The 115343-nt window shown below is 41.7% G+C and carries 95 protein-coding genes, 2 tRNA genes and 1 pseudogene (2 of these 98 only partly in view); 49 read left to right on the top strand and 49 right to left on the bottom strand.

Features of this window, described 5'->3' with window-relative positions; all coding sequences use genetic code 11:
- Window positions 1–35 carry the end of an AAA family ATPase gene (locus HMPREF9447_RS01815; protein WP_009127505.1) on the top strand. Its footprint begins 2185 nt before the window's first position, so 35 of the gene's 2220 nt are visible here — the last part of the coding sequence; its start codon lies off the left edge, out of view; the stop codon is at window positions 33–35.
- A 73-nt stretch (window positions 36–108) separates the two neighbouring features.
- On the opposite strand, the gene HMPREF9447_RS01810 is transcribed toward HMPREF9447_RS01815, so the two are convergent.
- The 5 genes from HMPREF9447_RS01810 to HMPREF9447_RS01790 form a co-directional block, all read right to left on the bottom strand.
- Window positions 109–1008 carry an SDR family oxidoreductase gene (locus HMPREF9447_RS01810; protein WP_009127504.1) on the bottom strand — a complete coding sequence of 300 codons (900 nt, stop codon included), beginning with the start codon at window positions 1006–1008 and terminating at the stop codon, window positions 109–111.
- A gap of 14 nt (window positions 1009–1022) precedes the next feature.
- The gene (locus HMPREF9447_RS01805) at window positions 1023–1568 is read right to left on the bottom strand and encodes a hypothetical protein (RefSeq protein WP_009127503.1); all 546 of its coding nucleotides are present in this window, start codon (window positions 1566–1568) and stop codon (window positions 1023–1025) included.
- A 235-nt stretch (window positions 1569–1803) separates the two neighbouring features.
- A complete protein-coding gene (locus tag HMPREF9447_RS01800; RefSeq protein WP_009127502.1) occupies window positions 1804–2586 on the bottom strand; it encodes a hypothetical protein in 783 nt (260 codons plus the stop codon).
- Window positions 2587–2598: 12 nt separating this feature from the next.
- Window positions 2599–3294, bottom strand: coding sequence for a response regulator transcription factor (locus tag HMPREF9447_RS01795; protein ID WP_009127501.1), 696 nt, complete (start codon window positions 3292–3294; stop codon window positions 2599–2601).
- A 33-nt stretch (window positions 3295–3327) separates the two neighbouring features.
- Window positions 3328–4818 (bottom strand): sensor histidine kinase, encoded by a 1491-nt coding sequence (locus HMPREF9447_RS01790; protein ID WP_009127500.1) that lies wholly within the window; start codon window positions 4816–4818, stop codon window positions 3328–3330.
- Window positions 4819–4991: 173 nt separating this feature from the next.
- On the opposite strand from HMPREF9447_RS01790, the gene HMPREF9447_RS01785 reads away from it, so the two are divergent.
- A complete protein-coding gene (locus tag HMPREF9447_RS01785) occupies window positions 4992–7133 on the top strand; it encodes an outer membrane beta-barrel family protein (protein ID WP_009127499.1) in 2142 nt (713 codons plus the stop codon).
- Between the two features lie 147 nt (window positions 7134–7280).
- Window positions 7281–8435, top strand: a complete 1155-nt coding sequence (gene fucO, locus HMPREF9447_RS01780) for a lactaldehyde reductase (protein ID WP_009127498.1) — start codon at window positions 7281–7283, stop codon at window positions 8433–8435.
- Between the two features lie 90 nt (window positions 8436–8525).
- On the opposite strand, the gene HMPREF9447_RS01775 is transcribed toward fucO, so the two are convergent.
- Window positions 8526–9845 (bottom strand): sensor histidine kinase, encoded by a 1320-nt coding sequence (locus HMPREF9447_RS01775; RefSeq protein WP_009127497.1) that lies wholly within the window; start codon window positions 9843–9845, stop codon window positions 8526–8528.
- Window positions 9842–11227 carry a sigma-54-dependent transcriptional regulator gene (locus HMPREF9447_RS01770; RefSeq protein ID WP_009127496.1) on the bottom strand — a complete coding sequence of 462 codons (1386 nt, stop codon included), beginning with the start codon at window positions 11225–11227 and terminating at the stop codon, window positions 9842–9844. Before HMPREF9447_RS01770 ends, HMPREF9447_RS01775 begins: the two co-directional genes overlap by 4 nt.
- 225 nt (window positions 11228–11452) lie before the next feature.
- Here HMPREF9447_RS01770 and HMPREF9447_RS01765 point away from each other — a divergent pair, with 225 nt between their 5' ends.
- The 4 genes from HMPREF9447_RS01765 (at window position 11453) to HMPREF9447_RS01750 (ending at window position 17752) form a co-directional block, all read left to right on the top strand.
- Window positions 11453–12826: a DUF4933 domain-containing protein gene (locus HMPREF9447_RS01765; protein ID WP_009127495.1), complete on the top strand. Its 1374-nt coding sequence runs from the start codon at window positions 11453–11455 to the stop codon at window positions 12824–12826.
- A 17-nt stretch (window positions 12827–12843) separates the two neighbouring features.
- On the top strand, window positions 12844–15252 hold the full coding sequence (locus tag HMPREF9447_RS01760) for an ABC transporter permease (protein WP_009127494.1): 2409 nt from the start codon (window positions 12844–12846) through the stop codon (window positions 15250–15252).
- A gap of 79 nt (window positions 15253–15331) precedes the next feature.
- The gene (locus HMPREF9447_RS01755; RefSeq protein ID WP_009127493.1) at window positions 15332–16012 is read left to right on the top strand and encodes an ABC transporter ATP-binding protein; all 681 of its coding nucleotides are present in this window, start codon (window positions 15332–15334) and stop codon (window positions 16010–16012) included.
- Window positions 16013–16081: 69 nt separating this feature from the next.
- Complete coding sequence (locus HMPREF9447_RS01750) at window positions 16082–17752, top strand: formate--tetrahydrofolate ligase (protein ID WP_009127492.1); 1671 nt, start codon at window positions 16082–16084, stop codon at window positions 17750–17752.
- An 83-nt stretch (window positions 17753–17835) separates the two neighbouring features.
- Here the strand turns inward: HMPREF9447_RS01750 and glyA are convergent, their stop codons facing one another.
- The 5 genes from glyA to pyrB form a co-directional block, all read right to left on the bottom strand.
- The gene (glyA, locus tag HMPREF9447_RS01745) at window positions 17836–19116 is read right to left on the bottom strand and encodes a serine hydroxymethyltransferase (protein WP_009127490.1); all 1281 of its coding nucleotides are present in this window, start codon (window positions 19114–19116) and stop codon (window positions 17836–17838) included.
- A gap of 104 nt (window positions 19117–19220) precedes the next feature.
- Window positions 19221–19973, bottom strand: a complete 753-nt coding sequence (locus HMPREF9447_RS01740; protein WP_044137629.1) for a porin family protein — start codon at window positions 19971–19973, stop codon at window positions 19221–19223.
- Between the two features lie 27 nt (window positions 19974–20000).
- The gene (locus HMPREF9447_RS01735; RefSeq protein WP_009127488.1) at window positions 20001–20567 is read right to left on the bottom strand and encodes a flavin reductase family protein; all 567 of its coding nucleotides are present in this window, start codon (window positions 20565–20567) and stop codon (window positions 20001–20003) included.
- A gap of 9 nt (window positions 20568–20576) precedes the next feature.
- A complete protein-coding gene (pyrI, locus tag HMPREF9447_RS01730) occupies window positions 20577–21038 on the bottom strand; it encodes an aspartate carbamoyltransferase regulatory subunit (protein ID WP_009127487.1) in 462 nt (153 codons plus the stop codon).
- Window positions 21039–21070: 32 nt separating this feature from the next.
- Complete coding sequence (gene pyrB / locus HMPREF9447_RS01725) at window positions 21071–22000, bottom strand: aspartate carbamoyltransferase (RefSeq protein WP_009127486.1); 930 nt, start codon at window positions 21998–22000, stop codon at window positions 21071–21073.
- A 586-nt stretch (window positions 22001–22586) separates the two neighbouring features.
- Here pyrB and HMPREF9447_RS01720 point away from each other — a divergent pair.
- The 5 genes from HMPREF9447_RS01720 (at window position 22587) to HMPREF9447_RS01700 (ending at window position 28734) form a co-directional block, all read left to right on the top strand.
- Complete coding sequence (locus HMPREF9447_RS01720; protein ID WP_009127484.1) at window positions 22587–24908, top strand: transglycosylase domain-containing protein; 2322 nt, start codon at window positions 22587–22589, stop codon at window positions 24906–24908.
- 11 nt (window positions 24909–24919) lie between these two features.
- Entirely contained in the window at window positions 24920–25288 is a 369-nt protein-coding gene (locus tag HMPREF9447_RS01715; protein ID WP_009127483.1) for a 2-amino-4-hydroxy-6-hydroxymethyldihydropteridine diphosphokinase, read from the top strand.
- A gap of 58 nt (window positions 25289–25346) precedes the next feature.
- Entirely contained in the window at window positions 25347–26096 is a 750-nt protein-coding gene (gene kdsB, locus HMPREF9447_RS01710; protein WP_044137627.1) for a 3-deoxy-manno-octulosonate cytidylyltransferase, read from the top strand.
- Complete coding sequence (locus HMPREF9447_RS01705) at window positions 26090–27379, top strand: M16 family metallopeptidase (protein ID WP_009127481.1); 1290 nt, start codon at window positions 26090–26092, stop codon at window positions 27377–27379. Before kdsB ends, HMPREF9447_RS01705 begins: the two co-directional genes overlap by 7 nt.
- A gap of 188 nt (window positions 27380–27567) precedes the next feature.
- Complete coding sequence (locus tag HMPREF9447_RS01700; RefSeq protein ID WP_009127480.1) at window positions 27568–28734, top strand: MORN repeat-containing protein; 1167 nt, start codon at window positions 27568–27570, stop codon at window positions 28732–28734.
- An 87-nt stretch (window positions 28735–28821) separates the two neighbouring features.
- Here HMPREF9447_RS01700 and HMPREF9447_RS01695 read toward each other — a convergent pair whose 3' ends face one another.
- Window positions 28822–29760, bottom strand: a complete 939-nt coding sequence (locus HMPREF9447_RS01695; protein WP_009127479.1) for a ribose-phosphate pyrophosphokinase — start codon at window positions 29758–29760, stop codon at window positions 28822–28824.
- Window positions 29761–29931: 171 nt separating this feature from the next.
- Between HMPREF9447_RS01695 and HMPREF9447_RS01690 the strand changes: the two genes are divergently transcribed.
- The 5 genes from HMPREF9447_RS01690 (at window position 29932) to HMPREF9447_RS01670 (ending at window position 37721) form a co-directional block, all read left to right on the top strand.
- Complete coding sequence (locus tag HMPREF9447_RS01690; protein ID WP_009127478.1) at window positions 29932–34284, top strand: ATP-binding protein; 4353 nt, start codon at window positions 29932–29934, stop codon at window positions 34282–34284.
- A gap of 11 nt (window positions 34285–34295) precedes the next feature.
- Window positions 34296–35024, top strand: a complete 729-nt coding sequence (locus HMPREF9447_RS01685) for a DUF5932 domain-containing protein (RefSeq protein WP_009127477.1) — start codon at window positions 34296–34298, stop codon at window positions 35022–35024.
- Window positions 35017–36471: an AbgT family transporter gene (locus HMPREF9447_RS01680; RefSeq protein WP_085938310.1), complete on the top strand. Its 1455-nt coding sequence runs from the start codon at window positions 35017–35019 to the stop codon at window positions 36469–36471. The genes HMPREF9447_RS01685 and HMPREF9447_RS01680 overlap by 8 nt, the downstream gene beginning before the upstream one ends.
- A gap of 100 nt (window positions 36472–36571) precedes the next feature.
- Window positions 36572–36645 (top strand) — tRNA-Arg (locus HMPREF9447_RS01675).
- 320 nt (window positions 36646–36965) lie between these two features.
- Window positions 36966–37721 (top strand): tetratricopeptide repeat protein, encoded by a 756-nt coding sequence (locus HMPREF9447_RS01670; protein WP_009127475.1) that lies wholly within the window; start codon window positions 36966–36968, stop codon window positions 37719–37721.
- An 81-nt stretch (window positions 37722–37802) separates the two neighbouring features.
- Here the strand turns inward: HMPREF9447_RS01670 and HMPREF9447_RS01665 are convergent, their stop codons facing one another.
- From HMPREF9447_RS01665 to HMPREF9447_RS01655, 3 genes are read right to left on the bottom strand one after another with little or no spacing between them, the layout of a single operon-like run.
- Window positions 37803–39812, bottom strand: a complete 2010-nt coding sequence (locus tag HMPREF9447_RS01665) for an alpha amylase C-terminal domain-containing protein (protein WP_009127474.1) — start codon at window positions 39810–39812, stop codon at window positions 37803–37805.
- A gap of 30 nt (window positions 39813–39842) precedes the next feature.
- The gene (locus tag HMPREF9447_RS01660; protein ID WP_009127473.1) at window positions 39843–40289 is read right to left on the bottom strand and encodes a YhcH/YjgK/YiaL family protein; all 447 of its coding nucleotides are present in this window, start codon (window positions 40287–40289) and stop codon (window positions 39843–39845) included.
- A gap of 38 nt (window positions 40290–40327) precedes the next feature.
- Entirely contained in the window at window positions 40328–40993 is a 666-nt protein-coding gene (locus HMPREF9447_RS01655) for a DUF2461 domain-containing protein (protein ID WP_009127472.1), read from the bottom strand.
- A gap of 299 nt (window positions 40994–41292) precedes the next feature.
- Between HMPREF9447_RS01655 and HMPREF9447_RS01650 the strand changes: the two genes are divergently transcribed.
- On the top strand, window positions 41293–41523 hold the full coding sequence (locus HMPREF9447_RS01650; protein WP_009127471.1) for a DUF6965 family protein: 231 nt from the start codon (window positions 41293–41295) through the stop codon (window positions 41521–41523).
- An 85-nt stretch (window positions 41524–41608) separates the two neighbouring features.
- Here the strand turns inward: HMPREF9447_RS01650 and HMPREF9447_RS01645 are convergent, their stop codons facing one another.
- From HMPREF9447_RS01645 to HMPREF9447_RS01610, 8 genes are all read right to left on the bottom strand, one after another.
- Window positions 41609–43306 (bottom strand): alpha-amylase family protein, encoded by a 1698-nt coding sequence (locus tag HMPREF9447_RS01645; protein WP_009127470.1) that lies wholly within the window; start codon window positions 43304–43306, stop codon window positions 41609–41611.
- A gap of 13 nt (window positions 43307–43319) precedes the next feature.
- Window positions 43320–44147, bottom strand: a complete 828-nt coding sequence (locus HMPREF9447_RS01640) for a patatin-like phospholipase family protein (RefSeq protein WP_009127469.1) — start codon at window positions 44145–44147, stop codon at window positions 43320–43322.
- A 161-nt stretch (window positions 44148–44308) separates the two neighbouring features.
- Window positions 44309–45826 carry a 4Fe-4S dicluster domain-containing protein gene (locus HMPREF9447_RS01635; protein WP_009127468.1) on the bottom strand — a complete coding sequence of 506 codons (1518 nt, stop codon included), beginning with the start codon at window positions 45824–45826 and terminating at the stop codon, window positions 44309–44311.
- A gap of 27 nt (window positions 45827–45853) precedes the next feature.
- Window positions 45854–46789: a DUF362 domain-containing protein gene (locus HMPREF9447_RS01630; RefSeq protein WP_009127467.1), complete on the bottom strand. Its 936-nt coding sequence runs from the start codon at window positions 46787–46789 to the stop codon at window positions 45854–45856.
- Between the two features lie 38 nt (window positions 46790–46827).
- Entirely contained in the window at window positions 46828–47223 is a 396-nt protein-coding gene (locus HMPREF9447_RS01625; RefSeq protein ID WP_009127466.1) for a phosphoribosyltransferase, read from the bottom strand.
- Between the two features lie 27 nt (window positions 47224–47250).
- Window positions 47251–47760, bottom strand: coding sequence for a hypothetical protein (locus HMPREF9447_RS01620; protein ID WP_009127465.1), 510 nt, complete (start codon window positions 47758–47760; stop codon window positions 47251–47253).
- Between the two features lie 152 nt (window positions 47761–47912).
- Window positions 47913–49034 (bottom strand): DUF362 domain-containing protein, encoded by a 1122-nt coding sequence (locus HMPREF9447_RS01615; protein ID WP_009127464.1) that lies wholly within the window; start codon window positions 49032–49034, stop codon window positions 47913–47915.
- Between the two features lie 126 nt (window positions 49035–49160).
- Window positions 49161–49649, bottom strand: a complete 489-nt coding sequence (locus HMPREF9447_RS01610; RefSeq protein WP_009127463.1) for an HU family DNA-binding protein — start codon at window positions 49647–49649, stop codon at window positions 49161–49163.
- 293 nt (window positions 49650–49942) lie between these two features.
- Between HMPREF9447_RS01610 and HMPREF9447_RS01605 the strand changes: the two genes are divergently transcribed.
- Window positions 49943–51049, top strand: coding sequence for a 6-bladed beta-propeller (locus HMPREF9447_RS01605; RefSeq protein ID WP_009127462.1), 1107 nt, complete (start codon window positions 49943–49945; stop codon window positions 51047–51049).
- 49 nt (window positions 51050–51098) lie between these two features.
- Here HMPREF9447_RS01605 and HMPREF9447_RS01600 read toward each other — a convergent pair whose 3' ends face one another.
- The 3 genes from HMPREF9447_RS01600 to HMPREF9447_RS01590 are packed head-to-tail and all read right to left on the bottom strand — an operon-like array spanning window position 51099 to window position 53396.
- Window positions 51099–51869, bottom strand: a complete 771-nt coding sequence (locus HMPREF9447_RS01600; RefSeq protein WP_009127461.1) for a class I SAM-dependent methyltransferase — start codon at window positions 51867–51869, stop codon at window positions 51099–51101.
- 7 nt (window positions 51870–51876) lie between these two features.
- On the bottom strand, window positions 51877–52362 hold the full coding sequence (locus tag HMPREF9447_RS01595) for a YdeI/OmpD-associated family protein (RefSeq protein ID WP_009127460.1): 486 nt from the start codon (window positions 52360–52362) through the stop codon (window positions 51877–51879).
- Window positions 52363–52391: 29 nt separating this feature from the next.
- Complete coding sequence (locus HMPREF9447_RS01590) at window positions 52392–53396, bottom strand: hypothetical protein (protein WP_009127459.1); 1005 nt, start codon at window positions 53394–53396, stop codon at window positions 52392–52394.
- 167 nt (window positions 53397–53563) lie between these two features.
- Between HMPREF9447_RS01590 and HMPREF9447_RS01585 the strand changes: the two genes are divergently transcribed.
- Complete coding sequence (locus tag HMPREF9447_RS01585; protein ID WP_009127457.1) at window positions 53564–54217, top strand: DUF4476 domain-containing protein; 654 nt, start codon at window positions 53564–53566, stop codon at window positions 54215–54217.
- 205 nt (window positions 54218–54422) lie between these two features.
- On the opposite strand, the gene HMPREF9447_RS01580 is transcribed toward HMPREF9447_RS01585, so the two are convergent.
- Window positions 54423–54647, bottom strand: coding sequence for a DUF4248 domain-containing protein (locus tag HMPREF9447_RS01580; protein WP_009127456.1), 225 nt, complete (start codon window positions 54645–54647; stop codon window positions 54423–54425).
- A 240-nt stretch (window positions 54648–54887) separates the two neighbouring features.
- Between HMPREF9447_RS01580 and HMPREF9447_RS01575 the strand changes: the two genes are divergently transcribed.
- The 3 genes from HMPREF9447_RS01575 to HMPREF9447_RS01565 all read left to right on the top strand — a co-directional run bounded on the left by HMPREF9447_RS01575 (window position 54888) and on the right by HMPREF9447_RS01565 (window position 56658).
- Complete coding sequence (locus tag HMPREF9447_RS01575; RefSeq protein ID WP_044137317.1) at window positions 54888–55283, top strand: WG repeat-containing protein; 396 nt, start codon at window positions 54888–54890, stop codon at window positions 55281–55283.
- Between the two features lie 31 nt (window positions 55284–55314).
- Window positions 55315–55836: a GNAT family N-acetyltransferase gene (locus HMPREF9447_RS01570; protein WP_009127454.1), complete on the top strand. Its 522-nt coding sequence runs from the start codon at window positions 55315–55317 to the stop codon at window positions 55834–55836.
- 90 nt (window positions 55837–55926) lie between these two features.
- Window positions 55927–56658 (top strand): DUF4396 domain-containing protein, encoded by a 732-nt coding sequence (locus HMPREF9447_RS01565; protein WP_009127453.1) that lies wholly within the window; start codon window positions 55927–55929, stop codon window positions 56656–56658.
- A gap of 10 nt (window positions 56659–56668) precedes the next feature.
- Here HMPREF9447_RS01565 and HMPREF9447_RS01560 read toward each other — a convergent pair whose 3' ends face one another.
- Window positions 56669–57196, bottom strand: coding sequence for a hypothetical protein (locus HMPREF9447_RS01560; protein ID WP_009127452.1), 528 nt, complete (start codon window positions 57194–57196; stop codon window positions 56669–56671).
- Window positions 57197–57318: 122 nt separating this feature from the next.
- Window positions 57319–58206: an ACP S-malonyltransferase gene (fabD, locus tag HMPREF9447_RS01555; protein WP_009127451.1), complete on the bottom strand. Its 888-nt coding sequence runs from the start codon at window positions 58204–58206 to the stop codon at window positions 57319–57321.
- Window positions 58207–58714: 508 nt separating this feature from the next.
- Here fabD and HMPREF9447_RS01550 point away from each other — a divergent pair.
- From HMPREF9447_RS01550 to xylE, 4 genes are all read left to right on the top strand, one after another.
- Window positions 58715–59446 carry an NUDIX hydrolase gene (locus HMPREF9447_RS01550; protein WP_009127450.1) on the top strand — a complete coding sequence of 244 codons (732 nt, stop codon included), beginning with the start codon at window positions 58715–58717 and terminating at the stop codon, window positions 59444–59446.
- Window positions 59447–59514: 68 nt separating this feature from the next.
- Window positions 59515–61005, top strand: a complete 1491-nt coding sequence (locus HMPREF9447_RS01545) for a xylulokinase (RefSeq protein WP_009127449.1) — start codon at window positions 59515–59517, stop codon at window positions 61003–61005.
- Between the two features lie 39 nt (window positions 61006–61044).
- On the top strand, window positions 61045–62361 hold the full coding sequence (xylA, locus tag HMPREF9447_RS01540; protein ID WP_009127448.1) for a xylose isomerase: 1317 nt from the start codon (window positions 61045–61047) through the stop codon (window positions 62359–62361).
- Between the two features lie 99 nt (window positions 62362–62460).
- A complete protein-coding gene (gene xylE / locus HMPREF9447_RS01535; protein WP_009127447.1) occupies window positions 62461–63912 on the top strand; it encodes a D-xylose transporter XylE in 1452 nt (483 codons plus the stop codon).
- A 139-nt stretch (window positions 63913–64051) separates the two neighbouring features.
- Here the strand turns inward: xylE and HMPREF9447_RS01530 are convergent, their stop codons facing one another.
- Entirely contained in the window at window positions 64052–67324 is a 3273-nt protein-coding gene (locus HMPREF9447_RS01530; RefSeq protein WP_009127446.1) for a TonB-dependent receptor, read from the bottom strand.
- A gap of 218 nt (window positions 67325–67542) precedes the next feature.
- Between HMPREF9447_RS01530 and HMPREF9447_RS01525 the strand changes: the two genes are divergently transcribed.
- On the top strand, window positions 67543–69075 hold the full coding sequence (locus HMPREF9447_RS01525) for a carbon-nitrogen hydrolase family protein (protein WP_009127445.1): 1533 nt from the start codon (window positions 67543–67545) through the stop codon (window positions 69073–69075).
- 468 nt (window positions 69076–69543) lie between these two features.
- Here the strand turns inward: HMPREF9447_RS01525 and HMPREF9447_RS01515 are convergent, their stop codons facing one another.
- The 6 genes from HMPREF9447_RS01515 to HMPREF9447_RS01490 form a co-directional block, all read right to left on the bottom strand.
- Complete coding sequence (locus HMPREF9447_RS01515) at window positions 69544–70245, bottom strand: SIMPL domain-containing protein (RefSeq protein ID WP_009127444.1); 702 nt, start codon at window positions 70243–70245, stop codon at window positions 69544–69546.
- Between the two features lie 96 nt (window positions 70246–70341).
- Window positions 70342–71604, bottom strand: coding sequence for a TolC family protein (locus tag HMPREF9447_RS01510; protein WP_009127443.1), 1263 nt, complete (start codon window positions 71602–71604; stop codon window positions 70342–70344).
- Window positions 71591–74683: an efflux RND transporter permease subunit gene (locus tag HMPREF9447_RS01505; protein ID WP_009127442.1), complete on the bottom strand. Its 3093-nt coding sequence runs from the start codon at window positions 74681–74683 to the stop codon at window positions 71591–71593. The genes HMPREF9447_RS01510 and HMPREF9447_RS01505 overlap by 14 nt, the downstream gene beginning before the upstream one ends.
- Before the next feature lie 16 nt (window positions 74684–74699).
- Window positions 74700–75806, bottom strand: a complete 1107-nt coding sequence (locus HMPREF9447_RS01500; protein ID WP_044137305.1) for an efflux RND transporter periplasmic adaptor subunit — start codon at window positions 75804–75806, stop codon at window positions 74700–74702.
- A 67-nt stretch (window positions 75807–75873) separates the two neighbouring features.
- Window positions 75874–76269, bottom strand: coding sequence for a hypothetical protein (locus HMPREF9447_RS28295; protein ID WP_147336284.1), 396 nt, complete (start codon window positions 76267–76269; stop codon window positions 75874–75876).
- A 241-nt stretch (window positions 76270–76510) separates the two neighbouring features.
- A complete protein-coding gene (locus tag HMPREF9447_RS01490; RefSeq protein WP_009127439.1) occupies window positions 76511–77068 on the bottom strand; it encodes an NAD(P)H-dependent oxidoreductase in 558 nt (185 codons plus the stop codon).
- A 477-nt stretch (window positions 77069–77545) separates the two neighbouring features.
- On the opposite strand from HMPREF9447_RS01490, the gene HMPREF9447_RS28290 reads away from it, so the two are divergent.
- The 6 genes from HMPREF9447_RS28290 (at window position 77546) to HMPREF9447_RS01465 (ending at window position 83757) form a co-directional block, all read left to right on the top strand.
- Window positions 77546–77695, top strand: a complete 150-nt coding sequence (locus HMPREF9447_RS28290; protein WP_157225271.1) for a hypothetical protein — start codon at window positions 77546–77548, stop codon at window positions 77693–77695.
- Between the two features lie 253 nt (window positions 77696–77948).
- Window positions 77949–81374 carry an isoleucine--tRNA ligase gene (gene ileS, locus HMPREF9447_RS01485; RefSeq protein WP_009127436.1) on the top strand — a complete coding sequence of 1142 codons (3426 nt, stop codon included), beginning with the start codon at window positions 77949–77951 and terminating at the stop codon, window positions 81372–81374.
- A gap of 28 nt (window positions 81375–81402) precedes the next feature.
- Window positions 81403–81783, top strand: a complete 381-nt coding sequence (locus tag HMPREF9447_RS01480) for a TraR/DksA family transcriptional regulator (RefSeq protein ID WP_009127435.1) — start codon at window positions 81403–81405, stop codon at window positions 81781–81783.
- A gap of 2 nt (window positions 81784–81785) precedes the next feature.
- A complete protein-coding gene (locus HMPREF9447_RS01475) occupies window positions 81786–82415 on the top strand; it encodes a lipoprotein signal peptidase (RefSeq protein ID WP_009127434.1) in 630 nt (209 codons plus the stop codon).
- On the top strand, window positions 82412–83410 hold the full coding sequence (locus tag HMPREF9447_RS01470; RefSeq protein WP_009127433.1) for a DUF4296 domain-containing protein: 999 nt from the start codon (window positions 82412–82414) through the stop codon (window positions 83408–83410). Before HMPREF9447_RS01475 ends, HMPREF9447_RS01470 begins: the two co-directional genes overlap by 4 nt.
- A 2-nt stretch (window positions 83411–83412) precedes the next feature.
- Window positions 83413–83757, top strand: a complete 345-nt coding sequence (locus HMPREF9447_RS01465) for a hypothetical protein (RefSeq protein WP_009127432.1) — start codon at window positions 83413–83415, stop codon at window positions 83755–83757.
- On the opposite strand, the gene HMPREF9447_RS01460 is transcribed toward HMPREF9447_RS01465, so the two are convergent.
- Window positions 83708–84469, bottom strand: coding sequence for a TrmH family RNA methyltransferase (locus HMPREF9447_RS01460; protein ID WP_009127431.1), 762 nt, complete (start codon window positions 84467–84469; stop codon window positions 83708–83710). The genes HMPREF9447_RS01465 and HMPREF9447_RS01460 overlap by 50 nt on opposite strands.
- 146 nt (window positions 84470–84615) lie before the next feature.
- Here HMPREF9447_RS01460 and tamL point away from each other — a divergent pair, with 146 nt between their 5' ends.
- Window positions 84616–86922 (top strand): translocation and assembly module lipoprotein TamL, encoded by a 2307-nt coding sequence (tamL, locus tag HMPREF9447_RS01455; protein ID WP_009127430.1) that lies wholly within the window; start codon window positions 84616–84618, stop codon window positions 86920–86922.
- A 72-nt stretch (window positions 86923–86994) separates the two neighbouring features.
- Here tamL and HMPREF9447_RS01450 read toward each other — a convergent pair whose 3' ends face one another.
- The 3 genes from HMPREF9447_RS01450 to HMPREF9447_RS01440 form a co-directional block, all read right to left on the bottom strand.
- Window positions 86995–87549: a DUF3332 domain-containing protein gene (locus HMPREF9447_RS01450; protein WP_009127429.1), complete on the bottom strand. Its 555-nt coding sequence runs from the start codon at window positions 87547–87549 to the stop codon at window positions 86995–86997.
- A gap of 142 nt (window positions 87550–87691) precedes the next feature.
- Window positions 87692–88126, bottom strand: a complete 435-nt coding sequence (locus HMPREF9447_RS01445; RefSeq protein WP_009127428.1) for a DoxX family protein — start codon at window positions 88124–88126, stop codon at window positions 87692–87694.
- Window positions 88127–88174: 48 nt separating this feature from the next.
- Window positions 88175–89467, bottom strand: coding sequence for an NAD(P)/FAD-dependent oxidoreductase (locus HMPREF9447_RS01440; protein WP_044137300.1), 1293 nt, complete (start codon window positions 89465–89467; stop codon window positions 88175–88177).
- Between the two features lie 219 nt (window positions 89468–89686).
- Between HMPREF9447_RS01440 and HMPREF9447_RS01435 the strand changes: the two genes are divergently transcribed.
- On the top strand, window positions 89687–90877 hold the full coding sequence (locus HMPREF9447_RS01435) for a BamA/TamA family outer membrane protein (protein WP_044137625.1): 1191 nt from the start codon (window positions 89687–89689) through the stop codon (window positions 90875–90877).
- The gene (locus HMPREF9447_RS01430; RefSeq protein ID WP_044137298.1) at window positions 90864–92585 is read left to right on the top strand and encodes a phosphoethanolamine transferase; all 1722 of its coding nucleotides are present in this window, start codon (window positions 90864–90866) and stop codon (window positions 92583–92585) included. The genes HMPREF9447_RS01435 and HMPREF9447_RS01430 overlap by 14 nt, the downstream gene beginning before the upstream one ends.
- Here the strand turns inward: HMPREF9447_RS01430 and HMPREF9447_RS01425 are convergent.
- The 4 genes from HMPREF9447_RS01425 to HMPREF9447_RS01410 form a co-directional block, all read right to left on the bottom strand.
- Window positions 92541–93764 (bottom strand): MFS transporter, encoded by a 1224-nt coding sequence (locus tag HMPREF9447_RS01425; RefSeq protein ID WP_009127424.1) that lies wholly within the window; start codon window positions 93762–93764, stop codon window positions 92541–92543. The genes HMPREF9447_RS01430 and HMPREF9447_RS01425 overlap by 45 nt on opposite strands.
- A 174-nt stretch (window positions 93765–93938) precedes the next feature.
- Window positions 93939–94011 (bottom strand) — tRNA-Lys (locus tag HMPREF9447_RS01420).
- 92 nt (window positions 94012–94103) lie between these two features.
- Entirely contained in the window at window positions 94104–94907 is an 804-nt protein-coding gene (locus HMPREF9447_RS01415; protein WP_009127423.1) for an MBL fold metallo-hydrolase, read from the bottom strand.
- A gap of 74 nt (window positions 94908–94981) precedes the next feature.
- Window positions 94982–96370 carry a peptide MFS transporter gene (locus HMPREF9447_RS01410; protein ID WP_009127422.1) on the bottom strand — a complete coding sequence of 463 codons (1389 nt, stop codon included), beginning with the start codon at window positions 96368–96370 and terminating at the stop codon, window positions 94982–94984.
- Between the two features lie 158 nt (window positions 96371–96528).
- Here HMPREF9447_RS01410 and HMPREF9447_RS01405 point away from each other — a divergent pair, with 158 nt between their 5' ends.
- The 3 genes from HMPREF9447_RS01405 to HMPREF9447_RS28130 are packed head-to-tail and all read left to right on the top strand — an operon-like array spanning window position 96529 to window position 99113.
- Window positions 96529–96894, top strand: coding sequence for a BT0820 family HAD-type phosphatase (locus HMPREF9447_RS01405; protein WP_009127421.1), 366 nt, complete (start codon window positions 96529–96531; stop codon window positions 96892–96894).
- Entirely contained in the window at window positions 96891–97931 is a 1041-nt protein-coding gene (locus HMPREF9447_RS28135; RefSeq protein ID WP_009127420.1) for an acyltransferase family protein, read from the top strand. Before HMPREF9447_RS01405 ends, HMPREF9447_RS28135 begins: the two co-directional genes overlap by 4 nt.
- A gap of 3 nt (window positions 97932–97934) precedes the next feature.
- Window positions 97935–99113 carry a DUF418 domain-containing protein gene (locus HMPREF9447_RS28130; RefSeq protein ID WP_009127419.1) on the top strand — a complete coding sequence of 393 codons (1179 nt, stop codon included), beginning with the start codon at window positions 97935–97937 and terminating at the stop codon, window positions 99111–99113.
- Window positions 99114–99160: 47 nt separating this feature from the next.
- Here the strand turns inward: HMPREF9447_RS28130 and uxaC are convergent, their stop codons facing one another.
- Window positions 99161–100567 (bottom strand): glucuronate isomerase, encoded by a 1407-nt coding sequence (gene uxaC, locus HMPREF9447_RS01390; RefSeq protein ID WP_009127418.1) that lies wholly within the window; start codon window positions 100565–100567, stop codon window positions 99161–99163.
- A gap of 236 nt (window positions 100568–100803) precedes the next feature.
- Here uxaC and HMPREF9447_RS01385 point away from each other — a divergent pair, with 236 nt between their 5' ends.
- From HMPREF9447_RS01385 to HMPREF9447_RS01365, 3 genes are all read left to right on the top strand, one after another.
- Window positions 100804–101865, top strand: coding sequence for a LacI family DNA-binding transcriptional regulator (locus HMPREF9447_RS01385; RefSeq protein ID WP_009127417.1), 1062 nt, complete (start codon window positions 100804–100806; stop codon window positions 101863–101865).
- Between the two features lie 37 nt (window positions 101866–101902).
- Window positions 101903–103342 carry a tagaturonate reductase gene (locus tag HMPREF9447_RS01380; protein ID WP_009127416.1) on the top strand — a complete coding sequence of 480 codons (1440 nt, stop codon included), beginning with the start codon at window positions 101903–101905 and terminating at the stop codon, window positions 103340–103342.
- 1063 nt (window positions 103343–104405) lie between these two features.
- Window positions 104406–104930, top strand: coding sequence for a pyridoxamine 5'-phosphate oxidase family protein (locus HMPREF9447_RS01365; protein WP_044137623.1), 525 nt, complete (start codon window positions 104406–104408; stop codon window positions 104928–104930).
- Between the two features lie 141 nt (window positions 104931–105071).
- On the opposite strand, the gene HMPREF9447_RS01360 is transcribed toward HMPREF9447_RS01365, so the two are convergent.
- A complete protein-coding gene (locus HMPREF9447_RS01360) occupies window positions 105072–105623 on the bottom strand; it encodes an HU family DNA-binding protein (RefSeq protein ID WP_009127412.1) in 552 nt (183 codons plus the stop codon).
- Window positions 105624–106021: 398 nt separating this feature from the next.
- Here HMPREF9447_RS01360 and HMPREF9447_RS01355 point away from each other — a divergent pair.
- Window positions 106022–107650 (top strand): annotated as a pseudogene (locus tag HMPREF9447_RS01355) (BT4734/BF3469 family protein).
- Window positions 107651–107789: 139 nt separating this feature from the next.
- Here the strand turns inward: HMPREF9447_RS01355 and HMPREF9447_RS01350 are convergent.
- Window positions 107790–108329, bottom strand: coding sequence for an FHA domain-containing protein (locus HMPREF9447_RS01350; protein WP_009127409.1), 540 nt, complete (start codon window positions 108327–108329; stop codon window positions 107790–107792).
- A gap of 23 nt (window positions 108330–108352) precedes the next feature.
- Entirely contained in the window at window positions 108353–109489 is a 1137-nt protein-coding gene (locus HMPREF9447_RS01345; protein WP_009127408.1) for an HU domain-containing protein, read from the bottom strand.
- A gap of 371 nt (window positions 109490–109860) precedes the next feature.
- Here HMPREF9447_RS01345 and HMPREF9447_RS01340 point away from each other — a divergent pair, with 371 nt between their 5' ends.
- The 5 genes in view from HMPREF9447_RS01340 to HMPREF9447_RS01320 are tightly spaced (at most 14 nt apart) and all read left to right on the top strand, a layout consistent with a single transcriptional unit that may run on beyond the window.
- Window positions 109861–110664, top strand: coding sequence for a polysaccharide biosynthesis/export family protein (locus HMPREF9447_RS01340; RefSeq protein WP_009127407.1), 804 nt, complete (start codon window positions 109861–109863; stop codon window positions 110662–110664).
- 13 nt (window positions 110665–110677) lie between these two features.
- Window positions 110678–112234, top strand: coding sequence for a GumC family protein (locus HMPREF9447_RS01335; RefSeq protein WP_009127406.1), 1557 nt, complete (start codon window positions 110678–110680; stop codon window positions 112232–112234).
- A gap of 4 nt (window positions 112235–112238) precedes the next feature.
- Window positions 112239–113423 carry a hypothetical protein gene (locus HMPREF9447_RS01330; RefSeq protein ID WP_009127405.1) on the top strand — a complete coding sequence of 395 codons (1185 nt, stop codon included), beginning with the start codon at window positions 112239–112241 and terminating at the stop codon, window positions 113421–113423.
- Complete coding sequence (locus HMPREF9447_RS01325) at window positions 113398–114705, top strand: lipid II flippase MurJ (RefSeq protein ID WP_009127404.1); 1308 nt, start codon at window positions 113398–113400, stop codon at window positions 114703–114705. The genes HMPREF9447_RS01330 and HMPREF9447_RS01325 overlap by 26 nt, the downstream gene beginning before the upstream one ends.
- A gap of 14 nt (window positions 114706–114719) precedes the next feature.
- Window positions 114720–115343, top strand: the 5' portion of a protein-coding gene (locus HMPREF9447_RS01320) for a glycosyltransferase (protein WP_009127403.1). It continues 354 nt past the right edge of the window; 624 of the gene's 978 nt are visible here — the first part of the coding sequence; the start codon lies at window positions 114720–114722; its stop codon lies beyond the right edge, outside the window.

Here is a 115343-nt window from a genome sequence, read left to right as displayed (position 1 = left end):
AAAGTGGAATAAAAGAAACGTTGTTTAGTGATTAGGGATAAGTGATGAGTGATTAGCAATGTGCATTGTTTAACTGCTAATCACTCATCACTCATCCTTAATCACTTATCAAATATTGAACATTAGCTTGATACCTTCTTCAAGCGTATGTGGCTGATAGCCTAACTCGGTACGTGCTTTCTCTATACTTAGTCCACTGAAACGGGGACGGGGAGTAGTTTCTTCCATCTGCTTGGTAGTGACGGGCAAAATCAATGAATAATCCAGATTCAAAGTATCAGCTACGCGATAAGCAATATCAGCTATTGTGAGACATTCAGAACCGCAGATATGATAAATACCATTGTTAGAATGCTGGATAAGTTTTTCTATCCCCTGAGATACGTCTCCCACATAGGTAGGAGTGCGCCACTGGTCGGAAACCACCTTTATTTCCTCGTTATTTCTCAAACGATCAGCCACTAACTGCAATACATTTCCATGCTGTCCCGGCAGAGTGGCGCCATACACCACAGCTATGCGCATAATAGCGTAATTGCTGCATAACTCAGCTACTCGTTGTTCACCTTTCAGTTTCGTTACACCATAATAATTGACCGGAGCGGGCGTATCTACTTCTTTATAAAGTTGACCACTATCTCCGCTGAATACAAAATCAGTTGAAAGATGGATGAAACGTGCTCCGGACACTTCACATCGAAAAGCGAATTGTCCGACGGCAGTGATATTTATACTTTCCGCTTCCTCATGGTGTGTTTCGCAATAGTCTGGCACAGATAGAGCTGAAGCATTGATAACCACGTTGGGGCGCACTTCACGAAATAGTGCAGCTTGTTCTCCCATTTGGCAGACGTCTGCACTAATAAAATGATAATTCCCAGAACCGGGAGCAATGTCATCATGCAGGGAACAACCTGTTACAATATATTCATCATTGCAAGACAGGTCATTCAACACCCGGCGCCCTGTAAAACCATTGGCACCTATTACCAATATTTTCTTCTTCATATTTTATATTTCCTTTAATATGGTCCAGTCTTTCCTTGTTGCACTTCAATTCTTATTCCAAATGATCCGTTAGCTGATTTCAGTTCAAAAGCACCTTTGAAATTATTCCGTTCCCATGGCAGAGCAGAGGGGTTATGTACTTTCCGACCATCCTTGTCATACTCTCCGTACGTATTGATGCGCATGCCGTTCCTTAGCCGGAAACTGCCCATCTGCAAGTTCTGAGGTGATGAACCGAAGCCTGTCAGTCCGAAGGGATTCATACTATATATGGTAGAATTACCTAAGCTGAATATGTGTGAATAACCCTGTGAGTATATTACGTTTGGATCCATGTGAAACAGAAAGCTGTAGTCTTTACTGGCATCGGGAATATCCAGCGTGAGCCTTGGCATCTGAGGTGCCGCCATTTTCATCAAGTTCATATCTAAAAGGAATCCATCAAAATCTTTCGTAGCCAGCATATCCATGCTACGAATGCTATCGGCAGGTATTTCGTTCTGAGAGCTCACCCGAATGGTGAAGAAGCATAAAAGTATGATTAAACCTATTTGTTTCATCACTTAATGGTCTTTATTTAAAGGCGAATATAACAAATAAGTATGAATTATGGAAATATATAGTAATTATTAAAAGAAAAGTTGTATATAATATGCTGTAGTTTGGGAATTGTTATTACCTTTGAAGAGTCTAAAGTGATTATGATATACTATTCGATATATTTTGTTCCTCTCTAACCAGTAGACAAACGGGCTGTATCTCCATATAGGGATGCAGCCCGTTTAATAATAACAACTATTTTTTCTTCCTGAGATTAATGACCGGATGGAGTATAGGTGCCGTTACCCACTTCATCTTAGTAGCGTCATACACTCGCTCCACTCCGCCGTGTATTTCCAGAACATCATTAATCTTCCATTCCATCACAGCTCCGAAACAACTTTGCGGATACATCGGATTCATATATCCGTTAAAGGAGTTTTGTTTTCCAAAAGCGGAATATTGTCCGAATAGTCGGATGCGAAGATGACCGTTGATGCGGTAAGCGGCAGAGGCATCCAGTCCGATGTCGAATTGGGAACCATGCATGCGCGATGGCATGGTGTATTTGGCAGTATACATGCCACCGCTGAGTTCCCACCGTTCATTGGGGCGATAGATATAATTGGCACCTGCCTGAATGATCGCTCCCATAGTGGGATAAGTGTTGTATGTGCTGAATGTACTCAACGCCGTTTTACCGGTAAGCATAAAAGCGTCATAGAGTTTATAATCCATTACAAAAGGATCGTAATGACTGACCATTTTTCCCATCTTCACATCCATCCATGGCAGATTGGGGGTATAAGTGGGTAATGGAGGTACATTCAGCGTTATGCTGTCAGCACTAATGGAAGTATTGACAGGCATTTCCCGGTTGAAAGTGGCAGACGACGTAGAAGGTGGAGCCATTTGCAGCAGTCCATTGACTTCCGTAGGAGGACGTTTAAGTAATGTGCTATCCTCCGGTTGTTCATTTTGCGCGACAACACGGAGAAAAACAGAAAGGAGGAACAGTAATATGAATAGTTTCTTCATAAGTAGTTAGCTTCAGGTTATAATAAGTTTGTATCCGATGCCCCGTACATTGACGATGCGGATACGTTCGTCTTTAGAAAGTTTGTGGCGGAGTTTGGTGATGAAGACGTGCAGACTGCGGGAGTTGAAGAAACTATCGTCTCCCCAAAGGTCGAGCAAGATGTTCTGGGTGTTCACTACCTGGTTACGGTTCTCGCACAAGCGTTTCAGTATTTCGGATTCGCGGTGGGAGAGCTCTTCTTCTATTCCGGCATGTGAAAGCATCTGTGTGATGGAGTTGAAGTTATATTTGCCTATCTCAAAACAAGTCTCTTTCTGCTTAGGTTCTTCTTTGAAAGCGAATGCTTTGCCCACTAACGCTTTGATGCGTACAATCAGTTCCTGCATGCCGAATGGCTTTTTAAGATAATCGTTCGCACCAAGTTCAAAGCCTTCCACTACATCGTTGATGGCCGAACGAGCGGTGAGGAAAAGTACCGGTGTTTGTTTGTCTGTTTGCCGGATGCGGCGCACCATCTCAAAACCGTCCATATGGGGCATCATAACGTCAGCCACCAATACGTCGGGGCGCAGGTCGAAGAACAGGCGCAGGCCCTCTTCACCATCATTGGCTGTGTGGATAATGAAGTCCTGTCCTTCTAATGTATCTTTTATAATCATAGCGAGGGTTTGTTCATCCTCTACCAACAATACCTTGATTTTTTCCATATATTAATCGAGTTTCATAACAAGCAATGTTATTTAGAACCTTATTGTAAATGTACTTCCTTTTCCCGGTTCACTCTTCACGGTTACAGTGCCGTTGTGCTTTTCTATCATGGTTTTTACGTAGAAAAGTCCCAGACCGTAACCTTTCGTATTGTGAATGTTTCCTGTCGGTACCCGGTAGAACTTATCAAAAATAAGCAGTTGCTTGTCTGCGGGAATACCCGTTCCGTGATCGCTGACGGAAATTTCTATTTGTCCGGTTTCTGTCTTCCGGCAGTGAACAACTACATCTGCTTCTTCCGGAGAATATTTGATAGCGTTATCTATCAGATTACTCAGTATGTTGCTGAAGTGAGTGCGGTCAGCGGTTATCGCTAAGTCTTCCGGTTTAATGTCGAGTCTGATTTTCACGGGTTTTCCCGCTTTCAGCTTATGCTGTTCGATAAGTGCTGGGAACAGGTCACATAGGTTAAAAGTCTCAGGATGCAGGCGGAATGTTTTGCGGCGTTCCATACTCATTGAGAGAATCTGTTCTACCAGTCCGCTCAACCGTTGCAACTGTTCCTGACAGATGTTCAAGTATTTATCCCGCTGCTTTTTGTCTTCCGCCAGATTGAAATTGAGCAGTGCATCATTGGCGGCATACGCCACGGCAATAGGTGTTTTCAGTTCGTGGGTGATATTATTGGTAAAGTCACTTTTCATCTCTTCCAGTGTTTTTTGCCGCAGGATGGTGCGGATAAGAAACCAGAAGGAAAAGCTTAGTATAATAAGGATGATGAATGACGTGGCAAGGATGCCGCTCATCTGGCGGAGTACGAGTTTGTTGATAGGTTCTATTGTGAGCCGGTATGATCTGCTGGAATGAATGTTGAAAGCATAATTGTATTGCGTGGCTTTCCGGCTCGGCACATATCCGGGCGTGCTGAGGGAGACTATTGTATCGATGTATGTATAAGAAGAGTCCGTTTTGGAGCCGAAGTACAGATATTCCAGCAGGTAGGGGAGGACGATACCTTTATCGCGCAATTGAAAATTCAGCAAACTGTCATAGACGGCAATGTCGGGATCGGAGATAATATCCAGTCCCGAATGTAATCCTCGTTGGAAGTAAGTGGCAAGTTCCAGCATAGTGCTTTTATTACGTAAAATCAGGTCTAATCCGCCATCAGTATGCAGGGCTGCCTGTGGCGCTTCTTTAGAGATAATTTCTTCCTTACTGCTTTTTGCTATTGTGTCTGTCCTGTCGATGGTAGTGCTGCTGCGTACATAAGATTTCCCTGTGTCCGAGTCGTATCCGGCAGAAACTTCAACTTCTCCGTGGTTTTCGTTATCCTTCTGCAGCCCTTCTACGCGAAGCATCATTTCATTATAATCGCTCATACGCATAGCTTCCACAATGTTTTGTTCCAGATCATGCTTCATTGTGCTGTATAATCCCGTGAGCCAGTATGCCTGGTAGGCAAAGATGCCCAGCAGGGAAATGAAAACTAATATGGCGATAAGTTTGAATGGCAGTTTCATACGATTTCTGTATTTTTAATGAAACAAAGGTAAGAAAGATAACCGGTAGTTAGACGGGTGATAAGACTAAATAACAGTTCTGATAACAGTAAATAAGACTACATAAGTTTGAGATAACATAAGTTCCGGTAATTTTCCCCGTTCTTTGCCGTACATAACTAAAACGAATAAACATGAAATGTAATTACTTTCTCTCCCTGATATTTTGCGCTTTAAATGTGAGCCTCTCTGCACAGGAGAAGCCGGATAGTGCAAATGCGGATAATGAGCGTATTCTCAGTGCCGATAGTCTTATTATCACAGACGCCCATCTGGACAGTATCTATCAATCCCTTCCCGAAGTCATGATTACCGGACAACGCCCTATTGTGAAAGCGGAACAAGGCAAACTGGTGTACGACCTTCCGCGGCTTATCGGCAATCTTCCTGTGGATAACGCTTATGATGCCGTAAAAGAACTGCCTGGCGTGACAGAAATGAATGGCGGACTAATGTTGGCAGGACAAGGCGTGACAGTGGTGCTGGATGGCAAAGTGACGACCATGACTACCGAGCAACTCTATTCTTTATTAAGAAGTATCCCCGCCAGTCGTATTGAGAAAGCGGAAGTAATGTATAATGCTCCCGCACGCTATCAGGTGCGTGGTGCACTCATTAATATCACATTGAAGCAAAGCACCGGAGGCCCTTCTTCCTGGCAGGGAGAGGTCTATGGAAAATATCAGCAGAAACATTATGAAGGCTTTGACGAACGTGCCAGCCTGATATATAACGGAAATAAATTCTCAGCAGATTTTCTTTACTCGCATACTCACGGGAGGGGCTACAGCCTGACTGATAAAGAGTCTATGCATTCTCAGGCAGATGGTTCGACCCACCTTATAACGACTGACGAGGTGGGTCGGAGCCGTCGCCATACCCATAGTTTTCGAGTAGGGGCGGATTATAATATTGCCAAAGAGCATCAGTTGAGTTTTGTTTATAATGGAAGTTACTCGACTTACCATAGCCTGATGGATATTTTCGGTACACAGCAATCCAACACCCGTAGCAATAGCAAAGATTGGCTGCATAACGGACGTCTTGACTACCGTACTCCCTTCGGTTTGAAAGCCGGTGCCGAACTGACCTATTACCGTTCTCCGTCCGACCAACTGCTGCATAGCGTCATGCAAGGCGAGGAACTTGCTTTCTTTACCGAAGATTGCCAACGCATCAACCGTTGGAAATTTTTCCTTGCTCAGGAGCATAATCTGGGACGTGGATGGGGATTGAACTACGGCGCTATCTATACCACCAGCATTGATCATAGTTATCAGTATTATTATGATACGGATGCGAAAACAGGATCAAACACCAGTATTCCCGATAATATGAAATCCCGCCGTCGTGAACAAACTCTGAATTTCTATGCTGGGTTTAATAAGAGTTTCGGCGATAAACTTTCTATGGATGCCTCGCTTGCAGTGGAGCATTACAAGACGCCTGCATGGAATCAATGGGACTGGTATCCTACCATCAATCTTACTTATATGCCTGCCCCCGGACAAGTCTGGCAACTTGCTTTGAGCAGTGATAAAGATTACCCCGATTACTGGGCAGTGCAGGATGCAATCTCTTATCTGGGCGGCGGATATTCTGAGATACATGGGAATCCGTTCCTGAAGCCGGCGCAAGAATATCAGATTCAATTGACACATGTTTTGAAGAGTAAATACATCTTCAGTGCATGGTTCACCCATACAAAGGATTACTCTACCCAGACTCTTTATCAATCTCAGGAGCGTCTGGTGGAAATCTATAAATATCTCAATTTTAATTTTCAGCAACAGGCAGGATTACAAGCTTCTATACCTTTTGATATAAAGCAATGGTTAAATTTACGCTTAACTTTGATTGGCGTATGGCACCATGAGAAGGATGACGACTTCTGGGATATTCCCTTTGACCGGAATATCTGTTATGGCATTGCTGTACTGACAAACAATTTCACTCTTTCTAAAAAGCCGGATTTAAAACTTACATTGACGGGAATGGCACGTAGTAAAGCTACTCAGGGAATTTATGATTTGCCTTCATCGAGCTATGTGAATGCTGCATTGCGTTACGGCTTCGCCAAAGGAAAAGCGATTCTTAATCTCTATTGCAACGATATTTTCGAGACGGGACAGATAAAACCGCGCATCCGTTTTGGTACACAGAATGTGACAAATAACTATAGTTGCTTTCGGGAGTTTGGTGTATCGCTCACATATAAGTTCGGAGGATATAAGGAAAAGAAGAGGGAAGAGGTGGATACGTCGAGATTTAAATAAATAGCAAAAACATTCTGAATACTATAAAAATCAGAATGCTTTGTTTTTTCTTACCGTATATTTCCTAATTTTGTCGGATACAAAATGAAGTATCAACCTTCCGCAAAATCAACACCAAAGACACTGCGGAACTTAAATGAACGTATTATGATTAACAGATTCGTCTTGAACGAAGTATCCTACTTCGGACCGGGTGCCCGTGAAGTGCTCCCACAGGAAATTAAACGTCTCGGCTTGAAAAAAGCCTTTGTATCAACCGACAAAGATTTGATTAAATTTGGAGTGGCCGACAAAGTGCTGTCCGTACTTGATAAAGCCGGTATCCCTTACACTGTATTCAGTGACATCAAACCCAATCCGACCGTTAGTAATGTAAATGCAGGTGTGAGGGCATTTGCCGAATCCGGAGCGGATTTCATTCTTGCTATTGGCGGAGGTTCTTCTATCGATACATCAAAAGCTATCGGTATCATTACCAATAACCCCGAATTCAGCGATGTGGTTTCCCTGGAAGGTGTAGCGCCTACTAAAAAGAAATCTGTGCCTATCATTGCACTGCCCACCACTGCGGGAACTGCTGCCGAAGTAACCATCAACTACGTGATTACCGATGAAGTGAATGAAAAGAAAATGGTTTGTGTAGACCCCAACGACATTCCGGCCATCGCTATCGTAGATGCCGAATTAATGTATACCTTGCCTAAAGGACTGACTGCTTCTACCGGACTGGATGCATTGACTCACGCCATCGAAGGCTTGATAACCAAAGGTGCATGGGAAATGAGCGACATGTTCGAGATTAAGGCTATCGAGATGATTACCCGCTATCTGGAGACTGCAGTATTTGAACCGACTAATGCCGAAGCGCGTAACGGTATGGCTGTGGCACAATATATTGCCGGAATGGCATTCTCCAACGTAGGCTTGGGAGTCGTTCACGGTATGGCACACCCGTTGGGTGCTATCTTCGATATTCCTCACGGTGTGGCTAATGCTTTATTGCTGCCTATCATTATGGAATTCAATGCACCTGCTGCACTTGATAAATACACAGAAATAGCCAAGGCTATGAATGTATACAAAGAGGGCATGAGTGAGGAAGAAGCAGCCCGTGCTGCTGTAGATGCTGTGAGAGCGCTGTCAGTAAGAGTAGGCATACCGCAACATCTTTCTGAACTGGGTATCAAGGAAAGTGATCTCGACAAGCTGGCGACTGCTGCTATTGCCGATGTTTGTACGCCGGGTAATCCTCGCGAGGTGACGAAGGAGATTATTTTGGATTTGTATAAGAAAGCGTTGTAATAAGTGATTAGGGGTTAGTGATAAGTGATTAGTGTTGCGCTATAATGCCGCAAGGAGACTAATCACTTATCACTAACCCCTAATCACTTATCAAACCACCGGAAACAGCAGCGTAAACATACTCCCTTCTCCTGTTTTTGATTGCACGGCAATGCTTCCGTGATGCTGGTGCATAATTTGCCGGGAGATGGTCAGTCCGATGCCTGAGCCTGTTGGCTTTGTAGTGAAGAAAGGGATGAAGATACGTTCCTGAACTTCCGGCTCGATGCCGGTTCCATTATCAGTAACACGCAGGAAAAGATGATTTCCTGGAGTGATGCCCGCGGAAAGAGTGATTTGTGTTGCTTCGTTTTCGCGGGCATTCCGTATCAGGTTGATAAGAACCTGCTCTATCTGTTCTTTGTCCGCAATGACACGTAACGCAACGGCAGGTACGGAGAGATGCAAGTCGTTCACTTCATTCTGCATCAGCCGGACCACTCCTTCCAGCAATTCCTCTGCATTACAGAGTTTCAGTATAGGTTGGGGCAGATGCGATACTTCCCGATAACTATTCATGAAACGTACCAATCCATTTCCCCGACGCCCGATGGTTTGCAACATCTGCTTCATCTCGGTCTTGGTTTCTTCATCTCCCTCCAGACTATCGGCATATTTGGTAAGAAGTTCAGTCAGTGAAATGATGGGAGTGATGGAATTCATGATTTCATGCGTCAGTACGCGGATTAGCTTCTGCCATGCCTCCGTTTCACGGCTATCCAGTGCAGAGTGTATATTCTTCATTCCGGCAATCAGCAGCTTCCTGCCCTGAATGATGAATTCCATACCCGAAAGGGCGAGCTGCACATTCTCTTCCTCTTCTTTAATTTGCCACACGGAAAGGTCGCCTGCTTTCAATGTACGCAGTTTTTCCGGTAGATTTGGATGAAAACTGACTAAATCATTCACTGTGCGCGGATGTTCCATGTGTATCAGGCACTTTGCCGCCTCATTAATCCATTCCATCTGTCCATCGTGGGCATAAACAAGGACTGCCATATCTATATGATTGGCCAGAGCCTGGAAGTATTGCAACTGACTCTCTTTCTTTTGCAGATTACTGCGATAGTGCTCAATAGCGTCCTGCATCTCCGTCAACAACTCCTCGGGAAGAATTTGCGGAGCATTGAGATGGGCGGCAGGAGAAGAGAGGAATTCAGAATAGCGAACCGACCATATGAATTGAGCCATCGCACGTGCAGAATGTAATATATACCGATATATAGCGTAAGCTACAAACGCGGTGAGGCAGAGTGCTACACACAGGCTGATATAAAACCCGTGCACCGCCAGCCATGCCGAACACAAACAACATGCCAGCAATCCGACCGTCAGCCAGAGAGGCGTCTTTATCCAAGCTTGTTTCTTCATAATCCGAACTTTTCAATCCTTCTATACAGTGATGTCCTCGTTATTCCCAGCATTTCAGCAGCCAACGTGATGTTTCCGCCGCATATCCGCAGCACCTCATTGATCGTTTCCCGTTCCATTCGTTCCAGGTTATATTTCTCTTTTTCGGGAATGGCATTGGAAGATTGAGGCGAACGTAGCATGAAATCATCTGCCGTCAGCATTGTTCCGGCAGAGAGGATAACGGCACGCTCGATGGCGTGTTCCAGTTCGCGCACATTTCCCGGCCAGCGGTAGAGTTGTAACATTTTGCGGGCTTCTTTGGAGATGCCTCGGAGTTCTTTCTTATATTTCTTCCGATAGCGTTGTAGAAAGAATTCGGCTAACAGGAACAGGTCGTTTCCTCGTTCCCGCAAAGGGGGGATACGGATTTCAATCGTATTGATGCGGTAAAGTAGATCCTGGCGGAACTGTCCGTTATCAATGGCAGCATATAAATCCGTATTCGTGGCGCAAATCAGCCTTACATCCACCGGATAGGAGGTGGTGGAACCTAACCGTGAACTCTTTCTTTGTTCAATGACCGAAAGCAACTTTGCCTGAAGCGGAAGGCTCAGGTTTCCGATTTCATTCAAAAATAGCGTCCCGCCCGAAGCTACTTCCACACGTCCCGGTTTATTTTTGCGAGCATCGGTGAATGCTCCCTTTTCGTATCCGAACAATTCACTTTCAAACAATGTATCAGGGATGCTGCCTAAATCAATAGGCACGTATATTTCGTTTTTGCGTGGCGACTGCTCGTACACATAACGGGCCATCAGGTCTTTACCCGTTCCGTTTTCACCTAATAATAACAGGTTCGCATCCGTATCGGAGAACTTCTTTATCGTTTGGAAGATGGCTTGCATTACTGCCGATTCACCAATCACGCATGTCGGTTTGGCAGGAAGGGAGAGGGCTTCCGTTTGTTCTTTCAGAGCCTCTTTCTGTTGCTTCAAAGTTTCTATTTCCGTCCGGCTGAAACTGAGTTGCAGGGCGGAAGATACGGTTGCTATCAGTTTCTCGTTTTGCCAAGGTTTGGGGATGAAATCCGTGGCCCCCTGTTTGATGGCCTGAACTGCCTTTTCCGTATCTGCATATGCGGTGATGAAGATGACAACAGCTCCCGCATCCAGCCTCAGTATCTCTCCCAACCACTGGAATCCCTCTTTTCCACTGACGGCGTCGCGGCGGAAATTCATGTCAAGCAGTATGACGTTGAAGTGGGTACGAGAGATGAGCGGCAGCAACTCACGCGGGTCAGTTGTTGTGGTGATACTTTCCACTAAAGGACGCAGCAGCATTTTCAAGGTGAAGAGAATATCTTCATTATCGTCTACAATAAGTATCTTTCCTCGTTTCATCATACTTGAAGTTAAGTTTTGAATGTGCGGATTCAGGATATTTTCCGGACATGTGCAAAGATAGATAAAGTTTTTGAAAAGGAAGTGTACGGAAGCGTGCATTTGGTGTACGATATCGTGCAATTTTGCAAAAATATTTTTTGAATAAAATTCTGTACTATAATTGATTAGCTATTTGGTATAGTTATTGCCTTATGTTTAGAAGTAAACGAATGCGCAAAAAGTATGCTATACAGAGAACTGATTTCCATTACATTATTTTTTTCTCTTATTGCTTGCAGTTCCAAGAGTCCGGGTATGAGCAAAGATGAAATAACTCAGACCCTGGATGAGCAAGCCACAGAGCATGAAGCCGCCGTAAAAGCGACTTCTGCTGATGTACCGAAATTTACGGAAGATTATACACCTCCCGCCGGAATTAAGTATCAGGCTAAAATAGAAACAGCCGGAGTGAAGACCCTTAATGTGCAGGCTGCGCTGAAGAATGTGCGTCCTATGAAAATCAGCGAACTCGGTACATTTCAGATTCGTCGTACAGGAGTATTAGTGCCGATAGGTGGTAAGCTGATTTCGGTGGAAGAGGGATATTTATTAAATAGTTACCAAGGGATTTATTTATTGGATAAGGGCTTTAAACTTATTAAGCAGTTATTCGAAAATGATGTTGACTTTCAGCGTAGTGGGAAAAGGTACCATTTTCAATTGCGTGCCGTGCTACGAAATGTCTATTATGATACAACTCGTAAGCAAATCCGGGGTACATATACAGTGCCTAATCATGAAAAAGACAAATACCGGACTTTTCTGGCTTTTCTTCCCTGGGATGTTTTAATGACTGCAACAGAACCTTGGGCTGAAAAAGATATAGCAGACAGTATTCCTCTGCAGGGTAATTTGAACTTTAGAACATTTTTTAAATTTACACCGGAAGGTTTTATACGTTCCATGCCTTATTCCGGTCGCTTCTACACGAATGAACTAAAGGGAGATACTTTGTGCTACTTTGATCCCACCCATTCACCGGATTATCCTCCTTCGAAAGGTGCCGGCTCTGTGCGAAACGGAGAACCACACCATATCTATGATTATCATGGCAAAACGCGTATACGTCTGGCCTATGATAATACACTTTACCAACTGGAAAATGCTTCCACACTGAAAGCAATTTATCGGTTGGACTTTGGCTCTTTTCTGCGTGCTGACGGGCAGAAAGTCACAGGTAGCCTTTCTAATAATATGGATGATTATTATTTCTTGCAGCAATGGTTGGAGACAGACCGTTATCTCTTTATCAGAATAACAAAAGGATATGACTCGCCTAACGCACGGAAAGCTAAATCTGTTTCTCTTTATTCGCTTATATATGATAAAATATCCGGAGACTTCTTTACACTTCCTTCTGAAGATAATAGTAAGGATCCAGACTTTCCGCATCTTACTACCGATGGCGAACTAAATGTGCCGTTTTATCCGGAGGGAGTAGTTGGAAATATTTCTTATAGTTATCTCGATGCCATGAAAGCGAAAGAAAAATATCCGGATATCCTGAAAGGGCAGGATATATCGGATGATGAATTGATATTGTTAACTGTAGAATAATTAAACAGAGAATAACGATGATAAAGCATTATGTGAAAGTTGCGCTTCGGCTGATAAAGCGGAGCTTCTTGTTTTCCTCCATCAATATGCTGGGTTTTGTATTTGGCATGGCGGCGGCGTTCCTCATCTATCTTTGGGTAGTGGACGAATTGACTTATGATGACTGCTTCCCCGAAGCAAATCGTATTTACCGGACTATTGAGGTGAAACGGGAGCCAAGTGGAGAGATAAAAGAATCTCCTTCGACGATACGTTCGCTTACTAAAGTCTTTCGTGAAGAGTTCCCGCAGGTAGAAAATGCTACGGCTATCAAATATGGAGATTTGCATACGTTAGAAACGGAAAGTCATAAGAAAATCAGTGGTGAGGAAGCTTATGTTGATTCTGCATTCTTCCGGATATTTCCTTTTCCGGTGACGGAAGGAAATCCTGAACATATAACGGACCACCCTGATAACATTATCTTGTCAGAAACGATGGCACGGAAAATGTTTGGCAGTAGTCCGGCAGTGGGACAAAAACTGACTTATAGCGGATATGGGCGGGAGAATATTTATAATGTGGTTGCAGTGGTAAAAATACCTCCAAAGAGTCATATCCGTTTTGACATTGCTTATCCGATGGATTCTTATGGTAGGGGAATGGCCGGTTATAGTTGGGATCGCTTTCGTGAGAATATACACGTATATATCAAAATGAAGGCTGGTGACGGCGGAAAAATGTATGAAAAGGAACTGAAAAGTATGAGCCGTGCACTCGGCAAGTTTGGGGAGAAACGAACCTTATTACGTTTTCAGTCTATCAGGGACATTCACCTGCATACTACTTTTTCTGATTCTTGCATAAAGAATCATGGTAATATGGCTACCATTTATCTGTTTACAGCGCTGGCCATATTGGTAATCTTTATGGGAGCTTTCAACTTTACAACACTTTCTACGGCACGGGCATCTATGCGCTATAAAGAAATAGGTGTACGCAAAATAACGGGTGCTAAGAGAAAAACGTTAATTTCACAATTTCTCTCGGAAAGTTTGGTGCAAGCATTCATATCTTTGGTATTGGCTTTAGCTCTGACAGAGTTAATGTTGCCGTTATTCAATAAGTTTATGGATACGGAAATCTCCCTGCGACTTAGTTGGGCTGTCTTTTTTTATATTTTGTTCGGTATAGTAGGAGTGGGGTGTCTGGCAGGAAGTTATCCGGCTTTTTATCTTTCTTCCATTAATCCTTTGCTTGCTTTTAAGGGTGGCAGGAAAACAGGAAGGAAAGGCGGACTTATCAAAGGGCTGGTATGTGTACAATTCGTTATAGCTCTTACGCTGATGCTACTGACTGCTATTGTCTTCAAGCAACTCCATTATATGCAAAACAAGGATTTGGGACTTAATAGGGAAAATATTGTCTCCATCTATACCAGTTTATGGTATAAGGTAGCCGGATTCAAGCAAGAACTACTGAGAAATCCAAATGTGAAAAGTATATCTATGGGGGCGCCTATCGGAAGTTTTATCGAAGGCAGTTCATCCGGAGATGGCAGTCTGGTACGCTGGACCAATATAGACGGACAAGAAGATTCGCTAAAGATGGTAACAGTGTTTGCAGATGGGGATTTCATTAATACATTTGGTTTGGAGTTGATAAAAGGGAAATTGCTGGAATCTGACTTTGAGAAATATTGGGGAGATAGAAATCCCGATATTGTAATTAATGAGGCTGCCTGGAAGGGGATGAAGGTGGCCGATCCTATTGGTATGGAACTACAAGTGAACTCTTGGAGTAAAGCGCGTGTAGTAGGGGTAGTGAAGGATTTCAATTTCCAGTCTTTGCGCGAAAAGATAAAACCGGCTTTTCTTTATTATACTCCGGAAGCATTATCACACCTGCATATTAAAATAGCTCCGGAACATCGACAGGAAACGCTGAAATTTATTCAGAAAAAATTCGAAGAGATGGCTGTGCAGGATGATTTGTTCGTTAAAGATTTTAGCTATCAGTTCTTCTCTGATGTATTAAATAAAAACTATGCTAAAGAACAACAACAAAGCCGGATGTTGCTATTCTTCACAGTGTTGGCTATCGTCATAGCCATGCTGGGGGTATTTGGCTTAGTGGCACTCTCCACTACCCAGCGGACAAAGGAAATAGGTATCCGCAAAGTGAATGGTGCTCATTCCGACCGTATTGTAAAAATGTTCTGTCGGGAATATCTTCGTTGGGTAGGCGTGGCTTTTGTGATTGCCTGTCCGTTAGGGTATTTTTTTATGCACCGTTGGTTAAGCGAATTTGCCTATCAGACTGCAATAAGTTGGTGGCTGTTCGTGTTGTCAGGAGCGATCATTGCAGGCATCACTTTGCTTACCGTTTTTGGACAGACCTGGCGGAAAGCATCGCAAAATCCGGTGGAATCATTAAGGTATGAATAAGATTTATTTTATACATAATGAAAAATGGATTTGATTATAATGAAAACGAGATTTGATTATAATAAAAAATAATTTGCATATGATAAAGACTATTGGACTCAGTAAGATATTCCGTACGGAGAGCGTACAGACCACCGCTTTGAATGAAGTGAACCTGGAAATCACGCAAGGAGAATTTGTAGCCATCATGGGGCCTTCGGGCTGTGGAAAATCCACTCTGCTGAATATGATTGGTTTGCTCGATAATCCTACTTCCGGCGAGCTCTGGTTTCTCGACCAGGAAGTTTCCCGTTACTCCGAGAATGACCGTACGGACTTGCGCAATGGAAACCTCGGTTTTGTATTTCAGAGTTTCAACTTGATAGATGAACTCACGGTTTTTGAGAATGTGGAACTTCCGTTGCTCTATGCCGGAGTCTCTACCCGCGAACGTGTGAAGCGCGTTAATGAGGCATTGGAACGTATGCAGATAGCCCACCGCACCGAGCACTATCCGCAACAACTCTCCGGCGGACAGCAGCAGCGTGTCGCCATTGCCCGTGCCATTGTTACCAATCCCCGCATTATCCTTGCCGATGAGCCTACGGGAAATCTGGACTCTACCAATGGCAGCGAAGTGATGAACCTTCTGAAAGAGTTGAACCGGGATGGGGCGACAGTGGTTATGGTGACCCACTCCGAAGAGAATGCTCGAGAAGCCGGACGGATTATAAGAATGATGGACGGATATATTCTGACCGAAAGCAGGAGCATGAGATAAGAGTTTTTTGCTATCTGCACTCTTTTTCGTACTTTTGCAGTTTGATAATTATTTAAAGAAATACTCTGTATGAAATCAGACATTGAAATAGCCCGCAGCATTGAGCTGAAAAAGATTAAGCAGGTAGCCGAAAGTGTAGGTATTCCTCGTGAGGAAGTAGAAAACTACGGACGATACATTGCCAAAATTCCTACGCATCTGATTGATGAAGAAAAGGTGAAAAAGAGTAACCTGATACTGGTTACTGCCATCACTGCCACTAAGGCCGGTATAGGTAAAACAACAGTTTCCATCGGCTTGACATTAGGGCTGAATAAGATTGGAAAGAAGGCAATTGTAGCTTTACGTGAGCCTTCATTGGGGCCTTGTTTCGGAATGAAAGGCGGTGCAGCAGGTGGTGGTTATGCTCAGGTACTTCCCATGGAAAAAATAAATCTGCATTTTACGGGAGACTTCCATGCCATTACATCAGCACATAACATGATATCTGCATTGCTCGACAATTATCTATATCAACATCAGGCGGATGGTTTCGGACTGAAAGAAATTATCTGGAGGCGTGTACTCGATGTGAACGATCGCTCTTTACGTAGCATTGTCACCGGTTTAGGTCCAAATACAAATGGTGTTACAGAGGAATCCGGTTTCGACATCACTCCGGCATCCGAAATCATGGCAATTCTTTGTCTGGCAACGGATGTAGATGACCTGAAACGACGGATTGAGAACATAATTCTTGGCTTCCGCTTTGATGGTTGTCCGTTCACAGTAAAAGAGTTAGGTGTGGCTGGTGCTATCACTGTTTTACTGAAAGATGCTATAAATCCGAACCTAGTTCAAACCACCGAAGGATCGGCTGCTTTTGTTCATGGCGGTCCATTCGCAAACATTGCTCATGGTTGCAACTCTATTCTTGCTACAAAAATGGCAATGACTTTTGGAGATTATGTAGTGACGGAAGCCGGTTTCGGTGCTGACCTTGGTGCAGAGAAATTCTATAACATAAAATGTCGCAAAAGTGGTTTGCAACCGAAACTGACAGTGATTGTTGCTACTGCCCAAGGACTGAAGATGCATGGTGGTGTTAGTCTTGACCGCATTAAAGAGCCTAATATGGAAGGATTACAACAAGGTTTTGGAAATCTGGATAAACATATACGCAATCTGCGTTCATTTGGTCAGACAGTCATTGTTGCTTTCAATCGTTTTGCAAGTGATACGGATGAGGAAGTGACAGCTATCCGCCATCATTGTGAAGAGAAATTAGGAGTGGGCTTTGCTGTCAATAATGCTTTTGCAGATGGAGGAGAGGGAGCGGTGGAGCTTGCCAACCTAGTGGTTGATGCTATTGAAAATAAACCTTCCGAACCATTGAACTTTAGTTACAACGAAGGTGACAGTGTAGAACAAAAGATAGAGAAGATAGCTTGCAATCTTTACGGAGCCAGTGTGGTGACTTACAGTATTCATTCACGCAAAATCATTAAACTGATTGAAAAAATGGGTATCAGTCATTATCCGGTTTGCATTGCTAAAACGCAATATTCTTTTTCTGCCGATCCCAAGATATACGGTGCAGTCAATAACTTTGAGTTTCACATTAAGGATATTGTTATTAATAATGGCGCCGAAATGATTGTTGCCATTGCCGGAGAGATTCTTCGTATGCCCGGACTTCCCAAAGAGCCACAGGCAATGCATATTGATATTGTAGATGGAAATATAGAAGGATTGAGCTAAATACCTGCTCGCTTAAGATATAAAAAATAATCCGTAGCCTTACTGAGGCTACGGATTACTAATTACTTCAATAAATTATACTATTAATATGCGAACAGCGGATATTTTTCCATTGTCTTATTCACGCGTGCGCGAACCTCAGTAATAACCGCCTCATTTTCTACGTTAGAAAGAACAGTTTCAATCATTTCTGCGATTTCCAGCATCAAATCTTCCTTAGCACCACGAGTTGTAATGGCAGGAGTACCTAAACGAATACCAGAAGTCTGGAATGCGGAACGACTATCAAACGGAACCATATTCTTATTTACAGTGATATCGGCAGATACCAATGCTTTCTCAGCTACTTTACCAGTGAGATCAGGATATTTACTACGGAGGTCAACCAGCATAGAGTGATTGTCTGTACCGCCTGAAACGATAGTAAAACCACGTTCAATCAATGCTTGCGCCAATACAGCAGCATTTTTCTTTACCTGAGCAGCATATTCTTTGAATTCCGGTTGCATGATTTCACCGAAAGCAACAGCTTTAGATGCAATAACATGTTCCAACGGCCCCCCCTGAATACCAGGGAACACAGCTGAGTCTATCAATTGTGACATCATCTTGACTTCACCCTTCGGAGTTGTTTTACCCCATGGATTAGGAAAATCTTTACCTATCAGGATGATACCTCCACGAGGACCACGCAAAGTCTTATGTGTGGTAGAGGTAACGATGTGAGCGTATTTCACTGGATTTTCCAGTAATCCGGCAGCTATCAATCCGGCAGGGTGAGCCATATCAATCATCAGAATAGCGCCTACTTTGTCTGCAATTTCACGCATACGTTTGTAGTCCCATTCGCGAGAATATGCCGAACCGCCACCGATAATCATTTTCGGTTTTTCGCGCAAAGCAACTTCTTCCATCTGATCGTAGTCTACGCGACCGGTTTCTTTATTCAGATTATATTCACAGGGAGTATATATGATACCCGAAGTGTTTACCAAAGAACCATGTGAGAGGTGACCGCCGTGAGCCAGATTCAATCCCATGAATTTGTCACCCGGATTCAATACGGCGAGAAATACAGCAGCATTAGCCTGCGCACCCGAGTGGGGTTGTACATTTGCCCATTCTGCACCGAAAATTTCCTTTATGCGGTCGATAGCAATTTGTTCGCTCTGGTCTACCACCTCACAGCCTCCGTAGTAACGTTTGCCGGGATAGCCTTCTGCATACTTGTTAGTAAGGCAGGAGCCCATTGCCTGCATAACTTGGTCACTTACAAAATTCTCTGATGCAATCAGTTCAATACCTTTGAGCTGACGTTGATGTTCTTTTTCGATGATATCGAAAATTAAATCGTCTCTTTTCATTTTGCTTACTTAGATAAGTTTGATAAATCTGTGTTCTCTTATTAAGCGCACAAATTTACGGTAAAAAAACGAATAAACTGACAGAAAAGACAGAAATTTACTTTCTAAAAGAAAACTCCGAGAGAAAAGCTAAGTACATTATCCCGGCGATGGAAGCGTATTTCATCGACAGGAGGATTTTCGCTGTTCGTACCGTCATCATAGGTAACTTTTCGGGAAATATTGTGCAATCCTATATCATAACGGAAATCGAAGAAAACGCGGGAAATGGTAACTGCTACTCCGAGAGTAAAACTAAGATTCAACGGGCGCAGTTTTTCGTTGATTCCCTGCTGGTCGAAATTCTCGAAAGTGACCTCGCTCTTTTTATTCCAGATGTAACGGAACTTGGGACCACCGAACACCGCCAGGCTGTAAGGGCCCTCCTTGATAACATTATATCCATAGATAACAGGAATATCTATGCTGTGAATGGAAGAAGTAATAGAGGCCATTTCCAGAGGAGCATCATCTGCAGCAGGCTTCTCGAAAGCAATGTTGCAACGGTTGATATTGTAAGATATCTCCGGCTGCAAAAAATGGCGTTCAAAATTGATGCGCATGAAGATAGAAGCAAAATAACCTATCTTATAGTTGTTCTGCACTTCGTTTATAGTGATGCCGTTCAGCGTAAGGTTGGATACGAGGAAGAGGGAAGAGGTGAATCCACCTTTAATACCGAAGTTTACTGGGCGATCATGGTGATGCTTCTTTAAGGGTTCTTCGACCGCTGTACCGGGCACAAGGGGAGATTGTCCCCACAAAGTGGCGGGGAGAAATAAAAGGCACAGCATAAAGATTTTCAAAACTCTGTTCATCATTATCGCTAACCATTAATCATTTTTTTATTTCTTCTTTTCGACCGACCAACCAAATTTGCCAATCTTTTCGCCCAATTCGTAATATCCTCCGTGTACATAAACCAACGGATTGGCTTCTGCCAGTTCCAGTTTTCCTGTTTCCGAATTCAGATTGCAATCATCGGCACGCACGTTTACTACGTCAGCAATAAACATGGCATGTGAGCCGAGCGACATGATTTCTTTCACGCGGCATTCTATACACAAAGGAGATTCTTCAATAAGCGGAGCACTGACCACAGTACTTTTTCCCGGTGTCAGATGCATCTCTTCAAATTTATTATAATCTCTGCCTGAACGTACACCACACCAGTCTGTAGCACGTGCCATACCCTTGGTGGTGAGGTTGATGACAAACTCCATATTCCGTTTCAGAATATCATAGGAGTGACGCTCCGGACGTACGGATATATAGCACATGGGCGGGTTCGTACAAATCGTCCCCGTCCATGCAATCGTTAGTATGTTATATTCTTCCGGAGTATTTCCGCAACTCACCAATACAGCAGGGAGCGGATAGATCATTGTTCCGGGCTTCCAGTCTTGCTTCACTGTATTTAATTAAATTATCTCAATATCTTCCCTTCTCTGTTCTTTCTCACAATAGTGACATCTTATTACACAACTCTCTTTATCCACTACGTGAAATAATGTCGGCATAGGTTCATTGTTCGTTATGCACTTGGGATTGGCACATTTTACAATACCATGGAGTTCTTCGGGCAGACTTACTTCACGCTTCTCTACTACTTCATAATCGCGGATGATATTCAGTTTCACGTTAGGCGCCACCACAGCTATGCGATTAATTTCATCATCGCAAAAGAACTTATCAGCAATTTTAATAATGCCCTTGGTACCCAACTTCTTACTTTTCAGATTGAAACCAATGGTAATATTATTGTTCATGTGCTCAAGCCCCAGCAAAGAGACGACAGTGAATAAATTTTCAGAGGGGATATGGTCGATGACAGTGCCATTTTCTAAAGCGGCTACCTGCAATTCTTGTTTCTTTTCGCTCATAGTTTTCTGATGTAACTTCAATTATTATTAAATCATTCTTTCACATCATCCAAAGTGATACCTAATACATCGCAGAGAATGGCTTCACGGGCATACAAGCCGTTTTGTGCCTGTTGGAAGTAGTAAGCTTTCGGACTATCGTCCACGTCGTATGCTATTTCGTTGACGCGGGGCAGAGGATGCAAAATGCGCAAATTAGGGCGGGTGTGTTCCAGCATCTTCTTGCGCAAAATGTAGACATTCTTCACCCGTTCATACTCCATGAGATCTGTAAAGCGTTCGCGCTGCACACGAGTCATGTAAAGAATATCGGCATCGGCTATTATTTCTTCAGTAAAATCCGTATGCTCCACGTATTTAATGCTATGATTGCGACAATAGATTTTATATTCTTCGGGCATTTTCAGTTCATCGGGAGCAATGAAATGGAAAGTGGGGTTAAAGTGGCGCATCGCCATCAGCAACGAATGCACTGTACGACCGTATTTGAGGTCGCCAACGAGGAAAATGTTCAGGTTCTCCAGCGTACCTTGTGTCTTGTAGATGGAATAGAGGTCAAGCATCGTTTGTGAAGGATGTTGGTTGGCTCCGTCTCCAGCATTGACGATAGGGATGGTGGTTACTTCACTGGCATAGCGGGCAGCACCTTCCAAGTGATGTCGCATCACGATGATATCGGCATAATTACTCACCATTTTGATGGTGTCTTTCAGGGTTTCCCCCTTTGAAGAACTCGTGGCTTTAGGGTCGCTAAATCCAATTACACGGGCTCCTAAGCGATTGGCTGCAGTCTCGAAACTGAGTCTTGTACGGGTGGAGGGCTCGAAAAAGAGGGTGGCAACTACTTTCCCTTCCAGCAAAGTGCGGTTGGGATGGGCTTCAAACTGTTTTGCCATCTCAATCATGTAGAGGATTTTTTCCTTGCTATGTTCGGCGATGGTGACTAAACTTCTGTTTTCCATATCGTTCGTTATTTTGTTTCTTTTCGAGAGTGTAAAGGTAGACAAAATATGCGGAGTACGAAAAAACACAGAAGAAAATTTAGAAGAAAATTTCGTCCTCATTGGCGATACACTCTGTTCCGATAGAATGAATGCCGGAATATTTTCCCATCGTCAGCAACAGTTTTTTCTTTCCTTTTTATTATGATGATGTTATATAAAGAATATATAAGAAAGAAAAAAGCACTTCATTTCTGGATAAATATCTGATTAAAAGAAGTTTAATATTTTTGTTCCTAAGCAAAAAAAGACGTTTTTGGGCAAAAAACATGTTGAAATCGGTCGATTCCTGCATAAAAAAAGTGTTAAAACATACAGATTTCAATAAACCTAATGATGCACTTTAGTGCTCCAAATGCTACACTTCAACAACTAAAACACTACACCTCATCATCCGAAATGCCACACTTTATGTGTGCCCAAGTGTGGCATTTTAAGAGTTTTTCTATTGAAATTATAAGTGTGTTCCAATATAATTCCGTACCTTTGCCCTATTATTTTTACAGGTTAATCAATTAATTGAATTTGTGAATTTACAGTAATAAGCATGATAAAGAACATCATAAAAATCCTCTGGATATTCTTAGCCGTCGTTGTACTGGCTTGTGCCACTGTTTTCTTCTCCATAGCTAAAGGTTGGATAGGTTATATGCCTCCTGTTGAAGACTTGGAAAACCCTAATTATAAGTTTGCCACACAGATTTTCTCGGAAGACGAGAAGGTGCTTGGAACCTATTCATTTAGCAAAGAAAATCGAGTTTATGTGGGTTATAATGACTTGTCTCCCAATATCATCAATGCATTGATTGCAACGGAGGATGTGCGTTTTGCCGAGCATTCCGGAATTGACGCCATTGCGTTGTTCCGTGCCATCGTAAAACGTGGTTTACTATTTCAGAAAAATGCGGGTGGTGGTAGTACCATTACTCAACAATTATCCAAGCAGTTATATTCCCCCAGTGCGGATAATGTGATGGAACGTTTATTCCAGAAGCCTATAGAGTGGGTAATTGCTGTAAAACTGGAACGCTATTATACCAAAGAAGAGATACTCACCATGTATCTCAATAAATTTGACTTTCTGAATAATGCAGTAGGTATCAAAACGGCAGCTAATACATATTTTGGGTGTGATCCGAAAGAGTTAAAAATGGAAGAGGCTGCCACACTGGTTGGTATGTGTAAAAATCCGTCTTATTTCAACCCGGTTCGCTTCAAGGAGCGTTCACGCGGACGTCGCAATGTAGTGCTCGACCAGATGCGCAAAGCTGGGTATATCACTTCCGAAGAGTGCGATTCTCTACAAGCACTTCCTCTTACTTTGAAGTATACCCGTGTAGACCACAAAGAAGGCTTGGCTACCTATTTTCGCGAATATTTGCGTAGTGTGTTGAATGCCAAAAAGCCTGTGCGCAGTGAATATCGTGGCTGGCAGATGCAAAAATATTATGAGGATTCTCTTGATTGGGAAAATAATCCTTTGTTTGGCTGGTGCGAAAAGAATACGAAAAAGGACGGCTCTAAATATAATCTTTACACAGATGGACTGAAAATTTATACTACTATTGATTCCCGTATGCAGCAATATGCAGAAGAATCAGTAGAAGAGCATCTGAAAGAATTGCAAGGCTACTTCTTCAAAGAGAAGAAGGGACGTAAAAAAGCACCCTACAGTAATAGGATTACTCAGGAACAGGTAGATGAAATTCTTACCCGTACCATGAAACAATCTGACCGTTACCGTATCATGAAAAAAGCCGGAGCATCGGATGCAGAAATAGAAAAGGCCTTCAATACACCCGAAGAAATGTCTGTATTCACATGGGATGGAGAAAAGGATACTATTATGACTCCGATGGATTCTATCCGCTATTATAAACATTTCCTTCGTGCCGGCTTCATGTCGATGGACCCACATAACGGACATGTGAAAGCATATGTGGGCGGTCCAAATTATAACTATTTCCAGTATGACATGGCTATGGTAGGCCGCCGCCAGGTTGGTTCTACTATTAAACCTTATGTTTATACGTTGGCTATGGAAAGCGGATTTTCTCCTTGTGACGAAGCCCGCCATGTAGAATATACTTTAATTGATGAAAATGGTAAACCGTGGACACCTCGTAATGCTAATACCAAACGTTATGGAGAAATGGTAACCATCAAGTGGGGATTAGCTAATTCCGATAACTGGATTACAGCTTATCTGATGAGTAAACTCAATCCATACTCCTTAAAACGTCTGATAGAAAGTTTTGGTGTGCGTAACCGTGAAATTGTACCGTCAGTATCCCTTTGCCTTGGTCCTTGTGAAATTTCGGTTGGAGAGATGGTAAGTGCCTATACAGCATTTCCCAATAAGGGTATTCGCGTAGCTCCTCTGTTTGTAACACGTATTGAAGATAATGAGGGTAATGTTCTGGCCACTTTCTCGCCGGAGATGGAAGAGGTTATCGGGGTTTCCAGTGCTTATAAAATGTTGATTATGCTTCGTGCCGTAATCAATGAAGGTACAGGTGGCCGTGTTCGCCGTTTGGGTGTGAAAGCTGATATGGGCGGTAAAACCGGAACCACGAACTACAATGCAGACGGTTGGTTCATGGGTTTTACTCCTTCGTTAGTATCCGGATGCTGGGTAGGTGGCGAAGAACGAGACATTCACTTCGACACCATGCTTCATGGACAGGGTGCTTCTATGGCATTACCTATCTGGGCTAAATATATGGTGAAAGTCTTTGCCGACAAAACATTGGGCTATGATGAAAATGAACATTTCCAATTACCCGAAGGTTTCGACCCTTGCAAAGATAATGACGAAATAGACTTGGAGCCAGCATCAGAAAGTGGCTTAGATGACCTGTTCGATTAAACATCAACGACGTGGTTTATACAATCAGCATTGGCAGTAACGAGCGCCGAAAGGAAAACCTTTCACTGGCACGGGAACGTTTGAAGGAACTGTTTCCCAGTATTTGCTTCTCTACAGAGGAAGAAACAAAGCCGCTTTACTTCCGCCGTACATCTTTATTCTCCAATCAGGTGGCACGTTTCGTTTCCGATAATAATGCAATGGAAGTGATTTCTCATCTGAAAGCCATTGAGAAGGAAGCAGGGCGAATGCCTGAAGAAAAAAAACAAGAAATAGTTCGACTGGATATAGATTTACTGTCATGTGATGACACAGTCTATAAACCCGAAGATTTAAAACGAGACTACATCTGCCGAGGATTGAAAGAACTGAGAACGTGATAAATCATAAATATCGCGTAATCAAATTGTAAAATGTAAAATAGAAAATTAAGATATGTTGAAGTTTTTAGGAATTATTCCTGCCCGTTATGCATCCACGCGTTTTCCTGCAAAACCATTGGCTATGTTGGATGGCAAAACCGTAATACAACGGGTATATGAACAAGTGGCAGGCGTTCTGAATGACGCTTATGTGGCCACAGACGATGAACGAATAGAAGCAGTAGTGAAAGCTTTTGGTGGCAAAGTCGTGATGACTTCTGTTAATCATAAGAGCGGTACGGACCGTTGCTATGAAGCATATACCAAGATTGGAGGAGATTTTGATATTGTAGTTAATATCCAGGGAGACGAACCTTTTATACAACCTTCTCAGTTGGAAGCAGTAAAAGCATGTTTTGATGATGTCACAACCCAGATAGCTACATTGGTGAAGCCTTTTATGCCTGATAATGGATTTGAGGCTTTAGAGAATATCAATTCACCAAAAGTAGTTTTGAATAAGAATATGAATGCACTCTATTTTAGTCGTTCCATCATTCCTTATCAACGCAATGCTGAAAAGCAGGATTGGCTGAAAAATCATACCTATTATAAACATATCGGCCTGTATGCCTATCGTGCTGGAGTATTGAAAGAAATAACTTCTCTGCCGCAATCTTCCCTTGAATTGGCAGAATCTTTGGAGCAACTTCGTTGGTTGGAGAATGGATACACCATTAAAGCGGGTGTTACAGAAGTAGAAACAATAGGTATTGATACTCCGCAAGATTTAGAGAAAGCAGAAGAATTTTTGAAAACATGTTAGACAGAAGTATCCAACCTTTTATCCGCGAACCTGAACAACTGGAAGTACTATCACCCGAACGGCGTGTGATGCCAAATGGTATACCATTATATATACTCAATGCCGGAGATAATGAAGTAGTGCGCATCGATTTGTTAATGGAAGGCGGACGATGGCAACAAACCCAACGCTTGCAGGCTTTGTTCACCAACCGGATGTTACGCGAAGGAACTCGCTGTTATTCCGCTGCAGCAATTGCCGAAAAGTTAGATTATTATGGCGCATGGCTAGAACTCTCCAGTTCGTCCGAGTATGCCTACATCACTCTCTATTCCTTAAATAAATACCTGCCTGAAACTTTAGATATTTTCGAGTCTATCGTAAAAGAACCTCTTTTTCCTGAGAAAGAATTAGGAGTGATTGTCGATAATAACATTCAGCAATTTTTAGTGAATAGTTCGAAGGTTGACTTTCTGGCCCACCGTACTTTGATAAATGCCGTGTATGGTGATAAGCATCCTTGCGGACAATTGGTGCAGGAAGAAGATTATCACTTAATCAATCCTTCCGTCTTGCAATCCTTTTATGACCGTTATTATCATTCCGGGAATTGCAGCATTTATCTTTCGGGAAAAGTCAGTGAAGACACTATTCGCCGTGTAGAGGTTATTTTTGGAAGCGAACCTTTTGGAAAAGGTTTCCTGAGGCCGGAAAAGTCCATTTATGTTCCGGTAACGTCTCCCGGGAAACGTTTCTTTGCCGAACGTGCTGATGCGATGCAAAGTGCCGTTCGTATAGGAATGATTTCTTTGGACCGACGCCACCCCGATTATATGAAAGCACGCGTTCTCGTTACTTTATTGGGGGGATATTTCGGTAGCCGTTTAATGTCTAACATCCGTGAAGAAAAAGGATATACATATGGCATTTCTGCAGGTATAATGCCTTATCCTGACAGCGGATTGTTTGTCATCAACACAGAGACTGCTAATGAATTTGTAGAACCTCTTATCAAAGAAGTTTACCATGAAATAGATCGTTTGCAAAATGTTCTCGTATCTAATGAAGAACTTGCTATGGTAAGAAACTATATGCTGGGTGACATGTGCCGCAGCTATGAGTCTGCCTTTTCACTCGCAGACGCCTGGATTTTCATTCATACTTCCGGTCTCTCGAACTCGTACGTGATGGATGCCGTGGATGCAGTGAAGACTGTTACTCCGGATGAAATACGAGAACTTGCCTCACAACATTTGTGCAAAGAGACATTAAAAGAAGTCGTGTCCGGCAAAAAAATGTCATAAAAGACGTGTGATATCTCTTCCTTTTGGGAGATTAATCGTATCTTTGTGCAAATCCCGTATAGAGTATGTAACAAATTACTGCTTTTATACGTCTTTAAAACAGGTTTCTCTATTTATATACTCAAAGGAATCCGATGCTTTTTCGCAAACATCGCCTTTATTATTTAATTGCTAATTAATAATTTTCAATGAAATATCTATATACTGCACTCATTCTGGTATTCTTGTCCCAAAACGGGGCGACAGCTCAGGAAAAGAAACAAGGTTTCTTCGATAAGGTTAAAAGCACATTATCTTCTGAAATAAAGATAGGAACGCATACATTCAAAGATGGTTCTGTGTATACGGGTGAAATGAAAGGACGTAAGCCCAATGGAAAAGGAAAGACTGTTTTTAAGAATGGTAACGTCTACGAAGGTGAGTATGTGAAGGGTAAACGTGAAGGATATGGTACGTATGCTTTCCCCGATGGCGAGAAATATGAAGGACAATGGTTTCAAGACCAGCAACACGGTAAAGGCATATACTACTTCATGAACAATAATCGCTATGACGGCATGTGGTTCCAAGATTATCAACAGGGTAAGGGTACTATGTATTATTATACCGGTGATATTTATGAAGGCGACTGGGTGAATGACAAACGTGAAGGGCAGGGCACATATACTTGGAAGAATGGTTCTAAATATGAAGGCTCCTGGAAGAATGATAAAAAGGATGGCAAAGGTACATTTGTTTGGAATGACGGTTGTAAGTATGAGGGTGACTGGAAAAATGATGTTCGTGACGGAAAAGGCACTTTTGAATATGCGAACGGAGATAAATACGTAGGCGACTGGAAAGATGACATGCAGCACGGTAAAGGTATCTATTTCTTCCACACAGGCGATCGCTATGAGGGATCATATGTACAAGGCGAACGTACAGGAGCCGGCATTTATTACTATGCCAACGGAAATAAATATGTAGGAAACTTCAAAGATGGTATGCAGCATGGTAAAGGCATATTTACCTGGGCCAGCGGTGCAGTGTATGATGGTGACTGGAAAGATAATCAGCGTGACGGGCATGGATTATATAAATGGAATGTTGGAGATTCATATGAAGGCGATTGGAAAAATAACCAGTTTAATGGTCAAGGCACTTTGATTATGACAGACGGAACGAAATATAAAGGAAGTTTCGTGAACGGTATGGAAGAAGGTAATGGTATACAGGAAGACAAAGATGGCAACCGTTACGAAGGCTTTTTCAAACAAGGTAAGAAACACGGTCCTTTTGTTGAAACAGATAAGAATGGAAAGGTGATACGGAAGGGAACCTACAAAATGGGAAGGCTGGACTTAAATAATTAATAATGAAAAATTGAAGGCTGCGCAATATTCATTTGAATTGCGCAGCCTTTAATTTTAATTCTTAATTTCTAATTTGCTGAAGGCAAATCAGATTATGTATTGTGAACTGATTGATTCATTATTCACTACTCTCTTAATTGTTTCAGCAAACATATCAGCGATACTGAGTTGTTTTACTTTTGCACATTTCTTAGAGTAGGGAATACTGTCAGTAAATACGATTTCAGTCAGACTGGATTCTTGCACACGGAAAGAAGCAGGGTCGGACATAACACAGTGACTTGCAATAGCGCGTACTGAACTCGCTCCGGCATCTAACATAATGTTAGCAGCTTTTGTGATAGTTCCGGCGGTATCTACGATATCATCCACCAACACTACATTCTTGTTTGTTACATCACCAATGATTTGCATGGAAGCAACTTCGTTTGCTTTCTCACGTGATTTGTTACACAATACCAAGGGAACCCCCAGATATTTGGAGAATGTGCTGGCACGCTTGGAACCACCAACGTCAGGCGTAGCAATTACAAGGTCTTTCAACTTCAGTGACTCAATATAGGGGAGGAACACTGCAGATGCATACAGGTGATCTACCGGAATATTGAAGAAGCCTTGAATTTGGTCAGCATGGAGATCCATCGTAATCAGACGGTCGATACCTGCTACTGAAAGTAAATCGGCTACCAATTTAGCGCCGATAGAAACACGTGGTTTGTCTTTTCTGTCCTGTCGTGCCCACCCGAAATAAGGAATGACTGCAACAACGCTTTTGGCTGATGCTCTTTTTGCTGCATCAATCATCAGCAGAAGTTCCATTAAATTGTCGGAATTAGGGAAGGTAGATTGAACTAAGAATACATGTGCGCCACGAATTGACTCTTCATAGGAAACAGCAAACTCACCATCAGCAAAGTGGGTGATGTTCATCTTTCCCAGAGGGCAATCAAGGCTTGCGCAGATTTTTTCTGCGAGGTATCTCGAGTTAGTACCTGAGAATACCATTACGGGTGCTTTTTCGCTCATTTTGTAATAGATATTACCTATTTATTAATTCGGCTGCAAAGTTATGAATTTCCTGCTACATTATACAAGACTTATTGTAGAAAAATCTTTTTTCTTTCCCGGATTTATTTGTAGCTTTGCTAAGTGAAACGGTTTTCCCTTATACTATCAGCAAGTTTGCTGCTTTCCTGCATGGCAATGGTTTCTTGTGTGGGCACTGCCCCCACCAAAGAAGTGCGCCTTATTGATTCGCTCAATCAGGTGGCCTATTCATACCGCTATAAAGATTTGGATTCTTCCTGTCATGCTGCCACACAAGCATACGAAAACGTAAACCTCTATCGTCAGGGCAAAGCAGAAGCCTCCAATAATTTAGGTTTTTGTGCATTTATGCGTATGGATTTCGAAAAAGCGGAGAAGTTTCATAACGAAGTGTATGGTTTAACCAAAAACGAACTGGAATTATTAATCGCTGACATCGGATTAATGAAAATCTATCAGCGAACTGCTATGAACAAGGAGTTTTATGACTACCGGAATAGTGCACTCCGCCGTATGAAACGAATTGACGAAGACAATAACCTTTTCGTAGATAAACATGAGCAACTACGGCTGAACTATGCACATTCGGAATTTTACATCGTTTCTGCAGTCTATTATTACTATTTGCAACAGCGTCCGGAAGCAGTTGCTTCCATCAACGAAATATATCCACAGGAAGAACTGGCTGCAGATACCAATCAATTGTTATATTATCATTATATAAAAGGTTCGGCAGCATTGTGTGATGGTGAAACAGCCGATGAACGTCGCTTGCGTGAGTTTGATGAATTGTATACGGCTTGGAAGCTGGCTTCCCGTGGTGGATACTTGTATTTTGAAGGAAACGGGGTTCAGGGGCTTGCTAACCTGATGGCATCACCGGATAATTATGAGTTTTTCCAGACCCGGCGTTCTCATGCATTGAAACAGTTTGAAGTGCCGGTCGATTCTTTATTACCTATGCGTTTAGGCCAACTGGCTCTTAAGAAGTTCAGGCAATACAATGATTTATATCAAATTGCCGGAGCGTATGTTTCAATCGGTAAGTATCTGAATGCACATGGCAACTACACAGAGGCGCTGGATACGCTGACACTTGCTCTGGAATGTGTGAACAACCATCATCGCCGTTTTTATGATTGTCACGATAGCCTGGACTGGCTAAAAACCTTTGATGTCCGCGATACCATCTCTTCTGAAAAAGCATGGATACAGCGTGAATTGAAAACTGTTCCCGAATGGATTTCACGTATTCGTGAACAACTGAGCGTAACATATGCCGGATTGGAGATGAAGCAACATTCTGACTATAACAGAAATATCTATCTGGATATTCTGGAAGATACCCGCCAAGACAAAGAACTGGAGAGCCGTTACCTGGCTTTGGAGAGTGAAGCGCGGCAACTCAATATTCTGCTTTTCTTTGTAATCGTCGGTTTTATTCTGGTAGTTTTATTCTTCTGGATATTTAATAAACGTTCTAAAGAACGTAACCGTATCCACTTACACCGTTTGAAACAGATGTTGGATATTTGCCAGAAAATAACTGCATCCATTCCTACAGATGCACAAACAGAAGAGGAAATAGTGGATGCTATTCTATCCGCCGTTCAGACGGATATAGGAGAACTCTTCGGAATAAAAGATATTCGGATAGAAGACGGACAGCTCATCCTGCCCAAACGGCTCGCAAAAGACGAACGGGCTATGGTGCATGTGATTACTCCGTATATCACATGGGCACTCGATAATGGCATGACGTCCATTTCGCTGGGTGATGAACGCCGCCGTTTAGAAAAAGAACGTTATGTCTACGAACAACATATAGCGGGAAACAAACGTCAGAATCTGATAAAAAAAGCCTGCATGGCTATAGTGAATGGTATCCATCCATATATAGACCGGATTATCAATGAAGAACACAAGCTCATGGAAAAAGGTTTCATCCATGACGAACGCATCAAGGCTGAAAAGTATCAGTACATGGATGAGCTGGTGACAACTATCAATGAGTACAATGATATTCTGGCTTTGTGGATTAAAATGAAGCAGGGTAGCCTGAGCCTGAATATAGAGACATTTGGGTTGAATGAACTTTTTGACCTGATAAGGAAAGGTAGCCGTGCTTTCGAGATGAAACAGCAACGCCTGGAAGTCACTCCGACGGATGCTTATGTGAAAGCAGATAAGGCATTGACGTTATTCATGATAAATACGCTTGCAGAAAATGCCCGTAAATATACTCCGAAAGGAGGAAGCGTAAAAGTGTATGCCCGTTCAACGGAAGAATATGTGGAAATTTCGGTGGAAGATAATGGTTATGGTCTTTCGGAAGAGGATGTGACACGCATTATAGGAGAAAAATTATATAACTCACAAGAAATTGGCATGCTCGATGCTACCGACCGGGAGGAATTGCGGAAAAATAAAGGAAGCGGTTTCGGCTTAATGAATTGCAAAGGTATTATTGAGAAATACAGAAAAACGAATGAGGTATTCAGAGTATGCCTATTCAATGTGGAAAGCACATTGGGAAAAGGTAGCCGTTTCTATTTTCGCCTACCGGCAAGTGTGCGTAAAACTCTGATGTCTTTTTTATGCATATTCTTTTCTTTGAGTATGGGTTCGTGTCATAAATCTGTAGAGGAAGTAATAATGCAACCGGATGAGGTGTATGCGCAGACTGCACAAGATTCCCTATCGTTGGCTACGGAAAGTGAGTATGAAATTTTATTGAATGAAGCTTCTGAATATGCCAATGATGCCTACTACAGCAATGTTGCAGGCGACTTTGAACTAACATTGGAATATGCGGATTCTGCCATAGATTGTCTGAATGCCCATTACAAGAAATATGCCCGTAACCCACGGCGTTATATGACCTTGACAGGAGAAGGGGAGCCTGGTGAGTTATTCTGGTGGAATAATCTGTTCAATTCGGATTTTCATGTCATATTGGACATTCGGAATGAAGCTGCCGTTGCATTTCTTGCATTGAAGCAATGGGATGCATACAGTTATAATAATGCCGCTTATACAACTTTGTATAAGTTGCTGGGCGAAGACCAGTCGCTGGAGGAATATTGCCGTCAGTTGGAGCGCTCTACTAATAATAAGATGGTGGGCGTCATCCTTTTTGTCGGACTGATAGCGATTTTATTGCTCGGGTATTACATCTTATATATACGTAAACGCCTTGTGAATCGTTGGAATCTGGAACAGGTTCTAGAGATAAACAGACAGATATTTTCTGCTTCCTTGACACAGGTTTCCGAGACAGAAGAAGCCCTGCAGCAAGAAGAGAATATGCTGAAAGCCATTCCACAACGCATTGTTGACGACGCTTTCGATGCGGTAAATGAATTGCTGACTATTGATAGATTGGGAATTGCCGTCTATAATGAAGCAACACACCAATTGGAATATGCATCCAACTCTGTAGCTGAAAAAATAACGTCAGTAATCGGCGAAAACGGACTTGCAACGGGGGATGAAGTCTGGAAAGAAGTCGTTCAGCATTGCTTTGAACAACATACACAGTTATCCGCTCCGGGATTTGAAGCTTTGCCTTTGGTGGTGGATGCCGCAGGAGATTCACGCTGTATCGGTGTGTTATATCTTGAACGCCAGGAAAGCGTTGAGCAGGAAACGGCTCATTTGTTATTAGAGTTAATAGCGCGCTATATAGCCATTGTGGTATTCAATGCCGTAGTGAAACTGGCAACGAAGTATCGGGATATTGAAGCCGCCCATGAAGAAGCGCATCGGGCGTCATGGGAAGATAGTCTACTACATGTCCAGAACATGGTATTGGATAACTGTCTTTCCACTATTAAGCACGAGACGATTTATTATCCCAATAAGATTAAGCAACTCATTGGTAAGCTCCGTTCGGGAGTGTTGGCAGAAGCAGAAGAAAGAGAAATAGTATCGGCCATCGGTGAATTGATAGAGTATTATAAAGGTATATTTACTATACTGAGCTCATGCGCATCTCGTCAGTTGGAAGAAGTTACGTTCCGTCGCGGGATAATCGCTGTGCCGGAATTGTTTGCTTTGGCTGAGAAATATTTCCGCAAAGCAAACAAGGGAAAGGCGTTTATTGTATCTTTCCATACAAAAGCTGTTGACGAACAGATAATCGGTGATTTCATCCAACTGCGCTTCTTGTTGGAGAACCTTATAGATGAAGCTTTGTCTGTATCCCTGAATGGAGAAATAACTTTAGAGGCAATGGCCGATGGAGAATATATTCGCTTCCTCTTTACAGATATGCGAAGGGAGAAAACCCGTGAAGAACTAAACCAGCTATTCTACCCCAATCTAGAACGTATGACGGCAACGGGAGAGAAAGGAGAATTGCGGGGAACAGAATACCTCGTCTGCAAACAGATTATCCGCGACCACGACGAATTTGCAGGAAAACGCGGTTGTCGCATCAATGCCGAACCGGCTGAAAAAGGCGGATTTACTGTTTATTTCACAATACCAAGAAGAAAATAAAATATAAAAATATGGAAGACAAAAAATTCAAAGTTATCATTGTAGAAGATGTTAAGCTGGAACTGAAAGGAACGGAAGAAATCTTCCGTCATGAAATTCCGAATGCAGAAGTGATTGGTACAGCTATGACCGAAAGTGAATTTTGGACACTGATAGAAAGTGGAATTCCTGATCTCGTTTTGTTGGATTTAGGCTTAGGTGGTTCCACTACAATCGGTGTGGATATTTGCCGAAACATTTTTAAGCGTTATCCAGGTGTACATGTATTGATATTTACCGGAGAAATTCTGAATGAAAAGCTTTGGGTGGACGTGCTGAATGCAGGTGCGGACGGTATCATTCTAAAAACCGGTGAACTGCTTACAAAAACAGATGTGCAGGCAGTGATGGATGGAAAGAAGCTGGTATTCAATTATCCTATTCTGGAAAAGATAGTAGACCGTTTTAAGCAATCTGTTGCGAATGATGCGAAGCGTCAGGAAGCTGTTATCAGTTATGATATCGATGAATATGACGAACGTTTTTTGCGTCATCTGGCCTTGGGATATACCAAAGATATGATTGCTAACCTGAAGGGTATGCCTTTCGGTGTGAAGTCTTTGGAGAAACGCCAGAACGATTTGGTAAACCGTTTGTTCCCACAAGGAGAGCGGATAGGGGTAAATGCAACCCGTTTGGCGGTACGTGCTTTGGAACTTCGTATTCTTGATATAGATAATCTGGAAGCGGATGATGAATAGCAAATGGCGTTTGCCACATCCGGCAACAATGTTCTTCCTGTTGACGCTGACTGTCATTGTCCTCTCATGGATATTTGACATTTATGGCTTGAGCGTATTCCAACCACAAACAGGGGAGGAGATACGGGTACAAAGTCTGCTCAGTCCGGAAGGTATTCGTTGGTTGTTGCGTCATGTGGTTACCAATTTCACTGGTTTTGCTCCGTTGGGATTGGTGATTGTGGCAATGTTTGGTATCGGTGTGGCACAACATTCGGGCTTTATTGATGCTTGCATCCGGAGTGGGGCACGACGTAAACATAATCCGTGGCGCATGGTGATACTGGTCATCTTCTTGGGTTTACTCTCCAATGTGGTAGGAGACGCAGGATATATAATCTTGCTGCCGATTGCTGCAACTTTATTTCATTCGGTCGGTTTGCACCCGGTTGGAGGCATCATCACAGCATATGTTTCTGTTTCGTGTGGATATAGTGCCAATGTGTTGTTAAGCACACTGGATCCCATGCTTGCAGCCAGTACTCAGAAAGCTGCGGATATGGCGAATGTAGCATCAGGCAATACGGGACCTCTATGTAATTACTATTTCCTGATAGTTTCTACTTTCTTGCTGGCTTTCATTATTTATCAGATAACCCGTCGTAATTTGCTTCCAGCTTTGGGAGAGTATGCGGGTAATATTCGTTTTAGCGGTTACAAACAACTTTCACGCAAAGAGCGCCGTGCCATGATAGGGGCACTATCTATCGGAGCAGTTTATACAACTGCTATCCTTTTTGCCACGTTCTCGTCGTGGGGTATTCTGCGTAGTGTCAATGGAGGTTTAATCCGTTCTCCTTTTATAGAAGGTATTTTGTTTTTGCTTTCCTTTGGGATCGGACTTATGGGCATGGTCTACGGTTTTGCTTCCGGTCGTTATCGTACAGACGGCGATGTGATTGAAGGACTCACTCAGCCAATGAAGCTATTGGGCGTTTACTTTGTTATCGCTTTCTTTGCTGCCCAGATGTTTGCCTGCTTTGAATACTCTCATTTGGATAAATGTATTGCTATTATGGGAGCGGATATGCTTTCGTCTATACGCTTGGGGAGCTTATGGATATTAATCTTATTTATTCTCTTTACAGCCCTTGTTAATCTTATCATGGTTTCTGCCACCGCCAAATGGACTTTTATGTCTTTCATCTTTGTTCCGGTTTTTGCTGGTATGGGCATTTCTCCCGACATGGTACAATGTGCATACCGCATTGGCGACAGTGCCACAAATGCAATCACTCCTTTTATGTTCTACATGCCCCTTATCCTTACTTATATGCAGCAATATGACAAGCGGGCTACTTATGGTTCATTATTGAAATATACATGGAGATATTCTTTGTATATACTCTTGGCTTGGACTTTGTTATTTGTTTTGTGGTATGTAACTGGTTTACCATTAGGATTATAGCATCAGTTCGAATATGAAAATAATTATTTTGTGAATATTTTATGCGTGAAATCTTTGCAACTTTCGCAAAAAAGCGTACCTTTGCACCGCAATTAAGGATGGTTCCGTAGCTCAGCTGGATAGAGCAACGCCCTTCTAAGGCGTGGGTCTTGCGTTCGAATCGCAACGGAATCACATAAATAAACCGCAAATAGCTAATAAATAAGTATTTGCGGTTTATTTTTTTATAGTCATAAAGATTACTTTATGCGATGCAATCTTCTTTTAAAGCATAATATCGTTTCATTATAAGCAATATTATCATTTGATTATATACCTAAATTTGTTTTGCTTGTATAACCAAATCAATTCTACGCTTCAGTTTACAAAAGAAGATTTACGTAAAATAACACTTGTTACAGCTGTTCTAAAAACTACAAAAAAGTTAAAAAGGTTTTGCTCCTATAGCTATGAACACTAATTTTGGAATATCAACTTTTAAAAAATTAAAGCACATGAAAAAATTATTGTTATCCATTGCACTTTGTTGTGCAGCAACGAACTTTTTTGCACAAACTACAGCCCCTGGAGATCTGATTAATGAAGGAAAAGCAGCTCTCGAAGCTAAAAACTACCAGGAAGCATTCACTAAATTCAGTACTTACCTGACGCAGACAAACGATCAGGATTCTGTAATTGCTTATAACTGCGGCGTTTGTGCCGATAAAATCAAAAATCCGGAAGCAGCTCTCAAGTATTTTGATATTGCTATTCAAAAGAAGTATAATCTGGGAAACGCTTATGTAGGTAAAGCCGGCGCATTGAAAGATTTAAAAAAGGATGCTGATTATCTTGCAACTTTGAAAGAGGGCATAGAGGCAGCTCCGGAAAATAAGACTCTAAGAAGACTCCATGCTAATTATTATTTGAATGCTGGTATTAAAGCACAAAAGGCTAATAAACTGGATGATGCTGAAGAAGCATTCAAGCAAGTACTTGCCGACGATGCTAAAAATACAAATGCTTTGTACAGTTTAGGTACTCTCTCTTATAATAAAGCAGCTTTGGTTTTGAAGAACGCTGCTCCATTGGCTAATTCGGATAAGGAAAAGTATGACGCACAAAAAGAAATTGCTAACAAAAACTTCCAAGACTCTAAGACTTATCTGGAACAAGCACTTCCTTTACTGTCCGCTGATAAACCACGTGAAAAGAGCATGATAGATAATATAAAGAAATTGTTGCCACAGATTGAGACGCAATTGAAGTAATCTATCAGAAAAGAATATAAAGAAAAAGCCATACCGGAAAAATTAAATTCCGGTATGGCTTTTTTCTTTATACTACTATTTTTATTTCGTTTTCTTCAATATCACTGCTGTACGTGCAGGAATGTAAAGTTTCAACCACTCTTTCTTTTCCTTTTCATATAGCGGATCGGCAACAGTGAAGTGCTTCACTGTATCATCAGCAAAACCATTGCCACCATAAGCCGGGTTATCTGTATTCAATACAACTTCATACGTTCCGGGAGAAACCAGGAAGCCGTAATCGGTGAAAGATTGTTTCGGGTTGAAGTTGAACACAAAGACGTAATCCTTACGCATATATGCCAATACTTGATCGCCGTCATTGTGCCAGATTTCCTGAACAGGTGTTGCTTGGAAACCTTTCACAGTCTTAATGATTTTGAGCATATCGGCATCGAAATCTGCCATATAGTGGTAGGTGAGGTTCTTGTTATCTACCAAGTCCCACTGGCGACGAGCGTACTTGCATGACCAACCATTACCTTCACGTGGGAAGTCAATCCATTCGGGATGACCGAACTCATTGCCCATAAAATTAAGATAGCCACCGTTGATAGTGGTTGCCGTCAACATACGTATCATTTTGTGAAGAGCGATACCACGATTTACAATATAGTTTTCATCACCTTTTTGCATGTGCCAATACATGTCAGCATCTATCAGCCGGAAGATAATGGTCTTATCGCCCACTAACGCTTGGTCATGGCTTTCTGCATAAGAGATGGTCTTCTCATCTTTGCGGCGATTAGTAACTTCCCAGAACATGCTGGACGGTTTCCAATCTTCGTCAATCTTTTCCTTGATAGTCTTAATCCAGTAGTCAGGGATATTCATCGCCATGCGATAGTCAAAACCATAGCCACCATCTTCTGTTTTGGCTGCTAATCCGGGCATTCCTGATACTTCTTCAGCAATAGTTAAAGCTTTTGCATTAACTTCATGAATCAATTTATTGGCAAGAGTCAGATAACAAATAGCATTATCATCCTGATGACCATTGAAATAATCTCCATAATTGCAGAATGCTTCACCCAGACCATGACTATAATAGAGCATAGAAGTTACGCCATCGAAACGGAAACCATCAAAGCCATACTCTTCAAGCCAGTATTTACAGTTAGATAAGAGGAAATGTATCACTTCATTCTTTCCATAGTCGAAACAAAGCGAATCCCACGCCGGATGCTCGCGACGGGCGCCGGGATAAAAATATTGATTCGGATCACCGGCAAAGTTACCAAGTCCTTCTACTTCATTTTTTACAGCATGAGAGTGGACAATATCCATGATTACTGCAATACCTAATCCATGTGCAGTATCAATCAGCTCTTTCAGTTCATCCGGTGTACCAAATCGGGAAGAAGCTGCAAAAAAACTGGATACATGGTAGCCGAAACTTCCATAATAAGGGTGTTCCTGAATAGCCATGATTTGAATACAGTTGTATCCGGCCTTAGCTATGCGCGGAAGTGTTTTTTCACGAAACTCGTTGTACGTGCCCACCTTTTCGTCTTTTTGAGCCATACCAATGTGACACTCATAAATCAACAGAGGGTCAACAGAAGGCTTGAAAGTTCGTTTTTTTGCCTTATACGGTTTTTCCGGCGCCCAGACTTGCGCACTGAATATCTTGGTTTGCTCGTCCTGTACCACGCGGGTAGCCCAAGCTGGAATACGTTCTCCACAACCACCTTCCCAATGCACAATGAGTTTGTACAAGTCGCCATGTTTCATAGCATCCGCAGGAAGTTTGATTTCCCAGTTACCATTTGTGATTCGTTTTAAGCTGTACTTTTCTTCTTCTTTCCAGTCATTGAATGTACCAACTATGAATATTTGCGTGGCATTGGGTGCCCATTCACGAAAAATCCAGCCGTCGGCTGTGCGATGTAGTCCGAAATATAAATATCCCGAGGCAAAATCAGACAATGTCTGTTTCCCTTTGTTCGTCAGTTCAGCTTCTTTCTCTAATGCATGCTGATGACGGCCGTTGATGGCATCTTCGTAAGGTTCCAGCCATGGGTCGTTTTTAATCAAGTTCAATGTTTCCATAAAGGATGAGTTTTTGATTGATTGGAGTTATTATGCTTTCACTTTCACGATGACTTTCTTCACCCCGTCAGCAGAGATGCCAGGAGCATGTCCGTCTTGCGGGAAGAAGATGGCAAACATACCAGGTTTTACAGTGATGTAGGTTTCAGCCAGTCCTTCGAAGAAAGTTATATCTTTTTCTGCATTATAAAGAGCGTCAGCCGGTACGCAATCTTTTCCTGCAGTATAGCCCATTACTTCCGGTCCGGAAAGTGGTATTTGAATATCGATAAATTCATTGTGCGTCTCCAGTTTGGCCTGTTCTTTAGCCTTAGGGGTAGTTTGAGCTATGTTTACAACCAAATCTTTACCTTTCAATTCGGTTTTACCAACTTCCATTGCGTTTAAGTCGTGTGATTGTAAGAAATCAATAGCTTGGGCAAACAAAGGATTCAACGATGCATATTTTTCTAAATTTTCTAATCTATCTACTACCATAGCTTTAATGTTTTAAGTTAGTTATTTATTTTCAGATTTTATTCGATTTCATCTATTGTATAATTCAGGAAATCGGCAAAAGGCTTCATTTGCTTGAAGATATCTGCTGTCCGGTCTGGGAAGTCCGAAGCCAAAAAGAAATCATCCGGTTGGTAACTACAGCAGGTATAATCCTTGCATTTCAGGTATTGTGCATACTCGAAATCTTTCGGGAAACCTTTCGGAACCGTCTTCAGGAATGTATCGCCAATGACTGGGAAGTATTGCTTGAAAGCAGGAGCTTCAACAATGCCACGATATTCATCTATATTATCATAGATAGCCTGCCGAATAGCTTTCAACGTCTTCGGAGGTAGGCAATAACTACCGCCTGCCAACAAACAATTACCCGGTTCGATATGAACATAGTAACCACAGTGGTCTGATTTCTTACCGTGGGCGTTGATATATCCACCCAAATGAGTCTTATACGGGGTTTTGTCCTGCGAAAAGCGCGTATCACGATAAATACGGTAAGTGCAATCTTTTGCTTGTACGCCGCGGATGCTTTCATCAAAAAGCGAGATGCGATTAATGATAACCGATAATAAGTTCTCAAATTCACCACGGGCTTCATCATATAAGTCCTTATGGGCATTGAACCACTCACGGTTGTTGTTAGCGGACACTTCTTTCAGGAAGTGAAAAATAACAGGGATGTTCATATTTATATTTTCCTTATTATCTGACAAATTTACGCATTATTTTCCTAACATACTACAAAGAGGGACAAAAAAAGCATCGGCTCTGGTAAACCGATGCTCCTTACACATTTATCAATCAAACAGACGCTTCTGTTTTTGATGTACTTACTTATCACAAGCGGGTACGTCTCCTTTAATTAATCTTATATCTAATACTATGAAAAACACAATTATATAACACAGCCCCACAGAAAAAGTTCGAGGAGGTAGAGGGCTTTTTATCATTTGTTTATATCTTTGTAGAAAAATTATACGAACATATGGAATACAAATATGATGAGGAGAGCGTGAACGCCTTAATGAAGTGGGCCGAGAACGCACAATTACCCAAGGAGTTGCAACTGAGTGAAGCCGAAAAAATTTTGGATGTGAAACAATATGCACTGGCTAATCTGAGTGATATCAGGGCACATTATCCTGATGAATTTTACAATCCTGCTATCCAACGTTTATATAGGTTAAAGGACAAACTGGAAGGAGAGAGGATGTAACCATAAAACTACGTAATATACCGAAGATATAACGCAGTAACAATGTGGCACATTTTCGGTACATTACGTAGTATTATGATCTTTATTATAATTTGATTTTTAAAATCTTTCCACTGCATCCTTCCACAGAGATTTCTGTAGCTTTATATGGCAGTAAACTGATATTTTCCGTCTTATCGGTCAGCAGATCTACTGCCGGATAAATATCCATCTGCGGTATTTGCAGGAAGTCAAAGGCATGTGAGGGAACATTTATTGCCACATCTACCGAGATATGATCGAAGTTTACGATAATAAACAATAGTTCGTTTCCGGCTTTGCGTAGGAAAGCGTATTGTTTATGTTCGTTGAAACGCCAGCCGTTTACATTGGCATACATCAAATCAAAAAAATCTCCTTCAATAATTGCTTTTTCTTGATTGCAAAGTGTCAAGATGCGCTGGTATATGCTATATATATGCTTCTGGTCCTCCGTCAACATCTTGCCGTCAAACTTACCGCTGTTGCGCCAACGACGGATAGTATCAACACTCCAATAGTCAAAAATGGTAGTCCGTCCGTCTCTACCGCTAAAGCCCTCACTATCCATACCCAGTTCTCCAAATTCTTGCCCGAAGTAAATCATCATCGGATTGGTGTTCATACAAGCCGAAACAATTACTCCGGGAATAGCTTTACGTGGATTTCCGGCAAAGAAATCGGAAGCAATGCGTTGTTCATCATGGTTTTCCAGGAAATTTAGCATCCGCTTCTCAATACCGCTCAGACTTTGCCATGCACGGGTGATGGCTGTGGCTGAGTCGTAACCGCAAATCACATTCCGAAGAGTATCATATAACCCTACTTTGTCATACAGATAATCGAATTTGCCGCGAAACAGGTAGTTCTGATATTCTGCCGGATTATACACTTCGGCAATAAATAACAAATTTGGATGCTTCTCTTTAACTTGAGGAACCACCCATTCCCAGAACTCTACCGGAACCATTTCTGCCATGTCACAGCGGAAACCATCAATATTTTTGTCTGCCCAGAAAAGAAGGATATCCAGCATTTTAGTCCAGGTATCAGGAATAGGATCAAAATGGCGGGTTCCACCATTCTGATAGTCCACACCGTAGTTCAACTTCACAGTTTCATACCAATCGGATATATTGGGATATGCATCGAAACGATTATTTCCCGTGGCTTTGGCAGGACATTCTTTATAAGGTTCGGCGGCGGAACCTTTCATGTCAAACTGACCGTGCAACTCCGATTGAGGAATGTAATAGAAATTATTATAAGGACTGAAAGCATAAGCGGGATCATCATTTGCTCCTAATTGTGAGGTTCCATCAGGTTGTGCATCCGAGTGATACTGACGGGCTACATGATTCGGCACAAAGTCTATAATTACTTTCAAGCCGCTGCGATGCGTACGTTGCACCAGATTCTCAAACTCTTTCATGCGCTCCGGCACATCATTGGCCAAGTCAGGGTCTACGTCATAATAATCTTTGATGGCATATGGAGAACCTGCTTTCCCTTTCACAATAGCCGGATGATCGGGACAGATGTTATAGCGGCGATAATCGGTTTGTGTAGCATGCTCTATGATGCCAGTGTACCAAATGTGTGTAGCTCCGAGTCTCTTTATTTCAGTCAGTGCTTTGGTAGTAAAGTCCGCCATTTTGCCACATCCGTTTTCGGTTATGCTACCGTTGTTGATACAATGATTATGATTGTTACCAAACAAGCGTGTAAACACTTGATAGATAATTATTTTTTCTTCTTTCCCCATTCTATTTTTTATTTTATGGTTTGATAATAACTTCTTCTTTCCAGATGGAACCTTTTTCCACTTTTAATTGATCTAAAAGAGTATTGGCAGCATTATATCCTTGCATAAATATTTCTTCAGCCTTCTCCAACTCAGTGTTACTATATCCGTCCAAATTATACGGCTCTATCAATAAATCCGCTTTTTCCCGTTCCGGAAAAGTATTTGCACGAAACATGAAGTGATAAGAGCGCATGGCAATACTTACAATATTCATTTTGTATTTATTTGCCATCAATGGGCTGACATTTACCGCTACCACCTTATCGCAAACACGCCGGATAGTAGAAACCGGTAAATTCATGAACAAACCTCCGTCTACATAGTGCGTACCTTCTATCTTAACCGGAGAAAAAAGTATAGGCATACAGCAAGAGGCCGCTACACGTTCGGCAATATCACCTTTATGGAAATGAACCATACGCCCGTGATCAAGGTCGGTAGCAGTGATGATGAGAGGTATTTGTAACTCTTCCATCGTCTTTGCCTTTAGATTTGTTTTCAGGAAGTCAATAAATTCGCCCAATTCAAAAAGTCCTACTTTCGGAATGACTAATTTAGTTAAATCCTGGAATTTATGCCCGGCAAAAAAGTCCAGAACTTTGTGTGGCTCATTGCCATCGGCATAGAACACGCTGGCCAAGGCGCCTGCACTTACACCCGAAAGGATATTAGGTTTGATGTCATGTTCCAGCAATGCCTGCATCACTCCCAGATGTGCGAAGCCTTTGATGAAACCACCACTCAAAGCAAAACCAATAGGATATTTTTTCGTAAACCAATTGTTTGTTGTTACCTCCATGTCAAAAATCTACCATATATTTGTTCGGCACGAAATTAGTGATTTTATCGTAGGTTGAAAGTAAAAAGGAAGAAAAATGTGCGAAGATAGAGAAAAAGTAACGCCTGCCTCTGATTTGTATTGCAGAAAGCAGGCGTTGATAGAATCGGGAAAACATTCAATCAGAAACCAAAATCATCCACTTGGACTTCTTCCTGATGATTATCTATAAAGGGTTTAGCCTCTTGTTGCACTGCATTTCCTTCGATATAAACGGCACGGAAAGGGCGGGCAGGACAGATATATTCACAGCCGCCACAACCAACACAAATATCTGTATCCACATGTGGAATAGTCAATCCATCTTTGAAAGGTATCATTGAAAGAGCTTGCGTAGGACAATGTTCGGAACACGCTCCGCAACTGGTGCCATCACGATAGACGATACAGTTTTCTTCAATAAAAACAACCTTGCCCATTTGCGTCAAATGCTTCTGCTCCTTCGTTAGAGGCAGAATTGCCCCATTTGGACAAACATTTCCACACACAGTACAATCAAAATTACAGAATCCTTTCTCAAAATAAACAGTCGGCTGCATCATTCCTCCTAAGCCATACTCCATAAAAGCTGGTTTCAATACATGAGAAGGGCATTTGCTGACACATAAATGACAAGAGGTACAATGCGCCTGAAAGTGTTCCTGACTGACAGAACCCGGTGGTATTATAGGGGTTGTCCGTTTATCGCTTTTCATACCTGAAGCTGCTGCCACTACGTTCTGCGCCTGTGCCATTACTTTAGGAGCCACGGCGGCAGTTGTCAGACCTGCAACCAGAAAGTGACGTTTAGAAGCATCAGCGGCGGTCTGTCCTTTGGCTCCGAAAGATATCGTATAGCGGAGTGCATTCTGGTTACATGTTCCCAAACAATCAAAACAATCTACGCAACGGCTATAGTCAATGGCTTGTTCCTTGCTATTTATACAAGATGCCTTACATTTCGTAGCACAAAGTCCGCAATGATTGCATTTTTCTTCATCAATGCGTATTTTGAATAGCGAAAAGCGGCTGAAAAAGCCGAGTAGTGTACCTACCGGACATATTGTATTACACCATGTACGTCCATATTTCCATGCTAGAAATCCAATAAGCAAGAATGTCACCAACCCGATAACAAATGAAGAGATACTCAACAGGGAAGCATCTACCTGGTAAAATGTATAGTTATCGAATTTGGAAAAAACAGTTTCCAGTAAATTGTTTCCTAACATATACACAGGTTTGAATACATTAACCACCATGCGCCCGAAAGCACTGTACGGGTCAAGCAAGCCTAAAACTACAGTGAAATTAAAAAGAAAAGCCACAACTGTCACACTCAATATGCCCCAACGCAGTATATTTTTGGCAGGTGAATAACGGAAGCGTTTCTTCTTTGCTGTTTTCCTGGAAATCCAGGTTATTATATCTTGGAATATACCCATCGGGCAGATTGTGGAACAATAAATGCGTCCGAATAGCAATGTAACCAGCATCAGTACCACCAGTGTTATAAAGCTTAGTGACACTAGTGCCGGTATGAACTGGATATGCGCCAGTCTATGAAAACCATTCGGCAATATCTCCGCAAAATCCAGAAAATAAAAAGTTATCAGTCCGAAAAAGACAACGGACAGTAGAATACGTGCTTTTCTTAACATAAATGTGTGTACTTTTATACTCTTGAATTAAAGTCTGATACGCTTTACATTCAATTTGTCCAAATCCATAGTTCCAATCTTCAATGCCTGCCCGTTAGCAAGGTGCCCTACACTTTCAATAGGCATTTCACGCACCTGGTTAAAGAATTTAGTAGCAGCAGTATCCACAGCTACAATATCTTGTGAGATAAACAAACCTTTGGTCAGTACTACGTCAGAAGCTGAACGCCCACGTGGACCATTCGTCTTCAAAACACGGTATGCGTCTACTACATTCAGCACTGCTTTCTTATCCATTGTGCAGATATCTGCAATACACTGCTGCAAGTCATTGGAATGGAAAAAACCGCGATCCCAGACAATACCCATATGGTTCTTCATAGAAATGGTCAGATTGGCGCCTCCATGATTTTTCAGGATGGGGACATTAATCCAGACGTCGCTGTTTAAGATAGCTTCGTGCACTTTGGCACTCTTCATGCGCTTACCTCGAGGTAATGAAACGTTTTTATAGTAACTTTCCAGATGGGCTGGCATCACCTTTGCACCTGCAGCTTTTGCGGCGGCTTCGATGCCACTGTTCTTGTAGCACTTCTGCCAGTCATCACAAGTATGGTCGAAAACTGTCACTTCTTTTGCACCGGCAGCAAGACATTGCTTCACGATTTCCGCAACCAATTGCGGGTTCGTATTACCCGCCAGTTCGGGCACTTTATCCCAACCGATATTCGGCTTGACTACCACTTTCTGTCCCGGCTTAATAAACTGTTTCATACCACCCATTTCGGCAATGGCCCGCCGGAACATAGCTTCCGGTTCTCCACCCATAACGGCCACCAAATCAACCTTTCCTCCACCCGCATTCGTTAGCTTTTGCGCCAATATATCCATTGCTTCAGAACGTTGCACGGTCATCACTGCACCCGTTACCGCCAAAGTCTTTAAGAAATCCCTTCTGTCCATAGGCTCTTTTTAATTATTAACTTTTAATTATTAATTCTCTACACTATCCATGGGAACTTGAAACATGTCTCGTCAAACAAGGCATAATCTGCCGTACCATTGACTGCGAACGTTTTTATCAAACGTGCTTCTTTGAGTAATTCGCATGCTAAACGAATGGTAGAACCGCTTTTAATCCGGTCATCTACCAATAAGATGCTTTTGTCTTTGAAATCAAAATCAACCGGAGCAAGCAACTTGGGAGCATCATACTTCGGATGCTGATATTCATCCCGCAGATTGATGTGCAGCAGATGCACTTCTTTTTGCAGTCGCTGGTTGATGATACCTGCCGGAACGATGCCGCCATTAGCAATTGCCACAATCATATCAAAATCATCATGGAATTCAATAGTGCGGAAGCGTTCCATCACTTCTTCCATTGTTTTTGCCATATTCTATGGGAGATTAGTAGTTGGTTATTAAAGTTTGGAAATAGCTTTCAGTACAACGTAACCGCCGAACCACTGAATCAGCATACCCGGAACACCTATGCGGAAATCCTGTACAGCAAGGAAGAAGTTACTGCACCAAGCCCATTCAAAAGCCGTACCAATCACTTGATAAACAAGGATTGCACCAAGTAGTGCAATTAAAGATACTTTTTGGGTATATCGTGCAGCAAGCGCGGCAGTACCTGCCAATAAGCCTGATTTTACCAATAACACAGGCAGTGCTGCAGCAGCAGGCATGCCAAACAGCAAATGATTAATCACCGGAGAAAGCAGGGCCGTAAGCAATCCTACACGGAAGCCGAATTTATAAGCGGCAATCAACGTGAAGAAATAGATAGGCAGTAATGTTTGGCCCCCCATGGGCACCAAATGGCAAAGCTGTGGCAATGCTATATTTCCTGCAACAAATAAGAGTGCAAACAAGTAAGTCTTTACGTTACCAAACGACAAAGAGTAGAGTTTAGCAGATGTTTCCATTATTCAATGATTAGATTTTAATTTATTATTATGATAATTCTTCAAGATACAAAGGTAGGGGATGAGTGCCCATTCTATTTACAGATTTGTCTCAATCCCTATTGGTTTTGTATCGGCATGTTTGTATTAAGACTCTTTCGGATTGAAAAGGTTTAAATCTTCACCAATTCATATTGCATATTGCCCAATCCGATCTTTTCTGCATGACGCAATCCGGCCAACCAGTCAGTATTCGGATGCATCAGATGAAATTTATCATGACCACACAAATCATCATGCTCATGCTCGGAAGAGAGGCGGTTTTCCGTGTGTAAGATAGGGGCTTGGATGACCATATCCGCACATGCTTTGTCTAAGGCAACGGGATCTGTAGAAGCCAGAATACCAAGATCAGGGATAATGGCTGCATCATTATGGTTCCAGCAGTCACATTCCGGAGAAACATTCATGATAAAGCTTATATGAAAGTTTGGCTTGTCCTTTACTACAGCCAGTGAATATTCGGCAATCTTGTAGTTCAAGCGTTCGGATGTATCCTCATCGCCCATCACAGCACCATCATATTGGCACAGAGCAACACATTGTCCACAACCAACACATTTAGCGTAGTCAATATCTGCTTTACGTCCTGCATTCAGATGTACGGCATCGTGTGCACAGTGTTTTACACAAATATTACAGCCGATGCAGTTTTCCGTATCAATCTTGGGTTGAGAAGCCGAATGCAGTTCCAATTTTCCGGCTACACTGGCACAGCCCATACCCAAGTTCTTTAAAGCACCGCCAAAACCCGCCTGTTCGTGTCCTTTAAAGTGGTTCATACTGATGATAATATCAGCATCAGCAATAGCTGTACCAATTTTGGGCGCAGCACAATACTCACCGTTCAAAGGAATTTCCCGGCAGTCCGTACCTTTCAGACCGTCTCCGATGATAACCTGACATTGCGCAGATATAGGATTATAACCATTTTCCATTGCACTTTGCAGATGATCGACAGCATTGGCACGGCGACCAGAGTAAAGTGTGTTGCAATCCGTTAGGAAAGGTTTTGCACCATACGTACGCAATAAGTTCGCCATGCGCGCTGCATAGTTCGGACGGAGATAAGCAAGATTTCCGGGCTCACCGAAATGAATTTTGATAGCTACAAAACTATCTCTTAAAGGGAGTTTTTCAATACCAGCTCGTTTCACCAAGCGCTCCATCTTGTCAAGAAGATTAGAAGTAGGAGAGGTACGCAAGTCTGTGTAGTATACTTTTGATGTTTCCATTATAATACCTATTTATGATTATTGTATGTGCAAAAATAACAGATATTATCCATATAAATAGGTATAAAACCCAAAAAAGTAGCGAAATTACTTCCGCTACTTTTGCTTTCTCATTCCGAAGGAAGATTATCCTAACGGATTATCTTCCAAACCTCCTTCACCGCCTTGACTGCCACCGCCCTGGTTGCCGCCATTACCAGAACTGCTTCCATCTGTATAATCCGTATCTACCGGAACGGCACGTGTCACACTCATCTCTCCCAATGTACGTTGGAAAATCTTACCCGGAGTAAATACAATACGTTTACGGATGATGTTACTTGCCGTAACCTTTTCAGCAGAATCTTCGCTCTTGGCCTTAATGGTAGGACGAAAAATTCCAAACTCCCCTAATTGAACGCTCTTGCCGTCATCAATATCTTCCGCCATCATATCGACTAAGCCACTGACTACCAAGTCCACTACCTTGCGATGCACTCCGCAAAGACGACTAACCTTTGCACACGTTTTGCTAAAACTCATCTGTCCCGAACGAACAGATTTGGCTACATACTTCTCTGTTTTTGAATCGTCAAAACCAAACACTCTCTTTGTCACTACATACTCTAAAGCCATAATTGTTAAAGTTTAAATGGTTAAAAAAATAAGGTTTACTGTTGTCATTTGTTTCAATGACTTTGCAAAGGTACAACGAGGCATTTGATATATTGTCCCCTTTTGGTGCCTTTAGAGGAGTTTTTCTGAGAAAAGTAATAAAAGGCTTATATTCAGCATATTGAAAAGGATGTGATATTTACTTTGAAGATTCTTATTTCTCTTACTCTCTATTTTTGTTCTAATATCTTGTACATTCTACTATTTTTCAATATCTTAGCAACCATCTATAACACATAAAAAAGGAAAGCACTATGAAACACTCTTATTTTTATTCTTTCGCTTGCTCTATTTTACTTCTTGCTGCTTGTTCGGGAGAAAAAGCATCGAATGACAAACTTCCAGTCATAAATATAGATGGAAGCAGTGAACGCTTTGAGAATAACTATACTTCAGAAGAGTATAAAGCATTGCTCAAAAATCCTAAGACTCTCCAATTGGAAACAAAAGATGAATGCCTGTTAGGTGGTTTTGCCTCTATTTGCGACGTTACCCCTAAATACATCGTTGTGGGAAGTGATAAGAAAATCTATTTTTTTGATGCGCATAACGGAACATTCCTTTCGAAGATAGACAGACAAGGAGATGGCCCCGAAGAATATACAGATATATATTTCAGCTGTTTTGATGAAGAAAATGAACTCGTTTACATCGCAACACTTAAAAATATTAAGTCCTATAAGCCGGACGGAACCTTTGTCAAGGAATATCCCAAAGGTAGTTTTACCAATTTGGCCCAGACCACCGACGGTTACTGGGGTATTTACGAAAGAGAACATTGGAAACAGCATTTGGTTGGCTTCATAGATAAGGACTGGAAGGTAAAGCAGTCTTTTCTTCCTGACCGTGAAGCCGCTTTGGTGAATGGTGATCTCGGTATTGCTCCTCGATTTAGAGAGGCTAATAATCATATATATACTATGGTAGACGATACGCTTTATACAAATAAAGAGGATACGCTTTTTCCTGTTTTGGTTATTAATAAGGGCAAACTAAAGATGCCGAATGAAATCATTGGCGTTTTAGACCGCCTTGTCTCGGAAGGACAAAAGTACATCCAGATGGATGCTGCATTTATTGCAGGTAAGTTAATGTTCTACAATTTCTTTTTGGAACGTGGTCGGCATTACACCGTTTGGGATATAAAAACCGGAGAATTGCTGACACATTCTAAAAATGGATACTTTATGCCTTTAGATGAAAAGACAACTGTAAATGCGCAGTTTACTTTAATTAAGAATGATAAAGGTTATGCACTGCTTTCTACTAATGAATTGGCTAAATATGGACTGAGGGATGATGAAGATGATTCCAATCCGTTGCTGCTGCGTGTAGATTTAGAAAATTGTCATATTAATTGAATGCCAGATAAATTATGTATGAACTAAAACAACTTGGGCCTCAGAGTTATTATATTGAAAGCCCGGCTAATGCTAAAACATATATTTGTTTTTCAGAGCTATCACTAAAGGTTTCTTCTTTAAAATCTCCAAACTTGTGCATAATATTAAATCCGGCCCATTCCAGATATGAATCCAGTTCTTGAGGGAAAAACAACCTCATATCCAAATCTTGAACTGAATGAAACTTACCATTTATAAAATAATGCCATTTTATACGATTAATTTGGGTTGCGTTTTCATAACGCATTGTTTGTTTTATCAATACTTTCCTTCCGTCACTGGTGGCATATTCAGCTATTACTTTCTGCTCTTTTTCGCTTTCAACAATGTATTGAATATTAGGGTTGAAACAATCTAACAGCAATATTCCTTTTTCTTTGAGATGACCTTTGATAGCCTGTAATGCTTGAAATAAATCTTCATTTGTATATAAATGATGGATTGAATTAAACGGAATAAAAATAAAGTCGAATTTTTCTTGTAGGTTCAATGTTCTGATATCTGCCTCAATGAAGTTAATCTCTAAACCCGCTTCGAAAGCTTTTGCCTTTGCTTGTTCAAGCATTGATGAAGTGTAATCTACTCCACAAATATTGTATCCATCTTTTGCAATGGGAAGTGTTAGTCTGCCTGTGCCGCAGCAAAGTTCAAGTATTTTGGCATCCTTGTTTTTCGGTAACCACTTTTTGTAAAATGGTAAATCAGAGAGGAAGGTGTTCAATCCATCATAAATATTTGCGTCATAAATCAAATCACCAACATTGTAATCTGTATTCATTCTATTTTTATTCTCTATCTGCATATTTTTTACTTTTGGAAAGCCCGACAAGTGTTTCCGCTATCCTGTTCACTTTTGTCTGTTCCGTCTTTGCTGAATATATCCACTTGATATACTTTTCTTGTTCACTCTTGTTGAGTGAATTGAAAAATTGCCAAGCTTCGCTGTCATCTTGCAAGCACAACAAAAACTCTTCGGGAAATTCTATCGGTTCATTGTCCGGATACAAAATGATGTAAACACAATCGCCTGCTTGTTTCTTTATCTTTTTTCGGATTTCAGATTTTACGGCGAGAAGTAAATTACCTTCTCCGGATGGCATTAAATGATAGCTTTTGATTTCATAGCCGTCGATGCTTCCACGTACTTTTACCCAACCGAACGGAGCATTCGGATCTGGTTGAATTTCAGGAATGATCGTATAAGTCCAACCGCATTTACCAGGCATTTTTTCAAGCAAATATTCTTTATCCACCAATGGCTTTTCATTCATTTTATTGCTCTTCTATATTTATACCAGATTCAGTCTTCTCTGAAAGGCGCGTTATTTTTGGCATATGCTCCCTGACAAAAGATAGGGTATCCATAAGAGAATTCAGTAAAAGGAGTGTTCAAAAAAGCATCTAAATCTATAAAACTTCTATACACCTCAGCCGTTTGTTGGGAATCCGCTACAGTAAATAAAGTGATTGTTGAATTCTTCAATATTTCTTCCGTATTTTCCACATTACTCAATGATAGTTTTGATAAGACAGCATCCGCTACTTCCTTATACGGATACTTACTCTCAATAACAAAAAAGGCAGCTTTCCCATAAGAGATAGAACGTACATACACCGGATTATCCTGCCTCATATCATTGTCTTTATCTTGAAAGAAACCATTTGCCGGATAATCCATATATGCTGTAAAATTAATGCTTGAAAGTTCTCCAGCTAATTTACTTTTCACATCACTTATTTTACTTCCGTTACTCATTGCTTTCGTTAAATTCTTGCCAAGTATTCCATCATTATTCGGAAAAGCTTTATTGAGATCAGTGGAGGAATATATTTCTACCAGTTTGACTTCAAAGGGAGAATGCTTGTTTTCAATATATTCTTTATACGCTTGCGAGTCCAAAGATTCTACCAGTAATTTCCTATATTCCGATGATCCACTTCCTTTCTCAAGAGTACCAGTAAAAGGCTTGGTGAATGTAAAGATAACATCTATAGACTTTTTATATGCTTCTATTTCAGACCTGAAAGAACTTTTGAATTCTTTTTCTGTGTATGCCGCTCCAATATAGAAAGCCGGTGGAGTTACCACATACAAGTTATTTACAGATATATTTCTATCTCCGATAAACATGTTATCTTCAGTTGTTGCAGGGTGAACAAAATCCCATTTGAATGGAGTATTTTCAAATCTTCCCGTGGTAGATTCAGGAAGTAGCGGTTCCTCTTTTTCTTTGCTGCAAGAGCAGAATAAAGACAATAGTAAACTGACAGAGATACAGATAGATTTGTGTTTGTTTAGTATCATACTAGTTATAGTTAAATAGTTATTTTATGAATGCAAAGTTAGGTAATTTATAGGGAAAAACAATTTCATATAGGGAAATTTCCAAAAAGAATAGGGAAAAAGATAATATAATATGCTTTTTCCCGCCTATATTTGTGCCAACATAAGAACTAAAAACAATATATACAATGAGAACAATAAAACTGACATTAGCGTTACTGGTATTTGCAATCTGTATAAGTAGCTGTGCCACTATTTTGGGAATTGACAGTAATACCTTGATGAAAGTTCAGAAAGGGATGACCAAACAAGACGTTACATCCATATTGGGGCAGCCGATGCACCGTAGTTTCGATCACGAAGTAGAAGGATGGACCTATGAGAAAAACATTGCCGGAGCTCCCGGAATAACGGTCATCGAGCTTGGTTTTGTCGATGGGAGACTGACTTATATGGATTCCTACGAGAAATATACGAATCCGCCTGTAGCTGTTTATCCCTCCGTAGAAGTCAATGGAGACATTCCTTCCCGTCCGCACGTCACCGTTGGAAGGGGGATGAGTGAAAGAGACTTCCAGTCACTTTATAATAAAGTGAAAAGCAAGCCCTTCAAGGACGACCAACTGGAATTATTGGAAAATGGCATTGGCAACAGAAAACTGAGTTGCAAGCAATGCGTGCGGATGATGTCAATATATACGTTCGATGATGACAAGCTGAAAGTGTTGAAAATCCTGGCTCCGAACATTGCCGATCGGGAGAATTATGACGAGATAATTGATGCACTCGATTTCATCTCCAGCGAAGAGAAAGCAAGACATATTTTGGGGATAAAGAAGTAAATGATAAATCGATACAATTACAAATACCCCATTAATAACCGTAAACAGCGTTTTTTAAGAATAACAGGAACGTTTTTTAAGAATGTTCCCGACGTTTATTAACAGCGTAGAAATCAGTCACAAGACCTAAACTAAATATATATCAACAGAAAAGGCGGTAAATCCTCGTAAGGAAGTACCGCCTTTGCATCTTTAATACCCGTCATTATTCCGGATACGGGTCACCCAGATTCTCAAGAATTAGCCCGAATTGCTTAGGAGTAAGCCATCGGTGATTATACGGCAAGTAGCCTGTTTCTGATAAAGCAATTGTCAAATTAGTGCACCGTTTGATGCTCCGTTGTAAAGAGCGCACTGCGTTCTTTGGGGTAGAACAACCCGGGAAATACATTCCGGCAAGTTCCGAAAAAGAAAGGATCAGTTTTGCCATTTGCTAAAGTTTTAGGTTTATAATAAATATTTGTTCTTAAACTTCTACAAATATACTACATCAGAAAGGCGAAGTCAAGTGTTTCAGTCCTTATTTTCAACTGTTTTTCTATTCGTGGTGCTAATCTTTTCTGTTACAGGCATAAACTTCTCACGACATTTCTTATCTTTGACCGCTGACTTACTCAGCATACTGATAATTCAACGTTTAACGAACTATTGTAGGGAGGATACTCAGAAGATGAAAATACAAAAATTAGTGCCAACGGAAGAGAATGGCAAATGGGGCTTTCTGGATGCGGCAACAGGCGAAAAGGTTGTACCGTTTATATATGACTATGCCCACGCCTTTTCCGTAGGACTGGCATTAGTCCGGCTGAATGGTTGGTGGGGCTATGTAGATAAAACGGGGAAAGAAGTGATTCCATGTATATACAACCCTGCATGGTCGTTTACCAAAACAGGATTGGCGGCAGTATGTATAGAGGGTAAATGCGGCTTTATAGATCAAACTGGAAAAGAAGTTATCCCGTTTATATATGATGATGCCCGCTATTTTAATAAAGATGGCAAAGCAAAGGTAAAACTAAATGGTGAAACCTTCTTTATAGATATGGAAGGAAACCGGGTTGAATAAATATGAAAAATGAAAGAACTTAAATGCACCTATGATTAATAAAAACGAGATTATATTAAAGCCTTTGCTTGACGAAGACATGCCGTTATTTAATGAGTGGTTGAACAAGGATTACATCTATAAATGGCTGTGTCCGGACGGAGAAGAACAAAAAGATGCTTGGCTGGATGAAGTAAACAATAGAAATGACAAGTATGATTTCATGAAACATTTTATTGTTTACTATAAGGATAAGAAAATAGGATATTGCCTTTATGCTGATTGTTTCTTTTTGAAAGATTTTGAGGAAGAAGGACACGACTTTAAGAGTTTGTATGGCGATGTACCCAAAAAGAATCACACTTACGAGATTGGCTATTTGGTTGGTGAAGAAGAGTATCTGAATAAAGGTATCGGTAAAATAATAATCCGGAAGTTAGAAGAGAAAATCATTGAACTGGGAGGACACGAAATTTCGGCAGACCCTTCCGAGGAGAATATTATTTCAGTAAAAGTGTTGCTAAGCAATGGTTTTAAAAAGAAAAGCGATGGAGATTACAGAAAAATAATTTAGATACCGACTTTAACTGTTTTTTCATTCCATATATCAACCTTTTTTGTTGTAAGCTGTTTTTTCTGCTATTCACTTTAAAACCTCATTGATATGCTTACAACAATTTCATTGTTTTTCATTTGCTCGGGCTTTGTCATAGCCCTGATTATCGCTAATGATCTGGTGCAAAACAGACAATCCATGAAAATCATGAATGTTGTGTGGGTGCTCACTGCACTTTGGGCAAGTTATCTCGCCCTCTGGGCTTATTTTAAGTTTGGAATGGAGGCTGCACAACAAGATGACAACAAGGATATGGACATGGAAGCTGATATGAAAATGGATATGAGCATGAAAGATATGCCGATGAGCATGTCCATGGGAAACATGAATCGTCCTCACTGGCAATCCATCGCATTGTCCGCCCTGCATTGTGGTGCAGGCTGTACTTTGGCAGACATCATAGGGGAGTGGTTTACGTGCTATTTTCCCATCAGTATAGGTGGCAGCATGATTATCGGCAACTGGGTATTCGATTTTATTCTGGCACTGATTATTGGAGTATACTTCCAATTTTACGCAATCAGGGAGATGGAAAAGATATCTGTCTCAGCAGGACTCGGCCGGGCTCTCAAAGCGGATTTCTTCTCACTGCTTTCCTGGCAAGTGGGCATGTACGGTTGGATGGCAATTGTATACTTCGTAATTTTCAGGGACATTCCGTTGGAAAAAGACACATGGACTTTCTGGTTCATGATGCAGATAGCCATGTTGATAGGATTTGTATGCGCATACCCTATGAATGCATTGCTTATCAGATTAGGAGTGAAAAAAGGAATGTAGAAACGAAGACCTATTTATTTATCTTCTTCAAAATATTCCGGATAGTAGTCTTAACTCCTGTGGAGTAATATTCCGTATCTGCATTCTCTAAGATGAGTTGTAACTCCTTCAAAAGTTCCGGTTCGCACTTACAAAGCCGATAAGCCATTCTGATGGCTAATGCTTGTACACCTATACTTTCTTGTGGAGCCAGCATGTGGTCCAGACAATAGTTCAGTAAATCTATGGAAATAGGGGTGGATACGGGTACATTATACAGTATGGATAGAAACAGTCGTTTAGAACCATCGTGCCAGCAAGTCAGTAACCGCCGGATAATGTCGTCCTGCAATGGAACAAACCAGCCGGGGTGCTGTTCGCTCACTTTCTCGCATGCCCATATAGCCCGCCACGAAACGACAATTTTATCATCGGAAATCAGTTGATACATATCTTTCAGATATTCAGGATGCAGACATATTTCCTGTACCAACTTATCTATTGATAACTTGCTGAGAGGCATTGCAAGAGTGTTTCTAAACTCGTCTATCTTTTCCATAATCACGCATATTTGTGCAAATATAGGGAATCTTCTAATCTGTTGCCACAACCGAAGCCTTAAAAAAGAAGGGCTGTCTTCCAGATTGGAGGACAGCCCTGACAAATATAATTATCAAAGGGTTATGCAATACCATGAGCAGACACTTCCGGCGCAATTTTCTTGATAAGACCTTGCAGAACGGCGCCCGGACCACATTCTGTAAAATCGGTAGCACCATCAGCAACCATATTTTTAACCGTCTGTGTCCAGCGTACGGAAGCCGTCAACTGAGCAACAAGATTCTTCTTGATTTCTGCCGGATCAGTGTGAGGCAAAGCATCTACATTCTGATAAACCGGACACTTCGGAGTATGGATTTCAGTAGCGTTGATAGCAGCTTCCAATTCAACCTTTGCAGGGTTCATCAACGGAGAGTGGAATGCACCGCCCACCTTCAACGGTAAAGCGCGCTTTGCTCCGGCAGCTTTCATCAGTTCACAAGCCTTGTTGATACCTTCGATAGAACCGGAAATCACAATTTGTCCCGGACAATTATAGTTGGCAGCAACACAAACTTCACCTTCGGTAGCCACTTGTGCACAGATTTCTTCTACTTTCTCGTCAGCCAAGGCAATGATGGCTGCCATTGTGGAAGGTTGTGCTTCGCATGCTTTCTGCATAGCCATGGCACGAGCATAAACCAGCTTCAGACCGTCTTCAAAACTCAATGCACCGGCAGCTACCAGAGCAGAGAATTCACCCAGTGAGTGACCGGCAGTCATTTCAGGCTTAAACTCATCGCCCATGCAGAGGGCAGAGATAACGGAATGAAGGAATACAGCAGGCTGAGTTACCTTCGTCTGGCGCAAATCTTCGTCTGTGCCGCTGAACATAATATCCGTAATGCGATATCCCAAGATATCATTAGCTTTTTCAAACAATTCTTTTGCTAAAGCGGAGCTTTCGTACAGGTCTTTTCCCATTCCTACGAACTGGGCACCTTGACCCGGAAATACAAATGCTTTCATACTGTTCTTGTTTTGGTTGTTAATTAAAAAAGTGGTGCAAAGGTATAGCTTTTTCTGATAATCACCGCACAAATATTTGTTTTTTGTGCAATGCCTTCGGAGCAGAGGGTGCAGAGGATACAGTGATTTTTTAGTCTTTCTTTCTGCCTCTTCTAGTCCGAATCGTATCAAAGTCGTATTCACTCTATATTTATTAAGAAAAATTCTTTTCCTGATATCCCAAATAAAATACAATAAGAGACAACCATTCCTTTTACCTTCCTGACATGCTAAAATCCTTAGAAATAAAGTACTTCACTCTTATTGTAATTCATACAATTACCAACCTCTTTTGATTGCAAAGAATACATATTGTCTTTTCAACGATAAGTGCATGTTTTCATATTGTAGAATATACGATATGTATTATATTGAAAAATAGTGCTTTATAACATAGTAATTTTTAAGTTTCGCTTGCTTGCATATCCAAAAAACCTGTTTATATTTGCAGCGCTTAAACAAAGATATTATGCAAGATATAGAACAGAAAACCCCATTAGCTAACAATCATATCTCGGTAGACTGTGTGGTGATTGGTTTTGACGGAGAACAATTAAAGGTTCTTTTGATAAAGCGTGTAGGTGAGGAAAAAGGTGAAATCTTCCACGATATGAAGCTTCCCGGAAGTCTTATCTATATGGATGAGGATTTAGACGAGGCAGCTAAGCGAGTGCTGAACGAGCTGACGGGATTGAAGAATGTTAATCTGATGCAGTTCAAGGCATTTGGTTCTAAAAATCGGACAAAAGATCCGAAAGATATTCATTGGTTGGAGCGTGCCATGCAATCGAGGGTAGAGCGTATCGTTACGATAGCTTATCTGTCATTAGTGAAGATAGACCGGGCGTTGAGCCGTAATCTGGATGACTTCGAGGCATATTGGGTGGCGCTCCAAGATATAAAAGCACTGGCTTTCGACCATAATCTGATTATAAAAGAAGCATTGGTTTATATCCGCCAGTATGTTGAAATTAACCCATCGGCTCTGTTCGATTTACTCCCCCGCAAGTTTACTGCATCACAACTGCGCACTTTATACGAATTAATATACAGCAAACCGATCGATGTGCGGAACTTCCATAAAAAAATCGCCATGATGGAGTATGTAGTTCCAATGGAAGAAAAGCAACAGGGGGTTGCCCACCGGGCAGCACGCTACTACCGCTTCGACAAAAAAATATATAATAAAGTAAGAAGATAGGTGATGATGAAAGATGAACAGAGACCATCATTTTTTAATTTTTAATTTTCAATTTTTAATTTATCTATATGTATTTATTAGGCTATGACATTGGAAGCTCGTCCGTAAAAGCGAGTCTGGTAAACGCCGAAACCGGCAAATGTGTATCTTCCGCTTTCTTTCCGAAGACAGAAGCGGCCATCATTGCTGTGAAACCGGGTTGGGCGGAACAAAATCCCGAAAGCTGGTGGGAGAATCTGAAACTTGCCACACAAGCAGTTATGACTGAATCGGGTGCAAACGCAGGTGAAATCAAGGCAATTGGTATCTCATATCAGATGCACGGATTGGTGTGTGTGGATAAAGACCAGAACGTGCTGCGTCCTTCCATCATCTGGTGTGACTCACGCGCTGTTCCTTACGGACAGAAGGCGTTTGAAACGCTGGGAGAGGAGAACTGTCTTTCACATCTATTGAACTCTCCGGGCAACTTTACCGCTTCCAAACTGGCATGGATAAAGGAAAACGACCCGGCTATCTACGAAAGAATCCATAAGATTATGCTTCCGGGTGATTACATCGCCATGAAGCTGAGCGGCGAAATCTGTACTACCGTATCCGGTCTTTCGGAAGGTATGTTCTGGGATTTCAAAAACAACCGTGTGGCCGACTTCCTGATGGATTACTACGGCTTCGATAAATCCCTGATTGCAGACATCAAACCGACATTCTCCGAACAAGGACGCGTGAATACTGCCGCAGCAAAAGAGTTGGGTCTGAAAGAAGGCACGCCGATTACTTATCGTGCAGGCGACCAGCCGAATAACGCTTTGTCACTCAACGTATTCAATCCGGGCGAGATTGCTTCTACAGCAGGTACTTCCGGCGTAGTATATGGTGTGAACGGCGAAGTAAACTATGACCCGAAATCGCGCGTGAATACATTCGCCCATGTGAATCATACGGATGAACAGACCCGTTTGGGTGTTCTGCTTTGCATCAATGGTACAGGTATCCTTAACTCTTGGGTGAAGCGCACAATTGCTCCCGAAGGTATCTCTTATAATGAAATGAATGTGCTGGCATCGCAAGCTCCTATCGGTAGTGCAGGTATCAGTATTCTGCCTTTCGGTAACGGTGCGGAACGTATGCTTGAGAATAAGGAAATCAACTGCTCCATTCGTGGCCTGAACTTCAATTTGCATGGCAAACAGCACATTGTACGTGCAGCCCAGGAAGGCATTGTATTCTCATTTAAGTATGGCATCGACATCATGGAAGGTATGGGTATTCCTGTACAAAAAATCCATGCAGGGCATGCGAATATGTTCCTTAGCTCCATCTTCCGCGATACGCTGGCAGGTGTGACGGGGGCAGTGATCGAACTGTATGATACGGATGGTTCGGTAGGCGCAGCCAAAGGTGCAGGTATCGGTGCAGGTATCTACAAAGATAATAACGAGGCGTTTGCAACGCTGGAAAAACTGGATGTTATTGAGCCCAACCAAGCTAAACGTCAGGAATATGCGGACGCTTATGCACGCTGGAAACATCGTTTGGAAAAATCAATGGCTAAATAAACTGATAATAATTAACCCTTTAAAAATTCAATTAAAATTATGGCAACAAAAGAGTATTTTCCCGGAATAGGAAAAATTAAATTCGAAGGTAAAGAAAGTATGAACCCGATGGCATACCGTTACTACGATGCTGAGAAGGTGATTATGGGTAAAAAGATGAAAGATTGGTTGAAGTTTGCTATGGCTTGGTGGCACACTCTCTGTGCAGAAGGTGGCGACCAGTTCGGTGGCGGAACAAAACAATTCCCTTGGAATGGTGATGCTGACGCTTTACAGGCAGCTAAAAATAAATTGGACGCAGGTTTCGAATTCATGCAGAAGATGGGTATCGAATACTATTGCTTCCATGATGTAGACCTTATCTCTGAAGGTGCAAGCATCGAGGAATATGAAGCTAATCTGAAAGCTATCGTAGCTTATGCAAAACAGAAACAAGCTGAAACTGGTATCAAACTGTTGTGGGGTACTGCTAACGTATTCGGTCATGCACGTTATATGAACGGTGCTGCTACCAATCCTGATTTCGACGTTGTGGCTCGCGCTGCTGTTCAGATTAAAAACGCTATCGACGCTACTATCGAACTGGGTGGTTCAAACTATGTATTCTGGGGCGGTCGTGAAGGCTACATGTCATTGCTGAACACTGACCAGAAGCGTGAAAAGGAACATCTTGCAAAGATGCTGACCATTGCTCGTGACTATGCACGTGCACGTGGCTTCAAAGGCACTTTCCTGATTGAACCGAAACCAATGGAACCGACTAAGCATCAATATGATGTAGATACTGAAACTGTTATCGGATTCCTGAAAGCTCACGGTCTGGACAAAGACTTCAAGGTGAACATCGAAGTTAACCACGCTACTTTGGCTGGGCACACTTTCGAACACGAACTGGCTGTAGCTGTTGACAACGGCATGTTGGGTTCTATCGATGCTAACCGTGGTGACTACCAGAACGGTTGGGATACTGACCAGTTCCCCATTGATAACTATGAACTAACTCAGGCTATGATGCAGATCATCCGTAACGGTGGTTTGGGCAATGGCGGTACGAACTTCGATGCTAAAACACGTCGTAACTCTACCGACCTGGAAGATATCTTCATCGCTCACATCGCAGGTATGGACGCTATGGCACGTGCTTTGGAAAGTGCAGCTAAATTGTTGGAAGAATCTCCTTACAAGAAGATGTTGGCTGACCGTTACGCATCATTCGACGGTGGCAAGGGTAAGGAATTTGAAGATGGCAAACTTACTCTGGAAGATGTTGTAGCTTATGCGAAAGCTAACGGCGAACCGAAGCAAACCAGCGGTAAGCAGGAATTGTATGAAGCAATCGTAAATATGTATTGTTAGTGATTAGCGGTGAGTGATTAGTGATAAGCAACGCAGCTAATCACTAATCACTATCCCGTTAATCATTCTCTCTCATTTATCAACCTAATCTTTTTTATCATGAATGATGCAAACAATGGTAGTAAGCTCTACCTTTATTCTATTACAACCGTTGCCATTTTGGGCGGTCTGTTGTTCGGATACGATACAGCGGTAATCTCCGGCGCAGAGAAAGGTTTGGAAGCCTTCTTTCTGCAAGCAACGGATTTCCAATATGACAAGGTGATGCATGGTATCACATCTTCCAGTGCACTTATCGGTTGTGTACTTGGAGGTGCCCTTTCCGGTATCTTCGCTTCTCGCTTAGGGCGACGCAATTCGTTGAGACTGGCATCTGTGCTATTCTTCTTGTCAGCATTGGGCTCTTATTATCCCGAGTTTTTATTCTTCAACTACGGTGAGCCAAACATGGAGTTGCTCATCGCATTCAATCTGTATCGTGTATTGGGTGGTATTGGTGTAGGTCTTGCATCTGCAGTATGCCCGATGTATATTGCAGAAATAGCTCCTTCTAATATTCGTGGCACGCTGGTATCTTGTAACCAGTTTGCCATTATTTTTGGTATGCTGGTGGTTTACTTTGTCAACTTCTTGATTATGGGCGGTCACACTAATCCTATTATCGATAAAAGCGTGGATGGCATCTTGTCTGTAAATCCTGCTTCGGATATGTGGAGTGTGCAAACAGGTTGGCGTTATATGTTCGGTTCAGAAGCTTTCCCGGCTGCATTGTTCGGGTTCCTGCTTTTCTTTGTGCCGAAGACTCCGCGTTATCTGGTGCTGGTACATCAGGATGAAAAAGCATACTCTATTTTGGAGAAAGTAAATGGTGCAAGCAAAGCGAAAGAGATTCTGGCAGAAATCAAAGCTACTTCAAAGGAAAAGACAGAAAAGTTATTCTCTTATGGCGTAGCAGTTATCGTTATCGGCATTCTGCTTTCCGTATTCCAACAGGCTATCGGTATCAATGCCGTACTGTATTACGCTCCGCGTATTTTTGAAAATGCAGGTGCTGAAGGTGGTGGTATGATGCAGACAGTCATCATGGGTATTGTAAATATCGTGTTTACTCTGGTTGCTATCTTTACAGTAGACCGCTTTGGTCGCAAGCCGCTGCTGATTGTCGGTTCTATAGGCATGGCAATAGGTGCTTTTGCTGTGGCAATGTGCGACAGCATGGGTATCAAAGGTATTGTTCCAGTCGTCTCCGTAATTGTGTATGCTGCTTTCTTCATGATGTCATGGGGACCGATTTGCTGGGTACTGATTTCAGAAATCTTCCCGAATACGATTCGTGGCAAGGCTGTAGCGATCGCTGTTGCTTTCCAATGGATTTTCAATTACATCATATCGTCTACATTCCCGGCTTTGTACGATTTCAGCCCGATGTTCGCATATAGCTTATATGGCATTATCTGCGTTGCTGCTGCAATCTTTGTATGGCGTTGGGTACCCGAAACAAAGGGTAAGACTCTGGAAGATATGAGCAAACTCTGGAAGAAAAACAAGTAAGTTCTCTCTCTCCTTTAATATCTTATAAATGAAAAAGGTGCAGCCGGATAATTCGGTTGCACCTTTCTTTTTTATTCCATCTCTCACTACGTTCAGAATGACAGATAATATTAGCTAATTACACAATATATTATTCATATTAATTGAATATATAACGCAGACCTATTTGGAGTTTCCAACACTCACTGTAGTTCAGGTTGCGGGTAAAGCTTTCGGTTGGATATTCTTTATTACTGTTCTTATACATGGAGAAGATAGGAGTGTTATTTTCATCTTTACCCGTATAAGTGAGGATTCGTCCTCCATTGGCTACAGACATATTTTTGTTTACGCCCCACTTACTATTCAGCAGATTGCCTATATTCAGGATATCCAGACTGAGTTGCAGCCTGTTCTGGGTCTTGCCTATCTTCACAAAGAAGTCGCGGCTCCAGCGGAAATCAAAGCGGTGTACCCACGGTGCACGCGCTGCATAAGCTTCAGCATACTCGCCTTTATGCTTCTTCAGATACGGATCCTGATTCACAAATTTCCAGAAAGCATCTGCATCTTTGGTACTTGCGAACTTGATTTCATCTTTGTCTTTGGGGATATACATAAGATCGTTCGTCACACCGTCACCATTCATATCATTGGTATACATGAAGCTATACCCTCCGGCAGAATATCCGCTATAGAAAAGGCTGAAATTAGAAGATGTTTTCTTATTCAGGTGCACGCGCCAGTTGATAGAGGCAATTACACGGTCAGGGGTAACGTAGCGTGAACGCATCAATCCTGAATTGTTCGGGCCGTTGATGGAGGGCATATTTGTCCAGGCAGAGTTGGCATCAGAACCAGGCATACCACTAATTTCTTTGGATTCAGTATGCGTGTAGGCAGCCATGATATTCACGTTCTTTACAAGTTCGGCGGTTACAGTGATGTTTCCTGTCCAGCCCCAGCCTTTGGAAGTGTTGGTCAATACGTTTGCACTATTGATGTTGGTGTGCTCCAGGTAGCTCTGAGGATAGATATAACGGTCATCCGGGCCGTTGAAACGCTGCCACGTATCATCCGGGCTTTTTATGTTATAGTTATATTGACGTACGGCGTTGATATCTTTGGAGAACATTCCTTCCAATGTAACAGTAAGAGGGAAGGAGACAGGCACCTGATAATCCAGTGCCAGTGAGGTCTTCCAGACTTGCGGCATTTTGAAATCCGGGTCAATACCTACTATACCGCTTGGCAGTACACCCTCTTCGGGAGTGATGGTTGTAGGAAGTCCTAATGTGGAAATCATCTGGTTTACATCCGTTATCATGTTACCCTTCAGCAAGTCCAGACGTGGGTCGCGACTTGTAACTTTACCATCCTTATATCTGGTAGTGATGCTCACCAGATTCTGAATCATGCCGGAGTTGGTAGGCATATTGGTAAAGAATACCAGAGGGATGCGTCCTGTGAAGAATCCCGATCCGCCACGCACTTTCAGAGTTTTATCATTGAATACATCCCAAGTGAAGCCTAAACGCGGGGAGAATTGCATTTTACTGTCAGGCCATGCACCAGTATCGATGTGCATACCGTCGAAATCCAAATCATAGATAGCCTGGTTACGCATCAGGTCGTTCAGGAAACTCAGATTGTCCATACGTATACCCGCAGTTAACTTAAAGTTATCGCGAATATTCCACTCATCCTGCAGATAGATGCCCAACTGACCGAAATTCACATCAGCAGAAGGTTTCGTGTTTCCATTGTAGCCATAGGCTAAAGCAAAAGATTCGGGGGCAGCTCCATTTTTGAAATCATCGAAACTGGAATAGCGATAATAGCCTGTTCCATTACGCATGTACGAGTTGCTTGCCTTTTGGCGTTCATAGCTGATACCAGCCGTTAATTTATGGGCTCCCAAATAGTAAGTGAAATTATCCACAATGGTCATTACGGTATTCTTCACTTTGTTATTGTAAGTAAACAACTCATATCCGGCCGTCATGTACGGTTCCAGAATCGGATTCCCGTCTTCATCGTATCCGTACATGATGTCGATGAAAGGGAATGGGCTGGAATTTGTACCGCGCTCATCTTTCATATCACTGTATGTAAACAGTAACTGATTGGATATAGTGGAGGCAAAGCGGCTGTTTAGTTCTGCGGTAACAGAGTTTACAACATTCTGCTGGGAATAGCAGGCATTTGCATAAGCCATGGAGTACTTGGAAACACGGTCGTATGGCAAGCGATATCCAGTGTTGCCCGAACTTCCATTGGGGGCATTCCAGGTTGTGTTATCAGTAAAATTATAGCGTACACTTAACTTGTTTCCTGCGTTAATGTTCCAGTCAATACGACCCAATAGTTTCAGATTGGTTATATCAGCAGGGAAACTGGTGAAAGAGCCGGTATCATAACCATATTTATCTTTCAGTATTTGAGAAAATTCAGCCATATCCGCTTCTGTAGCGCGAGAGATAGTAGAATTATTAGGGGTTTCCCCCTCTTTTGCAGCACGCCATTTCACAACCTGCTGCGGACTCTTTTCATACTCCACATTCGCAAAGAAGAACAGTTTATCTTTGATAATCGGACCGCCGAAAGTGGCACCATACACGGTCTTGGATTCTTCGGCACGTGCACCGAAATCCGTATCACCAATTTTATTGCCGCGCATCACTTCATTGTTGAAGTACATGTAAGCGCTACCTCTATAAGTATTGGTACCCGATTTCGTAATCGCATTGATACCCGCACCGATAAAGTTGGCCTGACGCACATCGAAAGGGGCAATGACCACCTGCACTTCGTCAATGGCATCCAGTGAAATCGGATTGCCACCACCCGGCAGTTCGGAAGACAGACCGAAGTTATTGTTCAGGTTGGCACCGTCCACTGTGAACGTATTGGAACGCCCGTCTCGACCACCGAAAGTATTGCCGGAAGCATAGGGAGAGATACGTGTAAAGTCACTGAGGCTGCGATTGATGCTTGGCAATGTAGTCAGTTGTTCAGTAGAGATGTTGGTAGTAGCACCTGTCTTCTCAGCACTGAACTTCGACTTGCTGGCTGTCACTGTAACTTCACCCAGTAGTTCGGAAGCTTCGTGCAGGGTTACATTCAAAGAATAAGTCTCGCCCAATTGCAACTGGATGCCTGTATATATTGCTGTTTGATAACCTACATAAGAAACTGTTACCTTGTACGGACCACCGGTACGCATACCTTGAAAACTAAAACGTCCGTCTACATTGGTAACAGTGCCGTAGCTGGTTCCGGAGGGTTCGTGTACTGCTACCACTGTAGCTCCTATGACAGATTCCCCGTCCGCTATGACCTTACCACTCATTCCGGCAGTAGTTACCTGTGCTCTTACCATTCCCGTGAAAGAAAGTAAAAGCACTAACAGAAATAACATCTTTTTTGCCATGATTTTTAATTTTTAATAAATAAAAAAAATAATCCCTTAGGAAAACGCCACAAAAGTATAAAAAAAGCAAAATAAACCCTTAACAGAAATGTTAAATCCTTACTGCGTTTTTGTAACAAAATGAATATGCTATAAAAATATATGCTTCCAAAGACAATGTGTGATTTTTAACTGTACCTTTGCAACGGATTTAACATTCTGGAATAACAGAGAACACTATGGATTCATTGAAAATTAATAAGGTACAATTGCGCAATTTACAGATAGAAGACTATGAGCAATTGGCGCAATCATTCACCCGTGTATATACGGATGGCAGCGATGTGTTTTGGACACATAAACAAATTGAGAAACTGATTCGAATTTTCCCCGAAGGACAGATTGTGACGGTAGTAGACGAAAAAATTGTCGGCTGTGCACTCTCCATCATTGTGAATTACGATGATGTGAAGAATGACCATACTTATGCACAGGTAACAGGGAAAGAAAGCTTCAATACACATAACCCTAAGGGAAATATCTTGTATGGTATTGAGGTGTTTATTCATCCCCAATACCGTGGTCTGCGTCTGGCACGCCGCATGTACGAGTATCGGAAAGAACTTTGCGAAACGCTGAATCTGAAAGCTATCATGTTCGGCGGGCGTATTCCTAACTATCATAAGTATGCCGACCAGATACGACCGAAAGAGTATATAGATAAGGTGAAGCAAAAAGAAATCTTCGACCCTGTACTGACTTTCCAACTCTCCAATGACTTCCACGTGCGTAAGGTAATGCGCAACTATCTGCCTAATGACGAAGAATCGAAGCACTATGCTTGTCTGTTGCAGTGGGATAATATTTATTATCAAGAACCCACACAGGATTATGTAACGCCTAAGACCACGGTACGTGTCGGTCTGGTGCAATGGCAAATGCGTAGTTATAAAACTCTGGATGACTTATTCGAGCAGGTAGAATTCTTTGTGGATGCCGTGTCGGATTACAAGAGTGACTTTGTCCTCTTTCCCGAATACTTCAATGCTCCGCTGATGGCAAAGTTCAACAATGAAGGCGAATCACAAGCTATCCGTGGGCTGGCAGCTTATACAGAGGACATCAGGGAACGGTTTATTAAACTGGCTATCAGCTACAATATCAATATCGTTACGGGCAGTATGCCTCTCATTAAAGAAGACGGGTTGTTATATAATGTCGGCTTCCTTTGCCGTCGCGATGGTAGTTATGAGATGTACGAAAAGCTACATGTGACACCCGATGAAATCAAAAGTTGGGGATTGAGTGGCGGAAAGGCTTTGCAAACATTTGATACGGATTGCGCTAAAATAGGCGTGCTGATTTGTTATGATGTGGAATTCCCCGAATTATCCCGAATCATGGCAGACCAAGGTATGCAGATATTGTTTGTTCCTTTCCTTACGGATACGCAGAATGCTTATTCTCGGGTAAAAGTATGTGCTCATGCCCGTGCTATTGAGAATGAATGTTTTGTGGTCATTGCCGGCAGTGTGGGAAACCTTCCGCGTGTGCACAATATGGATATCCAGTATGCCCAGTCAGGCGTATTTACACCCTGTGATTTTGCCTTCCCTACGGATGGCAAACGGGCGGAAGCTACGCCAAACACAGAAATGATTCTTGTTTCCGACGTAGACCTGGATTTACTGAACGAATTGCATACGTATGGTAGTGTGCGCAATTTGAAAGACAGGAGAAGTGATTTGTATGAGGTGAGGATGAAAAAATAAGAAAGAGATTGCATTTCTCTAATAAAAAACGTATTTTCGAGCACTAAAAGAAGGAGGAATGGCAAAAAAAGAATTGGATATCGCTTACTTTACTTTTAGATAAAGAAGGACTTATTAAGGAATTGAAAACTTACAAATTGGTAGACCAAATGTTATTTCATACAGATAAATCGCTGAAATATTTGAAATACATTGAAGCAAAGGAGATAACTTTATGAATAGAGAAATAACGAATAAGAACCTTCATCTGTTATTACCTGGAAAGGTGAGTTTTTTTGCCAAAATTTATACAGAAGAAAGGGGGGGGGGGGAGAGACCTGCTGGATGCTATTCGTACCTTTTACAAATCAAATACTTATAAGGCTTTGGAACAAGAAGAAACAAAATTATGGCACTACGGCCCGGTAGCTCTTTATGAAGAGTTTGAAGAGAGGCAATAGACTCTATAGTGCCACTATTTGCATTGTTTTATTTAATCTCGAATCGTACCACCATCGAATAATTCAGTTTTATAGTACGGAAAGTTTCAAAAGCTTCTGCCTGCGATGAGCTGACGTTGCTTTGTGCAGCATAGAAGCGAGAATAGCCGACATTTTCTTGTGGCTCCACGATACGGATAACATCCCCCAGCAGTTTGCCCAATGCTCCAACCAGATAAGCTGCTTTTTTTCGTGCAGCTTTCAATGCTTCTATCTTTCCTTTCTGGCGATAAGCCTGCATATCTTTATTCTTCAGTTCGCCGATACGCATGTAACTAATTCCCTTGGTATCGATTACTTTTAGTATCTCATCTATTTTATTAAAATCCGACAACGTGATATCAAACCGTTTGGAGATTAAAAAATCTCGTCCCCGTTCACGCCAGTAATCACCTACTTCTTGCGTACGAATGGCATTTTCCGGTATATCAATTTCATTCAGTGCACGTCTCAAGTTTTGTTCTATTTCAGATAATGGCACCTTAGTCCGGTAATTCTCCGGCTTGGATTTTCCGTCAAATTCTTCTATCCAGTATTCCTTAATCTCAATAAGATAGTGAATCTCATCGGGCACAAGCGTTATTTCTGAGGTTCCGGTCACTTCGATATACTTACCATTATCACATTCTTGACCAAATACAATAGTACCGGCAAATAGCAATGCTGCAAATAATAAAATTCTTGTTTTCATAACAGTATGTTCTTTAGAGAATTATTATTTGCAATGATACAAAAAAATGCAATTCAACCCGATGATTGAACTGCATTTTTCTACGTAACTATTGATTTATCCTTTGATATCCCAAATGCCGCAACTGCGTTCAAGCTCCACAAGCGCTGCATTATAGTTGAACAACGTCTCAATATATTGTGCCTGCACTTCATTGTATGTGCGTTGTGCATTCAATATTTCAAGCAAAGAGACTTCTCCCCGGTTATAACTGTATATCTTTCCTTCAAGCACGTCTTGTGCCTGCTTTAGTATACCACCTTCATAATGCTTCAATTGGAGTGTTTGTGACTGGAATTGCTGATAGGCTCCCATCACCTCCTGTTGCACTTGCAAGCACATCTGTTCGTATTGTAACTCGGCTTGCCGGGCTCGGAAACGGGCGGCATTTACAGCCCCCCTGTTCAGAGAAGAGAAGTTTAAAGGAATAGCAATTCCCGCACTAACTCCATTGAATGCCGGTGCCGGAGCTTCCTCATTACGCACACGCTTATTATGGCTCCATCCTAACGAAAACTCTACATCAGGACGTTTCTCACGTTTGGTTAAAGTCAACTCCCGGCGTGCAACCTCCGTGTTTTTTAAAGCTGCCAAAAGGTCAGAGCGATGCTCTACAGCCGTTTCAATCAGTGCGCCAAGCACGAATACCTGTTCCGGTTTCTTTAATTCCTCTACCGGATGAAAAAGTGTATCTGTAACTACAGTGCCAGTGAAAGGGGACAACTGCATGTAAGCTTGTTTCAGGTCCGTTTCGGCTTGCAGCACTTCGTTATACATGATGTCCGCTTCCAATTTGCTTTGTATAGCTTCCACCTCCATTATTTTACCGGATGCCAGACGAATACTATCCGATTGTGCCAGGTCGTACATATTGCCCCATGCGCTTCTTTTAATGTCATAAAGCTGTTTTTGTTTCATTACCTCCAGATAGGCAATAGTGGCATCTGCCTGTAAATTCCGGAAATAGTCATCTAATACAATCTCCGCTAACTCACTCTGACTACGTGCTAATCTGATACCTGCCGTACGCTTTCCCAATGTGACATTCTGCGAAAGCCCTAATTCATAACTTTGCCCCATCTGCAAGGTATGGTCTTCATTGTTAGAATAGGTAAAGGAGAGTGACGGATCATCGAACACCTTGGCAGCTATCACATCGGCATGCGCTGCACTGACGTTCATCTTCTCTGCGGCATATTCCAGATTATCCGCACTTACCTTATGCATATATTGCTTGTAAGTAATTGGTTCTACAGTCTGTGCCTGCATTGAACAAGCACAAACCATAGCAGTAAATAATGCAATACTATATCTTTTCATTTTCCTCATTTTTATCTTCCTTTTTTTCCATCATATAATATAAAGTAGGGAGGATGTATAGCGTTACCACAGTGGCAAACAATAATCCGTACACAATAACTGTTGCCAGTGGTCGCTGCACATCGGAGCCAATTCCCGTACTCAGGGATGCCGGAAGCAACCCCAATACGGCAACGGTAGCTGTCATCAGGATAGGGCGGAAGCGATGACGGACACCGGTAGTTACGGCATCACGTAAGTCGCGCCCACGACTGCGCAGGTTATTGATATGCGAAATCATAATCACCCCATTTTGTATGGCTACCCCAATCAGGGCTATGAAGCCTACGGCAGACGAAACATTCAGCGTCATTCCCCGTACATTCAGTGCCAGCATGCCTCCGAAGAGTGCCAAGGGAATGATACACATCAGCAAGGCAGCTTGCCGGAATTTGCCGAGAGCGGCAAATAGCAACAATAACATGATGCCCAGTGCCAATGGAACCACCACACCCAGACGACTGTATGCGCGGTGTTGGTTCTCAAACTGTCCCGCCCATTTCAGGTGATATTCTTCAGGATTGTAATCCACTTGTTCATCAATCATTCTATTGGCTTTCTGCAAGAATGAAGTAAGATCGATGCCACGCAGGTTGACACGAATGGTCAGATGCCGCTTGTTCATCTCACGCGAGATGGTACTTGCACCTGTTGTAAGTTTGATATCCGCAACCTGACTTAGAGGAATTTTTGCCCCTGTGCCGGAAGTCAGCATCAGATTGCCGATGCGTTCCGGCGTGTTACGTGTTTCCTCGCTGAAACGGCAGATGACATCATAAGATTTACTACCCACGAATATTTGTGAGATAGCTTTTCCTCCGATGGCAAGTTCTATCAAATCGGCTACGTCCGAAACGTTCAATCCATATTGAGCGATGCGGTCACGGTCGGCTACAATCTGAAGTTGGGGAAGGGGAGGTTCCTGGTCTACAGCTACATCCGTTGCACCCGGAATCTGTTTGATGACGTTGACAATCTTATCGGCAATGTGGCGTGTGCCTGTAATATCTTCACCATATATTTTCAGTGCAAGATCACTGTGTGCACCTGCTATCTGGTCCATCACCATATCTATAATCGGTTGTGAAAAACCAACAGAATATCCCGGCATGGTCATAAGTGTATCATTCATGGCTTCAATCAATTCAGCCTTATTGCGTCCCGTGGTCCAGGTATCGTAAGGTTTCAGACCTACACCGCACTCCACATGCGAAAGCGAAAATGCCTCGGCACCTTCATCATCACGGCCCACTTGTGTCATCACATACGATACTTCCGGAAACTGTCCGAGCTTCTGTCTCAATTCAGCTCCCATTTCTTTGGAACGTTCAATGGAGATGCCCGGAGGCAATTGTACCTGAATCCAGATGGCGCCCTCATCCAGAGGAGGGAGGAAATCTTTTCCCACCGTATAACTCAGGCCACCGGCCAATATCAAAATCCCTGCCAGTACCCCCAGCACCGCTTTAGGACAATCGATGACACGAACCACTTGGGCATGATACAGCATTTGCAGTTTTTCCAGCCAACGGTTATGATATACTTTGCGCGGCTTGCGGTAGGCCATATATGCCAATCCCGGAATCAAAAACAAGGCTACACACAAAGCACCAATCAGTGCATAGCCTACCGTATAAGCCATCGGAGTGAAAAGTTTCTTTTCGATATGCTCAAAGGCAAACAACGGCAAATAGGCAGTTATGATGATGAGGATAGAGAAGAAGATGGGGCGCGCCACTTCCGTTGTACGCCGCAAGATGGAATCTTCTTCCAAGATTTCCCCGGGATGCCGCTCACGTTTTTTCAAAATAGTTTCCATCATTACAATGGAGCCATCCACAAGGATACCGAAGTCAATAGCTCCCAATGAAAGTAAATTAGCGGGAATATCAGTGACGTGCATCAGGATAAAAGCAATCAGTAATGAAATAGGAATAGTAACCGCTACCAGCAACGCACCCCGCCAACTGCCTAAGAACAGAATCAGGACAACTATCACCAGAATCATCCCCATGAACAAAGTATGAGAGACTGTGTGGAGTGTCATTTCTACCAGATTCGTACGGTCCATGAAAGGATGGATGCGCGTTCCTTTAGGAAGTACTTCGTTGTTCAGTTCATCGATGGCCGTATGCACTTCTTCGAGCACCTGCGACGGATTTTGCCCGCGAAGCATTTGCACAATACCTTCCACTCCGTCGGAATAATTGCGCTTGCCATCATAGAATCCCAATACACCTTTGCGCTCCAGACTTCCATATTTCAGTTTGCCGATATCGTCCAGATACACAGGTACACCATTATCTGTTTTGATAACAATACGTCCCAAGTCTTTCAAATCTTTCACCAGACCGATACCCCGGATTACATAACTCAGATCCCCCCGGCTCAGCATACTTCCGCCGGCATTCACATTGTTCATTTCCACTTTTTCGATCACATCAGAGAGGGAAATATCATATTCTTCCATCTTCCGCGGGTTCAGTTCAATCTGATATTGGGTAGTGATGCCACCATAATTGCTGACGTCGGCCACACCCGTCACTTGTTTCAGTCGGGGAATAATCACCCATTTATGCAAATCGGTCATCTCTCGCAAATCCAGATTGTCACTTTCAATGACATAGCGAAATATTTCACCGGTGGGAGAGGTCAGGGGATTCAACCCCGGCACGGCATCATAAGGCAGCTCTACATCTACCAACCGCTCTTGTACGCGCTGGCGTGCCCAGTAATCATCAATGCCGTCATCAAACACCAACACCACAGTACTCAATCCGAAGGTGTTTTTGCTTCGCATCACGTTCAGTCCCGGCAGACCATTCACAGCCCGTTCTATAGGAATCGTAATCTGCTGCTCTATTTCCTCGGCTGCCAGTCCCGGTACTTGGGTTACAATCTGTACAGTGGTATCCGCAATGTCCGGATAAGCATCAATTGCCAGCCTTGTCCATGAATAATAGCCCACCACAGCAATGAAGCTAAACAAGACGAACATCAGTCCTCGACGATGTATCGCCAGAAAAATTAATTTCTTCATATGTGCAAACCGACGTTTAGTTGGCGTTCAATAGATAGAAAGCACCATCGGATACGAATTTCTCTCCCGATTGCAGGCCGGAGGTGATGACACACTTGTCGCCATCGGTAGCGGAAGTTTCCACCTTCCGTTTCAGAAACCGACTGTTGCCTAAAGATATCAGTGCATACGCCTGTTCCTCCTCTTGCAAGATAGCGGAAGTAGGAATCAGGATGCTTTCGGCAGGTTCATCAGTCAGTTTCACTGTGGCATACATGGCAGGTTTCATCAACCGCTCTTTGTTATCACATGCCACCAGCACTTCTACCGAACGCGTATCTTCGTCCAGCATTTCGTTGATGTGATAGATGCTACCGTTGAAAGTGCGGCTTGGCTGTGATACCAGTGAGATTTCCACTTGTTTCAAGGAAGAAAGTAGCGGCATATCTTTCTCTTTCACATTGGCAGCCACCCATATTTCATTCAGATCGGCAACAACGGCAATGGGGTCTGCATCCTCTTTCATGAACTGCCCGATAACAATATCATTCTTCACCACTTCGCCGGAAATGGGCGAACGGACAATCATAGGTTGACCCAACACCAGCTCGTCCGGTTCTATCTGGAAGACTTTCAGTGCTGCCAATGCATTCTCATAATCTTTCTTTTTCAGTTCATAGTTCACTTCAGCTTCTTCCACCTCTTTTTGTGCGCTTACCTTATGCGCATACAAATCCTGTTCCCGGCGTAGATTTTTGGAAGCCAGTTCCATTTCTTGTTTGGCCTGATAATAGACTTTTCCTGTTTCAAAAAAGTCGGGTGAGCTGATTTCAAACAAAGGGCTGCCTTTGTCCACCTTCTGTCCCAGCCGGATGAAGGAGCGCGTTACGCGTCCTGCAAATGGAGAGGCAATCTCTGCATAATGATTGGGAATGGCTTTCACTATACCGGATACAGTGAATGTCGTTTCATGCAATTCTTTATGTACTTCGCTTATTATCAGCTTTTTTGCTACGGGAGATTCTGAGGATACGATAATGGTATCTCCTGAGACAGAAAACTCCTGAATTTCCTGCTCTTTTTGCTGACCGGTACAAGCATAACACATCATGCCGGTCAGGCACAATAAATATATGTATTTCATTTTTTTGTCGTTATATTGAGAACTCATTTTTACTCATGTATTAAAAAGAACAGGCTTAATCACCTATTCAGGATACATGACAGGGAGGAGAACGAAGATGGAACAACCGAACCGTACGTACAATCCGATTCGTTCCATTCGACAAGAAAATGAAACTTAAAAAGAATAAGATAAAGGGGACAACCGGTAACTCATGCGAACTGTCCAAGCACAACAGATTAAACCAGGAAACGGTTTCCCATTGCGCTTCCGTATGCGAATGATGCATACCCGGCAGGTATGGATGGGAGTGGGTTACGAGGAAATGATCGACCACATGTGTATGAACAAAGGCTGTGTTTCCTACATAGTAATAAGCGAATACTACTATTAGTAAATACTTTACGGTATTGGAAAGTAACCTTTTCACATGCAATGCTTTTGCTTTGGCGGCAAAGGTAGTACATATTTCATACTCCATCAAAAGGGATACCGAATTATTTCTTAAAATAATTCAGTCAAGGAGTATATTGTTATCAACTCCGTACTTGCTCCGTATCTGCTCCGTATCTGCTCCGTATCTGCTCCGTACCAACTCCGTACTAAGTCCGTGCTATAGAGTACGGAGATGCTACGGACTTGGTACGGAGCAGATACGGAGCAAGTACGGAGTTGGTACGGAGCAGGTAAATGAATGAACTCAAAAAAGTTCTTTTAATCGATAATCACCAAACATCTTCAGTTTTGTCTTCTCCTACAAATGCTACCACCTTTTTCTTATAAAGATCTACTCCTTTAGCAATATTCCTCTCTGCATCAGGAGTTCCCATACCGTATACTACGAAAGGAGTCTGCCACATCATTCCACCATGTACGGCACCTGCCTGATAGGGACGCAACAATTCATCTACCGTAAAGCCGTTTCTTCCTCCGCTTCGGTATGCATCGAATTCAGAGCCGGTGGTTGTGGCTACCATCAATGGTTTACCTGCCACTGCGGGAGTCTTTGCCAGATGGGTAAATATCCGATCCTGCCATTGCTTCAACAAAGAAGGGGCCGACATCCAATAAAACGGAAACTGATATATCACAGCCGTGGCATGTGAAATAATGCGGCTCCACGCATCCATATTGAAGACATCATCTGCCGGCATCTCATACAAATTATACACAGCCACTTCTTCTATATCATTTATAGCATCGATCAAGGCTTTATTTGCTTGCGATTTTTCCATGTTGGGATGTGCCAGCAACACCACAACTTTTTTCAGATCTTTATCCATATTATTTTTGAGGTTTTGGTGAATAATCAATGTGACAGGCAAAAGTAACAAAATATTTGATAAATAAATATCTGTTCATTCAAAAACAATTGCATATATTTGCAACGATAAAAAAAGTTTCATGTTTAAATCTAAGAAGAGTTTGGTGAGGTAAATAATCTGTAGCTCTATTTGCAGATTATCCATTCGTTTTTCACTCGGGCATATTCTTGTCTGAGTTATTTTTATATTCTATAATTTATCAATATATAGCGAATTTGTATAGGGATGAGCGTATCCTTATATATAGTTTGCATCTTAAAACAATTGAAACAATGGATTTAAACAATATTCAAATCAGAGAAACTCAAATAGAAGATTTTAAAGCTATTATGGAAATCCACGAGCAGGCATTCTGCAATAAAAAGGAACTAATCTTATTTTCGTATTAGGACACAAGGAATATTATCCTCAATATGAATTTTTGCCACATGCTGCATGCTTAGGATATCCAGCCCCTACTATATTCCCGATGAATTGAGTGAGTACTGGATGGTTCAGCCAATCAGCAAAATAGGTTTTGACATAGGAAAAGGAAAGATAAAATGTGCCGATACCATGAACAGACCGGAATACTGGAGAGAGTGATGAGTAAAGCAAATTATCATTATAATGAAAATCCTGTTTGATAGATATCTAATGATTTTTTCATTATAATGATAATTCGCTATGATTCTCCGGAGACTTCAATCGGGTTGTTTTTTTGTTTTTTTCTATTCAATAATATCTTTTCTCTAACTTTTTTGTAACTTTGCACCCTTAAAATAAAGAGGGTTATTGTTTCATATAGAAAAATGCCCTCGAATCGTAAAATTGTAACATCGTTAAATTGCAAATAAAGATGGGTAAGAAGTTTGCCGAATATTCGCAGTTCGACCTCTCAAAGGTAAACGCGGAAGTGTTGAGGAAATGGGACGAGAACCAGGTTTTCGCCAAGAGTATGACAGAACGTGAAGGCTGTCCTTCTTTCGTGTTTTATGAAGGACCGCCCTCTGCCAATGGTATGCCGGGCATTCACCACGTAATGGCTCGCTCCATCAAAGATATTTTCTGCCGTTACAAAACCATGAAAGGCTTCCTGGTGAAACGTAAAGCAGGTTGGGATACACACGGACTCCCTGTGGAGTTAGGAGTAGAGAAAGCGCTTGGAATCACGAAGGAAGATATTGGCAAAACAATTTCCGTAGCCGATTATAACGCTGCTTGCCGCAAGGATGTGATGAAGTTCACCAAAGAATGGGAAGAACTGACTCACAAGATGGGTTATTGGGTGGATATGACTGACCCCTATATCACCTACGATAACCGCTACATCGAAACATTGTGGTGGCTGTTAAAACAACTTTATACAAAAAATTATCTTTATAAAGGATACACCATACAACCGTATTCTCCCGCTGCCGGTACAGGACTGAGCTCACATGAGTTGAACCAGCCCGGCTGCTACCGTGACGTGAAGGATGTGACCTGCGTAGCGCAGTTCAAAATGAAGAACCCGAAGCCGGAAATGGCAGAGTGGGGGACTCCTTACTTCATAGCATGGACTACTACACCGTGGACATTGCCTTCGAACACCGCACTGTGTGTAGGTCCGAAGATAGATTATGTAGCGGTACAAAGCTACAACGGATATACCGGAGAGAAAATCACTGTTGTTCTCGCCAAAGCTTTGCTATATACGCACTTCAACAAGAAGGCGGAAGACATCGCTCTGGAAGATTACAAGCCGGGCGACAAGTTGATACCGTTTAAGGTGATAGCAGAATACAAAGGTCCGGAACTTGTTGGCATGGAATATGAACAACTGATACCATGGGTAAATCCGGGTGAGGGTGCATTCCGTGTAATACAGGGTGACTATGTAACTACGGAAGATGGTACAGGTATCGTACACATCGCTCCGACATTTGGTGCGGACGATGCTCAGGTGGCTAAAGCTGCAGGTGTTCCGCCGTTGCAACTCATCAACAAGAAAGGTGAACTCCGCCCGATGGTTGACTTGACTGGTAAATTCTATAAGTTGGACGAGTTGGATGAGAACTTCGTAAAAGAACGTGTAAATGTAGAGTTATATAAAGAATATGCAGGCCGTTTCGTAAAGAACGACTACGACCCGAATCTGACCGACCAGGATGAAAGCCTTGACGTGAGCCTCTGCATGATGATGAAAGCTAATAACCAAGCATTCAAGATAGAGAAGCACGTGCACAACTATCCGCACTGCTGGCGTACGGACAAACCGGTATTGTATTATCCATTGGATAGCTGGTTTATCCGCTCTACTGCTTGCAAGGAACGCATGATAGAGTTGAACAAGACTATCAACTGGAAACCGGAAAGTACCGGTACGGGGCGTTTCGGCAAATGGCTGGAAAATCTGAATGACTGGAACTTGAGCCGCTCACGCTACTGGGGTACTCCACTGCCTATCTGGCGCACGGAAGATAACAGCGAAGAGATTTGTATTGGTTCAGTTGAAGAACTTTATAATGAAATAGAGAAATCTGTAGCTGCCGGATTGATGAAATCTAATCCTTACAAGGATAAAGGTTTCGTGCCCGGTGAGTACACAGGGGAGAATTATGATAAGATAGACTTGCATCGTCCGTATGTGGATGACATCATCCTCGTATCCAGCGACGGTAAGCCTATGAAACGTGAAGCAGACTTGATAGACGTATGGTTTGACTCCGGTGCCATGCCGTATGCTCAAATCCACTATCCGTTTGAAAACAAGGAGTTGCTGGATAGCCATCAGGTATTCCCGGCTGACTTCATCGCGGAAGGTGTGGACCAGACACGCGGTTGGTTCTTCACACTCCATGCGATAGCTTCAATGGTGTTTGATACCATCTCTTATAAGGCTGTCATATCTAATGGATTGGTACTTGATAAGAATGGAAACAAGATGTCCAAACGTTTGGGTAACGGTGTTGACCCGTTCTCTACTATCGAGAAATATGGCTCTGACCCCTTGCGTTGGTACATGATCACCAATTCTTCTCCGTGGGATAACCTGAAGTTCGACGTAGACGGCATCGAAGAAGTTCGTCGTAAATTCTTCGGCACCTTATATAATACGTATTCTTTCTTCTCACTCTATGCCAATGTAGACGGATTTGAGTATAAGGAAGCTGACGTGCCGATGGCCCAACGCCCGGAAATTGACCGTTGGATACTTTCTGTACTGAATACACTGGTGAAGGAAGTGGATACTTGCTACAGCGAGTATGAACCAACCAAAGCAGGACGTTTGATATCCGATTTCGTAAACGATAACCTCTCTAACTGGTACGTTCGTCTGAACCGTAAACGTTTCTGGGGTGGCGAATTTACGCAAGATAAATTGTCTGCATACCAGACCTTGTATACTTGCTTGGAAACCGTTGCCAAATTGATGTCGCCTATCGCTCCATTCTATGCCGACAAGCTCTACATGGACTTGGTAACTGCAACAGGTCGCGACAATGTGGTGTCTGTACACTTGGCTAAGTTCCCCGTATGTAACGAGGAAGTGATAGACAAAGAACTGGAAGCTCGCATGCAGATGGCACAGGATGTTACTTCCATGGTGTTGGCTTTGCGTCGTAAGGTGAATATAAAAGTACGCCAACCGTTGCAGTGTATCATGATACCCGTAGTAGATGAAGAGCAACGTGCTCACATCGAAGCTGTAAAAACACTTATCATGAGCGAAGTGAACGTGAAAGATATCAAGTTCGTGGATGGTGCTGCAGGTGTATTGGTAAAGAAGGTGAAATGTGACTTCAAGAAGATGGGACCTAAGTTCGGTAAACAGATGAAAGCCGTAGCTGCTGCCGTTGCTGAATTGTCACAGGATGCCATTGCCGAGTTGGAAAAGAATGGTTCTTACACTTTGCAATTGGATAGCACAGACGTGGTAGTGGAAGCTGTAGATGTGGAAATCTTCAGCGAAGACATACCGGGATGGCTGGTTGCCAATGAAGGTAAATTAACTGTTGCTCTGGATGTTACTGTAACCGAAGAACTGCGTCGTGAAGGTATCGCACGTGAACTGGTTAACCGTATTCAGAATATCCGTAAGTCAAGCGGTTTGGAGATAACGGACAAAATAAAGATTACATTATCAAAAAATCCGCAAACAGATGATGCGGTAAACGAATATAAAGACTATATTTGTAACCAGGTTTTAGGGACCTCACTGACGCTGGCAGACGAGGTAGAAAACGGCACAGAACTTAACTTTGACGATTTCTCCCTGTATGTGAACGTTGTAAAAGAATAATAATACTAACGATTAAACACGTAAAGTTATGGCAGAAAAGACTAGATACTCGGATGCTGAATTAGAAGAATTCCGCGCCATTATTAATGAAAAGTTAGAATTGGCACAACGCGATTATGAATTGCTGAAAGCCAGTTTAACCGGAGCCGACGGTAATGACACCGACGATACGTCTCCTACGTACAAAGTTTTGGAGGAAGGTGCCAACACCTTATCCAAAGAAGAAACTACGCGCCTGGCTCAACGTCAGTTGAAGTTTATCCAGGGATTGCAAGCCGCACTGATACGCATTGAGAACAAGACGTATGGCATTTGCCGTGAAACCGGCAAATTGATTCCTGCCGAACGTCTACGTGCTGTGCCTCATGCTACATTGAGCATTGAAGCCAAAAATAACGGCAAAAAGTAAGGATGAACAATTATCTTACGAAAGGTCGCATTGCGCTGCTCGTTATTTTCTCGGTATTGATTATCGACCAGATAATCAAGATATACATCAAAACGCACATGTATTGGCATGAAAGTATTCGCGTTACCGATTGGTTCTATATCTACTTTACCGAGAATAACGGCATGGCTTTCGGCATGGAAATATTTGGCAAGCTATTTCTTACCTTATTCCGCATTATTGCTGTTACAGCGATAGGATGGTATCTGGTAAAGATTATAAAACAAGGCCTGAAGACTGGTTATATTGTGTGCGTTTCGCTTATTCTCACGGGAGCATTGGGTAATATCATTGATAGTGTATTTTATGGTGTATTATTCAACGAAAGTACGCATTCACAGATAGCTTCATTCATGCCTGAAGGTGGAGGATATGCTCCGTTATTCTACGGAAAAGTGGTGGATATGTTCTATTTCCCTATCATCGACACGAACTGGCCTCAATGGATGCCGTTTGTAGGTGGGGAGCATTTCATATTCTTCAGTCCGATATTCAACCTTGCCGATGCTGCTATCAGTTGCGGTATCATTGCTCTGTTACTGTTTTACAGCAAATATTTGAATGATTCTTATCATGCAATAAAGAAATCATGAAAAGGTTGCATCGAATTCAATGGCTTAATATATTCCTGTTAGCATTCTGTTTTACCGCCTGCCAGGTGAAAAGACCTAAGGCGGTTATTTCAGATGCTAAGATGGAAAACGTACTCTATGACTATCACATAGCAAAAGCTATGGGGGAAGAAGTTCCTTATACTGATAGCTATAAGAGAGTGCTGTACATTGAATCGGTGTTCAAAAAACATGGTATTACGCAGGCCGTTTTCGACTCCTCTATGGTTTGGTTTACACGTAATCCGGAAGTCCTCACTAAAATTTATGAGAAGGTAAATACAAAATTAAAAGCTGAGCGGGATGGCATTAACCACTTGATTGCCATACGTGACAACAAACCTAAGGAAAGTCTTCCGGGCGACAGCATTGATGTATGGGCATGGCAACGCATTTATCAGTTGACGGGTATGCCAATGGACAACAAGATAACTTTCTCATTACCCTCCGACACAAATTTTAAAGATCGCGATACCTTGCGGTGGAACGTGCATTTCCGCTTCCACAATGGTGCAGTGGACTCTATGTATGCCCCTACCATGGCCATGCAGATTATCTATAAAAATGATACTATCATCAGTGATCTTCAGAAAGTATATAAGTCGGGGATGAAAACGATATCCCTCTTCGCCGATACTTTGGGAGAAATCGTAGAAATACGTGGTTCAATCTACTATCCGGCGGCACAAGCCACTCATACATTACTCACCGACCGCATTTCCCTGATGCGTTATCATGCTACGGATACCTTATCTTTCGCAAAGAATGATTCTATCCGGAATGATTCTATTCAGGAAAAGAAGAAAATGGATAATGTAGAGCAAAAAGAAGAAATCAAGCCTGTAGAACAGACAGAAGAAAAAATAGATGGAAATCCCCGTAGACGCGATGTAGGTCGTCCTCGTCCGGTTTCGACAGAACCAATAAAGAAAGTAGAAAAACCCGGGAGCCTTCAATTCCGTAAAGATAAACCGTAATCATGAAACGATACGCTTCGCATTTCATTTTTATTCCCGGATATGGTTATCTCAAACAATATGTGGTAGAAGTGGAAAAAGGATGCGCTGTGTCTGTTTTTCCGCTGACGGAAGAAATTGAAGGGGTAGAGTGGTTTCCCGGAGTAATTGCTTTGTTTACAGAAAAAGCTGATGTTTCAGCAAAATTTCATGATGTCTTTCAGAAACAAAAAGAAATATTGAATGAAGTTCCGGAAACCTTCTACAAAGAACAATTCGTTTCAAGGTTGATACCTTATTTATTTTATCCCTTTGATTTTACAGCGATGCAGCCTGCCGACGGAACTCGGCACAGACAACTGCTGTAGCAATAGCAACATTCAGTGACTCGGAAGTCTCCCGTTCTGCCGGATAATTTGGAATATAGAGTTTATGATTGATGAGTTGCTCTACTTCTTTTCCTATCCCGTTGCCTTCATTACCCATCACTATCAGTCCGTTGGAAGATAATTGCTGCATATACATGTTTTCACCGTCGAGGAAGGTGCCGTAAACCGGAATGTTGGGCAGGCTACGGATAAGCTCGGGCAAGGGAGTATAATACAGTTTCACACGGGCAATGCCGCCCATAGTAGCTTGAATGGTTTTGGGGCTGAAAACATCTACGGTATTCGGAGAGCAAAAGATATGCTCTATACCGAACCAGTCGGCCAGGCGAATGATGGTACCCAGGTTTCCGGGGTCTTGTACATCATCCAAAGCCAGACAAAGGGAACGGCTGATAACAGAAACATCCGTTTTATATTCCGGCTGCTCAAAAACAGCAAGTACTTGTTGCGGTGTCTTCAGCAAACTGGCACGAGAAAGTTCCTCAGCAGAAACTTCCGAAACATCTTCTGTTGGAAGCTGAGGATATTGCGACAACCATTCTGCCGTAGCCACCAGAAAACGACAAGGAAAATGTCCTAATAGATCTCCTACCAGTTTAGGCCCTTCGGCCAAAAATACCTTCTCCGTTTTACGGTTCTTCTTCAATTCCAGCGAATGGATATATTTGATGCGGTTCTTACTTAGTGCCATAGCTTAAATGTTATCGTTTGGCAAAAGTACGTGATAATTTCTATATAATCAAAAAACGGAACACACTTCATCCGGTTTTTTATTTCGGGAAAGAAAAAATAGATTTATATTTGTAGTCTATTTATGCGCAATTTACAAAATCTGGTATGAAGAAAGGTTTCCACTACGCAATACTTACTGCTGTCATACTCACATTGGCTTCCTGCTCGACTACCAAATATGTGCCCGATGGCTCATACTTGCTGGATGAAGTGCGCATACATACCGATAGTAAAAACGTGAAGCCTTCTAATTTGTCCATTTATGTGCGACAAAATCCGAATTCCAAATGGTTTAGTCTAATCAAGACTCAGTTGTATGTTTACAACTGGTCGGGACGTGACTCCACTCGCTGGGTGAACCGTGCATTGCGTAGATTGGGAGATGCGCCAGTGATATACAGTAAAGAAGATACTGAACGCTCCCGTGAAGAAATGACGAAGGCCGTGCAGAACATGGGATATATGAGTGCCACTGTGGAATACATCCCAAAAGTAAAAAAGAAAAAGCTGAAACTGGCCTACAAGGTTACTACCGGTGAACCTTATATAGTCCGTAGTCTGAAATATGATATTCCGGATGAAAAAATATGGGAATATATGCAAAAGGATTCTACAGCAACCTATATTTCTGAAGGTATGTATTTCAATGTCAACATACTGGATAGCGAACGCCAGCGCATTACGAATAATCTGCTGCGAAATGGGTATTATAAATTCAATAAAGACTATATTTCATATACAGCAGATACAGTGCGGGGCACTCACCAGGTGGACCTGACCTTGCATCTGGCACGCTACAAGCAACATTCAGATGATGAACCACGGAATCATCCGCAGTACACCATCAATAAAGTGAACTTCATTGCAGACTACAATGTTCTGCAATCTTCCGCCCTGAGTAGTGTTGAAATCAATGATTCGATACATTATAAAGGATTTCCCATTTATTACAAAGACAAATTATATCTGCGCCCCAAAGTGTTGACTGATAATCTGAGTATAACCCCCGGAACACTTTATAATGAGCAGGAAGTGCAACGCACTTACTCCAATTTCGGACGTCTGCCGGTATTGAAGTATACAAATGTCCGCTTCTTTGAGACACAGTCAGGCGATAGCACAAAGTTGAATACCTATGTAATGTTGACGAAGAACAAGCATCAGTCTGTTTCCTTTGAGTTGGAAGGTACCAACTCTGCCGGTGACTTGGGTGCTGCAGCATCTGTTTCTTTCCAGAACCGCAATGTGTTCAGAGGGTCCGAAACTTTTCTGGTCAAACTTCGTGGGGCTTATGAGGCTGTTTCAGGTTTAGGTTTGGGTTACGGACACGATAATTATACAGAACTCGGCGTGGAAAGCAGTATTAATTTTCCCCGTTTCATGTTCCCGTTCTTATCCAATGACTTCAAACGAAGAATGCGGGCAACTACCGAGTTCGGCGTGCAGTACAATTACCAGATGCGCCCGGAGTTTGCTCGCATCGTTGCTTCGGCTTCATGGAGCTACAAATGGGGATTGCAACGTCAACGTTCGCAACATCGTATAGACCTACTGGATGTCAACTATCTGTATATGCCCTGGATAGAGCCGAATTTTGAAGATAAATATTTGAATAATGAGCAGAACTATATTCTGAGATATAACTATGAAGACCGCTTGATTGTTCGTACCGGTTATAGTTATACATATAATAGTGCTGGACAGGCATTGATGAACAATGCGGTTATAGGTAATTCTTACAGTGTACGCTTCAACTTCGAGTCCGCTGGAAATCTGCTATATGTGATTTCTAAGATGAGTCATCTAAAGAAAAATGATCAGGATGAATATACGATATTGAATATTCCATACGCACAATATATAAAAGGGGATTTGGATTTTGCCAAAAATATTGTGATTGACAATCGTAACTCCATAGCCTTCCACATTGGAGGCGGCATCGCCATCCCTTATGGCAATGCGCAGGTTGTTCCTTTCGAAAAACGTTATTTTTCGGGTGGTGCCAACAGTGTGCGTGGATGGTCTGTTCGTAGTCTTGGCCCCGGTTCTTTCCCGGGTGACGGCAATTTCCTGAATCAATCGGGAGATGTCAAGCTGGACGCGAGTATTGAATATCGCACACGCCTGTTCTGGAAATTCAGAGGTGCAATGTTTGTAGATGCAGGAAATATCTGGACGCTTCGTGAATATGAGGACCAACCGGGCGGTAAGTTCAAATTTAATACGTTTTATAAGCAAATAGCAGTAGCTTACGGATTAGGATTACGCCTCGATTTGGACTTCTTTGTACTTCGTTTTGATGGAGGTATGAAAGCTGTTAATCCTGAGAAAGGGAAAGACCGTTTCCCCATTATACGCCCTGATTTCGGACGTGATTTCGCTTTCCACTTTGCTGTGGGATACCCATTCTAATAAATTAAAAATTGAGAAATAGGCTGCGCTTTTATGCCGCATGGCTATTTCTCAATTTTTAATTCTCAATTTTTAATTCTCTGCAAAGTAAGTGTTGATCATTGTTGCCTGACGAGCAGCAGCTACGCCTTGCGCATCCAATGTCACATTCATTGCTTCTCCATTTGGCAAATACATCTGTGCAGTACCATCACCGTTCATTTGCAACAGTTCAGTGCTAACACCTTCTGCAACAACATTCCAAGTGTTCAACTCCTGGTCGTAAACTAACTCCATAGCAGTCGTTTCACCCTCTTTTGTAATAGAGTAACCATTCTCCAATGTCTTTACGAGATAGTTTCCGTTTTCACCTTTCACTTTTTTCACGTCACCCACATTAGCCATAGGATTAGAACCGCTCCAGAATTCGATGGAGTTAATTACTAACGCATCCGCCAGATAGCAGACTGGGTATACAGGAATAATGTTGCAAGCCAGATAAACAAGCTCATTTACAAACTTCGTACCAATGCTTTGGTTCCAATTTACCAACTTGCTGTGCAGTCCGAAAGAACCGATACAGGAACTGAAAAGAAATGCGCCACAAATCATCACGGTTGCAGCCAAATTCAAATTACTCTTTTTCATAATTACTTTCTTTTGTTTTACTGAGTTTCTTGAGTTTAACTCTTTTGTTCTTTTTCTATTTGGCAAATATAAGTTGTTTTTGTGAAAAATTAGTCTGTATTTGAGATAAAAACAATTTTTCAGCAAAATGGAACAAGCCACTTTAGGCCTTTTTAGGAGTCAGAGCCTTGCCCAACCAATGGTCTACAGCAAACTTACCGGGACCGACAATGTACATCAACATAAACACTACCAGATATATGAAAGCCAATTCTTTAACAGCAAACGGATCGTTACCGTGAATAACGAAAAAGGCTACCCCCATTGTAAATATCATTGGTATCATCGCCAAACGATAGAGGAAGCCTATGATAAATGCCATAGAACAAGCCATTTCACCAAATATGGCTAAGCCTAATGAAAGGGGGCTACCTATACCCAGCGGGTCAGGAAATGCAGTAGATAACTCTTGGTAGTTTGCCCATTTCTCAATACCGTGGTTCATCAATAACACACCAAATACAATTCTCACAATCAGTAATATAGTAGATGCAGCTGCACCATCCGGCTTAGACGGAAATAAAAATTTATAAAGCATAGTCGTTCGTTTTAATTAGTTATATTTTATATAACAAAATATAAGGGGTTATGGTTTATCCCTACGCAAAGGTTTTATGATTACCCGTAAAGAAGGATCGTATGTAAAGTAGCTCCACATCCAGTCTACAAAAATAAAGAGCCGGTTCTTGACCCCAACAATGCTCATCAAATGGATGAATAACCATGCCGCCCATGCAAGAAAACCACCAAAACGCAATTTTTTCAATTCTACAACAGCATGATTACGACCAATGGTAGCCATAGAACCTTTATTGTGATACACAAATGGTTGCATTTCAAGTCCACGCTCTACTCTATCCAAATTACCAATCAGGTTACGTGCCTGCTGAATGGCAGGTTGTACTACTTGCGGATGCCCTTTCGGATATTCCGTAGAAATCATAAGTGCCGTATCGCCAATAGCAAAGATATTGGTATACCCTTGAACACGGTTGTAATTATCCACTTGCAGACGGTTACCGGGTCCATAAGCTTCTTTTGCCAGTCCATCTATGCTGTTGGCACGTACACCTGCAACCCAAAAAACGTTCATAGTTTCCAGTGTATTGCCGTCATTAAATGTTATTACACCATTTTCATAGTTGCTCACCTGTACGCTGGTCCTGATTTCAACATCGCGTTTCAGCAGGTAATCCGCAACTTCTTCTGATGATTTCTCAGAAAAAGCGGAGAGAAGGCGGGGAGCACCATCCACTAAAATTATACGCATGAGGTTTATATCAAGATCAGGATAATCTTGTGGAAGCACAAACTTTTTCATTTCTGCCAATGCACCGGAAAGTTCGATTCCCGTAGCACCACCGCCCACAATAACAAACGTCATCAGGCGTTTTCTTCTTTCAATGTTACTGGTATTCTGGGCTTTCTCAAAACTTTCCAATATCTGGTTACGGTTGAACAGTGCTTCTGCGGTATTTTTAAGAGCCATGGTCTGCTGAGACAGTCCGTCATTACCAAAGTAATTGGTGCGGCATCCGGTAGAAACAACCAGATAATCATATGAAAGGGTTCCTATGGAAGTCTCCAGGATATTATCTTCGGGTATAACCCGTTGCGCCTCACAAATACGTATGTGGAAGTGCTTTCTTCTTTTAAATATCTTGCGGAATGGGAATGAGATGGCACTCGGTTCGATGCCTGCTGTTGCCACTTGGTAAAGCAGAGGTTGGAAAATATGATGATTATTCTTGTCCAGTAATACTATTTGGAATTTATTGCTTTTCAACTTTCGTGCTAACTTCAATCCACCGAAGCCGCCACCGACAATAACAAGCCGTTTCCGTCCCTCTTTATCGGGAATATCCATTTTTGTTTTCATAATAAGTGAGTTATTCGTTATGTAAGAATAACATTGCAAGAGGAATAAAGTTCGCTTTTTTTCCGAATTATCATTTTGGTCTATTTTGCTCTTTCTCTCATCACATTTTCTTATTAGTGTGCAAAAGGAAATAAGTATGAACAAAATATATCTTATTATTGTTGTATTAAAATTAAAATAAAACTAAATTTGCTGGCGGAGTTTTCCGAAAGTAAGATTATGGACACTAAACTAATGAAATGGATACTGCCTGTACTGTTATTAATGACAGAGACCGATGTGTGGGCACAAGCTAACTCTACAGGAACTGATGTTCCAGTAGCATCTCCTGTTTCCACAACCGACTCGTTACCACAAAAGCGAACTTTCTTCAAAAAATTCCTAGATTACTTTAACGATGCCAACAAAGAAAAAAAGAACAAAAAGTTTGATTTCAGTGTCATTGGCGGACCTCATTATTCCAGTGATACCAAGTTTGGCATCGGTCTGGTGGCTGCCGGATTGTATCGGACAGACCGTAACGACTCTATTCTCCCACCATCTAACATATCCCTGTATGGAGACGTTTCTACAGTAGGGTTCTATCTTTTAGGCATACGGGGAAATCATCTCTTTCCACAAGATAAGTACCGCTTGAATTATAATCTTTACTTCTATTCATTCCCCAGCCTGTATTGGGGAAAGGGATACAATAACGGTTCTAATGATGACAACGAAAGTGAATACGACCGTTTTCAGGCACAAGTCAAAGTGGACTTTCTGACAAGAATATCCAGAAATTTCTATATTGGTCCGATGGCCGTTTTTGATTATATTTATGGTCATGATTTTGAAAAGCCTGAGCTGTGGGAGGGTATGAAGGCCCGAACTACAAATATAAGCCTTGGCTTTTCACTGCTCTATGATTCACGAGACTTCCTTACGAATGCTTATAGCGGCTATTATCTGAGAATAGACCAACGTTTCAGTCCCGCATTTCTGGGAAATAAATACGCCTTTAGCAGTACTGAATTGACTACCAGCTATTATCACCCTGTATGGAAAGGGGGAGTATTGGCAGGACAATTTCATACATTGCTAAACTACGGTAATCCTCCCTGGGGGTTGATGGCGACATTAGGCAGTTCCTACGCAATGCGTGGCTATTACGAAGGGCGTTACCGGGACAAATGTACTATGGATGCCCAGTTAGAACTTCGTCAGCACGTCTGGAAACGGAATGGCGTAGCTGTATGGGTAGGAGCGGGAACCGTATTTCCTAAATTTTCCGAGTTTGAAACGAAACATATTCTTCCTAACTACGGCTTCGGCTATCGTTGGGAATTCAAAAAGAGAGTAAATGTAAGATTAGATTTAGGGTTTGGAAAAGGCCAGACCGGATTTATATTTAATATCAATGAAGCTTTTTAAAAACATAAAACAATGGTTAGACAATCAGGAACACCTCTTCTATTTGTTTCTGATTATCCTGATAGTACCCAATATCATTCTTTGCTTTACAGAGCCGATGCCTGTGGTGGCAAAAGTATGCAATATACTGTTACCATTCGCTTCCTATTATCTGTTGATGACTTTATCGAGAAACTGCGGAAAGATGTTCTGGATACTTTTCCTTTTCATTTTCTTTGGTGCTTTTCAGATAGTGTTGCTGTATCTTTTCGGACAGTCTATTATCGCCGTTGACATGTTCCTGAATCTGGTAACCACTAATTCAAGCGAAGCCATGGAGTTGTTGGATAATCTTATTCCGGCATTAGTAAGTGTAATTATCCTCTATATACCTGCCTTGGTTTTGGCAGCAATCTCTATTATAAGGAAGCGGCAACTCTCTCCTGTATTTATCCGGCGTGAGCGAAAAAGAGCATTTGTAGCTTTAGTTATCGGTTTCATATCATTGGGCGCTGCCTATGGACTGGATAAACGCTATGAACTGAAATCTGACTTATATCCGGCTAATGTATGTTATAATGTGGTGCTTGCATTTCAGCGGAATGCCCAGACACGAGCTTATCATCAGACATCGAAGAATTTTACCTTCAGTGCCCGAGCTTCTCATCCGGAAGACAGAAGGGAAATTTACATCATGGTAGTAGGTGAGACATCCCGTGCCATGAACTGGAGTCTTTACGACTACAATCGGGAAACCAATCCTGAGCTTGCCAATATGGAGGGAATTACAGCTTTCTGCCATGCATTGACAGAATCTAACACTACACACAAGAGTGTGCCAATGTTGCTTTCTTCGGTTTCAGCTTCTAATTTCGATTCCATTTATTACCAGAAAAGCATTATTACCGCTTTCAAAGAAGCTGGTTTTCAGACTGCTTTCTTCTCAAATCAACGCTACAACCATTCCTTTATCGACTTCTTCGGAATGGAGGCAGATACTTATGATTTCATCAAGGAAGATTCGGATGATTCCAAATACAATCCGTCTGATGACGAGCTTTTAAAGTTGGTAGAACAAGAACTTAGAAAAGGGAATCAGAAGCAATTCATTGTACTGCATACCTATGGATCGCACTTCAATTACCGGGAACGCTACCCGGAAGCCCATGCATTTTTCATGCCAGACTTCCCGGTAGATGCAGAAGTGAAGTACAAAGATAATCTGCTGAATGCTTATGACAACTCCATCCGATATACAGATGATTTTCTGGCACGTGTCATAAATTTATTGAAAGAGCAGGAGGTAGATGCCACCATGCTTTATACTTCCGATCATGGAGAAGATATTTTCGACGACAGCCGACACCTGTTCCTTCATGCATCGCCTGTTCCTTCTTATTATCAGTTACATGTTCCGTTCTTGTTGTGGACATCCGAAAGCTATCAGAAAGCATACCCTGAAATACAGAGAGCAGCCCTGATGAACCGGCAGAAAAATATATCATCCAGTGCTTCCTTCTTCCAAACTATGATGGAACTGGCCGGAATAGAAACTCCGTACCGGAATGACAGCTTATCCGTCGTCAGTCCTCTCTACACCGAGAAATCGAGAGTTTACCTGAATGACCACAACGAGCCGCGCACATTGGATGATATTGGGATGGGAAAGGAAGACTTTGAAATGTTACAAAGAAGAGGAATAATCTTCCTTCTCCAAATTCCTCACTGAAGGAATACACATCATCAGAATAGCCGTCAGTACAATAGCAAACCCGCAATAGATAAATATATTGCCTATGCCCAGTGCATCCGCAACGAAACTCGTTACAAACAAACCGAAAATGGAGGGAAACAAACTTATGCTATCGAATAACGAAAACACACGTCCCAGATAAATAGGTTTGAATTGCGTTTGCAGTAAAGAAGTAAAGGGGCCGGAAAGGAACGGAACAATAAGCCCTTGCATTACCGTCAGTATAGCAAAAAGTACATAACCTGTGCTGGGAAGCATTCCACACAGAGCCAACGCCAGCCCCAGTATCGCATAAGAGAATGCAATCATCAGTATCTTCCTGATTTTAGGATTCCAAATACCTAATAATGCTCCTCCACCCAACATTCCCGCACCGAAAAGCGTCTCTATCAAACTAATCTGATAAGCTGTTCCCGAGAAAGTATGCAACGTCATCAATGGCATTAAGGCAACCACCGGCATCACAAAGAAAGTAATCAGTATCTCTGTAACCATCACCCAACTAACCCCTCTGTTTTGCATAATCACCCGAAACCCGTCGCGCATATCATTCAATACACTTTTTGCGGAAATATTCTCTTTCTTCGGATTTGGAATATAAACAAACAGGAGAGCAGTACAAGCAATGATTGCGCCTACCACGTCCAACAACATAACAACACTCATATCGAACGCCAATAGCAAAACTGCTCCCAACGCAGGACCACCAATATTACAAATAGACTGAATGGCCTGATTAATTCCCGCAATACGAGTCAGTTCCTTTTCCGGAGCCAACAATGGAACGGATGACTTCATGGCAGGCGAGTGGAATGCCCCACCGATAGAGCGAAGTGCCAGTAACACATAGATATGCCATAACTCTATCGTATCCAGATAAAAGAGTAAGGCAATGATACCGGAGCAAAGTGCAACAAAACTGTCTGCACCAATCATTGTCCACTTCCGGTTCCAACGATCAACATATACTCCCGCAAAAGCTCCTAACAGGGCTTGTGGCAACAATGCCGCAATCATGGCAAAGGACAAAACTTCGGCAGAACCCGTTTTGAGACTAATCCACAAGACGATAGAAAATTGAGCTATGGAACTACTTAATATGGAAAATAGTTGTCCGCTCCATATTATAATAAACTTTTTCTTCCAATTATTCATGATAAGATTGAAACTATATATAAAAAACAGATAAATCCCTCCTGTTGTTGCATCGATACAGAAGATTTCAGATACTATTCGGTCTAGTTATTGCAAAAATAGGACAATTAAAGAAAAAAGGTCCTGAAAACTTTTGATTTTCAGAACCTTTTCAGTATTTCCTTAATTCACCTGTACACCCTCAGGGATTCGAACCCTGGACCCATTGATTAAGAGTCAATTGCTCTACCAACTGAGCTAAGAGTGCATCGTTTTTCTCGTTTGCGGGTGCAAAAGTAGTTCTTTTATTTTATTCATGCAAACAAAATTAAGCCTTTTTTCTCGATGGAAGCGGCTTTTTTAGTCAAATTCGTATAGTTCAGAAGGAGTACTACGCTTTAAAGCGCAGAGTTGCACATCTTTACCTACCAATATCCCTTTACTCTTTAATTTCCATTCCACCGTCTTGTAAGCGAGTTCCGGGTGATTATTGTCTTTGCTTAAATGACAAAGCCAGATATATTTTAGGTCTTCCGTGATATTCTCCGCCAAGAATTCAGCAGTCGCAATATTACTCATATGTCCCGTACGACTTGTGATACGATCTTTTAGATATTGTGGATATGTACCCATCCGCAGCATTTCATCATCATAGTTAGCTTCCAATATCAAGTAATTGGCTTTACGGATAAACCGCGCAGCAGTAGGAGTGATTTCGCCAAGGTCAGTGAGGAATGAGAATACCTTACCATCTATTTCAATACAATATCCCACATTGTCCGTACCGTCATGGGGTACTTCAAAAGACTCAATATGAAAATCCTCCAATTGCATGGGTTCTTCTTTCTCCAGATAATGAACAGAAGAATGAAGCTTCTCCGTCATACAATAACTTTTATTGATTCCCTCATGGATGCGTGCAGTGGTATAAATAGGAATATGCAATTTCTCTCCCAATCCGCCTACCGATTTAATATGGTCTGCATGATCATGAGTCACAAACACAGCTCGTATCGTCTCCATGCTGATACCCGCTTCCTTCAAAGATTTCTTGATGGTACGCGCTGCAATACCAGCATCAATAAGTATTCCGTATCTTTCAGTGCCTATATAATAGCAGTTACCACTACTTCCGCTAGCAAGGCTTATAAATTTTACTTTCATTCTGTTCTCCTTAATTAGAAAAAGCCGCCACTTTTATGGCAAAGTGACGGCAAATATACAAAAAAATGAGATATTCAGACCCTGCCTTTCTTCTTTTTGTCGATGGATGCGGTGATTTTGGCAAATACTAACAGTGCCAAGGCAGATATCAGCCCGATAGCAGCAAAATAATACCAGATATAATGTGCATTTGCACTGGCAGCCTCCCATGCCTCACGGGTTTCAAAGAGCACAGGGTCGGGACAGTATTTTGTCAACAATACTCCGGCAATACCAAAACCGAAAATAGAAGAGAGGAAGGAGTGAAGATGGCTGAACCCTAAATACATACCTTCCTCACCCTTAGGTGCTTGTAAGGAGAAATATTCCAAATAACGCGGTGAGATGAAACATTCCGCCAAAGCCTGTATCACAATACCGGCTATCATCATCAGCGTGATATTGCTCATTCCGGTTATCACATCATTACCGAGTAGATTACCGCATGCCATCAGTAGAGCCGAAAACGGAATAAGAAACATACCGATATTCATGGAAGTAATAGCCGAACGTTTCGCCATCAGACGCGTCACAAAACTTACACAGCAAACCACAACAAACGGATTCACATTGGCTATCCAACCCGGTTTTGCCGTTTCGCCCGCCATACGGATTACATATTTTGGCATCGTAGCATATAACTGTTGCTGCACCATCCAGAACCCTGTTACAATCAGGATAAGAATCAGCAGACGCCAGTTCGTAATGATGCGCAGAAAACCTTGTCCAATTTCACGCATACTTTTTCCTTCACCGGCCGTATGGGTAGATTTATAAAGCAGGATAACGGAAAGTAATGCCATGATCGTCATCGCAGCCGAGAAATAATTGATATAAATATAGGCCTGTTCACCAATAACATTACGCAACGGGTCGATTACAGTCTTTCCGGTGAAAGCGCCGATATTCACCATCATATAAAAGATGGAATAGCCGCGTGCCCGGGTTGCTTCTGTCGTTTCTTTTGCCACCGAAGCCGAGATAATGGACTTGATGAACGAACCGCCCACCATAATGACAAACAGTACGGGGACAATCATCCAGCGGCTGTCGCTATCCGGCAATCCGGTGAAATGGGTCACTTTGCCATATTCCACTAAACCGGCGGTTTCGAGTAGGGTAGGGAGAATTCCCAATCCCAGATACCCGACAGACAGCAGCGAAAAAGCAACAATCATGGATTTCCGGAAACCTATCTTATCAGCATAAGCTCCCGTAAAAATGGGCAGAAGGTAAAGACCGCCGGAGAATAAACCGGAAATCATACTCGCTTCAAAGTCATTGAAGCCTAAAATGGTAGAAAGATAAATGGTAAGAACAATGAAAACGGCATAATATGCCATACGTTCGAAGAGCTCGACCGTATTGCTTACCCAAAAGGCCTTAGTAAACCCTTTAGATACTTTTTGGGGTGATTGAGTCATCCTGATATTATGTTGTTAGTGAAAAATTAAGTGCAAAAATACATTATTATGAAATTATATGCAAATTTGTTTCATATTTGCCCTGTACAATGTCGGTTAGCGCTTTGTTTTTTCAAGAAGATTCGTATCTTTGTTCTGTAATCTTTCATAATAGGACTATGACAATAGCAGTTGATTTTGACGGAACTATAGTAGAACATCGCTATCCGCATATTGGTAAAGAAATCCCCTTTGCAATAGACACTTTGAAGTTATTGCAGCAAGAGCAGCACAAGCTTATTTTATGGAGCGTGCGCGAAGGTGAACTTCTGGAAGAAGCCGTGGAATGGTGCCAGGAAAGAGGCCTGGAATTTTATGCCATCAATCGTGATTATCCCGAAGAAAAACAACAGGACACTGGCTTCTCACGCAAGTTGAAAGTGGATCTTTTCATTGACGACCGTAACTTGGGCGGTCTTCCCGACTGGAACGTCATCTATCAGATAATAAAAGAACATAAAACATTCCGAGACATCTCATTATGATAAACACACTCACTTCTTTACGGCTTATATTTGCTTTAATGGTTTTTGGGGCACATTGTTATGTAATAAATGATTTTTTCGATATTCATTTCTTCAAAGAAGGATTTGTTGGTGTCAGTTTCTTTTTTGTACTAAGTGGTTTCATTATAGCATACAATTATCAAAAGAAGATAAGTGAAAGCAAGATAACCAAACGAAGCTTCTGGATAGCCCGCATTGCACGTATTTACCCTTTGCATTGGCTAACCTTGTTTATTGCTGCTGCTTTAGGTAACTATGTAATAGCGTCAGGATTTATAGACTGGAGCAAACACTTTTTTGCCTCACTTACACTAACAAATGCCTACATACCCAAAGCCGACTACTTCTTCTCATTCAACAGCCCCTCATGGAGTTTGTGTTGCGAACAGTTTTTTTACCTATGCTTTCCGTTTCTTGTACCCATAGCAAAGAATTATAAGAATTTGCTATACGTTTTCTTAGTTTCTGCAATATTAATTCTTGTCGGCATGTATTTCACTCCGGAAAATGATATAAAAGGATATTGGTACGTTAATCCGATTGCCCGGTTTCCGGATTTCATAGTCGGCATGCTGTTGTTTCAGCTATACGACCGTTTGAAAAATAAAAATATCACTTCACATCAAGGAAGTATTATCGAAATACTATCAATAGCTTTGTTTTTAGTATTCTATCTCTATGCGGCTGAAATTCCCAAAGTATATCGATATTCCTGCTACTATTGGCTTCCGATTGCATTTCTTCTGATTAGCTTCTCTCTACAAAAAGGTATAATTTCACGCCTCCTGTCTAATCGTATTTTAGTGATTGGTGGAGAAATCAGTTACAGTTTTTATCTGATTCATCTTTTTGTTCTGCTATCTTATGCAGAATGGCAAAAAGGAAGCAATTTTCATATAGCCTGGTACATTTCCATTCCGATTCTATTCTGCATCATCGTCTTGTTAAGTCTGCTTTCTTACTATTATTTTGAAAAGCCGATGAATAAACGCATTAAAACATTATTAAATAAATAATTCATGGAACAACTAATCAAAAAAAATCCTCGCATTGAGGTAGTGGATGCCTTACGAGGCTTTGCAGTAATGGCTATCATTCTGGTTCATAATCTGGAACATTTCATTTTCCCTGTCTATCCCACTGACTCCCCGACTTGGTTAAATATATTAGACCAAGGAGTCTTGAGCGGTATTTTTGCCCTATTTGCCGGAAAAGCCTATGCTATCTTTGCACTTCTGTTTGGATTTACATTTTACATTCAGAGCAACAATCAGAAAAAGCAAGGTAAAGACTTCGGTTATCGTTTTCTATGGCGTTTAGTGCTATTAGTGGGCTTCGCTACCTTAAATGCTGCTTTTTTCCCAGCCGGAGATGTATTACTATTGTTCGTAGTTGTCGGGCTTGTCCTATTCTTTACCCGCAATTGGAGCGACAAGGCCATCCTCATAGCTGCCGTTATCTTCCTTTTACAACCTGTTGAATGGTATCATTACATCGCAAATCTGATAAATCCGGCACATCAGTTACCCGACTTAAAAGTAGGTGAAATGTATGCGGAAGTGGCGGATTATACGAAAGCAGGCAACTTCTGGAATTTTATCTGGGGAAACGTAACTTTAGGACAAAAAGCCAGCTTATTATGGGCGGTGAATGCCGGACGCTTCTTCCAAACTGCCGGATTGTTCCTTTTAGGCTGCTACATCGGTCGGAAACAACTTTTCATTGCAACAGAAAAGAATCTCCGCTTCTGGATAAAAGTACTGATAATTTCAGCTATATCTTTTGCTCCGTTATATGCTCTGAAAGAATTGGTTATGAAAAATGACACAATCATACAACAAACGGCCGGAACTGCATTTGACATGTGGCAAAAGTTAGCTTTTACCTTAGTCCTGATGGCATCATTCATATTGCTTTACCAACGTGAAAAATTCAGTAAAGCTGTTAGCAACTTGCGATTTTATGGTAAGATGAGCCTTACCAACTATATAACCCAATCAATAATAGGAGCAATCATATACTTTCCCTTCGGCCTGTACCTTGCCCCTTATTGTGGATATACGATTAGCTTGTTAATCGGATTCTTCGTATTTCTGCTGCAAGTAAAATTCTGTAAATGGTGGTTGGCCAAGCATAAACAAGGTCCATTAGAGTATATCTGGCACAGATGGACTTGGGTAGGGACTGAGAAGAAATAAATAAAAGAAAGCGGAACAGAATATCACCTGTTCCGCTTTCTTTTTTCTTAGAATTGAAAGAAATTCTTAGCGTTGTAGTAGCTGATATCTTCAATCATCTGATTCACACGATCCATTTCAGAAGCCGGTATTTCACCGTTTTCAATATCACGCCCAACGAGGTTACACAACGTACGGCGGAAATATTCATGACGCGGATAGGAGAGGAATGAACGGGAGTCCGTCAACATACCTACAAAACGGCTCAACAAGCCAAGTACGGAAAGAGCATTCATTTGTTTCTCCATACCATCCTTTTGGTCGAGGAACCACCAGCCGGAACCAAACTGTATCTTACCTGCAATCGTACCGTCCTGGAAGTTACCCAGCATAGTGGCGATAACTTCGTTGGCACACGGATTCAGGTTATACAGGATTGTCTTTGTTAATTTACCTTGAGAATTCAGGCGGTCAAGGAATTTAGACATTGCTTTAGCCGTAGTAAATTCGCCGATAGAATCAAAACCGGTATCAGGACCGATTAATTTGAACATCTTGCTGTTATTGTTACGGATAGCACCGTAGTGGAATTGTTGTGTCCAACCCTTTTCCCAATCCATTTCGCCAAACACAATCAACATAGCCGACTTGAACTTCAGGATTTCTTCTTTCGTCAACTCTGCTCCACCATACACCTTATTAAATATAGCTTTGATTTCAGCATCCGTATAGTCTTCTGCATAGAACTCTTCAATACCGTGGTCAGACAGTTTACAACCTTGTTCCGCAAAGAAGTCATGACGCTTGCGCAAAGCAGCCACCATATCATCGAAATTAGAAATAGCAACGCCGCTAACCTCAGACAACTTTTCAACATAAGCACGGAAATCAGCAGGAACTTCTACAGCCATAGCCTTATCCGGACGCCAGGTAGGCAACATTTTAGTTTCAAAACCACTTTCACGGGTCTGGATGTGATATTCCAAAGAGTCAATAGGATCATCTGTAGTACAAACAACTTCTACGTGATAACGGCGCATCATGCCGCGAGCAGAGTACTCCGGCTTAACCAGCTTCTCGTTACATTCGTCATAAATCTCACGTGCAGTCTTCGGGCTCAGAATCTTTTCGATGCCAAATGCTGTCTTCAGTTCCAGGTGAGTCCAGTGATACAACGGATTACGGAAAGTATAAGGAACAGTTTCCGCCCACTTCTCGAACTTTTCCCAATCGGTGGTGTCCGTACCGGTGCAGAAACGTTCGTCTACACCATTAGTGCGCATAGCACGCCACTTGTAGTGATCGCCGCCCAACCAGATTTCAGTCAATGACTTGAACTGATAGTCGTCTGCTACCATTTTAGGGATTAAGTGACAGTGGTAATCGATAATCGGCATCTTAGCCGCATGTTCATGATACAACTTCTGTGCGGTTTCTGTTTGCAACAGGAAGTTTTCATCCATAAATTTTTTCATTCTACTGTGTTTTAAGTATATAAAAATATTACTTTCCAATTATTATACCTATATAGTATTGATTGTAAAGCTAATAGGCGAGATATTGGTTTTTGCTTTTATTAACCGTTATCGAACACAAAAGTAGAAAATTTACTTGGAGAAACAAAATAATTCGTATCTTTGCGGCAAATATTTATAATATTTAAGTTTTAGACGTTGAACCTTTATCACCTTAAAACAAGGAGAAAGAGAATATGGAAAACAAGAACTACACCATTAAGGATATTGCCCGCATGGCGGGTGTTTCTGCCGGAACAGTGGACCGCGTGCTGCATAATCGGGGAGATGTTTCTGCTTCAAGCCGTGAAAAGGTTCAAAAAGTCTTGGATGAAATAGATTATCACCCCAATATGTTCGCCATCGGCCTGGCGGCAAAGAAGCCTTATTGTATCCTATGCATTATACCTTATCATATAGAGCACGACTACTGGCATTCCGTTTCGGAAGGTATCAACCGTGCAGCGCAGGAGATGCGGCCATTCAATGTCAGCATTGAATATCTGTATTATCACCATGCCGACAGGCTTTCTTATGAAAAGGCTTGTGCCAAAATCCGCAGGGAACCGGTGGATGCGGTACTGATAGCTCCCAATTTCCGTGAAGAAACGATGGCGCTCACTTCCTATCTGGAAGAAAAGGAGCTCCCCTATGCATTCATCGATTTCAATATAGAGGATACTCATGCGCTTTGCTATATCGGACAAGACTCCAAGGCAAGCGGATATATTGCCGCCAAAATCCTGATGCGCAAGTACGAGGAAGGGCAGGAGTTGATATTATTCCTTAATAACAAGAAGAATAATCCGGCAGAAATACAGATGCAACGCCGCATGGATGGCTTTATGAACTTTATTTCCCAAGAACATAGCAATCTGGTAGTTCATGATGTTGTACTGAACAAGGAAGACGATGCCGCCAACCGCCGGACACTGGAAGAATTCTTTGCCGCACATCCGCAAGCTGTGCTGGGCGCCGTTTTCAATTCGCGCGTATACCAGGTTGCGGGCTACTTGCAGGAAACGGGCCATCATCTGGCTGGATTGGTCGGTTATGACCTTCTGCAAAAGAATGTGGAGCATCTGAAATCCGGCGAGGTGAATTATCTCATCGGGCAGCGTCCCGGATTGCAAGGGTATTGCGGTATAAAAGCATTGTGCGACCACATGGTCTTCAAACGCCCTGTGACAGCCGTAAAGTATATGCCTATCGACATCCTGATGAAAGAGAACATCAATTTCTATTTCGAATTTGAATAAACATAATAGTATCAATCATTTAAAACGTATTTTTAAGATGAAAGCATTAAACAAACAAACCGCTCCCAAAGCTCAACGCCCGGAACGCATCATTCAGTTCGGCGAAGGAAACTTCCTGCGTGCATTTATTGACTGGATTATCTACAACATGAATGAAAAAGCTGATTTCAACAGCAGTGTTGTAGTAGTTCAACCCATCGATAAAGGTATGGTGGACATGCTGAATGCACAGGACGACCTTTACCATGTGAACCTGCAAGGTTTGGATAAAGGAGAAACCGTAAACAGCCTGACATTGATTGATGTAATCAGCCGTGCATTGAACCCTTACTCTCAGAACGAAGAGTTCATGAAGCTGGCCGACCAACCGGAAATGCGCTTTGTTATCTCCAACACAACGGAAGCCGGTATTGCTTTCGATCCCTCCTGCAAACTGGCCGACGCCCCGGCTTCTTCATATCCGGGCAAACTGACCCAACTTTTATATCGTCGTTTCAAAACTTTCAACGGTGATAAGAGCAAAGGTCTGATTATCTTCCCTTGCGAACTTATCTTCCTGAACGGCCATAAATTGAAAGAAACCATCTATCAATACATCGAATTGTGGCAATTGGGCGACGACTTCAAGACTTGGTTCGAAGAAGCTTGCGGTGTATATGCCACGCTCGTTGACCGTATTGTTCCGGGATTCCCGCGCAAAGACATCGCAGCTATCAAAGAAAAATTGCAATATGATGATAACTTGGTAGTACAGGCTGAAATCTTCCATCTCTGGGTTATTGAGGCTCCTCAGGAAATAGCCAAAGAATTCCCTGCTGACAAAGCTGGGCTGAATGTATTATTTGTTCCTTCTGAGGCACCTTATCACGAAAGAAAGGTTACTTTGCTGAATGGCCCGCACACTGTCCTTTCTCCGGTTGCTTATCTGTCAGGCGTAAATATCGTACGCGATGCCTGTCAGCATCCGGTTATCGGTCAGTATATCCATAAGGTAATGTTCGATGAGCTGATGGAAACCCTGAATCTGCCGAAAGATGAATTGAAGAAATTTGCAGAAGATGTATTGGAACGCTTCAATAACCCGTTTGTTGACCATGCTGTGACCAGCATCATGCTGAACTCTTTCCCGAAATATGAAACCCGCGACCTGCCCGGTTTGAAGACTTACTTGCAACGCAAGGGTGAACTGCCGAAGGGATTAGTTCTCGGTCTGGCTGCCATCATTACTTATTATAAAGGTGGTGTTCGTGAAGATGGCGCTGAAATCGTTCCAAACGATGCTCCTGAAATCATGCAGTTATTGAAAAATCTATGGGCTACAGGTGATACTCAGAAAGTAACCGAAGGCGTACTTGCCGCAACTTCTATCTGGGGCGAAGATTTAAATAATATCCCGGGACTTACTGCTGCTGTAAAAGCTAATCTAGATTCTATTCAAGAAAAAGGAATGCTGGATACAGTAAAAGGTATCCTTTAATTAATCTATAAGTATCGTAAAGGAAATAGGGTGGAGCAGAGGCTTCACCCTATTTCTTTATGTTAAGGAGCATAACTATGTATTTCTTATTCTGATAAATTCTTATTATGCTACGGCGAAGCTAATGATGCAATTAACTAAATAATTATATAGGCGGAAAATTTATTCTATTCGTACAAAAATTAGTGTTACCTATATCTTTTTGGGTGATTTGCATTGTCATTTTTAGAGATTATGTCAACATGATTCCTAAGCACCTTTTAATGCTTATGCAAATAATACTTGTAATGGGATCTATTTTTATGATAGTGGGTGGTTGCTTCGAACCATACATTGATTATAAAAGTAGAGATAAAAATAGAAGCAAATTATCTAAAGAAAAAAACATAAAAGCCACCTTCTACTTAAACGTTGATATCATTATAGAAAATACTTTTTTTGTATATTTTCTGATGTATACAATCTTAGGATTGTATGAAATTTCCATAAGCTGATATTTGGATTTTTTTATGGATGCAGCGTTTTCAAAGTTGTGAATAATCGCTATAAAAGCAGAAAAAAACAAGATATGCTTTTAAAAGTAAAATGCCTGAATACAAATTTATTAGATCTGCAGACGCAATAATATTACCTATATGCTATATTTTACTATTCCTTGATATTTTCAAAAATTATACTAATATGATTCCAGAATTCTATATCATATCTATAAGAATTGTGCTTTTATTGGGAGCAATCACTATAATTATATCAAATATAAAATCATATACTAAAAAACACAACTGTTTTCATAGAGAGAAGTGTATAAAGGATTTCTTATATTTAAATTCGGAAATCATCATAAAAAAGATTTTGGCGTGATATGTTCCTTTATATATTATTTTGAAGTTAGATAAGTTCTCTATCTATTTTTGCTTTCTAATGTTGCTAATTTTAGGAATATTTTATGGATATAAAATTGTAAAGCGGCAAGTAAATTATATAGTTGTGCACGAAGAAATAAAAAGAGAGTAGCATTTATAGATAAATAGTTTTCTGCTAACTTTGCCACAAAATCATGATTATGAAGTATACGAATGATCAAATCAGGAGACAAGACAGGTTATTAGATATAAGCTTAGCTACAAATATCCTGAAGAACGGAGAGTACGGAGTACTTTCCATGCAAAATGATAATGGTGGCGGATACGGAATTCCCATAAGTTATGTCTGGGATGGAGAAATGGCTATCTATATACATTGCGCTCCGAAAGGACATAAACTGCGTTGCTTACAAAACTGTAATCAGGTTTCCTTTTGCATTGTGGGCCGTACAGAAGTAATACCCAACAAGTTTACAACTAAATATGAAAGTGTTATCCTACACTGTACTGCCCATGTCGGACTTCCTGCTGAAGAACGCATGAAAGCATTAGAGTTGATTTTAGACAAATATTCTCCGGATGATAAGATTGTAGGAATGAAATATGCCGAGAAATCCTTTCACCGTACAGAAATTATCCGGCTGGATATACTGGAATTTAGTGGAAAATGCAAGGCTAACGATAAGATATTGCAATCTGCTCAGTCCCATACTAAAATAAAATAAAGTTTTCATCAATATTGCCTACATCCTACACCCGTGAACATTTCCTTCTGAATATCAACTACATATCGGGACGGGGAGAGGTGTAGGCAGGTGTAGGAAAAAATTGCCTACACCTGAAATATACTCTAAAATACCCTCCAATTATTCCGTAACAACCTTATTATCAGTGCGTACATACACCTTATGCGAACCTTGTCCTATTACATTCAAATATCCCTTTTTTACGAGCAAATTGAGGTCATTTAGCACTTTATTCTTCAAAAGTCCCGTAATTCCGCTGTAATCATGGCGGGTAATGAAAGGATGTGTCTCCAGAAAGGCCAGTAAACGGCGATAACGTTCCGCGCCGCTAAGTTCGGCACTTTTCCGAAAACCGTATTTAGCACGCTCCACAGAGCCTGCACAGCGTTTCCGGAAGTCGGGGGATACACGTAAATGTACTTTTCCAAAGAAAATGGTTTGCGAGTGAATCTCTTTAGGATCCATCACCGGACGAGCTTGCAGACCTGCCGAAAAATATCCAATATCCCCCAATTGTACATGGTGCCCTTCGGATAGATAATAAGAAATGCGATCCTGAACCAGACGCTCCATCATAATCGTACCCTTGTTTACAATACGCGGATACAAAGGTTGCAACTCGTCATCTCCTTTCGAGCTGGGACGCCTTTGAAAATCATATTCTGCTGCCATAATGCTATGTTATTAAGTTATTAATCATCATTTGCCCTATTCCTTTTCCTCTTTTGCTTTAAGGAAAATGCCATTAAGCTATAGACAAAACTTCGTTTTCCAATTGGGGGCTGTACATCCTGCAATCGCAGGCTGCACAGCCCCCAGTTGAAAACCGTCCGGCACACAACTGCAAGACGAAGTTTTGCTACTGACAAAGATACAAAAACAATAAAGGAAAGTCAAGTTTTCAACCGAGTATATTTCAATTTTTCTTATTGTTTTCAGACAACAAAAAGAGGGGAGTAATATTTCAATAAAAGCCCTATTTTATTTGATTCAGACGCATTTTATGCGTACCTTGCAGGTTCTTAGAAAAACCTCTTTATAAATAAATTATTTTTTAAATAGAAACGCAAATGAAAATAACTCTGATCAGAGAAGAAAAAGAAAGCGGTAAAGAGACCGTCAGTACCTGCGAAGCAGATGCATTATTGGAAAGAATAAAAACAGAAACCAAAGCGGCACACGTCACAGCACTACGGACTATGCTACTATACACCACTCCTGATGCCCGCGGTCACTACGAGCACATCGACAAGTTGCCCCGCATCTATCCATCTATTGAATACGGGCGAAGCCGCGATGGCAGCAGAAAGATGAAGCACTACAATGGCGTAGTAATGCTCGAAGTGAACGACCTGGCCGGGCTGTCCGAAGTGGAACTGGTGAAAGAACAGGTAAGGCTGTTGCCACAAACCTGGGCGGCAATCACCGGAAGCAGTGGACGAAGCGTAAAAATATGGGTAAAATTTGTGCTTCCCGACGGAAACCTCCCTGTAAAAGAGGAGAACATCACTCTTTTCCATGCCTGTGCTTATCGCATGGCTGTGCAGTGCTACCAACCCATATTGCCGTTTCCCATAACCCTGAAAGAACCTAGTCCCGCACAAAGTTGCCGCATGACGCTGGATGTCACTCCGTATTTCAACCCCGATGCCATGCCTTTCTGCCAGGAGCAGCCGTTCAGTATGCCCGGAGAACAGACCTTCCATCAACGAAAACTAATGGAAAAGAACCCGTTACTGAGACTGAAGCCCGGATTTGAAACATCTGAAACCTTCAACATACTGTTTGAAACAGCCCTTGGCAAAGCATTGGATGAAATGGAGAACTGGAAGCGGGGAGATGCATTGCATCCACTACTGGTGTGTCTCGCCGAACACTGTTTCAAAGCAGGGATACCGGAAGAAGAAACCGTACGCCAGGTTATGTACACTATTACAGACAGGCTGACGAACAAACGGTCAGAATTACCATTCACAATCTATATCGTGAATGCAAGGGTTTCGGCAAGAAGTCTGCACTGACGCCGGAACAGGAAATTTCTCTCCGGCTGGAAGAATTCATGGAGCGCAGGTATGAATTTCGCTTCAATACCGTCAGTAACGACTTGGAATTTCGCCAAAAGGATTCAGTTTGACCAGGTCAGTATGAATCAGCAGGGATTCCTGAAACATCTGTTACAGAAGCCTGTTGCCAATCTGCGTAAACCTTACGGGAGCAGTATTCAGGAAATACGGCGCTATGCTTCATTCATCGGCACCAGCAACCAAAAGGACTTGCTGACCGACCCGAGTGGCAGCCGCCGTTTCATCTGCATTGAAGTAACGGCACCTATCAACATAAATGTCACCATCAACTACCGCCAACTATATGCACAGGCAATGGAAGCTATCACAAAAGGGGAACGTTACTGGTTTGACGACACAGACGAAGCGATTTTGAAGGAATCTAACCGGGAATTTGAGCAAATCAGCCCATTAGAGCAACTATTCCATTGTTATTTTCGTTCACCGGAAGAAGGTGAAATGGGAGAGTGGATGACCTCCATGGAAATCATCGAATACCTGCAAGGAAAATCAAAAACTATTTCATTGTCCAACAGTAGTATAAGTACATTTGGACGCATCCTTAAGAAAAATCAGATAGAGTCAAAACGGACCAAAAGAGGAATGCAATACGAAGTTATGATGTTGAATAAATAAAAAAATATCGGTGTAGGGAAACATTTTGCCTACACCGATATTCATATTCTTTCTATGATATAATCAGCAGATAATTAGATGATTAAAAGACGAGGTGTAGGATGTAGGCAACTTTACAAAAAAACGTAGATCGTAATTACTACTTGCCGAATTCATCACTTGTTCCGCTGCGCAAAATAAATGTTGTAGCCCCGATGGTAACGATTGCTCCATCCTCAATGCGGATACGGTCTTTGTCCCCCAGAATTTCATTATTCAGAAAGGTTCCCGTCAGGCTGGGGGCGTCTCGCAAAGTATAGATAAGTCCACCTTGTTTATTGCGTTTCACATTAATGATGCAATGGCGGCGATCCATACTCATATCTGATGTTTCAATAGGAGTGTTTATGTTAGTACCCACACAGCGGCGGCCTATTACATTATCTCCCTCTTGCAGAGGCAGCACTTGCTTGAAACCAAACACATTCTCAATCACCGTAATATTACCAAAAGCCTCCTTGAACTCCTCTTCGTCCGGGCGTTCTTCCTTTTGGGGAGCAAGCATCTTCGTTTTCCCCAAGCGAATACTGAACTGCTTGCCACAATGCTCACAAACAAAGACCAAAGACTGGCCTTCGCTGTACTTTGTTTCATCAAATAAAAGATAGTTCTCACATTTGGGACAACGGATACGCTTCATGGAATTAAAAATTAAAAATTAAATCACTTCTTCAGCACCCAGGCATTCTTATAGGTTTCGTTCTCACGAATTCTCGCCAAAGCCTGATAGGCTTCCACTTCGGTTCCGCAAGACTCAATGCTGACACGCATCTTACCATCTCCTACAATAGCTTTCGCACCAGAAAAACCTTTGGCAACCAATTGCGCCGCCATAATTTCTGCATCTTTCTCAGTACCTACGCTGGCAATGATGATATGATAAGGCCTTTTGGGAGCGGCAACCGCTGGTTTTGCAGCAGCAGACTGTACATTTTGTTTAGGCGCATCGGCAGTTGTTGCAACTGAGTGGGAAACTTGTTCTTTTGTTTTTGTTTCAGCAATCGCAGTTGGCTCCTTAGCAACTTTAACCTCTCTGACAGCAACAGGAGCTACAACTTTCTTTTGTGTTCCTGTTTGTTTGTTAACGGTTTTACGCGTAGGAGTATTCTGCTTTAAAACAATCGGTGTAATTGCCAAAGATTGCTTTTCTATCTTTTCAAACAATTCATCCGGAAGCAATGTCGCATAGTTTTCTTCTATCACTTCCGTATTCTCTATCGGAGTAGAAAAGAAGAAAGAGAGAATAATGACAGCCGCTACCGCAGCCGCATTGGTCAGATACGCCCGATTGAATCGGATTGCAAAGATACGTTTCTCCTTCTTGGTGGTGGTAGGAACTAAAGAGAAAGTTTCTTTCTCTGCCTTCGGTTTTTCCAAAGCAGATAATTCCTGCATCTCAAATGCGTCCAGCCCGTATAAATAAGGAGTTGTAATCTTGTTGTCATAAGGTGCGAAGTCAAATGTATTATAGATTGTATAACGCACTTCGCCGACATTTGGCAGATCCACTTTACCTTCTTCATGCAAAGCGGCAATCAGCTCATCAACCTCACGCTCCACTATTTTAGTAGCATCTGAAAAGTTGGTGCCATACACTGACATATAAGATTGAACCAGCAAGCCATCATTCATCTTCAGTTGCGGATTGAAACCGATGATGCGGGTAGGGGGCAGAAAAATGTTTTCTTCTTCCACTCTCGTAGCCGGAGCATAATGAGCTACAAATCCTCCTAAACCCGGAACAATGACGCAGTCATTTTCCAATAACAAAGCTTCTATATGTTGTGCCAATTCAATCATGGTGCAAAAGTAAGGGAAATCTCGGATATAAGCCAGTTTCAGGTCATTTTCTTTTCAACAAATTATAAACTATGCAATCGGTTCAGTGCTTTTTTTACAATAAAAGCCGGCTGACTCGCTCATGAATCTGCCGGTTTTTAATTTCAAATCAATACAATAGCTATAAAATTACAGATTATATAATTCAGCAAAAGCATCACATCATATAAAAATATGACAATTGGGCTTACATTTAATGAAAAGCGCCCCAAAATCAATGAACAAATTATAGACAACCCAACAATAAACCCACCTGACTAACGTTTATTGACTATAGAACTATTACTTTTGCAATAGATCATATTAATTAAATAACAGATTTAAGATATACGATGAAAATAAGAATACTGATACCTGCTCTCTCATTATTGCTACTGATGTCGTGCAAAACAACGACTAATAATATTACCTATTTCCAGGATTTAGATAATCAGGCGTCAATTATTACCGAGCAACCTATTAATTATGCCCCACGTATTGCTCCAGATGATCAGTTGTCGATAATCGTATCAGGAACAGAGCCAAATGCAGTAGCAGCATTCAATATGCCACTTACCAGCTATCTGGCCCCAGGAGAAACAAACGTTACCTCTACACCTGTACTCCATACTTATTTGGTAAATTCCCGGGGGGAGATTGATTTCCCGGTACTTGGGAAATTGCAAGTTGCTAACATGACACGCAGTGAATTGACAGACATGTTGACTGAAAAAATCTCAGCTTACGTCAAATCCCCCATTGTCACAATACAAATAAGGAATTTTAAAGTCTCAGTATTGGGAGAAGTAAACAAGCCTGGAACAGTAAATGTACCCAATGAACGCTTATCTGTACTTGATGCGCTTGGTATGGCAGGCGACTTGACTATTTACGGCAATCGTGCCAATGTACTTCTGATTCGTGACAACAATGGACGAAAAGAATATCATCGCTTCGACCTTACTTCTGCAGAAATACTAACATCTCCTTATTATTATTTGCAGCAAAATGATGTACTTTATATAGAACCGAATAAAGCAAGAAAGGGAAATGCCAAATATAGTCAGAGTGGGCAGTTCAATGTTTCTTTGGCATCAACAATAATCAGCGCCTTATCAGTATTGGCATCGTTGGGCATTGCACTGCTGGTAAAATAAATATCTCTCGCTTATGAATGATGAAAATATACATATCGGAGCTCTGCTAAAGCAATTCTTCGGTTACTGGAAAATATACGTGCCCATCGGGATCATTTGCCTGATTGCCGCTATCTGCTTTCTTATAGTTACCCCAAAAGAATATGGGTTTACTGCCCGAATGCGGCTAATTGGCGATAACCAAGGCATGATGTCTGAGTTGAAAATGTTAAAAAGCAGTGGTCTTAATGCTTTACTTGGTGGTAGCGCTTCAGGTATTAGTGTAGAAGATGAAGTTATCGTTTTAATGTCACGTACCAATATGACTAAAGCGATTCTCCAAACCGGTTATCAGGTGGAGACACGGCAACAGCGCGGTCTAAAAAAAGTCCTACTTTATGGAAAGGATAATCCTATAACCCTTCTCTTTCCCGAACAGTTTTTAGATACTATCAGTGAATCAATAAAGATAAAGATAACATTATCTGATGGAATGTTGCAATCAGCCAAAATACAATCAAAGCTGTTTGAAACAGTGAAAATACAGGAACAAACTTTACCTTACCGTTTACAGCTCCCGGTCGGCACAATAATGGTTGCCCCCAATGCCGACATTTCAATTCCCGGTAAGCAAACATTCAATATTCAAATCACTCCGCTGCAAAAGGTATATGAAGATTTATATAAAAACATAGCAGCCGGAGCGGAAGAAACCATTTCAGATATTATCCTGTTAGAGTTTGACAACGAAAACAAGCAACGCGGGTGCGATTTTCTGAATGAACTAATGTCTGTCTTTAACCAATACTCACGAGATGTAAAAGTGGAGGAAGCTGATCTGAATGCCCGGTTTGTAAGAGTACGCTTGGATACCATCACTACAGAACTTGCCTATCTGGAACATCAAATTGAAGCTTACAAAAAGCACAATAATATTCCAGAACCAACACTGTATGCCAAAGCCGCTATGACAGGGAAAATGGAATTGGAAAGTTTGATTCTGGAAACGGAAGCACGTGTGAAAATGATGGATTATGTAGTGGAATATATGCAAAAAGAGGAAAATGAACATGCTTCTATTCCCTCCTTTGAAGGAATAGGAGAAAAGTCCATCGCTTTGTACAATCAATTGGTACTTGACCGAGAACGCCTGCTTCTTGCTTCTGAGAAAGGTAATCCTGCTTTGATTCTTGCCGATAAGCAACTGGCAGAACAACGCAAAATGTTATTAGAAACAATTGCTGCAACTCGAAATAGTGTCAAAGCCAGCCTGGAAGAACTCAATAAGAAAAATCAGGTATTCAACGGTCAACTGAACGAGTTACCCACACAAGAGCGGGAGTATATTGAGATGAAACGACAACAAAAAATCAAGGAAACCATTTATCTGTTTCTAATGCAGAAGCTACAGGAAAAAAGTCTGGTAAACTCTCCCGACGAACAAGCCGGAAGAGTTGTCGATGCAGCTTATTGTTCAGCAAAACCGGTTTTCCCCAAAAAACTGATTGTACTGGCAATAGCTTTTGTCGCAGCTTGTATCCTCTCCCTGATTGCGATTTATATGAAGGTATTTGTTTTCACTAAAAGATAATCTCATGCTTTCACAGCTGGTCTGCTCCAAAAATAATTTATTTTTCGCCTTTCTTGTAGCAGGCTACATCTTTGGTGTCATATTGTATGACTTCATTGAATTCAAATATACAGATGAGCTAATGGCACTTTTCCTATGCCTGTTTGCAGGTGTCATAGTTTGGGAAAGAAAAAACTGGAAAAAGTTGATACCTGTCGTCATAATTATTACTATCTTTCTTTTTTACGCCATTTATTCTTTCATCATACAAAGCAATGTCCCTAAAGCCATTTTTACCGACCTGCTCATTCAGATAAAACCTTTCCTCGGTTTTTATTGCGCCTATTTAATTGCACCACAATTTTCATGTTCCCAAAAATATTTCATCAGCATTCTCTGCTTAGTTGTGGGAGGATTACTAATTATTGTCGGATTGTCGGGTCAGCTTTATACCCTATTCGGGCATCCCTCCCGCTTTGCGACGGCTGCCATCGCCACCGCCTTTTTATTCCTTTATTGCAGTACTTATAAATGGAGTGATGTTTTCATATTTCTATTTTTGTTGACCATAGGTTTCTTCTCCACCCGGGCTAAATTTTATGGTTTCTGGGCAGTAGCCACCAGCCTCATAGTGTTCACCAAACTGGGCGGACAGATACGATTAAGCTGGAAAAGCATTATAGCAGGTATTTTTATATGTCTTCTTGCCATTTGGTTTGCCAGAGAAAAAATAATAATCTATTATATTGATGGAATGATGAATTCCCGCGAAATGTGGAGCCGACCTGCCATGTTATTCACCTCCGGACAAATCTTATATGACTATTTCCCATTCGGCTGTGGGTTAGGCAGTTTTGGCACATTTGCTTCTGCTGAATATTATTCTCCTATTTATGAGACATATAGCCTCGACCATATATGGGGACTATCAAAAGATATGCCCATCTTTATTTGTGACGCTTTTTATCCTGAACTGGCTCAATTTGGGATAATCGGAGTCATCCTGTATTTCTTCTTTTGGTATACAATCGTTCGGAAGTCTACTGACATGAGTATACATAAAAGTGCATATATCTGGATGGTCTTTTTGTTCTTCCTTATAGAAGGTATAGCAGATTCCACTTTCACACATAACCGTGGATTATTTGTTTTAATTATATTAGCCCTCATGATGACAAAAAAAGATGAAGTTGAACAGCGAAACATATAAGAAAGGTGCCATCCATTCATCTTTCTTTAGCGTGTTGGCTAAAGGAGTGGCATTTGTGCAACATTTATTGATTGCCTATTATTTTGGTGCCAATACCGGAACTGACCTGTATTTCTATCTCTTCAATTTAGTGATACTGATAGGAGGGATGATACAAACAATTGCAACTTCAATTCTCATACCACAATCTATGTTGTTGCGGCATTCTGTTTCAGCAAAAGCGGAAATGAAATATCTGAATGCTTTTATGTACAGTTTCATTTCTCTTATACTTTTATTCATATTGCTTGTGAGTCTGGCAGGAGATAGAGTACCGGAACTAATAACCAATTTTCCATCGGAAGATATAGAAAAGTACATACACATCTATTATGCGTCGCTTTGGCTAATGCTACTTATGGCTACCAATTTGTATCTGACAGAAATATTAGTTTCATTCAAATTTTTCTCTTTACCCTTAGTCTGCAACCTGCTATTAAACGGCGGAATCATTCTGGCCTTACTTTTATTTAAAGAGACTATCGGTGTCACATCCATGATATATGGGAGTTGTATAGCCAGCGCGATTAATTCGATTATACTGATTATTCTCATGAAGAGAAAATTACAATGGAAATTCCTCCTGACAGACTTCTCCGCTATATCTCATCAATGGAAATCCATAACAGGGTTGGCTTTTAACCAAGGAGTTGTCATTTTCGCTTCAACATTCCCCATGTATCTGTTATCATATTATCAGCCAGGTGTCATAACTATAATCAATTATGCACAAAAGTTCATCCAGGCACCTTTAGCATGGATACAACAGTTTGCAGCCGTACTTCAAATAAAACTCAATAATCTGAAAGGGGATGGAAAAGAACATGAAATCTACCAATCCGCATCCCGGATAGCAGTCCGCTTATTCTTACTCACTTTGTTCACATCATTGGTGATATTCCTGTTGCGTGGCTTCATTGCCGAAACACTTTTCGGATTAGGAAAAATGCCCGCTGAAGCAGCAACTAAGCTTTCATATCTTATCGGTCTGCTCACATTTAGTATGCCTTTCACTGCCATGAGCTTGGCTTATATGAAAGTCTTTTTTACACAAGGATACATCCGGCAATATGTTGCCATTATGCTATTTGTGAATGCAGTATCATGTATCATGTACGCCATTTCCATTTTCTACTGGCAAGAAAACGGATATGCCTTTGTATATATACTCATTGAGATGCTTACCACTTTAATTATATGGCTCTATTTACAAAAGAGATTGAAAAGGAAAGTATACTATTAATAATCTGAGGATATATGAACTATATTGTATTCGATAATTTCTGTGATAATCATGAATATATAGCTGGAGCATTGAGAAAAAATGGTATCAGCATAGAAGAGATATATTCTCCTGGCAGCAAATATAAGTGGATAGCCTGGTTAAAAGGAGCATCGAATGCTATTGACAAGTCTTCATCCAATGATACGCTGATTTTTTGGTATGATTTTCAAGGAATTATCTCTTTTTGGATTTGCAGATTACTCTTCCTGAAAAGAAGAATCATCATATTGAATCTTTTATTAAAGAACAAACCGACACTAAAAAATAAGATAGTATCATACTTGTATAAATCAGCATTACAATCAACCAACCTGGAAGCTACCGTCACATCTTTAGAATACGGAGAAGCATTAAATCGCCAACTAAAAATAAGGAAATCATATGCACTGCTACATGATGTCTATCCCTTCAGCGAGAAAGAGGAAAGAGAATATAAAGACTGTGGAAATAAAGTGTTTTGCGGAGGAAACAATGGCAGGGACTGGGAACTAATCATAAAAATAGGCCAAAGTATGCCAGATGTGCAATTTACTTTGGTTATGTCAGATTCGGTTTGGAAACATTATTCAAAGATGCCATTACCCGAAAACATACAT

Origin of the sequence: Bacteroides oleiciplenus YIT 12058, assembly GCF_000315485.1 — a bacterium.
Taxonomy (GTDB): domain Bacteria; phylum Bacteroidota; class Bacteroidia; order Bacteroidales; family Bacteroidaceae; genus Bacteroides; species Bacteroides oleiciplenus.
Note: the sequence above shows the minus strand (reverse complement) of the source record. Positions and strands in the feature narration are given on the sequence as shown.

Excerpts from the sequence above, each read along its gene's own strand:
- HMPREF9447_RS01590 (WP_009127459.1), bottom strand. The coding sequence starts at position 53,396 with ATGATACTAAACAAACACAAATCTATCTGTATCTCTGTCAGTTTACTA.
- HMPREF9447_RS01610 (WP_009127463.1), bottom strand. The coding sequence starts at position 49,649 with ATGGCTTTAGAGTATGTAGTGACAAAGAGAGTGTTTGGTTTTGACGAT.
- HMPREF9447_RS01765 (WP_009127495.1), top strand. The coding sequence starts at position 11,453 with ATGCTATACAGAGAACTGATTTCCATTACATTATTTTTTTCTCTTATT.
- HMPREF9447_RS01350 (WP_009127409.1), bottom strand. The coding sequence starts at position 108,329 with ATGAAGCGTATCCGTTGTCCCAAATGTGAGAACTATCTTTTATTTGAT.
- xylA (WP_009127448.1), top strand. The coding sequence starts at position 61,045 with ATGGCAACAAAAGAGTATTTTCCCGGAATAGGAAAAATTAAATTCGAA.
- HMPREF9447_RS01790 (WP_009127500.1), bottom strand. The coding sequence starts at position 4,818 with ATGAAACTGCCATTCAAACTTATCGCCATATTAGTTTTCATTTCCCTG.
- HMPREF9447_RS01515 (WP_009127444.1), bottom strand. The coding sequence starts at position 70,245 with ATGAAAACAAGAATTTTATTATTTGCAGCATTGCTATTTGCCGGTACT.
- HMPREF9447_RS01500 (WP_044137305.1), bottom strand. The coding sequence starts at position 75,806 with ATGAAATACATATATTTATTGTGCCTGACCGGCATGATGTGTTATGCT.
- HMPREF9447_RS01340 (WP_009127407.1), top strand. The coding sequence starts at position 109,861 with ATGAAAATAAGAATACTGATACCTGCTCTCTCATTATTGCTACTGATG.
- fabD (WP_009127451.1), bottom strand. The coding sequence starts at position 58,206 with ATGAAAGCATTTGTATTTCCGGGTCAAGGTGCCCAGTTCGTAGGAATG.
- HMPREF9447_RS01445 (WP_009127428.1), bottom strand. The coding sequence starts at position 88,126 with ATGCTTTATAAATTTTTATTTCCGTCTAAGCCGGATGGTGCAGCTGCA.
- pyrI (WP_009127487.1), bottom strand. The coding sequence starts at position 21,038 with ATGAGCGAAAAGAAACAAGAATTGCAGGTAGCCGCTTTAGAAAATGGC.
- HMPREF9447_RS01405 (WP_009127421.1), top strand. The coding sequence starts at position 96,529 with ATGACAATAGCAGTTGATTTTGACGGAACTATAGTAGAACATCGCTAT.
- HMPREF9447_RS01550 (WP_009127450.1), top strand. The coding sequence starts at position 58,715 with ATGCAAGATATAGAACAGAAAACCCCATTAGCTAACAATCATATCTCG.
- HMPREF9447_RS01755 (WP_009127493.1), top strand. The coding sequence starts at position 15,332 with ATGATAAAGACTATTGGACTCAGTAAGATATTCCGTACGGAGAGCGTA.
- HMPREF9447_RS01585 (WP_009127457.1), top strand. The coding sequence starts at position 53,564 with ATGAGAACAATAAAACTGACATTAGCGTTACTGGTATTTGCAATCTGT.
- HMPREF9447_RS01770 (WP_009127496.1), bottom strand. The coding sequence starts at position 11,227 with ATGAAACGAGGAAAGATACTTATTGTAGACGATAATGAAGATATTCTC.
- HMPREF9447_RS01470 (WP_009127433.1), top strand. The coding sequence starts at position 82,412 with ATGAAAAGGTTGCATCGAATTCAATGGCTTAATATATTCCTGTTAGCA.
- HMPREF9447_RS01660 (WP_009127473.1), bottom strand. The coding sequence starts at position 40,289 with ATGGTAGTAGATAGATTAGAAAATTTAGAAAAATATGCATCGTTGAAT.
- HMPREF9447_RS01640 (WP_009127469.1), bottom strand. The coding sequence starts at position 44,147 with ATGGAGGTAACAACAAACAATTGGTTTACGAAAAAATATCCTATTGGT.
- HMPREF9447_RS28130 (WP_009127419.1), top strand. The coding sequence starts at position 97,935 with ATGGAACAACTAATCAAAAAAAATCCTCGCATTGAGGTAGTGGATGCC.
- HMPREF9447_RS01565 (WP_009127453.1), top strand. The coding sequence starts at position 55,927 with ATGCTTACAACAATTTCATTGTTTTTCATTTGCTCGGGCTTTGTCATA.
- HMPREF9447_RS01505 (WP_009127442.1), bottom strand. The coding sequence starts at position 74,683 with ATGAAGAAATTAATTTTTCTGGCGATACATCGTCGAGGACTGATGTTC.
- HMPREF9447_RS01435 (WP_044137625.1), top strand. The coding sequence starts at position 89,687 with ATGGACACTAAACTAATGAAATGGATACTGCCTGTACTGTTATTAATG.
- HMPREF9447_RS01325 (WP_009127404.1), top strand. The coding sequence starts at position 113,398 with ATGAAGTTGAACAGCGAAACATATAAGAAAGGTGCCATCCATTCATCT.
- ileS (WP_009127436.1), top strand. The coding sequence starts at position 77,949 with ATGGGTAAGAAGTTTGCCGAATATTCGCAGTTCGACCTCTCAAAGGTA.
- HMPREF9447_RS01425 (WP_009127424.1), bottom strand. The coding sequence starts at position 93,764 with ATGAATAATTGGAAGAAAAAGTTTATTATAATATGGAGCGGACAACTA.
- HMPREF9447_RS01415 (WP_009127423.1), bottom strand. The coding sequence starts at position 94,907 with ATGAAAGTAAAATTTATAAGCCTTGCTAGCGGAAGTAGTGGTAACTGC.
- HMPREF9447_RS01410 (WP_009127422.1), bottom strand. The coding sequence starts at position 96,370 with ATGACTCAATCACCCCAAAAAGTATCTAAAGGGTTTACTAAGGCCTTT.
- HMPREF9447_RS01580 (WP_009127456.1), bottom strand. The coding sequence starts at position 54,647 with ATGGCAAAACTGATCCTTTCTTTTTCGGAACTTGCCGGAATGTATTTC.
- HMPREF9447_RS01695 (WP_009127479.1), bottom strand. The coding sequence starts at position 29,760 with ATGAGCGAAAAAGCACCCGTAATGGTATTCTCAGGTACTAACTCGAGA.
- HMPREF9447_RS01480 (WP_009127435.1), top strand. The coding sequence starts at position 81,403 with ATGGCAGAAAAGACTAGATACTCGGATGCTGAATTAGAAGAATTCCGC.
- HMPREF9447_RS01705 (WP_009127481.1), top strand. The coding sequence starts at position 26,090 with ATGTTAGACAGAAGTATCCAACCTTTTATCCGCGAACCTGAACAACTG.
- HMPREF9447_RS01475 (WP_009127434.1), top strand. The coding sequence starts at position 81,786 with ATGAACAATTATCTTACGAAAGGTCGCATTGCGCTGCTCGTTATTTTC.
- HMPREF9447_RS01700 (WP_009127480.1), top strand. The coding sequence starts at position 27,568 with ATGAAATATCTATATACTGCACTCATTCTGGTATTCTTGTCCCAAAAC.
- HMPREF9447_RS01490 (WP_009127439.1), bottom strand. The coding sequence starts at position 77,068 with ATGGATAAAGATCTGAAAAAAGTTGTGGTGTTGCTGGCACATCCCAAC.
- HMPREF9447_RS28135 (WP_009127420.1), top strand. The coding sequence starts at position 96,891 with ATGATAAACACACTCACTTCTTTACGGCTTATATTTGCTTTAATGGTT.
- HMPREF9447_RS01575 (WP_044137317.1), top strand. The coding sequence starts at position 54,888 with ATGAAAATACAAAAATTAGTGCCAACGGAAGAGAATGGCAAATGGGGC.
- xylE (WP_009127447.1), top strand. The coding sequence starts at position 62,461 with ATGAATGATGCAAACAATGGTAGTAAGCTCTACCTTTATTCTATTACA.
- HMPREF9447_RS01800 (WP_009127502.1), bottom strand. The coding sequence starts at position 2,586 with ATGAAGAAACTATTCATATTACTGTTCCTCCTTTCTGTTTTTCTCCGT.
- HMPREF9447_RS01775 (WP_009127497.1), bottom strand. The coding sequence starts at position 9,845 with ATGAAGAAACAAGCTTGGATAAAGACGCCTCTCTGGCTGACGGTCGGA.
- HMPREF9447_RS01570 (WP_009127454.1), top strand. The coding sequence starts at position 55,315 with ATGATTAATAAAAACGAGATTATATTAAAGCCTTTGCTTGACGAAGAC.
- HMPREF9447_RS01665 (WP_009127474.1), bottom strand. The coding sequence starts at position 39,812 with ATGGAAACATTGAACTTGATTAAAAACGACCCATGGCTGGAACCTTAC.
- HMPREF9447_RS01785 (WP_009127499.1), top strand. The coding sequence starts at position 4,992 with ATGAAATGTAATTACTTTCTCTCCCTGATATTTTGCGCTTTAAATGTG.
- HMPREF9447_RS01620 (WP_009127465.1), bottom strand. The coding sequence starts at position 47,760 with ATGGAAACATCTGCTAAACTCTACTCTTTGTCGTTTGGTAACGTAAAG.
- HMPREF9447_RS01450 (WP_009127429.1), bottom strand. The coding sequence starts at position 87,549 with ATGAAAAAGAGTAATTTGAATTTGGCTGCAACCGTGATGATTTGTGGC.
- HMPREF9447_RS01805 (WP_009127503.1), bottom strand. The coding sequence starts at position 1,568 with ATGAAACAAATAGGTTTAATCATACTTTTATGCTTCTTCACCATTCGG.
- HMPREF9447_RS01465 (WP_009127432.1), top strand. The coding sequence starts at position 83,413 with ATGAAACGATACGCTTCGCATTTCATTTTTATTCCCGGATATGGTTAT.
- HMPREF9447_RS01365 (WP_044137623.1), top strand. The coding sequence starts at position 104,406 with ATGAAGTATACGAATGATCAAATCAGGAGACAAGACAGGTTATTAGAT.
- HMPREF9447_RS01760 (WP_009127494.1), top strand. The coding sequence starts at position 12,844 with ATGATAAAGCATTATGTGAAAGTTGCGCTTCGGCTGATAAAGCGGAGC.
- HMPREF9447_RS01630 (WP_009127467.1), bottom strand. The coding sequence starts at position 46,789 with ATGGACAGAAGGGATTTCTTAAAGACTTTGGCGGTAACGGGTGCAGTG.
- HMPREF9447_RS01685 (WP_009127477.1), top strand. The coding sequence starts at position 34,296 with ATGGAAGACAAAAAATTCAAAGTTATCATTGTAGAAGATGTTAAGCTG.
- HMPREF9447_RS01750 (WP_009127492.1), top strand. The coding sequence starts at position 16,082 with ATGAAATCAGACATTGAAATAGCCCGCAGCATTGAGCTGAAAAAGATT.
- HMPREF9447_RS01810 (WP_009127504.1), bottom strand. The coding sequence starts at position 1,008 with ATGAAGAAGAAAATATTGGTAATAGGTGCCAATGGTTTTACAGGGCGC.
- HMPREF9447_RS01380 (WP_009127416.1), top strand. The coding sequence starts at position 101,903 with ATGAAAGCATTAAACAAACAAACCGCTCCCAAAGCTCAACGCCCGGAA.
- HMPREF9447_RS01525 (WP_009127445.1), top strand. The coding sequence starts at position 67,543 with ATGGATTCATTGAAAATTAATAAGGTACAATTGCGCAATTTACAGATA.
- HMPREF9447_RS01740 (WP_044137629.1), bottom strand. The coding sequence starts at position 19,973 with ATGAACAGAGTTTTGAAAATCTTTATGCTGTGCCTTTTATTTCTCCCC.
- glyA (WP_009127490.1), bottom strand. The coding sequence starts at position 19,116 with ATGAAAAGAGACGATTTAATTTTCGATATCATCGAAAAAGAACATCAA.
- HMPREF9447_RS01795 (WP_009127501.1), bottom strand. The coding sequence starts at position 3,294 with ATGGAAAAAATCAAGGTATTGTTGGTAGAGGATGAACAAACCCTCGCT.
- HMPREF9447_RS01430 (WP_044137298.1), top strand. The coding sequence starts at position 90,864 with ATGAAGCTTTTTAAAAACATAAAACAATGGTTAGACAATCAGGAACAC.
- HMPREF9447_RS01615 (WP_009127464.1), bottom strand. The coding sequence starts at position 49,034 with ATGGAAACATCAAAAGTATACTACACAGACTTGCGTACCTCTCCTACT.
- HMPREF9447_RS28290 (WP_157225271.1), top strand. The coding sequence starts at position 77,546 with ATGCTTAGGATATCCAGCCCCTACTATATTCCCGATGAATTGAGTGAG.
- HMPREF9447_RS01655 (WP_009127472.1), bottom strand. The coding sequence starts at position 40,993 with ATGAACATCCCTGTTATTTTTCACTTCCTGAAAGAAGTGTCCGCTAAC.
- HMPREF9447_RS01440 (WP_044137300.1), bottom strand. The coding sequence starts at position 89,467 with ATGAAAACAAAAATGGATATTCCCGATAAAGAGGGACGGAAACGGCTT.
- HMPREF9447_RS01645 (WP_009127470.1), bottom strand. The coding sequence starts at position 43,306 with ATGGGGAAAGAAGAAAAAATAATTATCTATCAAGTGTTTACACGCTTG.
- HMPREF9447_RS01510 (WP_009127443.1), bottom strand. The coding sequence starts at position 71,604 with ATGAAAAGATATAGTATTGCATTATTTACTGCTATGGTTTGTGCTTGT.
- uxaC (WP_009127418.1), bottom strand. The coding sequence starts at position 100,567 with ATGAAAAAATTTATGGATGAAAACTTCCTGTTGCAAACAGAAACCGCA.
- HMPREF9447_RS01360 (WP_009127412.1), bottom strand. The coding sequence starts at position 105,623 with ATGGCAGCAGAATATGATTTTCAAAGGCGTCCCAGCTCGAAAGGAGAT.
- fucO (WP_009127498.1), top strand. The coding sequence starts at position 7,281 with ATGATTAACAGATTCGTCTTGAACGAAGTATCCTACTTCGGACCGGGT.
- HMPREF9447_RS01600 (WP_009127461.1), bottom strand. The coding sequence starts at position 51,869 with ATGAATACAGATTACAATGTTGGTGATTTGATTTATGACGCAAATATT.
- pyrB (WP_009127486.1), bottom strand. The coding sequence starts at position 22,000 with ATGGAAAACAGAAGTTTAGTCACCATCGCCGAACATAGCAAGGAAAAA.
- HMPREF9447_RS01635 (WP_009127468.1), bottom strand. The coding sequence starts at position 45,826 with ATGTTAAGAAAAGCACGTATTCTACTGTCCGTTGTCTTTTTCGGACTG.
- HMPREF9447_RS01595 (WP_009127460.1), bottom strand. The coding sequence starts at position 52,362 with ATGAATGAAAAGCCATTGGTGGATAAAGAATATTTGCTTGAAAAAATG.
- HMPREF9447_RS01690 (WP_009127478.1), top strand. The coding sequence starts at position 29,932 with ATGGCAATGGTTTCTTGTGTGGGCACTGCCCCCACCAAAGAAGTGCGC.
- HMPREF9447_RS01605 (WP_009127462.1), top strand. The coding sequence starts at position 49,943 with ATGAAACACTCTTATTTTTATTCTTTCGCTTGCTCTATTTTACTTCTT.
- HMPREF9447_RS01545 (WP_009127449.1), top strand. The coding sequence starts at position 59,515 with ATGTATTTATTAGGCTATGACATTGGAAGCTCGTCCGTAAAAGCGAGT.
- HMPREF9447_RS01650 (WP_009127471.1), top strand. The coding sequence starts at position 41,293 with ATGGAATACAAATATGATGAGGAGAGCGTGAACGCCTTAATGAAGTGG.
- HMPREF9447_RS01560 (WP_009127452.1), bottom strand. The coding sequence starts at position 57,196 with ATGGAAAAGATAGACGAGTTTAGAAACACTCTTGCAATGCCTCTCAGC.
- HMPREF9447_RS01460 (WP_009127431.1), bottom strand. The coding sequence starts at position 84,469 with ATGGCACTAAGTAAGAACCGCATCAAATATATCCATTCGCTGGAATTG.
- HMPREF9447_RS01530 (WP_009127446.1), bottom strand. The coding sequence starts at position 67,324 with ATGGCAAAAAAGATGTTATTTCTGTTAGTGCTTTTACTTTCTTTCACG.
- HMPREF9447_RS01625 (WP_009127466.1), bottom strand. The coding sequence starts at position 47,223 with ATGGCAAAAACAATGGAAGAAGTGATGGAACGCTTCCGCACTATTGAA.
- HMPREF9447_RS01330 (WP_009127405.1), top strand. The coding sequence starts at position 112,239 with ATGCTTTCACAGCTGGTCTGCTCCAAAAATAATTTATTTTTCGCCTTT.
- HMPREF9447_RS01680 (WP_085938310.1), top strand. The coding sequence starts at position 35,017 with ATGAATAGCAAATGGCGTTTGCCACATCCGGCAACAATGTTCTTCCTG.
- HMPREF9447_RS01670 (WP_009127475.1), top strand. The coding sequence starts at position 36,966 with ATGAAAAAATTATTGTTATCCATTGCACTTTGTTGTGCAGCAACGAAC.
- HMPREF9447_RS01720 (WP_009127484.1), top strand. The coding sequence starts at position 22,587 with ATGATAAAGAACATCATAAAAATCCTCTGGATATTCTTAGCCGTCGTT.
- HMPREF9447_RS01345 (WP_009127408.1), bottom strand. The coding sequence starts at position 109,489 with ATGATTGAATTGGCACAACATATAGAAGCTTTGTTATTGGAAAATGAC.
- HMPREF9447_RS01335 (WP_009127406.1), top strand. The coding sequence starts at position 110,678 with ATGAATGATGAAAATATACATATCGGAGCTCTGCTAAAGCAATTCTTC.
- HMPREF9447_RS01385 (WP_009127417.1), top strand. The coding sequence starts at position 100,804 with ATGGAAAACAAGAACTACACCATTAAGGATATTGCCCGCATGGCGGGT.
- tamL (WP_009127430.1), top strand. The coding sequence starts at position 84,616 with ATGAAGAAAGGTTTCCACTACGCAATACTTACTGCTGTCATACTCACA.